The 91,943-nt window shown below is 71.4% G+C and carries 83 protein-coding genes, 1 other RNA gene and 2 pseudogenes (1 of these 86 only partly in view); 46 read left to right on the forward strand and 40 right to left on the reverse strand.

Annotated features, from left to right (window positions below):
• The 3 genes from ACIQM3_RS16050 to rnpB form a co-directional block, all read left to right on the forward strand.
• Positions 1 to 113, forward strand: the 3' end of a protein-coding gene (locus ACIQM3_RS16050; RefSeq protein WP_401624375.1) for an RNB domain-containing ribonuclease. It extends 1,306 nt beyond the left edge of the window; only the last 113 of its 1,419 coding nucleotides appear in the window; the start codon falls outside the window, past its left edge; its stop codon occupies positions 111 to 113.
• A gap of 81 nt (positions 114 to 194) precedes the next feature.
• The gene (locus ACIQM3_RS16055) at positions 195 to 728 is read left to right on the forward strand and encodes a TetR/AcrR family transcriptional regulator (protein ID WP_401624170.1); all 534 of its coding nucleotides are present in this window, start codon (positions 195 to 197) and stop codon (positions 726 to 728) included.
• An 18-nt stretch (positions 729 to 746) separates the two neighbouring features.
• Positions 747 to 1,146, forward strand: an RNA gene (rnpB, locus tag ACIQM3_RS16060) — RNase P RNA component class A.
• A 121-nt stretch (positions 1,147 to 1,267) separates the two neighbouring features.
• Here the strand turns inward: rnpB and ACIQM3_RS16065 are convergent.
• Entirely contained in the window at positions 1,268 to 3,970 is a 2,703-nt protein-coding gene (locus ACIQM3_RS16065; RefSeq protein WP_401624172.1) for a glycoside hydrolase family 97 catalytic domain-containing protein, read from the reverse strand.
• Positions 3,971 to 4,216: 246 nt separating this feature from the next.
• Complete coding sequence (locus ACIQM3_RS16070; RefSeq protein WP_401624174.1) at positions 4,217 to 5,560, reverse strand: ricin-type beta-trefoil lectin domain protein; 1,344 nt, start codon at positions 5,558 to 5,560, stop codon at positions 4,217 to 4,219.
• Between the two features lie 408 nt (positions 5,561 to 5,968).
• Here ACIQM3_RS16070 and ACIQM3_RS16075 point away from each other — a divergent pair, with 408 nt between their 5' ends.
• Genes ACIQM3_RS16075 through ACIQM3_RS16095 form a run of 5 tightly spaced genes read left to right on the forward strand, consistent with a single transcriptional unit; the run spans position 5,969 to position 10,265 of the window.
• Positions 5,969 to 7,642: an ATP-binding protein gene (locus ACIQM3_RS16075; protein WP_401624176.1), complete on the forward strand. Its 1,674-nt coding sequence runs from the start codon at positions 5,969 to 5,971 to the stop codon at positions 7,640 to 7,642.
• A gap of 5 nt (positions 7,643 to 7,647) precedes the next feature.
• A complete protein-coding gene (locus ACIQM3_RS16080) occupies positions 7,648 to 8,058 on the forward strand; it encodes a roadblock/LC7 domain-containing protein (protein WP_104785091.1) in 411 nt (136 codons plus the stop codon).
• On the forward strand, positions 8,055 to 8,426 hold the full coding sequence (locus ACIQM3_RS16085; protein ID WP_401624179.1) for a DUF742 domain-containing protein: 372 nt from the start codon (positions 8,055 to 8,057) through the stop codon (positions 8,424 to 8,426). The genes ACIQM3_RS16080 and ACIQM3_RS16085 overlap by 4 nt, the downstream gene beginning before the upstream one ends.
• Positions 8,407 to 9,015, forward strand: coding sequence for an ATP/GTP-binding protein (locus tag ACIQM3_RS16090; RefSeq protein WP_362931294.1), 609 nt, complete (start codon positions 8,407 to 8,409; stop codon positions 9,013 to 9,015). The genes ACIQM3_RS16085 and ACIQM3_RS16090 overlap by 20 nt, the downstream gene beginning before the upstream one ends.
• A complete protein-coding gene (locus ACIQM3_RS16095; RefSeq protein ID WP_401624181.1) occupies positions 9,012 to 10,265 on the forward strand; it encodes a cytochrome P450 in 1,254 nt (417 codons plus the stop codon). Before ACIQM3_RS16090 ends, ACIQM3_RS16095 begins: the two co-directional genes overlap by 4 nt.
• A 55-nt stretch (positions 10,266 to 10,320) precedes the next feature.
• Here ACIQM3_RS16095 and ACIQM3_RS16100 read toward each other — a convergent pair whose 3' ends face one another.
• The 4 genes from ACIQM3_RS16100 to ACIQM3_RS16115 all read right to left on the reverse strand — a co-directional run bounded on the left by ACIQM3_RS16100 (position 10,321) and on the right by ACIQM3_RS16115 (position 13,764).
• Entirely contained in the window at positions 10,321 to 11,352 is a 1,032-nt protein-coding gene (locus tag ACIQM3_RS16100) for a 7-epi-alpha-eudesmol synthase (RefSeq protein ID WP_401624183.1), read from the reverse strand.
• A 217-nt stretch (positions 11,353 to 11,569) separates the two neighbouring features.
• Positions 11,570 to 11,998 carry a pyridoxamine 5'-phosphate oxidase family protein gene (locus ACIQM3_RS16105; protein WP_401624185.1) on the reverse strand — a complete coding sequence of 143 codons (429 nt, stop codon included), beginning with the start codon at positions 11,996 to 11,998 and terminating at the stop codon, positions 11,570 to 11,572.
• A gap of 202 nt (positions 11,999 to 12,200) precedes the next feature.
• Positions 12,201 to 13,103: a glycosyltransferase family 2 protein gene (locus tag ACIQM3_RS16110; RefSeq protein WP_401624187.1), complete on the reverse strand. Its 903-nt coding sequence runs from the start codon at positions 13,101 to 13,103 to the stop codon at positions 12,201 to 12,203.
• Positions 13,104 to 13,182: 79 nt separating this feature from the next.
• The gene (locus tag ACIQM3_RS16115; protein WP_401624189.1) at positions 13,183 to 13,764 is read right to left on the reverse strand and encodes a GNAT family N-acetyltransferase; all 582 of its coding nucleotides are present in this window, start codon (positions 13,762 to 13,764) and stop codon (positions 13,183 to 13,185) included.
• Between the two features lie 150 nt (positions 13,765 to 13,914).
• Here ACIQM3_RS16115 and ACIQM3_RS16120 point away from each other — a divergent pair, with 150 nt between their 5' ends.
• Positions 13,915 to 14,526 (forward strand): TetR/AcrR family transcriptional regulator, encoded by a 612-nt coding sequence (locus ACIQM3_RS16120; RefSeq protein ID WP_401624191.1) that lies wholly within the window; start codon positions 13,915 to 13,917, stop codon positions 14,524 to 14,526.
• A gap of 26 nt (positions 14,527 to 14,552) precedes the next feature.
• Here the strand turns inward: ACIQM3_RS16120 and ACIQM3_RS16125 are convergent, their stop codons facing one another.
• The 3 genes from ACIQM3_RS16125 to ACIQM3_RS16135 form a co-directional block, all read right to left on the reverse strand.
• Positions 14,553 to 15,407 carry a PhzF family phenazine biosynthesis protein gene (locus ACIQM3_RS16125; RefSeq protein WP_401624193.1) on the reverse strand — a complete coding sequence of 285 codons (855 nt, stop codon included), beginning with the start codon at positions 15,405 to 15,407 and terminating at the stop codon, positions 14,553 to 14,555.
• A 213-nt stretch (positions 15,408 to 15,620) separates the two neighbouring features.
• Positions 15,621 to 16,085: a lamin tail domain-containing protein gene (locus tag ACIQM3_RS16130; protein WP_401624195.1), complete on the reverse strand. Its 465-nt coding sequence runs from the start codon at positions 16,083 to 16,085 to the stop codon at positions 15,621 to 15,623.
• Between the two features lie 157 nt (positions 16,086 to 16,242).
• Positions 16,243 to 16,998, reverse strand: a complete 756-nt coding sequence (locus ACIQM3_RS16135; protein ID WP_401624197.1) for an SDR family oxidoreductase — start codon at positions 16,996 to 16,998, stop codon at positions 16,243 to 16,245.
• A gap of 142 nt (positions 16,999 to 17,140) precedes the next feature.
• Between ACIQM3_RS16135 and ACIQM3_RS16140 the strand changes: the two genes are divergently transcribed.
• Complete coding sequence (locus tag ACIQM3_RS16140) at positions 17,141 to 18,808, forward strand: alkaline phosphatase D family protein (protein WP_401624199.1); 1,668 nt, start codon at positions 17,141 to 17,143, stop codon at positions 18,806 to 18,808.
• Between the two features lie 24 nt (positions 18,809 to 18,832).
• Here ACIQM3_RS16140 and ACIQM3_RS16145 read toward each other — a convergent pair whose 3' ends face one another.
• Positions 18,833 to 19,840, reverse strand: a complete 1,008-nt coding sequence (locus ACIQM3_RS16145) for a Gfo/Idh/MocA family protein (RefSeq protein WP_401624201.1) — start codon at positions 19,838 to 19,840, stop codon at positions 18,833 to 18,835.
• 85 nt (positions 19,841 to 19,925) lie between these two features.
• Here ACIQM3_RS16145 and ACIQM3_RS16150 point away from each other — a divergent pair, with 85 nt between their 5' ends.
• Positions 19,926 to 21,320 (forward strand): Bcr/CflA family multidrug efflux MFS transporter, encoded by a 1,395-nt coding sequence (locus ACIQM3_RS16150; protein WP_401624203.1) that lies wholly within the window; start codon positions 19,926 to 19,928, stop codon positions 21,318 to 21,320.
• A gap of 403 nt (positions 21,321 to 21,723) precedes the next feature.
• Here the strand turns inward: ACIQM3_RS16150 and ACIQM3_RS16155 are convergent, their stop codons facing one another.
• Positions 21,724 to 23,037 (reverse strand): hypothetical protein, encoded by a 1,314-nt coding sequence (locus tag ACIQM3_RS16155; RefSeq protein ID WP_401624205.1) that lies wholly within the window; start codon positions 23,035 to 23,037, stop codon positions 21,724 to 21,726.
• A 169-nt stretch (positions 23,038 to 23,206) separates the two neighbouring features.
• Between ACIQM3_RS16155 and ACIQM3_RS16160 the strand changes: the two genes are divergently transcribed.
• Positions 23,207 to 24,202: a small ribosomal subunit Rsm22 family protein gene (locus ACIQM3_RS16160; RefSeq protein ID WP_401624207.1), complete on the forward strand. Its 996-nt coding sequence runs from the start codon at positions 23,207 to 23,209 to the stop codon at positions 24,200 to 24,202.
• On the opposite strand, the pseudogene ddaH reads toward ACIQM3_RS16160, so the two are convergent.
• Positions 24,199 to 25,077, reverse strand: a pseudogene (gene ddaH / locus ACIQM3_RS16165) (dimethylargininase); the annotation flags it as partial. The gene ACIQM3_RS16160 and the pseudogene ddaH sit on opposite strands and share 4 nt — an antisense overlap.
• Before the next feature lie 163 nt (positions 25,078 to 25,240).
• On the opposite strand from ddaH, the gene ACIQM3_RS16170 reads away from it, so the two are divergent.
• Positions 25,241 to 25,870, forward strand: a complete 630-nt coding sequence (locus tag ACIQM3_RS16170; RefSeq protein WP_401624209.1) for a TetR/AcrR family transcriptional regulator — start codon at positions 25,241 to 25,243, stop codon at positions 25,868 to 25,870.
• A 142-nt stretch (positions 25,871 to 26,012) separates the two neighbouring features.
• Complete coding sequence (locus ACIQM3_RS16175) at positions 26,013 to 26,756, forward strand: bifunctional DNA primase/polymerase (protein WP_401624211.1); 744 nt, start codon at positions 26,013 to 26,015, stop codon at positions 26,754 to 26,756.
• 10 nt (positions 26,757 to 26,766) lie between these two features.
• On the opposite strand, the gene ACIQM3_RS16180 is transcribed toward ACIQM3_RS16175, so the two are convergent.
• Complete coding sequence (locus ACIQM3_RS16180; protein ID WP_401624213.1) at positions 26,767 to 27,165, reverse strand: VOC family protein; 399 nt, start codon at positions 27,163 to 27,165, stop codon at positions 26,767 to 26,769.
• Positions 27,166 to 27,256: 91 nt separating this feature from the next.
• Here ACIQM3_RS16180 and ACIQM3_RS16185 point away from each other — a divergent pair, with 91 nt between their 5' ends.
• Entirely contained in the window at positions 27,257 to 28,258 is a 1,002-nt protein-coding gene (locus tag ACIQM3_RS16185) for a helix-turn-helix transcriptional regulator (protein ID WP_401624215.1), read from the forward strand.
• A gap of 15 nt (positions 28,259 to 28,273) precedes the next feature.
• On the opposite strand, the gene ACIQM3_RS16190 is transcribed toward ACIQM3_RS16185, so the two are convergent.
• The 4 genes from ACIQM3_RS16190 to efeO are packed head-to-tail and all read right to left on the reverse strand — an operon-like array spanning position 28,274 to position 32,549.
• A complete protein-coding gene (locus ACIQM3_RS16190) occupies positions 28,274 to 29,272 on the reverse strand; it encodes a hypothetical protein (protein WP_401624217.1) in 999 nt (332 codons plus the stop codon).
• A complete protein-coding gene (gene efeU / locus ACIQM3_RS16195; protein ID WP_401624218.1) occupies positions 29,184 to 30,119 on the reverse strand; it encodes an iron uptake transporter permease EfeU in 936 nt (311 codons plus the stop codon). The genes ACIQM3_RS16190 and efeU overlap by 89 nt, the downstream gene beginning before the upstream one ends.
• A 22-nt stretch (positions 30,120 to 30,141) precedes the next feature.
• The gene (efeB, locus tag ACIQM3_RS16200) at positions 30,142 to 31,398 is read right to left on the reverse strand and encodes an iron uptake transporter deferrochelatase/peroxidase subunit (RefSeq protein ID WP_401624220.1); all 1,257 of its coding nucleotides are present in this window, start codon (positions 31,396 to 31,398) and stop codon (positions 30,142 to 30,144) included.
• A gap of 14 nt (positions 31,399 to 31,412) precedes the next feature.
• Positions 31,413 to 32,549: an iron uptake system protein EfeO gene (gene efeO, locus ACIQM3_RS16205; protein ID WP_401624222.1), complete on the reverse strand. Its 1,137-nt coding sequence runs from the start codon at positions 32,547 to 32,549 to the stop codon at positions 31,413 to 31,415.
• 307 nt (positions 32,550 to 32,856) lie between these two features.
• Between efeO and ACIQM3_RS16210 the strand changes: the two genes are divergently transcribed.
• Entirely contained in the window at positions 32,857 to 33,528 is a 672-nt protein-coding gene (locus ACIQM3_RS16210; RefSeq protein ID WP_401624224.1) for a PhzF family phenazine biosynthesis protein, read from the forward strand.
• On the opposite strand, the gene ACIQM3_RS16215 is transcribed toward ACIQM3_RS16210, so the two are convergent.
• Both ACIQM3_RS16215 and map read right to left on the reverse strand, forming a co-directional pair.
• Entirely contained in the window at positions 33,529 to 34,194 is a 666-nt protein-coding gene (locus tag ACIQM3_RS16215; RefSeq protein WP_401624226.1) for a heme oxygenase (biliverdin-producing), read from the reverse strand.
• A gap of 157 nt (positions 34,195 to 34,351) precedes the next feature.
• On the reverse strand, positions 34,352 to 35,209 hold the full coding sequence (gene map, locus ACIQM3_RS16220) for a type I methionyl aminopeptidase (protein WP_401624228.1): 858 nt from the start codon (positions 35,207 to 35,209) through the stop codon (positions 34,352 to 34,354).
• A 58-nt stretch (positions 35,210 to 35,267) separates the two neighbouring features.
• On the opposite strand from map, the gene ACIQM3_RS16225 reads away from it, so the two are divergent.
• A complete protein-coding gene (locus tag ACIQM3_RS16225; RefSeq protein ID WP_356707425.1) occupies positions 35,268 to 35,504 on the forward strand; it encodes a hypothetical protein in 237 nt (78 codons plus the stop codon).
• A gap of 9 nt (positions 35,505 to 35,513) precedes the next feature.
• On the opposite strand, the gene ACIQM3_RS16230 is transcribed toward ACIQM3_RS16225, so the two are convergent.
• Together ACIQM3_RS16230 and ACIQM3_RS16235 are read right to left on the reverse strand one after the other, a co-directional pair.
• Complete coding sequence (locus ACIQM3_RS16230; protein WP_401624230.1) at positions 35,514 to 36,794, reverse strand: MFS transporter; 1,281 nt, start codon at positions 36,792 to 36,794, stop codon at positions 35,514 to 35,516.
• 62 nt (positions 36,795 to 36,856) lie between these two features.
• Positions 36,857 to 37,459 (reverse strand): hypothetical protein, encoded by a 603-nt coding sequence (locus ACIQM3_RS16235; RefSeq protein ID WP_401624232.1) that lies wholly within the window; start codon positions 37,457 to 37,459, stop codon positions 36,857 to 36,859.
• Between the two features lie 142 nt (positions 37,460 to 37,601).
• On the opposite strand from ACIQM3_RS16235, the gene npdG reads away from it, so the two are divergent.
• Together npdG and ACIQM3_RS16245 are read left to right on the forward strand one after the other, a co-directional pair.
• A complete protein-coding gene (gene npdG / locus ACIQM3_RS16240; protein WP_401624234.1) occupies positions 37,602 to 38,312 on the forward strand; it encodes an NADPH-dependent F420 reductase in 711 nt (236 codons plus the stop codon).
• Between the two features lie 80 nt (positions 38,313 to 38,392).
• Positions 38,393 to 38,578: a hypothetical protein gene (locus ACIQM3_RS16245; protein ID WP_401624236.1), complete on the forward strand. Its 186-nt coding sequence runs from the start codon at positions 38,393 to 38,395 to the stop codon at positions 38,576 to 38,578.
• Here the strand turns inward: ACIQM3_RS16245 and ACIQM3_RS16250 are convergent.
• Entirely contained in the window at positions 38,575 to 39,387 is an 813-nt protein-coding gene (locus tag ACIQM3_RS16250) for a site-2 protease family protein (protein WP_401624238.1), read from the reverse strand. The two genes, ACIQM3_RS16245 and ACIQM3_RS16250, sit on opposite strands and share 4 nt — an antisense overlap.
• A 122-nt stretch (positions 39,388 to 39,509) precedes the next feature.
• On the opposite strand from ACIQM3_RS16250, the gene ACIQM3_RS16255 reads away from it, so the two are divergent.
• The gene (locus ACIQM3_RS16255) at positions 39,510 to 42,818 is read left to right on the forward strand and encodes a BTAD domain-containing putative transcriptional regulator (RefSeq protein ID WP_401624240.1); all 3,309 of its coding nucleotides are present in this window, start codon (positions 39,510 to 39,512) and stop codon (positions 42,816 to 42,818) included.
• Positions 42,819 to 42,825: 7 nt separating this feature from the next.
• On the opposite strand, the gene ACIQM3_RS16260 is transcribed toward ACIQM3_RS16255, so the two are convergent.
• The 3 genes from ACIQM3_RS16260 to panB all read right to left on the reverse strand — a co-directional run bounded on the left by ACIQM3_RS16260 (position 42,826) and on the right by panB (position 45,708).
• Positions 42,826 to 43,683, reverse strand: coding sequence for an ABC transporter permease (locus ACIQM3_RS16260; RefSeq protein ID WP_401624242.1), 858 nt, complete (start codon positions 43,681 to 43,683; stop codon positions 42,826 to 42,828).
• A complete protein-coding gene (locus tag ACIQM3_RS16265) occupies positions 43,680 to 44,699 on the reverse strand; it encodes an ATP-binding cassette domain-containing protein (RefSeq protein WP_401624377.1) in 1,020 nt (339 codons plus the stop codon). The genes ACIQM3_RS16260 and ACIQM3_RS16265 overlap by 4 nt, the downstream gene beginning before the upstream one ends.
• 121 nt (positions 44,700 to 44,820) lie before the next feature.
• On the reverse strand, positions 44,821 to 45,708 hold the full coding sequence (gene panB / locus ACIQM3_RS16270; RefSeq protein ID WP_401624244.1) for a 3-methyl-2-oxobutanoate hydroxymethyltransferase: 888 nt from the start codon (positions 45,706 to 45,708) through the stop codon (positions 44,821 to 44,823).
• A gap of 184 nt (positions 45,709 to 45,892) precedes the next feature.
• On the opposite strand from panB, the gene ACIQM3_RS16275 reads away from it, so the two are divergent.
• The 4 genes from ACIQM3_RS16275 to ACIQM3_RS16290 all read left to right on the forward strand — a co-directional run bounded on the left by ACIQM3_RS16275 (position 45,893) and on the right by ACIQM3_RS16290 (position 51,032).
• Positions 45,893 to 47,515 carry a DHA2 family efflux MFS transporter permease subunit gene (locus tag ACIQM3_RS16275; protein ID WP_401624246.1) on the forward strand — a complete coding sequence of 541 codons (1,623 nt, stop codon included), beginning with the start codon at positions 45,893 to 45,895 and terminating at the stop codon, positions 47,513 to 47,515.
• Between the two features lie 106 nt (positions 47,516 to 47,621).
• Entirely contained in the window at positions 47,622 to 48,323 is a 702-nt protein-coding gene (locus ACIQM3_RS16280; protein ID WP_401624248.1) for a TetR/AcrR family transcriptional regulator, read from the forward strand.
• A gap of 167 nt (positions 48,324 to 48,490) precedes the next feature.
• On the forward strand, positions 48,491 to 49,513 hold the full coding sequence (locus ACIQM3_RS16285; protein ID WP_401624250.1) for an endonuclease/exonuclease/phosphatase family protein: 1,023 nt from the start codon (positions 48,491 to 48,493) through the stop codon (positions 49,511 to 49,513).
• A 322-nt stretch (positions 49,514 to 49,835) separates the two neighbouring features.
• Positions 49,836 to 51,032 (forward strand): Cmx/CmrA family chloramphenicol efflux MFS transporter, encoded by a 1,197-nt coding sequence (locus ACIQM3_RS16290; protein WP_401624252.1) that lies wholly within the window; start codon positions 49,836 to 49,838, stop codon positions 51,030 to 51,032.
• Here the strand turns inward: ACIQM3_RS16290 and ACIQM3_RS16295 are convergent.
• Positions 50,998 to 51,366, reverse strand: a complete 369-nt coding sequence (locus tag ACIQM3_RS16295) for a hypothetical protein (RefSeq protein WP_401624254.1) — start codon at positions 51,364 to 51,366, stop codon at positions 50,998 to 51,000. The genes ACIQM3_RS16290 and ACIQM3_RS16295 overlap by 35 nt on opposite strands.
• A 171-nt stretch (positions 51,367 to 51,537) precedes the next feature.
• On the opposite strand from ACIQM3_RS16295, the gene ACIQM3_RS16300 reads away from it, so the two are divergent.
• Positions 51,538 to 52,752, forward strand: a complete 1,215-nt coding sequence (locus ACIQM3_RS16300) for an MFS transporter (protein WP_401624256.1) — start codon at positions 51,538 to 51,540, stop codon at positions 52,750 to 52,752.
• A 3-nt stretch (positions 52,753 to 52,755) separates the two neighbouring features.
• On the opposite strand, the gene ACIQM3_RS16305 is transcribed toward ACIQM3_RS16300, so the two are convergent.
• A complete protein-coding gene (locus tag ACIQM3_RS16305) occupies positions 52,756 to 53,955 on the reverse strand; it encodes an MFS transporter (protein WP_401624258.1) in 1,200 nt (399 codons plus the stop codon).
• Positions 53,956 to 54,184: 229 nt separating this feature from the next.
• Here ACIQM3_RS16305 and ACIQM3_RS16310 point away from each other — a divergent pair, with 229 nt between their 5' ends.
• Positions 54,185 to 54,988 carry a hypothetical protein gene (locus ACIQM3_RS16310; RefSeq protein ID WP_401624260.1) on the forward strand — a complete coding sequence of 268 codons (804 nt, stop codon included), beginning with the start codon at positions 54,185 to 54,187 and terminating at the stop codon, positions 54,986 to 54,988.
• Positions 54,989 to 55,033: 45 nt separating this feature from the next.
• Here ACIQM3_RS16310 and ACIQM3_RS16315 read toward each other — a convergent pair whose 3' ends face one another.
• The 5 genes from ACIQM3_RS16315 to ACIQM3_RS16335 all read right to left on the reverse strand — a co-directional run bounded on the left by ACIQM3_RS16315 (position 55,034) and on the right by ACIQM3_RS16335 (position 60,516).
• Entirely contained in the window at positions 55,034 to 56,788 is a 1,755-nt protein-coding gene (locus ACIQM3_RS16315; protein WP_401624262.1) for an NAD+ synthase, read from the reverse strand.
• Positions 56,789 to 56,879: 91 nt separating this feature from the next.
• On the reverse strand, positions 56,880 to 58,451 hold the full coding sequence (locus tag ACIQM3_RS16320) for a multicopper oxidase family protein (RefSeq protein ID WP_401624264.1): 1,572 nt from the start codon (positions 58,449 to 58,451) through the stop codon (positions 56,880 to 56,882).
• A 163-nt stretch (positions 58,452 to 58,614) separates the two neighbouring features.
• The gene (locus ACIQM3_RS16325) at positions 58,615 to 59,040 is read right to left on the reverse strand and encodes a CBS domain-containing protein (protein WP_401624266.1); all 426 of its coding nucleotides are present in this window, start codon (positions 59,038 to 59,040) and stop codon (positions 58,615 to 58,617) included.
• 124 nt (positions 59,041 to 59,164) lie between these two features.
• On the reverse strand, positions 59,165 to 59,845 hold the full coding sequence (locus ACIQM3_RS16330) for a DUF305 domain-containing protein (RefSeq protein WP_401624268.1): 681 nt from the start codon (positions 59,843 to 59,845) through the stop codon (positions 59,165 to 59,167).
• A complete protein-coding gene (locus ACIQM3_RS16335; RefSeq protein WP_401624270.1) occupies positions 59,842 to 60,516 on the reverse strand; it encodes a DUF3105 domain-containing protein in 675 nt (224 codons plus the stop codon). Before ACIQM3_RS16335 ends, ACIQM3_RS16330 begins: the two co-directional genes overlap by 4 nt.
• 245 nt (positions 60,517 to 60,761) lie before the next feature.
• Between ACIQM3_RS16335 and glnA the strand changes: the two genes are divergently transcribed.
• The 3 genes from glnA to ACIQM3_RS16350 all read left to right on the forward strand — a co-directional run bounded on the left by glnA (position 60,762) and on the right by ACIQM3_RS16350 (position 64,115).
• The gene (gene glnA / locus ACIQM3_RS16340) at positions 60,762 to 62,123 is read left to right on the forward strand and encodes a type I glutamate--ammonia ligase (RefSeq protein WP_014156604.1); all 1,362 of its coding nucleotides are present in this window, start codon (positions 60,762 to 60,764) and stop codon (positions 62,121 to 62,123) included.
• A gap of 88 nt (positions 62,124 to 62,211) precedes the next feature.
• Positions 62,212 to 62,499, forward strand: coding sequence for a hypothetical protein (locus ACIQM3_RS16345; protein ID WP_401624272.1), 288 nt, complete (start codon positions 62,212 to 62,214; stop codon positions 62,497 to 62,499).
• A gap of 131 nt (positions 62,500 to 62,630) precedes the next feature.
• Positions 62,631 to 64,115, forward strand: a complete 1,485-nt coding sequence (locus ACIQM3_RS16350; RefSeq protein ID WP_401624274.1) for a hypothetical protein — start codon at positions 62,631 to 62,633, stop codon at positions 64,113 to 64,115.
• Here the strand turns inward: ACIQM3_RS16350 and ACIQM3_RS16355 are convergent.
• Positions 64,112 to 64,723 (reverse strand): CGNR zinc finger domain-containing protein, encoded by a 612-nt coding sequence (locus tag ACIQM3_RS16355; RefSeq protein ID WP_401624379.1) that lies wholly within the window; start codon positions 64,721 to 64,723, stop codon positions 64,112 to 64,114. The two genes, ACIQM3_RS16350 and ACIQM3_RS16355, sit on opposite strands and share 4 nt — an antisense overlap.
• A 99-nt stretch (positions 64,724 to 64,822) precedes the next feature.
• Here ACIQM3_RS16355 and ACIQM3_RS16360 point away from each other — a divergent pair, with 99 nt between their 5' ends.
• Entirely contained in the window at positions 64,823 to 65,560 is a 738-nt protein-coding gene (locus ACIQM3_RS16360) for a metallophosphoesterase (protein ID WP_401624381.1), read from the forward strand.
• A gap of 55 nt (positions 65,561 to 65,615) precedes the next feature.
• Here ACIQM3_RS16360 and ACIQM3_RS16365 read toward each other — a convergent pair whose 3' ends face one another.
• Positions 65,616 to 66,206, reverse strand: coding sequence for a TetR family transcriptional regulator (locus ACIQM3_RS16365; protein WP_401624276.1), 591 nt, complete (start codon positions 66,204 to 66,206; stop codon positions 65,616 to 65,618).
• Positions 66,207 to 66,376: 170 nt separating this feature from the next.
• On the opposite strand from ACIQM3_RS16365, the gene ACIQM3_RS16370 reads away from it, so the two are divergent.
• Positions 66,377 to 67,876 (forward strand): MDR family MFS transporter, encoded by a 1,500-nt coding sequence (locus ACIQM3_RS16370; RefSeq protein WP_401624383.1) that lies wholly within the window; start codon positions 66,377 to 66,379, stop codon positions 67,874 to 67,876.
• Between the two features lie 92 nt (positions 67,877 to 67,968).
• On the opposite strand, the gene ACIQM3_RS16375 is transcribed toward ACIQM3_RS16370, so the two are convergent.
• On the reverse strand, positions 67,969 to 69,159 hold the full coding sequence (locus ACIQM3_RS16375; RefSeq protein ID WP_401624278.1) for an MFS transporter: 1,191 nt from the start codon (positions 69,157 to 69,159) through the stop codon (positions 67,969 to 67,971).
• 54 nt (positions 69,160 to 69,213) lie between these two features.
• Here ACIQM3_RS16375 and ACIQM3_RS16380 point away from each other — a divergent pair, with 54 nt between their 5' ends.
• Positions 69,214 to 69,975: an AraC family transcriptional regulator gene (locus ACIQM3_RS16380; RefSeq protein ID WP_401624280.1), complete on the forward strand. Its 762-nt coding sequence runs from the start codon at positions 69,214 to 69,216 to the stop codon at positions 69,973 to 69,975.
• Between the two features lie 169 nt (positions 69,976 to 70,144).
• On the forward strand, positions 70,145 to 70,933 hold the full coding sequence (locus ACIQM3_RS16385) for a putative protein N(5)-glutamine methyltransferase (protein ID WP_401624282.1): 789 nt from the start codon (positions 70,145 to 70,147) through the stop codon (positions 70,931 to 70,933).
• 18 nt (positions 70,934 to 70,951) lie between these two features.
• On the opposite strand, the gene ACIQM3_RS16390 is transcribed toward ACIQM3_RS16385, so the two are convergent.
• Positions 70,952 to 71,476 carry a pyridoxamine 5'-phosphate oxidase family protein gene (locus ACIQM3_RS16390; protein WP_401624284.1) on the reverse strand — a complete coding sequence of 175 codons (525 nt, stop codon included), beginning with the start codon at positions 71,474 to 71,476 and terminating at the stop codon, positions 70,952 to 70,954.
• A 148-nt stretch (positions 71,477 to 71,624) separates the two neighbouring features.
• On the opposite strand from ACIQM3_RS16390, the gene ACIQM3_RS16395 reads away from it, so the two are divergent.
• The gene (locus tag ACIQM3_RS16395; protein ID WP_401624286.1) at positions 71,625 to 74,621 is read left to right on the forward strand and encodes a bifunctional [glutamine synthetase] adenylyltransferase/[glutamine synthetase]-adenylyl-L-tyrosine phosphorylase; all 2,997 of its coding nucleotides are present in this window, start codon (positions 71,625 to 71,627) and stop codon (positions 74,619 to 74,621) included.
• Positions 74,622 to 74,674: 53 nt separating this feature from the next.
• Here the strand turns inward: ACIQM3_RS16395 and ACIQM3_RS16400 are convergent, their stop codons facing one another.
• Together ACIQM3_RS16400 and ACIQM3_RS16405 are read right to left on the reverse strand one after the other, a co-directional pair.
• Positions 74,675 to 75,670: a phosphatase PAP2 family protein gene (locus tag ACIQM3_RS16400; protein ID WP_401624288.1), complete on the reverse strand. Its 996-nt coding sequence runs from the start codon at positions 75,668 to 75,670 to the stop codon at positions 74,675 to 74,677.
• Positions 75,671 to 75,754: 84 nt separating this feature from the next.
• Complete coding sequence (locus ACIQM3_RS16405) at positions 75,755 to 76,798, reverse strand: LacI family DNA-binding transcriptional regulator (protein ID WP_401624290.1); 1,044 nt, start codon at positions 76,796 to 76,798, stop codon at positions 75,755 to 75,757.
• 361 nt (positions 76,799 to 77,159) lie between these two features.
• On the opposite strand from ACIQM3_RS16405, the gene ACIQM3_RS16410 reads away from it, so the two are divergent.
• The 10 genes and pseudogenes from ACIQM3_RS16410 (at position 77,160) to ACIQM3_RS16455 (ending at position 86,995) form a co-directional block, all read left to right on the forward strand.
• Positions 77,160 to 78,431, forward strand: coding sequence for an extracellular solute-binding protein (locus ACIQM3_RS16410; protein WP_401624292.1), 1,272 nt, complete (start codon positions 77,160 to 77,162; stop codon positions 78,429 to 78,431).
• Positions 78,432 to 78,452: 21 nt separating this feature from the next.
• Entirely contained in the window at positions 78,453 to 79,469 is a 1,017-nt protein-coding gene (locus ACIQM3_RS16415; RefSeq protein WP_401624294.1) for a carbohydrate ABC transporter permease, read from the forward strand.
• Positions 79,466 to 80,359, forward strand: a complete 894-nt coding sequence (locus ACIQM3_RS16420) for a sugar ABC transporter permease (RefSeq protein WP_401624296.1) — start codon at positions 79,466 to 79,468, stop codon at positions 80,357 to 80,359. The genes ACIQM3_RS16415 and ACIQM3_RS16420 overlap by 4 nt, the downstream gene beginning before the upstream one ends.
• Before the next feature lie 98 nt (positions 80,360 to 80,457).
• Complete coding sequence (locus ACIQM3_RS16425; protein WP_401624298.1) at positions 80,458 to 82,134, forward strand: glycoside hydrolase family 13 protein; 1,677 nt, start codon at positions 80,458 to 80,460, stop codon at positions 82,132 to 82,134.
• A complete protein-coding gene (locus ACIQM3_RS16430) occupies positions 82,119 to 83,177 on the forward strand; it encodes a LacI family DNA-binding transcriptional regulator (protein WP_401624300.1) in 1,059 nt (352 codons plus the stop codon). Before ACIQM3_RS16425 ends, ACIQM3_RS16430 begins: the two co-directional genes overlap by 16 nt.
• Positions 83,178 to 83,315: 138 nt before the next feature.
• Positions 83,316 to 84,029: a VanZ family protein gene (locus ACIQM3_RS16435; RefSeq protein WP_401624302.1), complete on the forward strand. Its 714-nt coding sequence runs from the start codon at positions 83,316 to 83,318 to the stop codon at positions 84,027 to 84,029.
• 68 nt (positions 84,030 to 84,097) lie between these two features.
• Positions 84,098 to 84,793 (forward strand): response regulator transcription factor, encoded by a 696-nt coding sequence (locus tag ACIQM3_RS16440; protein ID WP_401510626.1) that lies wholly within the window; start codon positions 84,098 to 84,100, stop codon positions 84,791 to 84,793.
• Entirely contained in the window at positions 84,786 to 85,868 is a 1,083-nt protein-coding gene (locus tag ACIQM3_RS16445) for a sensor histidine kinase (RefSeq protein WP_401624304.1), read from the forward strand. The genes ACIQM3_RS16440 and ACIQM3_RS16445 overlap by 8 nt, the downstream gene beginning before the upstream one ends.
• A 156-nt stretch (positions 85,869 to 86,024) precedes the next feature.
• Positions 86,025 to 86,603: pseudogene (locus ACIQM3_RS16450) on the forward strand (hypothetical protein); the annotation flags it as partial.
• Complete coding sequence (locus ACIQM3_RS16455; protein ID WP_401624306.1) at positions 86,600 to 86,995, forward strand: hypothetical protein; 396 nt, start codon at positions 86,600 to 86,602, stop codon at positions 86,993 to 86,995. The pseudogene ACIQM3_RS16450 and the gene ACIQM3_RS16455, both read left to right, overlap by 4 nt.
• 49 nt (positions 86,996 to 87,044) lie before the next feature.
• Here the strand turns inward: ACIQM3_RS16455 and ACIQM3_RS16460 are convergent, their stop codons facing one another.
• Positions 87,045 to 87,635 (reverse strand): cysteine hydrolase family protein, encoded by a 591-nt coding sequence (locus ACIQM3_RS16460; protein ID WP_401624308.1) that lies wholly within the window; start codon positions 87,633 to 87,635, stop codon positions 87,045 to 87,047.
• Positions 87,636 to 87,779: 144 nt separating this feature from the next.
• On the opposite strand from ACIQM3_RS16460, the gene ACIQM3_RS16465 reads away from it, so the two are divergent.
• Entirely contained in the window at positions 87,780 to 88,772 is a 993-nt protein-coding gene (locus ACIQM3_RS16465; protein WP_401624310.1) for a GlxA family transcriptional regulator, read from the forward strand.
• A 26-nt stretch (positions 88,773 to 88,798) separates the two neighbouring features.
• On the opposite strand, the gene ACIQM3_RS16470 is transcribed toward ACIQM3_RS16465, so the two are convergent.
• On the reverse strand, positions 88,799 to 89,572 hold the full coding sequence (locus tag ACIQM3_RS16470) for an alpha/beta fold hydrolase (RefSeq protein ID WP_401624311.1): 774 nt from the start codon (positions 89,570 to 89,572) through the stop codon (positions 88,799 to 88,801).
• Positions 89,573 to 90,113: 541 nt separating this feature from the next.
• Between ACIQM3_RS16470 and ACIQM3_RS16475 the strand changes: the two genes are divergently transcribed.
• The gene (locus ACIQM3_RS16475) at positions 90,114 to 91,835 is read left to right on the forward strand and encodes a carbohydrate-binding module family 20 domain-containing protein (RefSeq protein ID WP_401624313.1); all 1,722 of its coding nucleotides are present in this window, start codon (positions 90,114 to 90,116) and stop codon (positions 91,833 to 91,835) included.
• The last annotated feature ends 108 nt before the right edge of the window (positions 91,836 to 91,943 follow it).

The following is a 91,943-nucleotide window of genomic DNA, read 5'->3' on the forward strand; positions in this document are numbered from 1 at the left end:
CGATCGTCGCCCGGATCGAGTCCGAGGACCCGCTCCCCCTCGGCGAACGACTGCGGGTCCGCCTCACCCAGGCCGACCCCGGCTCCTCGAAGGTGCTGTTCGCGCCCGAGTGAGGGCGGCTTGTCCGCATCTCGTACGATCACGTCCTCGGCTGCGGACTGCGTAGCGACTCCGTACCAGGGAAGGTCTCATGCGTGACTGACCTCGCCACCGCCCCCGCGGCCGGCAGACCCCGGCAGATCATCGCCGCCGCGCGCGTCCTGCTGGAGGCGGAGGGCCCCGAAGCGCTCACCATGCGCCGGCTGGCGGACCGGGTGGGCGTCAAGGCGCCGTCCCTGTACAAACACTTCCCGGACAAGTCCTCCGTCGTGGCGGCGCTGGCCACCGAGATGCTCCGGGAGACCGCCGGGGTCATGGCGGCGGCCGAGGCGGCCGCCCCGGGCTCCTTCTCCGCGCTCGCCACCGCGTACCGCACCTATGCCCTGGCCCACCCGCACCTCTACCTCCTCACCATGGGCCGCACCCTCCCCGCCACGGGGGCGGCGGACGCGGCGGCGGCCCCGCTGTTCCGTGCCGCCGGGGGCGACGAGGACCGGGCCCGCGCGGCCTGGGCCTTCGCCCACGGAATGGTGGTCCTGGAGCTCAACGGCCGCTTCCCCCCGGGCGCCGACCTCTCGGCGGCCTGGGAGGCCGGCATCGCGGCCTTCACCGCCGGCCCCGCCGGGTAGCATGGTCACCACGGCAGACGAGCCGGGCGGACGGCCGCGTGAGGATCCCCGGATCCTCCCGAGGAACGTCCGGGCTCCACAGGGCAGGGTGATGGCTAACGGCCACCCGGGGTGACCCGCGGGACAGTGCCACAGAAAACAGACCGCCGGGGACCTCGGTCCTCGGTAAGGGTGAAACGGTGGTGTAAGAGACCACCAGCGCCTGAGGCGACTCAGGCGGCTAGGTAAACCCCACCCGGAGCAAGGTCAAGAGGGAGCACTCCGGTGCTCCTGCGCGAACGTCCGAGGGCTGCCCGCCCGAGTTCGCGGGTAGACCGCACGAGACCGGCAGCAATGCCGGTCCTAGATGGATGGCCGTCTCCCCGGCCGCCGCGAGGCGACCGGGCGACAGAACCCGGCGTACAGCCCGACTCGTCTGCCGCTACCAGCGGTTTCGCCCCTGACCGGCTTGGATGGAACGGCCCCCTCGCTGTGCGCGAAGGGGCTCACTCCCGGGCAGATCTCCACCGACGAACAGTGCCTTCGCCGGGCCCGTCCGATTACCGGCGGGCCGTACCGGCGGCGATGCGCAGCCGTGCGTCGGCCCAGTCCGCATGGTCCGAGTCGTTGCCGTCGCCGCCGTCCGTCACACGCAGGGTCAGCCGCTGCACGCCGGTGACGTCGATGTCGAAGGTATGGGCGGCGTCATCCGGGCCCATGACCTCGCTCGTGCCCAGCACCTTCCCGTCGCCGATGACTTCGAAGACCACGGACCCCTTGTCCGGCTTCTCCTCGTCGATGCCGCCGTCGGCGCTGAAACGGTCATAGGCACCGCCCAGGTCGACCGTCACCTGGGAGGACGCGTGCGCGCCGAGCCCCTTGTCGTAGGTCCGGCCGCCGATACGCAGCGGGCCCCCGTCGCCCTCGGCCGACTCGCCGTTGGACGTGTCCCGCTCGACCGGGCCCCAGCCGTTGCTCTCATCCGAGAAGGGGAGATCGCTGACGTAGTCGATGCCGGGGGGTGACACGAAGACACGGGCCTGCCTCTGCAGGCTCAGTTTCGGCGCCTTCGCGCCCGCGGCCGGGTCCCGATAGGTGACGGTGACCGGAATCTCCGTCCAGCCGTAGGCGGGCTGCTCCGGCACGGTGATCCGCCAGTCCGCGGTCAGCGGCTGACCGGTGGCCAGCTCGGCCGCGGTCGCCCCCGGCCCCTCGACGCTCCAGCCCTCCGGGGCCTCCGCGCTGAGCGTGACATCGGTGACCGGACCGAACTCGTCGACGGCGAAGCTGCCGTCGAGCCCCACCTCCGCGCCCGGGTCCGCCGCGGTCTGCTGCGGGTCCACGGTCAGCGTGCCCGAGGGGACGTGGCGTACGGGCTCGTCGCAACCGGACCGGCCCGGCACGGCACGGCAGACGATCGCGGCGAACCCACCGTTCTCGGCAGCCGGCACCTTCAGGGTGTCGTGGCGGGTGAGCAGTCGGCTCTCCCGGACCAGACCGTCCGAGCCGTCGCGGACCACGTCGACGCGCCACTTCCCGCCGCCCAGGAAGTCCAGCGGCACCTGGTGGGTACGAGCCGCACCCGCGGCCATCTCGCCCAAGAACCATCGGGCGCCACTGCGTCGTGCGAAGCCGGCGCTCCGGCCGGGCGCGCTGCCCTTCAGCAGCTCCGTCTCGTCCCAGACCGTCGGTACCTGCTCCAGGAATCGGGTCAGTTCGGGACGGGCCCGGTACTCCGCGATGCTGCCTGCGAAGTTCTGCAGACCTGATTCGAATATGACGGACAGGGCCAGTTCCGCCGCATCGGATGTGTTGCGCTGACCGAACTGGAAACCCATCGGGGTGAAGTCCATCGACCCGACGACGTTACGGGTGAACGGCAGCGTCGCGATGTTGTCGGCCCGGACGTCGCCCTGCTCGGCGCCGTGCACCGCCTCCATCGACAACACCTGTGGCCAGGTGCGCTGGATGCCGTTCGGGATCGTGGAGCCGTGGAAGTTGACGACGAGTTCACGCTCGGCCGTGGCTTCGAGTATGTCGTCGTACCACTGGAAGCGCTCACGGGTGTCGGAGTCCATGAAGTCGATCTTGAGGCCGGCGGCGCCCCACCTCTTGACCTTGTCCAGCTGCGCGTCACGCTCGGCGGCGGTGTCGAGGTCCGTCCAGTGCATCCACAGCAGGATCTTCACTCCGCGCTGTTTCGCGTAGTCCATGAGCTGCGGCATCCAGTCCGTGGTCTTCCAGCCGTCGTCGACGAGGGCGTACTGCCACCCGTGCGCCGCGGCGTGGTCCACGAACTTCTCCTGCGTCTCCAGGCTGCGCTGGGCCGCGCCGAACCCGGCCAGCCATGACCAGGCGACCTTCCCGGGTTCGATCCAGGAGGTGTCGCGGATCCGGGACGGCGGCGCCAGGTCGTCGATGAGGGTGGACTCGGCGACGGTCGCGAGATCGCCGATGACGGCGGTGCGCCACGGGGTGGTGAGCGGCCCGTCCGCGTGGACCTCCTCGTCGGCCAGCGCCACCTCGTAGCGTCCGGTGCCCTGTTCGTGCACCAGACGGCTCCCGGAGTACCGGCCGTCGAGGTCCGACTCGGCGAGTACGACGTTCTGGTCACCCACCTGGAAGAGCGCCGGGTAGCCGTACTCGCCGCTCTCTGCGGAGGCCGCGGTGGTCCGGTCGTAGGGCTGCTCGTGAGGGGCGGCGTAGTGGCTGAGCCAGGCCGGCGACGAGGCCGGGGGCTGGAAGGCGGAGGCCTCGTGCTCGATGGTCACGCCGTCCCCGCCGGGCAGGACATAGCGGTACGCCACGCCGTCGTCGCCGGCCCGGACCACCAGATCGAGGCGTGCACCGTCCTTCCCCTCGAAGGCGAACCGCGACTCGTTCATGTGGACGGACCGCCGGAGCTGCTTGCCGACGGTCGTCGTGTACTTCTCGTCGACCGTCCGGCTGTCACGGTGCAGCAGGCGCAGTCCCGAGGTCAGATCCGCCTGATCGGTGACCACACCGACGGGTGCGGGTTCCAGGACCGTCCGTCCGTTCCGCCGGACGGAGAAGTCCAGCGAGCCGTCGGCCCGGTCGAGGGTGACGACCGCGGTCGGCCCGCCGCGCTGCACGGTCCATGACGTGGCCGCGGGACCGGAATGAGGTCCGACAACGTTGTCAGGCAATGCGCTCGCCGGGCCGGCCGAGCTCAGAGCCAGTGCGGCGCTGACCGTGGCCGACATCAGCGCCATGGGGCCGGCACGTAGGTTTCGCCGTCTCATCCAGTCCTCCGTATCGGAACCGACCAACTACCAACAGCACCGGACTACTTCGCACAGTGCTGGTGCCTGCTTACCGGTCGGGACGGAGCCTGTAAACAGACTGCACCGGATTCGCCGGTCCCGGACCTCCCCGCACGGCCCGGCGGTCGTCACCGCCCACGGCTGCGACCTCACCGGAGAGCCAAGTGAAGATCAACACCGACCGCACCACCTGAAGGACGGACCGTTCGCCCGCAGCGCGCGCGGTCAGCCCTCGATCCGCCACTTCTGGTGAGGCACTCCGGCGCACGTCCACAGCCGCAGAACGTCCCCGTCGGCGCGACCGCCGTCCTTCGCGTCCACGCACTTGTTCGCCTGCGGATTGACCAGGTCCCCCTCGCCGCTCAGTACGAACTTCTGAGCCGGGACGCCGGTGCACCGGGCGAGCTGGATCACGGTGCCGTCCTCCTTGGCGCCCCAGGCCACGTCCATGCACATGCCGAGCGAGCGAACGGTGCCGTCGCCGAGGAACTCCCACTTCTGGTTGGCCCTCTCCTTGCAGTTCCAGACCGTCAGGTGCGTGCCGTCCCTGGCCTCGCCGTTCACCTGGCCCGTGGCTTCGATGCAGAGGCCGGCGGACTTGCTGATGATGTGGGAGCCCGGCGCCGGGGCGGGCTGCTTCTCGGGCTCCGCGCCGCCGCCACCGCCGGCGGGCTCCTTCGGCGCGTCCGCGCCGGTGTCCTCCTTCTCCGGTGTGGGCTCAGCAGTGGGCGCCTTGGACTCGGCCTGCGGCGACGGCGGGGCCGGCGGCGAAGCGGACGGCGGCAGGGTGCTGACCGGGGAGTCGGCGACCTTCTCCGTGGCGAGGCTGCGTACCTGCGGCTTGTAGGCGAGCCAGATGACGACGAACGTGATGGCGAGGGCCAGGGCGATACCGAGTGCCGTGGCGAGCCACCCGGGCAGGAACCCTCGCTGGACGTAGGTGCCGTCCACGTCGACGGGCTGCGCCCCGGACCTCTGGACGGCCAGCGTGTAGGGGCGTTGTTCCTTCGACCCGAACCAGGTGATCTGGCGGGGCTTCAGCGTCGCGTCGACGAAGACGGCACGTCCCGGCTCGACCTGGATGCTGCCCGGGCGGATGTCGTACGAGAGAGCGTCCCCGTTGTCGCTCCCGCTGACCGACGCGGTGAGCTTGGTGTTCCCGAGGTTGTCGACAGCCAGCTTGGGCCGGGCCCGGAAGCGCCCCTTGACCGTGGGAGGGACCAGCTCGGCCCTGAGTTCGGTGAACGGGGTGATCGTGACGTTGCCCTCGGGGACCGTGGTGGCCTCAGGATGCTCGGTCGGTGTGATCCGCACCGCGTACGGATTCGCCCCGGCCGTCGCGTCCGGAGTGCGGGGCGGCGCGATCGTCAGCTCCACCGTCGCGGTCGTACCCGGATAGAGCCGGACCGTCTGCGGTTCCACGGTCATCCAGGGGGCGATGTCGCCTACGGGCTCGAAGCGGTACTCGTCGACGACGTCGCCGGTGTTCCGCAGCCGCAGCCGGACGGTCGTACTGCTGCCCGGATCCACCGTGGTCGACGCGGGTTCCAAAGAAGTCCATAGGTCCACCAGTCGACGGTAGGGCCGCACCGGTTCCCGTGTCAGCAAGCCCAGGGGCACACCCGGATGTCCGGAGGGGTTCGGGGAATCTGCCCCTTCTTCCCCGCCCGTCTGCCCTCCCGGACTCCCGCCCGGGGCGGGGCCGTCCGCGCCTCCTCCGCTTCGTACCCCGTGGTGACGCCTTCATCCGTGCCGGTGCCACGGCCGCCGTCGGGTTCCGGCCGGCGGCCGATCCCATACCTTCCGGTATACGGAGGGGAGTTGATCACTTGCGTCCGTAACCCGATAGGCTCCCCTGCGGCGCGGCGAGTTGACTCGAACTCACTCGGCCGCCGCCGCGCTGCCCGCTCCGCGTGCGGCGTTGCGGCGTGTGCGCGACTCCCCCCTGTTCGAATGTGTTGCTCTCGAAGGATGCAGATGGAACTTGCCACTCCACCCCCGGCGGCACGTGCCCCGGTCTCCTGGTACGGCTGGTGGCTGATGCCGCTGGCCTTAGGAGCCGGAACCGTCGTCACCGCAGTGGCGGGACCCGATGAGGTCCAGATACCCGCGACGTTCGCGGGGGCCGCGGTCACCGTCGCCGGCGCGGTCTGTGTACGGCTCCTCGTGCGGACCCGGGCCCGGCTCGGCCGCGCGAACGACGACTTCCGCTCGGCCCAGGCCGAGCACTCCCAGCAGTTGTACGCGGATGTGCGGGGCCGGGAGCAGAGATTCGCGGCCGAGCGCTCCGCCCTGGAGGCGCGGCTGGGCGAGCAGGCGGCCACCTTCGAGGCCCGGCTCGCGGAGCACACCCAGGCGTACGAGGCAGGCATCGCCGAACGGGCCCGCGCGACGGAGGAGCGGCTCGCGCTCCAGCAGGCCGTCGTCGTCAGGCTCGGCGACAGCCACCTCCCCGAAGCCGTGACCCGGCTCCGGGACGGCGAGGCCATCGACGACATCCTGGCCGAGGCCGCACAGGAGGCCGACGCGAGTCCGGAGCTCCGCGCCGCACTGCGCAGGGTCCAGCGGACCGCGCTGCTCGCCGTGGAGGAGGAGCTGAACCGCTCCACGTCGGCCGAGCAGGCCGTGGTCGGCATCGGCAGCCGGATCCACGTGCTGACCGGCCGGCTGCGCGGCAGGCTCCACGAGATGCAGGGCGAACACGGGCGGCTGCCCGCCGTGGCCCAGGGCCTCATGGAGCTGGACCAGGAGATCGGCCCCGCCGACTGTCTCGCCGCCAGCATCGGCGTACTCGGTGGTTCGGACCGGCCCGGACGCCAGTGGCAGGAGCCGCAGCGACTGCTCAGCGTGGTCCGCGGCGGCATCGGACGCATCAAGGACTTCAACCGCGTCCAGGTCCGTCACCTGCCCGAACTCGGTGTGGACGGCGGTCTGGTGGACCACCTCACGCTGATCTTCGCCCACCTCCTGGACAACGCGGCACGCTACTCGCCGCCCACCGAGCCCGTGGTCGTCTCCGGCAAGGAGGTGCCCAACGGCGTCGGTATCGAGATCCAGGACGCCGGCAAGGGGCTGAGCGACGAGCGCAAGCGCGAGGCCGAGCAGGCCATCGCGGGTACCGCGCAGGGCCCCGGCCTGGGCGGCATCTCGGAGGACGCCAACCTCGGCCTGCGCGTGGTGGGCGCCCTCGCGCGCCGCTACGGCATCCGGGTCACCTTCGCGGACTCGCCGTGGCTCGGCACCTCGGTGGTCGTGGTGGTTCCCCACAAGTACTTCAGCCATCTGCCCGCCCCCGTCACCGAGCCGGCCAAGCCCGCCGTCGAGAGGGCCGAGCCGGTCCCCGAGCCGGCCCGGGCCGCCGTGCCCGTGGAAAGCACCGAAGCCATCGACGCCATGGACACCACGCCCGGCGGCCTGCCGCGACGCAGGAGCAGGCGGGCGGACCCCCCGACAGCCCGGCCGGGCGGAACAGACCGGACCACGGAGTCCGTGGTCGCCGTGCCGCCGGACGCCTCGTTCGCCGGCCTCGCCGCTTTCGCCACGGCCGGGCGCGAAAGCGCTCCACCAGGGGCGACGACCGCGGACGCCGGCCCGGGCGCCCGCGAGACGACTGCCGGCCGTGAGTCCAACCGCACTGAAGAGAGCGACTAGTCCACATGACGCAACAGGGAACCGACGTGAGCTGGGCGCTCCGCGATCTCACGGAGAGTATCCGGGAGATACGTTTCGCCCTCGTGGCCTCCAGCGACGGCAAGGCCATCACCTCCTACGGCGCAGACGACCCCGACGACGTGGACCGCTTCGCCGCCGTGGTCGCGGGGCTGCAGGCGCTCGCGCAGCCGGTGGCCGAGCAATTCCCCACGTACGCGGGACAGCTGCGCCTGGCGATGATCGAGGTCGACGGCGGCCATCTCTTCGTGGTGCGGGCCGGTGTGGAGACGTACCTCGGGGTGCTGGCCAGGGAGGGGCTCGACCAGGGCCTGCTCGGCCATCAGATGAGGGATCTGGCGCGGAGGATGGGTGAGCTCCTCGGCACGAGTCCGCGCCTGGAGGAGAATTCTGGATGAGTGGTCCCCGCCGGCCCACGGACCCGCCCGGTCTCGAGCGCTACTACGTCCTCACCGGGGGGCGCAGCGGACCGGGTGGTTCGGCGTCGACCCTGGACGTGGCGACACTCATCATCTCCCGTACCGCGGCCGGGACCGGTCTGCAGCACGAGCACGAGGAGATACTCCGGCGCTGCCGCGATCCGCTGTCGGTGGCCGAACTCGGCGCCCACCTCGGACTGCCCTTCAACATTCTCGCGGTGCTCCTGGCCGATCTGCTGGACGCAGGCCGCGTCGAAGCCCGTGATCCCATCCCGGCGTCAGGAGCCGGCCGCGGGCCCGACCTCGCGCTCCTTGAGGAGGTACTCAGTGGACTTCAAAGGCTTTGACCATCCCGACCGGCAGACGGCGGGAGGCGGCACCCGCTCGGTGAAGGTGATGATCGCCGGTGGTTTCGGCACCGGGAAAACCACCCTGGTTCGCTCGGTCAGCGACATCAAGCCCCTCACCACCGAGGAGACGCTGACCCAGGCCAGCGTGGACGTCGACGACCTGATCGGGGTGGCGGACAAGCAGGAGACCACCGTCAGCCTCGACTTCGGCAAGATCGGCATCAACGAGGAGCTGGTGCTGTACCTGTTCGGGACCCCGGGGCAGGAGCGGTTCTGGTTCCTGTGGAACGGCCTGTTCAAGGGCGCCCTCGGAGCGGTCGTCCTGGTGGACACCCGCCGGCTCGCCTCCAGCTTCCGCGCCATCGAGGAGATGGAGCGGCAGGACGTGCCCTTCGTCATCGCCCTGAACGTGTTCCCCGACTCCAAGGACCATCCGGTCGAGGAGATCCGGGACGCCCTGGACATTCCGGAGCACACGCCGGTCGTGACCTGCGACGCCCGTGACCGGAACTCCAGCCGGGACGTGCTGATCGCGCTGATACGTCACCTCAAGGCACGCTCCGCCGTCGCTCTGGAGCCCCGATGACCGACCACCCGGCCGACGGGGAAGCCGCCCGGGGCTGCCCCGTCATGCACGGCGGCGCCGACGACCTGACCCGGCTGTACGGGCCGGACGCGGCGCTCGACCCGCAGGGCATCTACGGACGGCTGCGCAAGGAACACGGAGCCGTGGCACCGGTGCTCCTGGAGGGGGACGTCCGCGCCTGGCTGGTCCTCGGCTACCGCGAGAGCCGGCGCGTGCTCGACAACCCCCTCCAGTTCAGCCGGGACTCGCGCATCTGGCGGGACTGGAAGGAGGGGGAGGTCGAGGACACCTCGCCGCTGATGCAGATGCTCGGCTGGCGTCCGGACTGCGTCTCCCAGGACGGTGAGCCGCACCGCAGGCTGCGCAGGGCGGTCACCGACAACCTGGACACCCTGGCGGGGCGCGGTATCCGGCGCCACGTCACGCACTTCGCGAACAAGCAGATCGACGCGTTCGCCGGGAAGGGCAGTGCCGACCTGGTGGGCGAGTACGCCGAGTATTTGCCGATGCTCGTCCTGACGCGGCTGTTCGGGCTCCCGGCCGCCGAGGGCCGCAGCCTCGCGGTCTCCTGCGCCCAGGTCATCAAGGGAGGTCCGGACGCCCTCGCGCACAACGACCGCATCATGGAGATCCTGGGGGAGCTCGCCGAGCGCAAGCGCCTCGAACCCGGGCCCGACTTCACCACCGGGCTGCTCGCGCACGACGCCGGACTCGACGAGGGCGAGATCCTCAGCCACCTGCGTCTGGTCCTGATCACCGCGCACACCACGACCAGCAACCTGCTGGCCCGGGTGCTGGAGGCGGTCTTCACCGACCCCGCCCGGCTCTCGGGGCTCGTCAGCGGCCAGCGGGCCGTCTCCGAGGTCGTCGAGGAGGTCATGTGGAGCACGCCGCCGCTGGCGGTCCTCCCGGGACGTTTCGCCACCGCGGACGTCGAGCTGGGCGGTACGCAGATCAAGGAGGGCGACCTGCTGGTGCTCGGGCTGGCCGCGGGCAACCTCGACCCGGACATCCGCCCCGACTCGGGTGTCTCCGTACACGGCAACCAGTCGCACCTCGCGTTCAGCGGCGGTCCGCACGAATGCCCCGCCCAGAACATCGGCCAGGCGATCATCGAGACCGCCGTCGACACCCTGCTGCACCGGCTGCCCGGACTGCGTCTGTCCGTACCCGCCGGCGAACTCACCTCGACCGCCTCCACCTGGGAAGCGCGTCTGGACACCCTTCCGGTCGAGTTCACCGCCGTCTGACCGCGCCACGTGTCCCCGCCCGGCCGGATCCTCCGGCCGGGCGGGGACACGTGTGTCAGACGGTGAGCAGATCGTCCAGCGATCCCCGGCCCGCCAGCTCCGCCGTGGCGGCCGGCCCCTCCTTCGCGGCGGCGTACCGGCCCGAGGTCAGCGCCCACTCGTAGTTGCCGCTGATCCAGTGCTGGATGGCTTCCACACCCATCCGGACCTGGGCCCGCTCCTCGGGGCCGAGGCCGAGCGCCTCACACATCCCCGGGACGTGCGTCTCGAGTGCGAGGTACTCGTCGAGGCACGCCGTCGTCATCCGGTACGCCTCGGCGGCGGCCTCCTCCCACGTGCAGCCGCGCTCCCGGTGCAGGACCGCGATGAGGTTGTGACCGTCCCCCCGGCGCTTCTCGCGCTCGAAGGAGTGGATGTCGTTCATGAAGCCGATCGTGTCCGCGGCCAGGTCCCGCATCCTGACCATCAGCGGGTGCGCCTGCACCTGCGCCGGCACCTCGAAGCCGCGGCTGCGTTCACCCGCGTCGATGCTGTGGTGGATGCCCACGGTACGGCGGCGGAACTCCGCGTACTCCTGGATACCGAGTGTCCCCGCACGGCCCTCGGCCGCCAGGTCGACCTCCTCGGTGTGGGCGACGAGGAAACGCCCCCAGGAGGCGGCGAACCGTGTACGCCAGGTCAGGGACATGCCATCCGAGAGATGGGCCCACACCTCGGACCAGGCCAGGGTGATCGGGCAGAGCACGCGCGGAGGCGTCCCGGCGGGGCGCAGCGGTGTGGCTATCAGTTCCCGCGCGACCTCCGCTATCCGGTCCGCGCGGTCCGGGCTTCCGGAGTCGAACTGGTCGTCGAAGAGAAAGGCCAGGGAGAACCAGTTCATCAGGACGACCATGTCTTCGGGTGAGGCGTAGGGGTACGTACGCGCCGCCGCCTGCGGCAGGTCCCAGGACTGGTACTCCTCGAAACCTGCCTGGCTGCGCACCAGGCCCATCTCCCACACCCAGCGCAGGTGACGCTCCCGTGCGTACGCCAGGTGTTCGCTCACCGGGGTCTTGAAGGGGAGGTCGAATGTGACGTCCTGCGGCATGTGGCGGGTCCTCTCTTGAGACAGTTCACAGGCCCCCGCCCCGTGACCGGGCGATCGAAAATGACGCCCATTGACTTGAAGTGCACGTTTTGAGCCACAAATTGATGGCTCATCATGTGCGCCCTCATGCTGCCCAGACCCTAAACGATCTATGCCGCAAGATCGTCTCGAAGAAGATTTTCCGGAACCGGCGCCTCCACGCCCGTACGCCGCAGGCTCAGACCTGGCCCAGATCCGAGCTGAGCCAGCGCTGGGGACGCATGTGGATGACCACCTGTGCGCCGTGCTCCTTCCAGGCGAAGTCGACGTAGCCCTCGACCTTCTCGGCGGGGAGGTAGCGCGAGGACATCTCCACCAGCTGCTCGCGGGTGGCGGGGAGCGTGGCGACGACCGGGCCCTCGACGGAGACGTAGCGGATGGTCGGCGTGAGGCGGTCCACCATGATGCTGAAGCGGCCCGCCCGGGCGATGGCGGTCCCCTTGCGGGAGTCGCGCCCCGTCATGATCCACAGGTCGCCACCGGGTGCGTACTGGTACCAGATCGGCACGGTGAGAGGGGCCCGCCCCTCCTCGGCCGCGTCCACGGCCAGTGCGCCGATATGCGGTTCGGCCAGGAACTGCTCACGCTCGGTGTGGGTCAAAGCCATGGCTGGACTCCTCGGTCGGGCGGTCGGTGGTGCCTCAAGGCGGCATTATGCAACTCCCGCCCCGGGACGGCGGCGGAACCCGCCGCCGTCCCGGCTCCATCTGCGGCCCGACACCCTGCGGCGGGGCATGGGGAGGCTGCTTCCGGAACGGGTGAAGGAGGTGCAGGACGTGCTGTACCGGCGGGCGGCCGGGGCCGAGCGGTCAGACGAGGGGCGGGCGGCCCAGGCGCGTCATCCGCCACACCGTGCGCCACTGCATCGGGTTCCGTTCGCCGCACTCGGTGCGCACCCCCTCGACGAAGCCGGCCGCCCAGGCGCGCAGGCCGGTGGCCGAGCGGGTGCGGGCCGCGGTGAGCAGGATCCAGGTGCCGAGGTAGGCGGGGACCAGGGGCAGGGGCAGGTTGCGGCGGGCCAGCCAGACGCGGTTGCGGGCGGTCATGCGGTAGTAGACCGCGTGGCGGGCCGGGGACGTCTTGGGGTGCTGGAGCAGCAGGCCGGGCTCGTAGAGGATCTTCCAGCCCGCGTCGAGCGCCCGCCAGGACAGGTCCGTCTCCTCGTGGGTGAAGAAGAACTCGGCCGGCCAGGGTCCGGTCTCGGCGAGCATCCGCATGGAGAGCGCGTGGCCGCCGCCGAGGAACGCGGTGACCTGGCCGCCGCGCATCGGGTCCTTGGCACGGAGACGCGGCACGTGCCGGCGCTGGGTCTCACCGTGCTCGTCGGCGATGCGGAAGCCGACGATGCCGAGGCGCGGGTCCGCGGCGTACAACTCCTGGACCCTGCTGAACACGTCCTTGTCCACCAGGAGGCCGTCGTCGTCCAGCTCGATCACCACGTCCACGTCACCGAAGGCGGCGAGCACCTCGAGGGCCTCGTTGCGGCCGCCGGGGCAGCCGAGGTTCTCGTCGAGTTCGAGCATGGTCACGCCCCCGGCCGGCCCCGTCAGACCGGGGAAGGAGCTGTAGTCGGGGAGCGGCGAGCCGTTGCCCACGACGACCACACGTGCGGGGCGCGCGTCCTGCATGGCCACCGACGCCAGCAGCGCCTCGACCTGCTGCGGGCGGTCTCCCATGGTCACGATGGACACGCCGATACGCGGTTCGGACAAGGCTCGGCTCTCCCGGGGATTTCGGTGGCTTGCGGCACCGCGGAACCGCCGCGGTGCCCGTGATCGTAACGTCTCGTGTTCAGCTCACGGTGGGTGACCGGTCATCGGAAGGGCGGTCGCCGTTCAGCCGGGCGTACATCAGCATGTCCCGGCGCCGGCCCCCGATCTCCTGCCAGCCGCGCAGCAGACCCTCGCGCCGGTAGCCGGCGCTCTCGGCGGTCCGTACCGAGGCCGTGTTCCAGGGTTCGACGAGGAGCTGCACCCGGGGGATGCCCAGCTCGTGCAGGGCCCAGGTGGTGACCGTGCGCAGGGCCGCTCCCGCGACGCCCTGGCCACGGCCCGGGGTCGTCATCCAGTAGCCGAGGGTCGCCCGGCCCGCCGCCGCGTCCGCGAGCCAGAGCCCGATGGAGCCGACCGGCCGCCGGTCCCGCGTGCGCGCGATGGTGAAGGGATATCCGTCCCCGTCGGCGGCCCGGTCCCACTGACGCCTGACGTAGGCCTCGGCCGCCTCGTCGGAGTACGGCGTGGGGATCGTGGTGACCAGCGGGATGTAGTCGTCCTCCGCCGCCTCGCGGACGAGGGGCAGGTCGCTCATCTCCCAGGGGCGCAGGACGAAGTCGGGTCCGGCGGTCATGCTGGGAACGGTCAGCGGTGGTGCCATGCCGTCATCCTGCCGCGCCCGCGCCCCGCCGCCCGGGCCCGACTCACCCGCCCGACTCACACGGCGAACCTGCGAAAGCTAACGGCCCTGTGTTCCCGTTAGCGTGTACTGTCTCGTGGCGTGAACCGGTGACGGGACTGGAGGCCTTTCGTGGACGCAGGGGATGTGGAGCCGGGCACGGTCAGGCCCGGCGGTCGTACGGCCCGGGTGCGCGAGGCCGTGCTGCGCGCGGCCGGTGACGCGCTGGTCGAGCACGGCTTCGACGGGCTCGATCTCGCCGACGTGGCCCGCCGCGCCGAGGTCGGCAAGACGACGGTCTACCGACGCTGGTCCACCACGGCGGGACTGGTCGCCGACCTGCTGACGGAGATGGCGGAGCAGTCGGTCCCGCGTACGGACACGGGGTCCCTGGACGAGGACCTCCGGTCCAACGCGCGGCTGGTGGTGCGCACGCTGACCGACGCGCGCCAAGGCCCCCTCTTCACCGCCGTCGTCGCGGCGGCGACGTGCGACGCCCGGACGGCCGAGGCCCTGCACCGCTTCTACGCCGTACGCATCGAGGAGTGGGCCGGCTGCGTCGACGCGGCGGTGGAGCGGGGCGAGCTGCCCAGGGGGACCGATGCCCGCGAGGTGATCCGGGCGGTGTCGGCGCCCCTCTACTACCGCTTGCTGGCCAGCGGCGACCCCCTCGACGAGGCGGCCGCCGACCGGGCGGCCGAGGCCGCGGCGGTGGCTGCGCGGGCCGGTGTGTACGTGAGCTGAGCCCTGCCCCCGCGTCGCCGCAGGACTCAGCCGATACGGGTCCCCGTCCCGGACACCCTGATCCGTGCGTCACCCGGCCTCAGTTCGACGGTGAGGGTGCCGGGCCGGCCCATGTCGGCGCCCTGGTGCAGGGTGAGGACCGCGTCGTGCGGGACGAGACCGAGCTCGCGCGCGTACGCGCCGAACGCCGCGGCCGCCGCGCCCGTCGCCGGGTCCTCGACGACGCCGCCGACCGGGAAAGGGTCGCGGACGTGGAAGACCGTGGCGGACTCCCGCCACACCAGCTGGACCGTCGTCAGATCGAGCCGCTGCATGAGGGCTTCCAGCCGGGCGAAGTCGTACGAGAGGTCCGCCAGCCGTTCGCGGGTCGCGGCGGCCAGCACCAGGTGGCGGGCGCCCGCGTAGGCGATGCGGGCCGGCAGCGCGGCGTCCAGTTCGCCGGCGGGCCAGTCCAGGGCTGCCAGGGCCTCCGCCACGTCCTCGGGGACGGCGTCCGTGGTGTGCGGCTCGACGCTGGTGAGGGTGGCACGGAGCTCGTCGCCCTCGCGGACGACGGTGACCGGGACCGGACCGGCGGGGGTGGAGAACACCAGATCGCCCGGGCCGTCCCGCTCGGCGAGCGCGATGGCGGCGGCCACCGTGGCATGGCCGCAGAAGGGGACTTCGGCCTTCGGGCTGAAGTAGCGGACGGTGTACCCGCCCAGGCCGTCCGGCGAGGTGAGGAAGGCGGACTCGCTGTAGCCCAGCTCCGCCGCCACCGCGAGCATCGCCGCGTCGTCGAGCCCGGAGGCGTCCAGGACGACCCCTGCCGGATTGCCCCCGTCGGGATCGGTGGAGAACGCGGTGTAGCGGAGGACGTCGGTGGCGGTGTGTGCGCTCATGTCGCAGCTCAACCGGAAGACGTGGCCGGGCATTCCCGCCCGCGGCCTTCCAAGCACCCGGGCGGCTGCGGGGTTCCGTGGGGTGGCGGCCCGGGGCTCCTTGGGGTGGCGGTCCGGGGCTCCTTGGGGTGGCGGTCCGGGGTCCTGACACCCCGGACCGCCACCCCCGGCCGCTCGGCGGACCCCCCGGCCGCGGCGGCCCCTTCACCGTGGTCAGTGGCAGACCTTCACGCCGGTGCCCTTCCCCCAGGAGCAGGAGTCCAGGAGCGCACCGCTCGGCTTGATCAGCCGGGCCTTGTCGCCGGTGTTGTTCCAGACGTACGAGCCACGGTTCCAGTACACGTGGGCCGCGGAGTTCTTCCCCTTGCCGGTGTGGACCCGGACCGTCTTGCCGGCGGCCACGCCGAAGCTCGGGAAGGTGTACGTGTAGCCGGTGTTGTCCTTCAGCTTGTAGCCCTTGAGCTGCAGCTTGGACTTGCCGTTGTTGTGGATGTCCACGTATTCGGCGACCAGGGACGTGTTCGTCCGGGTGTCCTTGCCGGGGCTGTCGTACTGGATCTTGCCGAGGTGCAGACCGCCCTGGTGGGAGGCCGCCGAGGCCGGGGCGGTGGCGAGGAGCGAGCCGGCCAGGGCGGTGGCGGCGGCCAGGGCGAGGGGCGCGGCGGTGCGTATGCGCATGCTTTGTGGTCCTTCTGTGTGCATCCGGTGAAGGTCAGCAGCATACGGGCAGCATGCGCTTGCTCGGACCGGGAGAGGGAAACTCGCAAACTCTGTCATTCGGGGGCGAGTTCCGGCGCGGTCCGGGCAAGCGTGGATCCAGGTGGACCTGAGTGGATCAGCCTCGGCCGACGTACGGCATCGCTGTCGCCAGCACCGTCGCGAACTGCACATTGGCCTCCAGCGGCAGCTCCGCCATGTGCAGGACCGTCCGGGCCACATCGTCCGCCGCCATGACCGGCTCGGCGGCGACCTCGCCGTTGGCCTGGAGGATCCCCGTGCTCATCCGCTCCGTCATGTCGGTGGCCGCGTTGCCGATGTCGATCTGCCCGCAGGCGATCCGGTACGGCCGCCCGTCCAGCGACAGCGACTTCGTCAGGCCGGTCACCGCGTGTTTCGTCGCCGTGTAGGCGATGGAGTGCGGACGCGGCGCGTGGGCCGAGATGGAGCCGTTGTTGATGATCCGGCCGCCCTGCGGGTCCTGCTCCTTCATCAGGCGGTACGCCGCCTGCGCGCACAGGAACGTCCCCGTCAGGTTGACGTCCACCACCGTCCGCCAGTCCTCGTACGCGAGGTCCTCGACGGGCTTCGCGCGCGGCCCGAACGTGCCCGCGTTGTTGAAGAGCAGGTCCAGCCTGCCGAAGCGGTCCCGTACGGAGGTGAAGAGCGCCGCCACCCCGTCCGGGTCGCTCACGTCGGTGGGCAGGCACACCGTGGTGCCCGGGCCGGCCGCGGCGGCGGTCTCCTCCAGGGCGGCTCCCCGCCGGCCCGCCAGGGCCACCGTCCAGCCCGCACCCGTAAGGGTGACAGCGACGGCCCTGCCGATCCCCGATCCCGCACCTGTGACGACAGCGATTCTCTGCTCAGCGTTCATGGCCCGGCAGCGTACGGGAGGTTTCGCGGTGGCCGGCACCCGGTGCTCATCACACCGCCATAAGGATGTTGTGTACCCGCCAACGGCCCGTCGTCGCCCCGCACTCCAATGCCTCTGACAACATCCGGCAGGGGAGGGGCATATGACACCCGCACAGATCAGCAGGACGCCCGGTCAGCACGGCCATTCCGCCGAACTGCGCCTCGCCGCGCAGCGGCTCGGATCCGGTGTGGGCCGCCGCCGTTTCCTCACCGTCACCGGTGCCGCCGCGGCGCTGGCGTTCGCGGTCGACCTGCCCGGTGCGGGCACGGCGGCCGCGGCCGAGCTCGACGCCCGGAAGATCACCGAGGACCCGTTCACCCTCGGGGTGGCGTCCGGGGACCCGCTGCCGGAATCCGTGCTCCTGTGGACGAGACTCGCGCCCCGCCCGTACGAGGCCGACGGCGGGCTGCCCGCCGAGCGCGTCGAGGTCCGCTGGGAGCTCGCCCGCGACGAGCGCTTCCGGCGGGTCGTCAGGCGGGGAGCCGCCACCGCCCACCCGGAATTCGGGCACAGCGTCCATGTGGACGTGGACGGCCTCGACTCCGACCGGAACTTCTACTACCGCTTCCGTGCCGGCAGCTGGACCAGCCCCACCGGCCGCACCCGCACCGCCCCGGCCCGGAGCGCCCGCAACAGCTCCCTGACCCTGGCCGCCGTCTCCTGCCAGGCGTACCACGACGGCTACTTCACCGCCTACCAGCACCTCGCGGACGAGGACGTCGACGTGGTCTTCCACCTCGGCGACTACCTCTACGAGTACGCGGTCACCTCGGTCGGCGGCGCCCGTAACTACACCGACCGGGTCCTGCCGGACCACTACAACCGGGAGACGCTCACGCTGGAGGACTACCGCATGCGGTACGGCCTCTACAAGTCCGACCCGGACCTGCGCGCCGCCCACGCCGCGCACCCCTTCGTCGTCACCTGGGACGACCACGAGACCGAGAACAACTACGCGGGCGACACCCCTGAGAACAGCGTCCCCCCGGAGGAGTTCCTGCTGCGCAGGGCCGCCGCCTACCGCGCGTACTGGGAGAACCAGCCGCTGCGCACCCCGCAGCGCCCCACCGGCCCCGACATGCGGCTCTACCGTCGGCTGCGCTTCGGGCGGCTCGCCCAGTTCGACATCCTCGACACCCGTCAGTACCGCAGCAACCAGGCGTACGGCGACGGCTGGAAGGTCCCCGGACCGGAATCCGAGGACCCCTCGCGCACCATGACGGGAGCCGCCCAGGAGCGCTGGCTGCTCGACGGCTGGAAGACCTCGGACGCCCGGTGGAACGTCGTGCCGCAGCAGGTCACCTTCGCCCAGCGGCGCGACGTGCCCACCGACGCCTACAAGCTGTCCATGGACTCGTGGGACGGCTACCCGGCCTCCCGGCAGCGCGTCATGGACGGTGCGCAGGCCGCCGGGATCGAGAACCTGATGGTCCTGACCGGTGACGTGCACGTCGGTTACGCCTTCGACCTCAAGAAGGACTTCGACGACCCGGCGTCCCGGACCGTCGGCACGGAGGTCGTGGCCACCTCGATCGCCAGCGGCAAGGACGGCTCCGAGAAGCCGGCCAACTGGAACAACCTGACCCAGGCCAACCCGCACATGAAGTTCTACAACGGCCGCCGCGGCTACGCGCTCGTCACCCTCGGCACGGAGCAGGCGCGTGCCGACTTCCGTACGGTGTCGGCGGTCACCACGCCCGGCGCGCCGGTCACCACGGCCGCCTCCTTCGTGACCGAGGCCGGGAACCCGGGGCTCACCCCCGCGTAACCCGGCCCCCGGCCCCGCACGAGGTCAGGCGCGCTCGTCCGCGGGGTAGCGGACGCCGACACGGTCACGTACCGCGTCGAGCGTCCGCATCACGGCGAGGGAGCCCTCGAGCGGCACCAGCGGGGACTCCTTCTCGCCGGCCAGCAGCGCGCGCGTCACCTCGGCCGCCTCGTACTGCATGCCCGACAGGCCCTGGGGGCCCGGACCCGTGACGACCTTCTCGGGCTCCCGGCCCGCCCGGTGGAGGAGGAAGTGCTCCGGGTGGAAGAAGCCCTGCGGGAAGTCGATGCGCCCCGCCGTCCCGGTGACCGACGCGACGGTCGGCAGGTTCCCCACGACCGAGCAGCTCAGCAGCGCCGTGGCGCCCGAGTCCCAGCCCAGCAGCATCCCGGTGTTCAGGTCGACGCCCTCCGGGGACAGCAGCGCGTCCGCCTGCACCCGGTCGGGCTCGCCCAGCAGCAGCTGCGCGAACGACACCGGGTAGACCCCGAGGTCCAGCAGCGCGCCGCCGCCCAGCGCGGGATCGCGCAGCCGGTGTTCGGCGCCGAAGTCGCCCGCGAAGCCGAAGTCGGCCTGCACCGTGCGGATCTCGCCGATCGCGCCGTCCGCCACCAGCTCGGTCATCCGGCGGATGAGCGGATTGCAGTACGTCCACATGGCTTCCATCAGGAAGAGCCCGCGCTCCCGGGCCAGATCCACCAGCTCCCGCGCCTCACGCTCGTTGAGCGTGAACGCCTTCTCGCACAGCACGTGCTTGCCGGCCCGCAGAGCGAGCCCGGCCGCTTCCCGGTGCGCCGAGTGCGGGGTGGCGACGTAGACGACGTCGACGGTGTCGTCGGCGACGAGCTCCGCCCAGCTGCCGTACGCCCGCTCGATCCCGAACCGGTCGGCGAACGCCTTCGCGGAGGCCTCGCTCCGGGACGCGACGGCCACGACCTCGGCCCCGGAGTCCTCCATCGCCAGCAGATCCCCGGTGAAGGTCGCGGCTATGCCGCCCGTCGCCAGTACACCCCAACGCACAGTCCCACTCATGCCCGCCCGCTCCCACGCAAAAAGGTATCGACCACTACGGCTGAGCTGAGAGCATAGATGTGGATTCAACGAAGCGGAGACGAGGATGCCGGACAACGGCGTGAGCCGGGCCCAGCAAGAAGACGAGCACATACCGACGAGCAGCAAGGGCGCCGCACTCAGCGCCCAGGCCACCGCCACCCCCACCGCTGCGGGTGTCCCGGCCATTTCCACGACCACAGCGCCGGGCATCCCGGCCACCTCCACGACCACCGCGCGGCGCGCCGGACTTCTGGTCACCCTGGTGCTGGGCGGGCTCACCGCACTGCCGCCCCTCTCGATGGACATGTACCTCCCGGCGCTCCCGGAGGTCACCGACGCGCTGCACGCACCGGCCGCGACCGTCCAGCTCACCCTGACGGCATGCCTCCTGGGCATGGCGCTCGGCCAGATCGTCGTCGGCCCCATGAGCGACCGCTGGGGCCGGCGTAAGCCGCTGCTCCTCGGCATGGTCGTCTACGTGATCGCGACCGCGATCTGCGCCGTCGCCCCCACCGCGGAACTCCTCATCGGATTCCGCCTCCTCCAGGGCCTCGCGGGAGCCGCCGGCATAGTGATCTCCCGGGCCGTCGTACGCGACCTGTACGACGGCGACGAGATGGCCCGGTTCTTCTCCACCCTGATGCTGATCTCGGGGGTCGCGCCGGTCATCGCGCCCGTGATCGGCGGCCAGGTGCTGCAGTTCACCGACTGGCGCGGCATCTTCGTCGTCCTCACCTTGGTCGGCGTGCTGCTCACCCTCGTCGTCTGGAAGTGGCTCCACGAGACACTGCCGGCGGCGCAGCGCCACACCGGCGGTGTCGGCGACGCGCTGCGCACCATGCGCGGGCTGCTGGCCGACCGGGTGTTCACCGGCTACATGGTCGCCGGCAGCCTCGCCTTCGCCGCGCTCTTCGCCTACGTGAGCGCGTCCCCGTTCGTCGTCCAGGAGATCTACGGCGCGTCCCCGCAGACCTTCAGCCTGCTCTTCGGGATCAACTCCGTCGGGCTGATCGCCGTCGGCCAGATCAACGGCAAGCTGCTCGTCGGAAGGGTCAGCCTGGACAAGGCGCTCGGCTTCGGCCTCGCCGTCATCTCGGTCGCGGCGATCGCGCTGCTGCTGATGACCTCCGGAGTCTTCGGCGAGGTCGGCCTTGTGCCGGTGGCCGCCGGGCTGTTCGTGCTCATGTCCGCGATGGGCCTCGCGATGCCGAACACCAACACCCAGGCGCTGATGCGCACCAGGCACGCGGCCGGCTCCGCCTCCGCGCTGCTGGGCACGTCCCAGTTCCTGATCGGAGCCATCGCCTCGCCCCTCGTCGGGATCGCCGGTGAGAAGACCGCCGTGCCGATGGCCGTGGTGCAGGTGGTCTGCGCCCTGTCCGCGGTGCTGTCCTTCCTGCTGCTGTGCCGGCCGTGGCGGACCACGGGCGCCGCGCGGGAGCGGCTCGTCAAGGGCTGAACCGCTCCCCGGCGGGGCGGAACGCACACGAGGCCCGGGCGGGACGACCGCCCGGGCCTCGCGTGTGCCCGGAAAACCCGATTGCCGCCGCAGGAGCGATCCGTCGGACTCCGGCGATGCACGCCGAGGAGGAACAACCGCTGTCCGGCGGGAACGTCAGCGCAGGCATCGTCCGTGTCGGCGACACCGTCCGTCGCCCCGCGGGCCCCTGGACGCCGGCGGTGCACGCACTGCTCACCCATCTCCACGAGTCCGGCTTCCGGGCGGCTCCCCGCCCCCTCGGCACGGACGACCGGGGCCGGGAGCTCCTGAGCTTCGTGAGGGGCGAGACGATCTGGCCGCAGCGGTTCGCCCTGGTGGATCCCTCGGAGGGTCGGTCGGCAGGGCGCCTACCTGCAGGGGTTCAGCCCACGCGCGGATAGCCCAGCAGGTGCAGCCGGTTCTTGCGGTCCGTCCAGCGGAAGACGCCTACGCCCGAGGTCTCCATCTCCGGCAGCCGCGTGTTCGGAGGCAGCGCCTCGACGGACCAGGTCGTGAAGCTCATCGTGACCGGGCCGGTCCCGTCGCCCTCCAGCGCCTCGTCCGCGTCCCGTGCGGTCGTCGCGCCGTAGGCGCTGCCGCCGTCCGTCACCGAGGCGAACGTCAGCCGCGCCGACCCGTCCTCCTCCTCGAAACAGAGCCCCTTCTTCGCCTCCAGGTCGAAGGCAAGGTTTCCCGCGACCAGGTAGCCGCCCGAGGGCGAGACGACGGCCCGCGGGTAGCGCCCCGGCTCTATGGCCGGTGTGTGGCACTCCACCGAGACGACCGGCTTCCCGCTCTCCGCGTCGTGCACCGCCCACAACTGGTGGGTGCCGGCCCGTTTCGCCCCCTCGGCGAGCTGCCACCGCGCCAGGATCAGGCCCGGTGCCACGGAGGTCGGCACCCCCGTCGCCGGGTCCGCTCCCTTCGGCGCGCTCCTCCTGCTGAACCAGCCGCCCCGCACCCAGAATTCGCGTACCCCGCTCAGCAGGAGGCCCTTGGCCGTCTGCCCGCGCACCTCGGTGAGCTGCTCGCAGGCCGCGCAGCCCTTCGGATACGTCACCGCGGAAGCGGGGGTCCGCGACACCTCACCACTGACCGGGTCCACCACCGCGCTGTTCGCCCGGCCGTCGCTGATCAGGATGCCCGGGCCGGTCGCCGTGACGGTCGGCGCACCGGTCCACGGCACCTCGACGCGCCGGCGTTCCCCGTCCACCACGTCGTACACGTCGAGGGAGACGAGGCTCCCCTCGGGCGCGGGCCCCTCACCCGCCTTCCCGTAGGACCAGGCCACGAAGAACTGGCGGTCGTCCTTGGCGACGGTGAGCAGCTTCGGGAAGTTCAGCGCGTCCGGCGGCCGCCAGGCCTCACCGCTCCAGCCGGCCCGGCCGGTCTCCGTGTCCAGGGTCCGCAGCCGGTAACGGTCCCCGGGTGACTCGACCAGGTAGGCCAGCCGGCCCGTCGTGTGCGAGACGGCGTAGTCGGGTCCGGCGCCGACGACCTCCCAGCCGCGCCCCGTCGTGTACTCCGCGGGGACGTCCAGTCGTGTCGCGGGGCCGGTGCTCCGTTTCACGGGCTTCTCCGGTCCCTCGTCGCCCTCGGTGCCGGCCCCGCCGCCCCGGCAGGTGGCCGTCAGAAGGAGCAGGGCGAGCACGAGCACCCCGCCCACCAGCGCCAGACGCACGATTCTCTGCCTCAAGGTCCCCCCGATGAGCCGGCCGGTCCCTGAGCGATTCCCGACGCGGCGTCGGCCAGCGTAGCAACGGGCCCCAGGAGAAAAGCAGTTCGGTTCTGTACCCGTTACGTCCCGGTTCCGTGCCGGACCACCGGACTGCGGGGGGCGGGCCCGCTGCGCCTACAATTCGGCGGTGAACGCCACCCTCCCCACCGCGGAAGCCCTGCGTGCCGCGCTGGCCGCCCTGCTCGACGGGCTGCCCCCGACGCAGGCCGCGCAGGCCGTCGACCGGCTGATCGCCAGCTACCGCGGGACCACCCCGACCGACGCCCCGATCCTGCGGAACCGCTCGGACGTCGCCGCCTACGCCGCCTACCGGATGCCCGCGACGTTCGAGGCCGTACGGTCCTGCCTCGCCGCACTCCGCGAGGCCGCGCCGGACTGGGCGCCCGTCACCCACACCGACTTCGGAGGCGGCACGGGCGCGGCGAGCTGGGCGGTCGCCGGGGCCTGGGACGGGCCGCGGACGACGGTCCTGGACTGGTCCGAACCGGCCCTCGCGCTCGGCCGTGAGCTGGCCGGGGCCTCGGGCATCCCCGCGCTGCGGGACGCCGCCTGGGAGCGGGCGAGGATCGGGACGGCGCTGGAGCCGGCCCCCACGGACCTGGCCACCGTCAGCTACGTACTCAAGGAGCTCACCCCCGCCGACCGGGCCGCTCTGGTGGACGCCGTCGCCGGCGCCGCGCAGGCCGTGGTGATCGTGGAGCCCGGCACCCCCGACGGCTACGGCCGGATCATCGAGGCCCGCGACCGGCTGATCGCCGCGGGGCTGACCGTCGCCGCGCCCTGCCCGCACGACGACGCGTGCCCCATCGAACCCGGCACGGACTGGTGCCACTTCTCGGCTCGGGTCAGCCGCTCCTCGCTGCACCGGCAGGTCAAGGGCGGCTCGCTCAGCCACGAGGACGAGAAGTTCAGCTACGTCGTGGCGACCAGGTTCGCCACCGACCCGGTCGCCGCACGCGTAACCCGCAGGCCGCAGATCCGCAAGGGGCAGGTGCTGCTGGAGCTCTGCACGAAGGATGAGGGTCTCCAGCGCGCCACGGTCACCAAGCGGCACGGCGCGCTCTACCGTGCCGCCCGGGACACCGCGTGGGGCGACGCCTGGCCGCCGCCCGAGGAGGGTTAGGCCCGCAGCTCCTGGGTGCAGCACTTCACGCTGCCGCCGCCCTTGAGCAGCTCGCCCAGATCCATCGGGACCGGGTCGAAGCCCCGGTCCCGCAACGGGTCGAAGAGCCCGATCGCGGCCTGCGGGAGCAGCACATGGCGCCCGTCGCTGACCGCGTTGAGGCCCAGGGAGGCGGCGTCCGCCTCCTCGGCCAGCAGCGCGTCGGGGAAGAGCCGGGCCAGCACGGACCGGCTGCCCGGCGAGAAGGCCCCGGGGTAGTACATGATCTCGTCCGCCGCGTCGTCCAGTACGCACAGCGCGGTGTCCAGGTGGTAGTAGCGCGGGTCCACCAGATCGAGGCCGATCACCGGGCGCCCGAAGAACTCCTGTGCCTCGTCGTGGGAGAGCGGACTGGACCGGAAGCCCCGCCCGGCCAGCAGGTACGAGGCGGTCACGGCGAAGTCGCCCTCGCCCTCGTTGACATGGGCCGGCTCGTGGATCTCCGTGAAGCCGTTGGCCCGGAACCACTCCCGGTGCGCCTCGGCCTCCGCGTACCGCTCCCGGTAGGCGAACAGCGCGCCGAGCACCCTGCCGTCGATCACGGTGGCCCCGTTGGCGGCGAACACCATGTCGGGCAGGTCGGGGCGGGGAGTGAGCAGCTCGACGGTGTGGCCGAGGGCCCGGTAGCGGTCGCGCAGGTCCTCCCACTGGGTGGTGGCCAGGGGCAGATCCACGGGTTTCGACGGATCCATCCACGGATTGATGGAGTACGTGACCTCGAAGTGGGACGGGGCGCACATCAGATAGCGACGAGGGGTGGCGTCACGGGTCAATGCAGGCTCCTCGCGAACGGCGGCGTTCGGCCGCGGAACGGTGGGATGCGCACGGGTGTGTGCGTGAGTTCATGGTGCGCCGTGCCGGGCCGTTGCGCTGTGATCCGTTCGGGTGGTTCGCGCGGGCGGGCGGCGACGGGGGGTGACGCGTGCCCGCCGGGCAGGAGGCGTGTATCGGGGCAGGCAAGACGATACGTATCGGACCGTCCGGCTCTAGGATGGCCGGATGGCAGCTCAGAAGCCCCCGGACTCCAGCCGTCGCAGCGACCGCTCCCACCGAGCGATCTGTGACGCCGCGCTCGCACTCGTCGGCGAGATCGGTTACGCGCGGACGACGATCGAGGGTATCGCCGCACGGGCCGGGGTCGGCAAGCAGACGATCTACCGCTGGTGGCCTTCGAAGGCGGCCGTACTCCTGGAGGCGTTCCTCGAGGAGAGCGCCCGCCGCTCGGAGGAGCTGGGCGAGGCCGGCGAGGACGGTGCGTACGGGATCCCCGACACCGGCGATCTGGCGGCCGACCTCAAGTTCGTCCTGCGGGCCACGGTCGACGGGCTGAACGACCCGGTGAGCGCGGCACCCACCCGGGCCCTGGCCGCCGAGGGGATCATCGACCCCGCACTCGGCGCACAATTCGTCGGAAATCTGCTCGAACCGCAGCTCCAGTTGTACGTCACACGCCTGCGAGCCGCCCAGGAGGCCGGCCAGGTGCGCGCGGACATCGATCCGAGGATCGCGCTGGAGCTCCTGATCGCCCCGCTGACCCACCGCTGGCTGCTCAGAACCCTTCCCCTCACCCACGCGTACGCGGACCAGGTCGTCGACCTCACCCTGCGGGGGCTCCTGATCCAGCCGTGAGTCCGACGGCGCATCCCGTGACATTCCGTACGAGTGGACCGCCCTCTGCGCAACCGCCCGAGCACCCCGCTTCGGAACTCTGGCCACCCGAGGAGCAGGATGGTGGGACCATGGAGAGGTAACCGCTGAGGTGAGGGGATAGATGGGCGCCGATTCCGGCCGCTATCGCGGCACAGAGGGCAGGATTTCCCAGTGGCTGCGCAGGCGGCCGAAGCCACAGCCGGAAGCCGACGACGCGGCGCGGCTGGCGCTGATCCTGGCTGTCGCCGAGGCAGGAATGCCCATCTCACCCGCGGCGCACCCGTCCGGATACCGATGTTCGTGCGAGCGCATCGGCTGTCCGACCCCCGCGCGGCACCCCATCTCGTTCGCCTGGCAGACGCAGTCCACGACGGACCGCGCCCAGATCGAGCGCTGGGCCGCCAACCAGCCGCTGGCCAACTTCATCACCGCGACCGGCCTGGTCCACGACGTTCTCGACGTCCCCTTCACGGCGGGGCGGGGCGCCCTCGACCGGCTCATCGCCGCGGGCATCGACGTGGGCCCGGTGGCCCAGTCGGGCACCGACCGGATGCTCTTCTTCACCGCCACCCGGGGCACCCCCGACGACGAGGACGAGTGGTGGCCCTGCGAGCTGGACTGCCACCCCGAGACCATGGACGAGCATCCCGGCCTCCGCTGGCACTGCCGTGGCAGCTATGTCCTCCTGCCGCCCGCGCGGCTCCCCGGTGAGCTGGACGTCCACTGGATCCGTGGCCCGGAGAACCCGCTGCCCGATCCGCTGACCCTGCTGGAGACGCTCACCGACGCCTGCGCGCAGTACGCGGACACGGCCGACGCGAGCGACCTCGACCACGACGCGGTGGCCTGGCCGCTCAGCCGCTGACGCCCCACCCTCAGCGGGCGAACTTCTCGACAGCGCCGGGCGTGACCGGGGTGAAAAAGTTCACGAGGTTGCCGTCCGGGTCGCGGAACAGGAGTGAGCGGTTGCCCCAGGGCATCGTGGTGGGCTCCTTGACGAACTCCTCCACGATCCCGGTCAGGTTCTCGTACACGCCGTCCACGTCGTCGACGAGGAATTCGAGGATGACGCTCCGGTTGTCGGCCGGGCCGGCGGAGCCGGGTGAGAACAGCGGGACGGTGCGTGTGCTGCCGATCGCGAGGGTGGCCGAGGCGGTCCTGATCTCGGCGAAGTCCTCGGTGGACCAGTCGGCGGGCACTCCGGTGACACGCTCGTAGAAGTCGACGAGGCGGGCGATGGCGCCCGTGATGATGCGGACAGAGACGAAGTTCATGGGTGCTCTCCTGGTCGTTCGGTGCTTCCGACCGAACGCTACGACCGATACCGGGCGGAACCCGCCCGGTATCCGGGAGAGACTTGCGGACATGCCCCGTCCTGTCGCCCGCGTGCTCACCCTGCTGGAACTCCTGCAGTCCGGAGGCCTCAGGACCGCGTCCGAACTCGCCGACCGGCTCGGCGTCGACGAACGCACGGTGCGGCACTACGTCGGCCACCTCATCGACCTCGACGTGCCCGTCGAGTCGGTGCGCGGCCGCTACGGCGGCTACCGGCTCACCCCCGGCCACCGCTTGCCCCCGCTCATGCTGAGCGACGACGAGGCGCTCGCCGTGCTGCTCGGCCTCGTCGCCGGGCGACGGGCCGGACCGGCCTCCACCACCGGCACGGCGAGCGACACGGCGACGGCCAAGATCCGGCGGGTACTGCCCGAGCGGCTGCGCCTCAGGCTCGACGCCGTGCTCGGCGCCCTCGCCTTCACCGCTCCGCCCGGCGAAGCGCTCGCCCCGGACACCGCGATCCTGCTCCCCGTCGCCGACGCGGTGAAGCACCACCGGCCGATCTCGATCCGCTACACCTCGTCGGACGGCCGCCGCGGCGAACGCACGCTGCACCCTCACGGACTCGTCGCCCACTCGGGCAAGTGGTACATGACGGCCGCGGATCCCACGGCGGGCGAGGACCGGACCTTCCGGCTGGACCGCATCACGGATGTGCGGACCCTGCCGGGCTCGTTCGAGCCACCCGAGGGGCTCGATCCGGCGGAGCGCCTGCTGACAGCGCTCGCCACGGCGCCGTACCGGCACGAGGTGACCCTCCGCGTCCAGGGCACGGCCGAGCACATCCACGCCCGGCTTCCCGCCGGCATCGCGATCGTGGAGGAACCGCCGTCCCCGGGAGACGGGGACACGGGGACCGAGCGCTGGTCCCGGGTGGAACTGCGTGTGGAACGGCTCGACTGGCTGCCCGCCGTACTCGCCTCGCTCGACCGGCCGTTCGTCATCGAACGCCCGGACGAGCTGCGCGGCCTCCTCGAAGCCTTCGCGGAACGGCTCAGCCACTCAGCCCGGCGGGACCCGCCCCAGGCGTGACCGCCGCCGTGGGGATCAGGAGCCCTGCGCCGCGATCAGACCGGGCAGCCGGTTCAGCACGCGCACCTTGGCGTCCGCGCTTCCCGCGGCCTTCTTGGGCACGTAGACCAGCTGGCTGGAGACCCGTTCCTTGGTGAGGGTGCTCTTCACCTCGCCGGTCAGCAGCGCCTCCACGTCCGCGGTGACGGTCGGCCGCAGTCCCTCGGCCGCCGTCTGCCGCTCGAAGTGCTTGCTGCTGAAGAAGACCAGCGCCCCGCCGTCCTCCGTCGTCAGGCCCAGCGGCGCGTACGTCCCGGAATCCAGCGCCTGGTCGACGTACTGGTAGGAGAAGCCCGCCCTGCGGGTGTTCTTCCGCGCTTCCCGCCAGCCCGACGTCATCGAGCCCGGAGCGAACACGTCCGGCGCGCCGTCCTTGAGGTAGCCCGTGTACGTGGTGCTCAGCTCCGCCGGCGGGGTCGCCAGCGTCGCGTCCCTGTCCGCGGAGGGCACCGGCTCCGCCCAGCCGTCGGCGTCCTTGCGGAACTTCGGGATCTCGGACGCGGAGGCGACCGCCAGATAGGAGACCTTCCACAGCGCGTCCGGCGCGGTGCGGACGAACGTCAGGAGCCAGCGGGTGTCCTGCTTCCCGCCGTCCTGGTCACGGTTGGAGTCCGTGTCCGCGACGAACCAGCGCGGCCAGCCCGCCTTCTTGGGGATGACGTAGGAGGCGTCGGTCAGCTCCAGAGGCTTGTGGTCCGCGTTGCCCTCCGGACTGTTCTTCCGCCGTGCGGCAAGACCGGCCTGGTTGATCGCGCCGAGCGAACCGGTCACCCGGTCCTCGTCGAGCGCCGGATCGTAGGCCTTGTCCGCCTCGTTGTACGCGACGAGGAAGTCCTCCAGGGCCTTCGCGGCCTCGGACTTCGTCGCTCCCGGCACGACTTCCAGTTCACCGTGCACCGTCACGCAGCCGCTCGCCGTCACGACCAGTACCGTCGTCGTCGCGAGCCCCGCCGCCAGCCGCCCCAGCCTTGTCATCCGTCGCCTTCTGCGCCTTCTGCTCCGTCATCCGCACTGACGGCCTGAACCCTACCGGGACGAGGAACAGCACGAGCGTCGGGATGAGGTACAGCGCCCACACCGTGACCTGAAGAACGGTCGGATCGGCCTGGAAGTTGAAGACCCCCTTGAGCAGGGTGCCGTACCAGCTGTCCGGCGGAATCGTGGTCGTGATGTCGAACGCCTTGTTCTCGAGGCCGCCGAGGAAACGGGCCTCCTGCAGGTCGTGCACGCCGTAGGCGAGCACACCGGCCGCCACCACCACGAGCATGCCGCCGGTCCACGTGAAGAACGTGGACAGGTTGATCCTCAGGGCGCCCCGGTAGAACAGCCAGCTCAGCACGATCGCGGTCGCGATGCCGAGCAGCACCCCGATCAGCGGCGACGAGGAACCCTCACCGCTCGCCCGCACCGATGCCCACACGAACAGGGCGGTCTCCAGGCCCTCACGGCCCACCGCCAGGAACGCGGTGGCCACCAGGGCGCCAGTGCCCATCGAGAGTGCCGTGTCGAGCTTGCCGTGCAGCTCCTTCTTCAGATGCCGGGCGGTACGCCGCATCCAGAAAACCATCCACGTCACGAGTCCGACGGCGATGATCGACAGCGACCCCCCGAGCATCTCCTGCGCCTCGAAGGTCAGCTCCTGGGAGCCGAATTCCAGCGCGGCGCCGAAGGCGAGCGAGATCGTGCAGGCGATGGCGATGCCCATCCACACCGGGCGCAGCGCGTCACGGCGGCCGGACTTGACCAGATAGGCGATGAGGATGCAGACCACCAGACCGGCCTCGAGTCCCTCGCGCAGGCCGATCAGATAGTTGCCGAACATGCCGGTCCCTCCACGGTGTAGGTCATGAGAACAGTGCCCGGCCCCACCAGTCGTCCGTGTCACGGACGCCGGGCGGAACGGCGAAGACCGCCGAACCCACGTGCTGGATGTACTCGTTGAGCGCGTCCCCGGCGGCGAGGCTGCGCTGCACCGGGATGAAGCCCGTGCGGACGTCCCGCTGGTAGGCCAGGAAGAACAGTCCCGCGTCGAGCCTGCCCAGACCGTCCGTGCCGTCGGTGAAGGAGTAGCTGCGGCGCAGGATCGTCGCCCCGTCGTTGGTGTCCGGGTGCGCCAGACGCACGTGCGCGGTCGGCAGCATCGCCTTCAGGAACGGCTCGTCGCGCTCCTTGGCCTTGCCGACGGGGGCGCCCTCACCCTTGTCGCGGCCGAAGATGTCCTCCTGCTCCTGCAGCGGAGCCCGGTCCCACGTCTCGATGTGCATGCGGATGCGCCGGGCCACCAGATAAGAGCCCCCGGCCATCCACCCGGCGTCGCCCGTCCCGTCCGCCCACACATGCTTCTTCAGCGCGGCGTCGTCCGTGCCGGAGATGTTCCGGGTGCCGTCCTTGAACCCCATCATGTTGCGCGGAGTCTGTGCGCCGGGCGTCGTCGAGGACGTCTTGCCGAACCCCAGCTGCGACCAGCGTATGGCGGTGCGTCCCATCCCGATCCTGGCGAGATTCCGGATGGCGTGCACGGCGACCTGCGGGTCGTCCGCGCACGCCTGGACGCACAGGTCCCCGCCGCTGCGGGCGGCGTCCAGGTTGTCGCCGGGGAACTTCGGCAGATCCACCAGGGCTTCGGGCCGCCGGCCCTCGATGCCGAAGCGGCCCCTGTCGAACAGGGACGGGCCGAAACCGAGCGTGAGCGTCAGCCGGGACGGCCTGAGGCCCAGCGCCTCGCCCGTGTCGTCCGGCGGGGCCTCCGCCGGCCCCCCGTACGCCCCCTCTCCCACGGCACGCCCGGCTGTCATCCGCTCCGCGGCCCGGGTCCATTCCTTGAGGAGGGCGATCAGTTCGGCCCGGTCCTCCGTCGTCACGTCGAACGAGGCGAAATGCAGCCGGTCCTGGACGGCGGTGGCGATCCCCGCCTGGTGAGCCCCGTGGAAGGGCACCGCCGCGCCGCTGTCCGAGGCCGGATCGGTGCCCTCGCCGGAACGCACCGACGCGACGGCACCTCCCGCCGCCACGGCGCCGAGCGCCAGTCCGGCACCGCCCCAGCCGAGCAGCGCGCGTCGCGACGGGGCGGGGGCGCCGTCGGAGTCCTCGTCCTCGGTCATGATCAGGCCCCCGCTCACTTCGTGACCGCGGCGGCCAGCTTGGACAGCGGCTCCGCGAGCGCGTTGACGGCGTCGGAGAGCTCCTTGCGGTCCGCCTTGCCGACCTTGTCGTACGAGGTGAAGTCGTAGGAGGCCTTGTCCGTGCGGTACTTGTCCAGCAGGGTGTTCAGCGCCGCGAACTGCTTGTCCAGGGAGGCGGTCAGCGCCGCGTCGTTCTTGGACGCGATCGGCTTGAGGAGCTCGTAGGACTGCTCCGCGCCCTCGACGTTCGCCTTGAAGTCGACGAGGTCGGTGTGGCTGTAGCGCTCCTCCTCGCCGGTGACCTTCCCGGTGGCGACCTCGTCGAGGAGCTCCTTGGCGCCGTTGGCCATCGAGGTCGGGGTGATGTCGGCCCGGCCGACCCGCTTCTGCCAGTCCAGCAGGTCCTTGTGGAGGGTGGGCGCGAGAGCCTTCTCCTCGGCGCCGAGCTTCCCGTCCTGCCACAGCGCCTTCTCCAGGCGGTGCCAGCCGGTCCACTTCTGGCCGTCCTCCAGGCCGTCCTCGCGGACGTCGACCTTCGGATCGATGTCACCGAAGGACTCGGCGACCGGCTCGGTACGCTCCCAGCCGATCCTGGAGCCGGCGTACGCCTTCTTCGCCGCCTCGACGTCGCCCGCGGCGACGGCGTCGGTGAAGACCTTCACCTTGGGCAGCGTCTCGTCGGCCTGCGCCTGCACATAGGTGCGGTAGCCGGCCACGGCCCGGTCCATCTCGGGGCTGCGCGCTGCGGCCTTCCCTCCGGTGACCTCGACCGTCTGACGGATGCCCTCGCCCTTCATGCCGGGCTTGCAGGCGATCTCGTACGTCCCGGCCTTGATCTCCGCCGTGATCTTCGCCTTGGTGCCCGGGCCGATGTTCTCGCGCTCGGTGACGATCCGGTCGTCCGGGAAGAGGACGTAGACCTCGGTGACCTTGGACCCCTTGTTCTCGACGGCGAGTTCGACGTGGCCGGCCGGGATCTTCTTCGACGAGACCTCGCAGGAGTCGTCCTTGGCGACCACCTGGACGGCGGCGTCGCCCTTGCCGTCGCTCTTCTCGGCGCAGCCCGTGACGGCGGTCAGTGCGGCCACCGTGGCGACAGCGGTGACGACAGAGGAACGAACGGCTCGCATGCGGGGCTCCACAAGGGTGAAAGAGCGGGAAGTGGTGCGGACGAAAGTAGGTGAGGCGGGCCTAACTTAACCGGGCCTTACCTCGCCCGTCCCCCTCGGCCGCGTGATTCAGGTCTCACTCGTCCGGACCGGAAACGCCCCGATCACGGCGCTCTCATGGGAAGCCCACAGGAAGGTCAAGGGCGGGTCAAGCAAGCCTTTTCGGTGCGGCGAGCGTCGCTCCCGCCCGTGGGCCGGAGCACCCCCGGGCCCCGGGTGGCTTCGTCGCCCGGGGCCGGTGGGCCGCGCACGGTGCTTGAATGCGGAGGTGGACGACTTCGAGGTACCCGACGGCATCGACGTACTGCGCGTGTTCTGCGGCCCGGACGGCCGCCACGGCAACGCGCTGGGCGTCGTACGCGACGGGCGCAGGTATCCCGACAACGAGTCCCGGCAGGTGCTCGCGGCGAAACTCGGCTTCAGCGAGACGGTCTTCGTGGACGACCCGGAGCGCGGCACCGTCGACATCCGCACGCCCGGGCTGCGGCTGCCGTTCGCGGGGCATCCGCTCGTCGGCGCGGCCTGGCTGCTCGACCTGGAGGTCCTGGAGCTGCCCGTGGGGGACGTGACGGCCCGCCAGGACGGCGAGTTCACCTGGATCACGGCCCGCCCGGAATGGGCGCCGCCGAGGACGCTGGAGCGTTACGCGTCCGTCGCCGAGGTCGAGGCTCTGACGGGGCCGCCGCCCGGCGAGGGCTGGCTCTACGTCTGGGCCTGGGAGGACGAGGCCGCCGGGCGCGTACGGGCACGGGCCTTCCCGCGCCGGGGCGACAACATCGACGAGGACGAGGCGACCGGTGCGGCGGCCATGCTGCTGAGCGCCGAGCTCGGCCGGGCCCTCAACATCACGCAAGGGCGCGGCTCCCAGATCCTCACCGCACCCGCGCCGGACGGCACGATGGAGATCGGCGGCCGCGTCCTTCTCGTGTCCGCGTCCTGACTACGCGCTGAGCGGGAAGACCTCGCCGAGCTCACGGAAGACAGCGGTGTTCAGCGCGAAGGCGCGCTTGCACTCGTCGATGATGCGCTGCTTCTCCAGGTCGTCGGCCTTCACCGCGTCCAGCAGCTCCCGGTACTCCCGCTTGAAGGCGGCCGGGTTGGAGATCTGCTCGAACACGTAGAACCGGACCCCGTCGCCCTTGCGGTCGAAGCCCCAGGTCTTCTCCGCGGTGCCACGGATGATCTGGCCGCCCGAGAGGTCCCCCAGGTAGCGGGTGTAGTGGTGCGCGATGTACCCGGCGGGCCACTCGCGGGCGCACTCGGCGACCCGCGCGGCGTACGCGGCGGTGGCGGGCAGCGGCTCCAGCCCTTCGCGCCACCCCGCGCCCCGCAGGTGGGTGAGGTCGCGCTCCAGGGCGGCCGTGCGCATCAGCTCCGGCTGGACGAAGGGCCCGGCGACCGGGTCCTCGCGCAGGGCTTCCACGCCGTCCTCCAGTGCCCGGTAGACGAACCACAGCTGCTCGGTGTAGCGCGTGTAGGCGTCCACCCCGAGCCGTCCGCCGAGCATGTCGCTCATGAAGGTCGAGGACTCGGCCTCCGTGTGCTGCTCGTGCGAAGCGGTGCGGATGAGAGTCGAGAAGGGCGTGGCGGTGGCGGTCGAGTCCAAGGCGGGCCTCCGGGGACCGAGGGGGACGGGAAGTCCGGACAGAAACGTATGAACCGGTAGCAGCCGCACATGCCGCCGCGCACCGATACGCCGATCCTCCTGTTTAGGCAAACCTAAGTCAACAGGTTCCCGACTGCCTGTCGGCAAAAGCGGCGCGCTACGGAAGCGTGAGGATCTCCGCTCCGGTCTCGGTCACCACCAGTGTGTGCTCGAACTGCGCGGTCCGCTTCCGGTCCTTCGTCACCACGGTCCAGCCGTCGTCCCACATGTCGTAGTCATGGGTACCGAGCGTGAGCATCGGCTCGATGGTGAAGGTCATCCCGGGCTGCATCACGGTCGTCGCGTGCGGGCTGTCGTAGTGCGGGATGATCAGACCGGAGTGGAACGAGGAATTGATCCCGTGCCCCGTGAAGTCCCGCACCACCCCGTAGCCGAACCGCTTCGCGTACGACTCGATGACACGCCCGATCACATTGATCTGCCGGCCGGGCCGCACCGCCTTGACGGCGCGGTTCAGCGACTCCCGGGTGCGCTCCACCAGCAGCCGCGACTCCTCGTCGACGTCGCCGCAGAGGTAGGTGGCGTTGTTGTCGCCGTGCACGCCGCCGATGTACGCCGTGACATCGAGGTTCACGATGTCGCCGTCCCGCAGCACGGTGGAGTCGGGGATGCCGTGGCAGATGACCTCGTTGAGCGAGGTGCAGAGCGACTTCGGGAAGCCCCGGTAACCGAGGGTCGACGGGTACGCCCCGTGGTCCACCATGAACTCATGGGCGACCCGGTCGAGTTCGTCGGTGGTGACCCCCGGCGCGATGAGCTTCGCCGCCTCCTCCATCGCCTGCGCCGCGATACGGCCCGCGATCCGCATGCGCTCCACGGTGTCGGAGTCCTGGATCTCCGGCCCGGTGTACGGCGTGGGGGCGGGCTTCCCCACGTACTCGGGGCGCCGGATCTTTCCGGGTACGGAACGGACGGGAGTGATCTCCCCTGGTACGAGAAGCGACTGGCCAGACATGTCAGCGAGTCTAACCAGCGCCCCCGGGGCACCATGGCAAAGAGGAAAGGATCCTGCGATGGCCCTGTTCAAGAAGCGCACGGTGGGCAAACCGGGCGAATGGTACTACTGCCTGGAACACAAGAAGGTCGAGGAGGGCCCCGAGTGCCCCGGCAAGGACCGCTTCGGCCCGTACGCCACCCCGGGGGAGGCCCAGCGCGCGATGGACACGGCGCGTGAGCGGAACCTGGAGTGGGAGACCGACCCGAAGTGGCACGACCGCACGGACCGGCCGACGGACGAGGCGCCCGACTAGGCCGCCCCACTAGGCCGTCGGAGTCTCTTCCGGGCGGACGCCCACGGCACGCCGCCGTGCGGCGTCCTCGTCCGTCTCGGAGTCGTACGTGAGGAGCCTCGGCAGCGCCACGGCCAGCAGCGCGACCGAGGCGACACACGCCACACCGCCCGACCAGATCGCGGTCCTCGTCCCCGTCCAGCCCGCCATCGCGCCGGCCCTGACCTGGCCGAGCTGAGGGCCGACGCTGTACGAGAGGACCTCGATCCCGGCGAGCCTGCCCCGCAGCCCGTCGGGGATGGTCTGGTTCCAGATCGTGGAGCGCCCGAGCCCGCTCAGCATGTCGCCCGCGCCCGCGACCCCCAGGCAGCACAGCACCAGCCAGATGTTCCCGAACCATCCCGCCGCCGCGATCGCCAGGCCCCACACCGCGGCGCCGCCTACCACGAAGAGTCCGTGCCGACGCACCCGTGAGGTCCAGCCGCTGGTGAGCCCCAGCAGCAACGACCCCACGGACCCGGCCGCATACATCAGGCCCAGGGACCACTCCGCGTCCAGCTCGTCCGCCAGGAACGGGAAGATCGCGTTCGGGAAGGCGAAGAACATCGCGGCGAGGTCGATCGCGTACGTCCCCAGCAGCACCGGACGGCTCCAGGCGTACCGCGCACCCTCGGCGATCCCACGCAGCGACGGCTTCTCGGCGTCACGGGCGGGCGGCGCCGACGACAGCCTCAGGCAGAACAGCACCGAGACGCCGAACGTGACGACGGTGACGCCGTACGCGGTGGCGTGCCCCGCGTAGGCCACCACCACGCCGGCCAGCGAGGGGCCCACGATCGCACCGACCTGCCAGCGCAGGGAGTTCAGCGCGGCGGCGGCGGTCTGCTGGCCGTGCGGGACGATCCTGGCCATCAGCGAGTCCAGCGCGGGCCGCTGCAGCCCCGCCAGCGCGGAGACCCCGCCGGCCACCAGGTACAGCGGCCAGAGCGCGGGCTCGGGTGCGAGGGCGTTCGCCAGCAGTACGACGGCCAGCAGGCCGAGCCCGGCCTCCGTGGCGAGGATGACCTTGCGCCGGTCGGACGAGTCGGCGAGCGCCCCTCCGTACAGCCCGAAGACCACCAGGGGTACGAGCTCCACGGCGCCCATCGCCCCGACGGCGAGCGGCGACCCCGTGAGGTCCTTGATCTGGAGCGGCAGCGCGATCAGGGCCATGAAACTGCCGAAGTAGGTGATCAGCCCCTGGATCCACAGCAGCCGGAAGTCGGCGGAGGAGCGCCAGGGTGAGAGATCGGGCAGCAGACGAGAGGTCACGGGGGGTCATGTTCTGCCGCCCCCGGTCCTCCCGGCAACCGAATTCACCCCGGCCGGGCCCCTCACCAGCGGGCCGGGGGTGGGGCCGTCAGCTGGTCGGCCAGGCGGGAGAGACGGTCGCGGAACGTGCGGCGGCCCCGGGGGGACGGGGCGCCGTTCTCTCCGGCGGCCGCGCTGACCAGGTGCTGGACCGTGTCCAGGTCGACGTCGTCGCCGTCGGAGACCGTCAGCGCCTCATGGGCGAGGCCCCGCACCTCCGGGTCGCCGCCGTCCAGCGCGAGCACCGTCGCCCCCGCGCGGCGCGCGTCGTGCACCCGCTCCAGCAGGCCGCCGTCCGGCTGCTCGGGCGCCACCACGAGCAGCGTCTCGCCGCGCCCGGCCGTCTCGATCCGGCCCAGACCGACGGCCAGGTGCACCGGGTCGTCCGGCTCCACCCGGTGGCGTACGAGCGTGGGCCTCAGCTGCGGCAGACCCGACCATGTGGACTCGTCCACCAGGTGCGCGGCCATGTGCCACGGCTCGTAGACCTCGGTTCCCACCAGCAGCAGCCCGCCGCCCTGCGGCACGACCGACGCCCGCAGGGTCCGGGCGAACCCCCGGGCCGCCGCCGGCCACTCCGTCCCGGCGAGCACCTCACGCAGCAACGCGACACGTACGGCATCCATGGCCCGGCATCATGCCGCTCTCCCGGCCCCTCGGCGCCCCGATCGCCTGCGATCCACCCGAACGGGAACTCCCGCCGTGATGCGCGTCGCACAGCGACGAGCCGAGGGTCCCGCCTCGCTACCTGGCAGTAGGGTCGGCGCCATGACTACGAATGACGCCGGCAGCGCCCCCAAGCCCCCCGCCAAGGACCCCTGGGACCTCCCCGATGTGTCAGGCCTGACCGTGGGAGTACTCGGCGGGACCGGCCCCCAGGGCCGCGGCCTCGCCTACCGCTTCGCCCGCGCCGGGCAGAAGGTCGTCATCGGCTCCCGGGCCGCCGACCGGGCCGAGGCCGCCGCCGCGGAGCTGGGCCATGGCGTCGAGGGCGCGGACAACGCGGAGTGCGCGCGCCGCAGCGACATCGTGATCGTCGCCGTGCCGTGGGACGGCCACGCCAAGACACTGGAGTCCCTGCGGGAGGAGCTCGCCGGGAAGCTCGTCGTCGACTGCGTCAACCCGCTCGGTTTCGACAAGAAGGGCGCCTACGCCCTGAAGCCCGAGGAGGGCAGCGCCGCCGAGCAGGCCGCCGCCCTGCTGCCCGGCTCCCGGGTCACCGCCGCCTTCCACCACCTGTCGGCGGTGCTCCTCCAGGACGAGACGATCGAGGAGATCGACACCGATGTGCTGGTGCTGGGGGAGGCGCGCGCCGACACCGACACCGTGCAGGCGCTCGCGGGCCGCATCCCCGGCATGCGCGGCATCTTCGCCGGCCGGCTGCGCAACGCGCACCAGGTCGAGTCGCTGGTGGCGAACCTGATCTCCGTCAACCGCCGCTACAAGGCACACGCGGGGCTGCGCACCACCGACGTGTGAGCCCGTGACCGGAGCAGAACCGGGCATGAGGGACACTGGACGGGACCGCGCACCATCCCCGGACAGGAGCACCAGCCCTCATGCCCCGCCTCGCTCTCTACGCCAGCATCGTCTGTGTCCTCGCCGTCGCCGCGGCCGTGGTCTCCTTCGTCCAGGGCAGCATCCTGATCGGCGTCGTATGGGTGCTGCTGGCCGGCCTCTCGTCGAACATGGCGTGGTTCTACCTGCGCAGGCACAAGGCGGAATCCGAAGCCGTCGCCCGCTAGCGGATCAGCGCGCAGCCCGGGTCCTGGTCACCGAACCACTCCTGCCAGAAGCGGTAGGTGTCGAGCCCGCAGTAGGTCTCGACCTCGCTGACGCCCAGCCCCCGCAGCAGCGCGTCCACGGCGTCGAAGAAGAATCCGTTGACCTCCGGGATCCACAGGAGCGCGAAGACGGCGATCAGGCCGAAGGGCGCGAACGGCTCCACCTGACGCCGGATCCCGTACGACAGCCAGGGCTCGATCACGCCGTAGCCGTCGAGGCCCGGGACCGGCAGGAAGTTCAGGATCGCCGCTGTCACCTGGAGGAGCGCGAGGAACGCCAGCGCGAGCCGGAAGGACAGCGGAACACCGTCCAGGGCGCCCAGCCAGAACGGCGCCGTGCAGACGATGGCGAACAGGACGTTCGTCAGGGGGCCGGCCGCCGAGATCAGGCTGTGCTTCCAGCGCCCGCTGATGCGGCCCCGCTCGATGTAGACGGCCCCGCCAGGCAGGCCGATGCCGCCCATGATCACGAACAGCACGGGCAGCACGATGCTCAGCAGGGCATGGGTGTACTTGAGCGGGTTGAGCGTCAGATAGCCCTTCGCCCCGATCGAGATGTCGCCGCTGTGCAGCGCGGTGCGCGCGTGCGCGTACTCGTGGAGGCAGAGAGAGACGATCCAGGCCGCGGTGACGAAGAGGAAGACCGCGAAGCCGGTCTGCTCCGCGAAGCCCGTCCACACCGCCCAGCCCGACACGGCCATGACGGCGACGATCCCGAGGAAGATCGGGCTGACCCGCCGGTCGCTGGGTCGGCGGAACGCGGTGGTCATCGGCGGCACTCCTGGGGCTGGACGGCGGCTGGAGCCCCCGAGAGTACGGGTGACACCGCGAGAACGTCTCACGGGTGGGTGGCAGTTCCCCGGAGGGCGGAGCCTTCACGGACAATGGGCGCGTGCACTACGGCATCCTCGGTACCACCCGCGCTCTCCGCTCCGACGGCACTCCCGTCACCCTCGGCGGGGCGCGGCTGCGCGCCCTGCTCACCGTGCTCGCCCTCACCCCCGGCCGGGCGGTCCCGGCCGGGGTGCTCGTCGACGAGGTCTGGGACGGCGATCCGCCCGCCGACGCCCCCGGCGCCCTTCAGGCACTCGTGGGCCGGCTCCGGCGGACGCTGGGCCGGGACACGGTCGAATCGGCGGCGAACGGCTACCGCCTCGCCGCCGATCCGGACGCCGTCGACCTGCACCGCTTCGAGCGGCTCACGGCCGAGGGGGCCCGGGCGCTGCAGGACGGCGACCCGGTGAAGGCCGCCACCGTCCTCGACGAGGCGCTAGCCCTGTGGCGCGGGCCCGCCCTCGCCGACCTGCCGGACCGCGCCGTGGCGGCGGCCCGCTGGGAGGCCAGGCGGCTGGACGCGCGCCGGACCCGCGTCGAGGCCGTCCTCGCGCAGGGCCGTGCCGACGAGACCCTGCCAGAACTCGCCGGGCTCTGCGCCGACCACCCGCTGGACGAGCCGTTGCAGGCCCTCCGGATCAGGGCGCTGAGGGACGCCGGACGCACCGCGCAGGCGCTCTCGGCGTACGACGAGGTGCGCACCCTCTTCGCCGACCGGCTCGGCACGGACCCGGGCCCCGCACTGCGCGCCCTCTACGACGGGCTGTTGCACCAGGACCCGCCCGCCCCGGCGCGCGCTCCCGCCGCCCCCCTCGCCCCGCGACCGGGCAATCTGCGGGCCAGGCTCACGAGCTTCGTGGGGCGTGACGCGGACATCGCCGACCTGCGCGAGGACCTGACCCGGGCCCGGCTGGTCACCCTCCTGGGCCCCGGCGGCGCGGGCAAGACCAGGCTGTCCCAGGAGGCCGCCGAGTCCGTCGACGACCCCGACGCCTGGCCGGACGGCGTCTGGCTGGCCGAGCTCGCGCCGGTCGACGACCCCGAAGCGGTGCCGGAGGCCGTCCTCACCGCGCTCGGCGGCCGCGAGACCGTGCTGCGCGGGGCCGGCTCCGAGGAGCTCCGCGCCGCCGAGCGCGGCGCGGGCGAACCGCTCGCCCGGCTCACCGATCACTGCTCCGGGCGGAGCATGCTGCTGCTCCTGGACAACTGCGAGCACCTCATCGGGGCAGCCGCGGCCCTCGCCGACCATCTGCTGGCCCACTGCCCGGGGCTCACCGTCCTCGCGACCAGCCGCGAACCCCTCGGCGTACCTGGCGAGTTCGTCCGCCCGGTCGACCCGCTGCCCGACCCGATGGCGCTGCGCCTGCTCGCCGAGCGGGGCGCCGCCGCGCTGTCCGGCTTCCGGGTCGACGCGGACGAGCGGACGGCGGCGGCCTGCGCCGAGATCTGCCACCGCCTCGACGGGCTCCCGCTCGCGATCGAACTCGCCGCCGCCCGGCTGCGCATGCTCACCCCGCGTCAGATCGCCGACCGCCTCGACGACCGCTTCCGTCTGCTGACCAGCGGCAGCCGCACCGTGCTGCCGCGCCAGCAGACCCTGCGGGCCGTCGTCGACTGGTCCTGGGACCTCCTGGACCAGGACGAACGCACCTCCCTGCGCCGGCTGTCGGTCTTCTCCGGCGGCTGCACACTCGCCGCCGCCGAGGCCGTCTGCGCGGACCGGCCGGGGGACGACGTCGCCGGGGTGCTCGGCTCGCTCGTCGACAAGTCCCTCGTCGTCGCCGCCCCCGCCGCGGACGGCCGGATGCGCTACCGCCTGCTGGAGACCGTCGGTGAGTACGCCGCCGAGCGGCTCGACGAGGCGGGGGAGCGGGACGCCGTCGAACGCCGGCACCTCGTGTTCTTCCGGGAGCTGGCCCGTACGACCGACCCCGAACTCCGGGGCGCGGGACAGCTCGCCGCCCTCGAACTGCTCCAGCGCGACTACGAGAATCTGCGCACCGCCCTGCGGCGCGCCATCGCCGCCCGCGACGAGCAGGAATCGTTCTGCATGGTGCTCTCGCTCGCCTGGTACTGGCAGATGCGCGATCTGCGCAGCGACGCTCTGCAGTGGGCCGAGGCCGCCGCCGAGCTGGGCCCCGACCCGTTCGCCGGGCCCGCCCGCCCCGCGCCCTCCCTCCACGAGCGCTGCACCGACGCGCCCCCGCCGATGGGCCCCGAGCTGCTGGAGGAGGCGCGGCGTCAGGTGGCGCTGGTCCAGCTCGCCGGCATGGACGACGCGATGGACGCCTGGATGAACGCGAGAGGCATGGAGCGCCTGCGCGTCATCGCCGCCACCTACCGGCCCGGGCAGCCGCAGACCTGCCGCAGTCCGGGTTCGCTCTGGTTCTTCGCCGTCATGTTCACCGGGGACATCTCGGATCTGCGCGTGCTGCTGAACGAGAGGGTCCGCGCGTCCCGGGAGTTCGGATACGAGTGGGAGCTGGCCTCCGCGCTCCAGGTGCGGGCCAACATGCTGGCCAACCGCCCCGACTGGGCGGGCGAGGCGCATGCGGACGCCGACGAGAGCCTGGACATCTTCGGCCGTCTCGGCGACGACTGGGGCGCGGCGGAGGCGCTCTCCTCACGCGGCGAGGCCAACGAGAAGACGGGCGACTTCGCGCGGGCGGCCGAGGACTACCAGGCCGCGATCGGTTACGCGGAGAAGCTCGGTGCCAGGTCCCAGGTGCTGGTGCTCCGCACCCGGTACGCCGCCGCGCTGGTGGAGCTCGGCCGCGGCCCGGAGGCCGAGGTGATCTTCCGGGACGTGCTCGTCGAGGGGCGGCACGCGGGCCACGAGGGGACGGCGTTCGCCCGGTTCTTCCTGGCCATGTTGCTGGGGGCGGACGGGCGCACCGCCGAGGCCCGTGAACAACTCGTCACGCTGCAAGGGGAGTTCGACGTGGCGTCCTCGGTGGAGTTCTTCCAGGCGTTCGTGCTGGGCGGCATGGCCTGGCTGGACAGCCAGGAGGGGCTGTACGCGGACGCCCTGGCCCGGAGCCGGGAGGCGCTGGCGCGGTCCGACGACCGGTTGTCGCAGATGGTGGCGCCGCAGATGAACGTGCACTACCTGGTCACCGTGGCGCGGGCGCTGGGCGGGCTCGGCGGAGAGCGCCGGGCCGTCACCGCGGCGCGGCTGCTGGCCGCCGGAAGGGGGCTGCTGCCGACAGGGCACGTGCCGACGTCGATGGAGCGGGACAACTGCACCGCGGCCGAGGAAGTGGTCCGCGGTGTTCTCGGGGACGCCGCCTACGAGACGGCGTACGCCGAGGGCGTCGGCCTCTCCCTGGAGGAGGCCAACGCCCTCGTCGACGCGTCCGCGGACTGAGTGGGGGTCAGGACTTCTTGCGGAACTTCGACACCGCGAGCGGGGCCATCACCGCGGTGATGACCACGGTCCAGCCGAGCGTCAGCCAGACCGAGTTGCCGAGTGGGCCGCCCATCATCAGTCCGCGCGCGGAGTCCGCCAGGTTGGACAGCGGGTTGTAGTCGGTGAACGCCTGGAGCCAGCCGGGCATCGTCTGCGTCGGGGCGAAGATGGAGGAACCGAACTGGAGCGGCATCATCACGAGCATCCCCATTCCCTGGACGGCCTGGGCCGTCTTCATGCTCAGTCCGAGCAGGATGAAGATCCACATGATGGCGGCGCCGAACGCGGCCGCCAGAGCGATCGCCCCGATCAGCCCGAGCACCGATCCCTGGAGCTCCATGCCGAGCGCGAAGCCCATGCCCAGCAGGATCAGCGTCGCGACCGTCATCCGGCCGAGCTCGACCACGATCTTGGCGATGAGCACCGAGGAGCGGGCGATCGGCATCGTGCGGAACCGGTCCATGACCCCCTTGCGGAAGTCGTCGTTGACTCCCGAACCGACCGCCATGGCGATGTTCATGCCCATCATCGCCATCAGGCCGGGGATCAGGTAGTTCAGATAGTCCTGCCGGTCACCGCCGAGGCTGCTGCCGACGGAGCCGCCGAAGACGTACACGAAGAGCAGCACGAAGATGACCGGCATCAGGAGCGCGTCGAACATCGACTCCGGATCCTTCTTGATCTGGAGCAGGTTGCGCCGCACCAGCGCCCCGATGTGGCGCAGGTTGTTCCGCAGCCCGATCCGGCCCTCGTCGTGGAGCTTCCCGGCCGGTGCGGACGCGGCCGCGTCGGTGGGGGTGGGCGTCAGTGTCGTCGTGCTCATGCCGCGACCTCCTGGGGAATCGTGTCGGTGACGGTGGCCTTGTCGCCCGTGATGGCGAGGAACACCTCGTCCAGGCTGGGCAGCGCGGTGGCGACATGGGCGAGTGAGAAGCCCCGGGTGCCGAGCAGGCCGATCACGGCCGTCAGCTGCTCGTCGCTGAGGATCGGTACGTAGAGCAGTCCCTCGTCCGGGACCGCCTGGGCGCCGGCGACGCCGTCGAGACCGGTCTCGCGCAGCGCCTGCGCCATCGCGGCCAGTTCGGCGGGGTCGGAGGGCCGGATCTGCAGGGTGCGGCCGCCGACCTTGGCCTTGAGCTCGTCGACACCGCCCCGGGCGATGATCTTTCCGTGGTCGATGACGGTGAGCTCACTGGCGAGCTGTTCGGCCTCTTCCATGTACTGGGTGGTGAGCAGCACGGTCGCTCCCTCCGCGACCATCCGCTGCACCTCGTCCCAGACCTCGTTGCGCGTACGGGGGTCGAGCCCCGTGGTCGGCTCGTCCAGGTAGAGCACGGCCGGGCTGCCGATCATGGAGGCGGCCAGGTCGAGCCGGCGCCGCATGCCGCCGGAGTAGTCCATGGCGGCCTTCTTCGCCGCGTCGGTGAGGGAGAAGCGCTCCAGCAGCTCGTCGGCGCGGGACCTGGCCTTCTTGCGCGGCAGGTCGAGCAGCCGCCCGATCATGTAGAGGTTCTCCCAGCCGGAGAGCTTCTCGTCGACCGAGGCGTACTGCCCGGTCAGGCCTATGGTGCGGCGCAGCTGCCGGGGCTGCTTCACCACGTCGTAGCCCGCCACCACCGCGTGCCCCGCGTCGGGCAGGATCAGGGTGGACAGGCAGCGTACGAGGGTGGTCTTTCCGGCGCCGTTGGGGCCGAGCACGCCGAGGACGGTGCCCTCGCGTACGTCGAGGTCCACACCGTCCAGCGCCTTGGTCTCGCCGTAGTGCTTGACCAGCCCCCGCACCTCGACGGCGTTCCTGCCGTCCCTGAGGTTCTTGTCGTTTCGCGTCATGGACACCATCAGACCAGCCGTCACCGACAAGTCACCGACATGTCGCTGACAGCGGGCCGACAGCAGGCGACAGCCCGCCGATGGGGGAAGTCGGCGGGCTGTCGGTGGTGCGGCAGTGGTCGTGAGAGCGTCAGTGGAAGGTGTGCTCCGCCGCCGGGAACGTGCCGCCGACGACCTCTTCGGCGTACTCCCTGGCGGCGTCGGCCATCACCTGACGCAGGTTCGCGTACTGCTTGGTGAAGCGCGGGACCTTGCCGCCGGTCAGGCCGACCATGTCGGTGTAGACCAGCACCTGCGCGTCCGTGTCGGGCCCGGCGCCGATGCCGACGGTCGGGATGTGCAGGGTGCGGGTCACCTCGGCGGCCAGCTCGGCCGGGACGAGCTCCAGCACGACGGCGAACGCGCCCGCGTCCTGCACCGCCTTCGCGTCACGCAGCAGCTGCTGCGCCGCTTCCTCGCCGCGGCCCTGGACGCGGTAGCCCATCGCGTTGACGGACTGCGGGGTCAGGCCGATGTGGCCCATGACCGGGATCCCGGCCTCGACCAGGAGCCGGATCTGCTCGTGGGAGCGCTCGCCGCCCTCCAGCTTGACCGCGCCGACACCGGCGTCCTTGATCAGCCTGGTGGCGTTGCGAAGGGCCTGTACCGGCCCCTCCTGGTACGCCCCGAAGGGCAGGTCGGCCACGATGAGGGCGCGCTTGGTGCCCCGCACGACGGCGGCCGAGAGCATGGTCATCTCGTCCATGGTGACGGGCACGGTGGTCTCGTAGCCGAGGTGACAGTTGCCCATGGAGTCGCCGACGAGCATGACCGGGATGCCGGCCTCGTCGAAGACGGACGCGGTCATCGCGTCGTAGGCGGTGAGCATCGGCCACTTCTCGCCGCGCTCACTGGCGGCGGTGATGTCGTGGACGGTGATGCGGCGCGTGCTCTTCCCCCCGTACAGGGCCTTACCGGCACCGGGAGTGGGGCCCGCGGGAGGTGTGGCGGACTGGTTCTGCGCAGCCTGAAGCGACATGGCCAACGGCTCCTTCGTCATCTCGAGGCGCCCTGACGGCGTCCCCGGATCCCTTCCATGGTGGCATCCCGGAAGCGTTCCCGGGAAGTGGGCCCACCGCGCCCGGTGAACGGTGTCCGGCAACCGGGTAAAGTCTTTCCAATACGAGACGGTCTCGTATTGTAAGTCGTTTAGAGTCTGGGCCATGTCCATACCGTCCAGCGCCCCTGCCGCCACGCCCCGTGTCCCGGAGGCGGTCCACCGCCGCCGCTGGCTCATCCTCGGCGTCCTCATGTTCAGCCTGCTCATCGTCGTTCTGGACAACTCGATCCTGAACGTCGCGGTCAAGACGATCGCCAGCCCCGCGCCGACCGGGATCGGCGCCACCCAGAGCGAGCTCGAGTGGGCGATCAACTCCTACACGCTCGTCTTCGCCGGTCTGCTCTTCACCGCCGGCCTGCTGGGCGACCGCATCGGCCGCAAGAAGGTCCTGCTGGCCGGGATCCTGGTCTTCGGCATCGGCTCGGCCCTGGCCGCACTCTCCTCCTCGCCCGGCGAACTCATCACCTGGCGCGCCCTGATGGGCTTCGGCGCGGCGTTCGTGATGCCCGCCACCCTCGCCGTCCTGATGAACGTCTTCGAGCGTGACGAGCAGCCCAAGGCCATCGGCATCTGGGCCGGCAGCGTCGGCCTCGGCATCGCGATCGGCCCGATCACCGGCGGGGCGCTCCTGGAGCACTTCTGGTGGGGCTCGATCTTCCTGGTCAACGTGCCCGTCGTGATCGTCGCGCTCGTCGCCATGGCCGTCCTCGTGCCCGATTCCAAGGATCCCGCCCCCGGCCGCGTCGACCCGCTCGGGGTCGTCCTGTCCATCGTCGGCCTGGTCCTGCTGGTCTACGGCATCATCCGCGGCGGCGAACTCGCCTCCTTCACCGACGTCACCGTCCTCGCACCGCTGATCGGCGGTCTGCTGGTCCTGGCGGGCTTCGTCCTGCACGAGAAGCGCAGCACCCACCCGTCGATCGACATCTCCTACTTCCGCGAGCCCGCCTTCTCCGCCGCGGTCGCCGCCATCGCGCTGGTCTTCTTCGCGCTGATGGGCGTCACCTTCTTCTCCGCCTTCTACCTGCAGAGCGTGCGCGGCTACACCGCGCTGGAGTCCGGACTGCTGATCCTGCCGCTCGCCGCCGCGCAGATGGTCTTCGCGCCGCGTGCCCGGCTGGTCGTCGACCGGTTCGGGGCGCGGGCGGTCTGCACCGTCGGCATGCTCCTCGTCGCGGCCGGTCTCGCGGCCTTCGCCCTGTTCGACGCGGAAACCCCGCTCTGGGTCCTCTGCCTGGTCTTCTTCGTCCAGGGCACCGGCATGGCCCACATCATGCCGCCGGTCACCGTCGCCGTGATGCAGGCACTGCCCCGCGAGCGGGCGGGCTCGGGCTCCGCCATCAACAACACGTTCCGCCAGGTCGGCGGGGCGCTCGGCGTCGCGGTGCTCGGCTCGGTGCTCTCCACGGTCTACCGGGGTGACATCGAGGGGCACCTCGACGGCGTGCCCGCCGCCGCGCGGGACGTCGCGGGCGAGTCCATCGAGGCGACCCTCGGCGTCGCGCAGAAGCTGGGCCCGGCCGGGAAGCCGCTGATCGCCGCGGCGAACGACGCGTTCATCGGGGCGATGCACGTCACCGCGCTCGGCTCGGCGGCGGTCGCCCTGATCGGCGCGGCGGTGGTGGCCGCCTTCCTGCCCGGCCGGCAGGCCGCGCAGCCGAAGCCGCACCCGGCCGGCCCCGGCCGGACGCCCGAGGCCACCGAGGTTCCGGCGCGCCGGTCCTGATCCCGCCGTTCCGGCCGGCGGAGTCGCACTGCCCCCGGCCGGTCGGAGAGAATCGGGACGTACGGCGAAGAGCGAACGGCGGACGGCGCAGCGAGAGGCGGCCCACGTGCGGCAGGCGGCACACAACCCGGCGCAGGACCCGGCCGAGGGACCGGTGGGCCCGCCCTGCCAGGACGCGGAGCCGCGCCGGGGCCGCCCCCGCAGTGCGGCCGTGGAGCGGGCGATCCTCGACGCCGTCCTGCAGCTGCTGGAGACGGGGGAGACCCTGGACGGGCTGTCCATCGAGCGCATCGCCCGTACCGCCGGGGTCGGCAAGGCCACCATCTACCGCCGCTGGAGCGGCAAGGAGGAGCTCTTCGTCGACGTCCTGCGCGACATCGAGCCCGCCGACCCCGCCGTCTCCGGCACCGCCGGACTGGACGATCTGCGCATCATGCTGGAGTCCATGCGTACGCGCAGTCTCGCCCAGCGCACCTCCACCCTCCTGCACAACGTGTTCGTGCAGATGAAGAAGCACCCGAGGCTCTGGACCGAGTACCAGACCACCGTCCTCGGCCCGCGACGCGCCGCCATGCTGGCCGCCGTGCAGCGGGCGGTGGACGCGGGGGAGCTCCGCGGCGACCTCGATGTGGAGCTCATGAACGACCTCTTCCTGGGGCCCATGCTCGTCCGCACCGTCCACCGCCCCGAGGCGCCCCTGCCGGAGGACCTTGTCGACCGCATCATCTCGGCCCTCCTCCAGGGCCTGGCGCCGCGCTCACCGAAGGCGCAGGTCACAGCCGTGGAACCGACGGCCGCCCCTGTGTGAGGGTTCTGTCACAAGCCGCGCATTTGTCATCATGGCCGGAACTCGCCGGTCCGGATCTCTCGTCCTGATGGCAGTACGGCCGTCGTCGACGGCGATAACCGCGTCGCTCATCGCCTAGGGTCGGGAGGCGCGGTGATGTGTACGGCAAGGCAGTGAGGACGAGCGCAATGGTGCAGGCGTACAGGGCGGACACCGAAGAAGCCGGCGCGGGTTCGCGGCCGGGCTCCCGGCTCCGGGCCCTGCGTCACAGACTGGCCTCCGACCGGGGCATCTGGCGGCGCGGCATCATCCTGGCGCTCTGCTCGGTGTTCCTGACCGTCGTGATGGTCTTCCACGCCGAGATCCCGAACACCGTCGGCAACACGGGCAGCCTCATCGAGACGTTCCTGCCCTGGCTCGGCGTGTTCGTTCCGCTGCTGCTCATTCTCGGTCTCGTCAGGCGTTCGGCGACGGCGGTGATCGCCCTCGTCCTGCCCGTCGCGGTCTGGCTCAACCTCTTCGGCGGTCTGCTCTTCGACGACAAGTCGGGCGCAGGCGGGGACCTCACCGTCGCCACGCACAACGTCAACGCGGGCAACCCCGACCCCGCTGGCACCGCCCAGCAGGTCGCCGGCTCCGGCGCGGACATCGTGGCCCTGCAGGAGCTGCCGGGCGGCAAGGTGGCGGCGTACGAGGACGCGCTCGCCGACCGCTATCCGCACCACTCCGTCCAGGGAACGGTCGGCCTGTGGAGCAAGTACCCCGTCACGGACTCCAGCCCGGTCAACATCAAGCTGGGCTGGACCCGCGCGATGCGTGCCACGGTCACGACCCCCGAGGGCCCGGTCAAGGTGTACGTCGCCCATCTCCCGTCCGTACGGGTCAAACTGAACGCGGGCTTCACCGCCAACCAGCGGGACGACAGCGCGGACGCGCTGGGCGAGGCCATCGCCGACGAACCGGTGGAGCGGGTGGTCCTGCTCGGCGACCTGAACGGCACGATGAACGACCGCTCGCTGCACGCCGTCACCTCCCAGATGCGCTCCACCCAGGGCGCGGCGGGCGACGGGTTCGGCTTCAGCTGGCCCGCCGCGTTCCCGATGGCGCGGATCGACCAGATCATGGTCCGGGGCGTCGAACCCCTCGCCTCCTGGACCCTCCCCGCCACGGACAGCGACCACCTCCCGATCGCGGCCCGCGTGCAGTTGTGAGCGCCGCCTCCGACGGACGCGGTACGCTCCCACCCATGTCCAGCCCCGAGTCCGACAGACTCCGGCCGCCGGTCCGCCGGTGGCCCCGTCCGTGACGCCGTAAGCCCTGCGACCCAGTGGTCACCGGGCTTCGCCCCGTCGCGTCGTCGACCACCGCCGGATCGTCCGCGGCGGTGTGGGCCGGCTCTCATGTCCCGTAGGAACACCGGACATTCCACCGTGTCGCCGTCCTCGCGCCTGAGCGCGTGACGACGGGCGCGGCCCGCATCCCCCTGCACACCGCTCGTTCCTCCGACGGTTCCGTACAAGGGGTTCCCTTCTCATGCCATTCGCTGTCTACGTCCTCGGGCTGGCGGTCTTCGCCCAGGGCACCTCGGAGTTCATGCTCTCCGGCCTGCTCTCGGGCATCGCCGGTGACCTGCACGTCTCGCTCGGCGCCGCCGGGCTGCTGACCTCGGCCTTCGCGGTCGGGATGGTGGTCGGCGCGCCGCTCACCGCGCTCGCCGGCCGGGGCTGGCCCCGGCGCCGGGCCCTGCTCTTCTTCCTCGGCGTCTTCGTCGCCACCCATGTCGTCGGCGCGCTGACCTCCAGTTACGGGGTGCTGCTCGCCACCCGGGTCGCGGGGGCGCTGGCCAATGCCGGTTTCTGGGCGGTGGCTCTCGTCACCGCACTGGCCATGGCCGGCCCGCACCGGCGGGCGCGGGCCACCGCCGTGGTCGTGGGCGGGGTCACCGTCGCGTGCGTGGTGGGTGTGCCGGCGGGGGCGGCGCTCGGTGAACTGTGGGGCTGGCGCTCGGCGTTCTGGGCCGTGGCCCTCGTCTCCGTACCGGCCGCCGGCGCGTTGCTGGCGGCCGTCCCGGGCGGCCGGCCCGACGACGCACCGCGGCAGGTGAGCGCGCGGAGCGAACTGCGCGCCCTGGCCCGGCCCCGGCTGCTGCTGACCCTGTTGGTGATGGCGCTCGTGCAGGGGGCGACCTTCTGCACCTTCTCCTACCTGGAGCCGCTGGTCACCCGGGTCACCGGCTTCGGCGCGGGCCGGGTGCCCGTGGTGCTCGCGCTGTTCGGCGTCGGCTCGTTCGCCGGTGTCACCCTGGCCGGGCGCCTGGCCGACGCCCGCCCGCACGCGGTCATCGGGCTCGGTATGACGGCTCTGGCCGCCGGCTGGGCAGCGCTGGCCCTGACCGCGGCCCACCCGGCGGCGGCCCTCACCCTCGTCCTGCTCCAGGGGGCGCTCGCCTTCGGTACGGGAACGACGCTGATCACCCGGGTCTTCCACCTGGCTCCCGACGCCCCGACGCTGGCCGGCTCCTTCGCCACGGCGGCCTTCAACGTGGGCGCCGCGGCCGGCCCCTGGCTGGGCGGCCTGGCCCTCGGCGCGGGCTTCGGCTTCCGCGCCCCGGTCTGGGTGAGCGCCCTGCTGATGTGCCTGGCGCTCGCGGGTGCGGGGGTGCTGTCGCTGTCGTCGGACGCCGTACGGGGAGCCCTCAGCGCCCGGAGGGGTCCAGCGCCGGAGCGATGACGGCGAAGGCCCGGTCGGTGAGAGCGGCCGGGTCCTCCGCTCCGTCGCCGTCGCACCAGCTCCGAAGCACCGTGTTGAAGGCGACCAGGGCCGTCCCGGCGGCCAGCTGTGCAGCCAGGCCGGCCTCCGCACCGGATCCCTCGCGCCGCGCCAACTCCGCCTCACCGGCGTCGGCCGGCCCGGCGACGGGCCGCCGGCTCTGGGAGCTGTCGGAGCGCCTGACGGACGTGCGGTACGCGTTCCCCGGCGGGGTGTGAGGGGCGGGATCTGCGGATGCCCGGCCGGCATGGGTGGCGGGCGGGTGGCGGCCGGCGCCGGTGAGTGACGCAGACATCACACCCCGACGCAACGGCATGTTCACGTCCGGGCATAAAACGTCTGAGAGACTTTGTTCCGACGGGGTACATAACCCGTCCCGGCAACGAAGCCGACGCTCCCGCACATACCGCCCGCCACCCGGCCGCCGCACGGCCCGCGTGGTCACCCTGCCCGAAAGGTCTTCTCCATGCCCCTGGCCCTGCTCGCCCTCGCTGTGAGCGCCTTCGGCATCGGCACCACCGAGTTCGTGATGATGGGGCTGCTGCCCAACGTCGCGGACGATCTGGGAACGTCCGTACCCACCGCCGGTTACCTCGTCTCGGCGTACGCGATCGGCGTCGTCCTCGGTGCCCCGCTGCTCACCGGTCTCGGCTCCAGGATCCCGCGTAAGCGGATGCTCCTCCTGCTGATGGCCGTCTTCACCGTAGGCAACCTCGCTTCCGCCTTCGCCCCCGACTTCGGCTGGCTGCTGGCCGGCCGGTTCCTGGCCGGGCTGCCGCACGGCGCCTTCTTCGGGGTCGGCGCGGTCGTCGCCGCACGCCTCGTGCCGGACGGGCGCCAGGCGCGCGCCGTCGCCACGATGTTCCTCGGCCTGACCGTGGCCAACATCGTCGGCGTGCCCGCCGCCACCCTGCTGGGACAGCACCTCGGCTGGCGTGCCACGTTCATGGTGGTCGCCGTGATCGGGCTGGCCGCGATGGCCGCCCTCGCCCGCCTCGTCCCGCAGATCCCCGTCGAGGCGCACCAGAACGTACGCCGTGAACTGAGCGCGCTCGGCAACCGGCAGGTCATCCTCGGCCTGCTCACCGCCGTCCTCGGCTTCGCGGGCGTCTTCGCCGTCTACTCCTACCTCTCGTCCATGACGACCGAGGCGATGGGCTTCGGCGAGTCCTCCGTGACGCTCGTCCTCGCCCTCTTCGGTATCGGGATGACCCTCGGCGCACTGGCGGCAGGGCCGCTGACCGACCGGGCGCTGCGTCCCACCCTCTACGGCTCGCTGGGCGCCCTGGCCGTCGTCCTCGTCGTGTTCCCCTTCACCGTGCACGTGCAGTGGGCCGCGCTGGTCATGGTGGTGCTGCTCGGCGGCGTCGGTTTCATGACGACCACACCGCTGCAGATGCTGGTGATGAACAAGGCGAAGGACGCCCCCACGCTCGCGTCCGCCTCCAACCACTCGGCCTTCAACCTCGCCAACGCGGGCGGCGCCTGGCTCGGCGGGGTCGCCATCGCGGCGGGCTGGGGCTGGACCTCTCCGGCCCTGGTCGGCGCGGTGCTGGCCGTGGCGGGTCTCGCCGTGGCGGTCACGGCGGGCTTCCTCGACCGGGCCCCGGGCACCTCGCGCGTGGTGGCGTCCGGCGCCCGCGCCGAGGCGCGCGAGTCGGTGGAGACGCACTCCTCCTGAGGGCTACGACGGTTCCGGGCCGGCGCGGGACACGCGCCGGCCGGAGCCCAGCCGGGCTGCCGTGACCAGCCCCGCGAGCCCTGTCAGCGCGAGCAGCAGCCGGACGTCCACCACGGCGACCAGCCCCGCGCCACCCGCCAGCGCCAGCGCGTTCGGCACCATCATCAGCGAGTTGGCAGCCGCGGCCGTGCGGCCCAGCACCGCGTCCGGGGTCTCCCGCTGCACCGCCGTCATCGCGGCGATCAGCACACAGGGCAGCCCGGCTCCGATCGCCGCGCTCGCCGCGAGGGCCACCGCGTCACCGCCCAGCGCCCGCGCGCCCACGCCCACCGCGAAGACCGCGATCCCCGCCCCCGCGAAGCCCCGCTCAGGCATCCGGCGCAGCAGGGGCCCGGCCAGCAGCCCGACGGCCACGGAGCCCGCGCCCTGGAAGGCGTACAGCACTCCGGCGTACGCCGGCGGACGGCCGAGCGTCTCGACGACGGCGTACACCGCCGCGCCGTTGAGCCCCGCCAGCAGCATCGTCAGCGCTCCGGCGTACACCAGCGGCCGGAGGGCCGCCGAGCCGCGCAGCAGCCGTATGCCCGCCGCCGTACCGCCCCGGCGTGCCCTCTTCCGGGCCGCCCCGGCCGGTTCCCGCACCCGCAGCCGCGCGAAGACCAGCGCCGCCAGGGCGAACGTCACCGCGTCCAGGACGACCACGGGGACCGCGCCGTACCGCGCGAACAGCCCGGCGCCCGCGAGAGGTGCCAGCAGCTTCATGCCCTCGTTCGCCGTCGTACGCAGCCCGTTGAAGTCGCCCAGCAGCCGGACGTCGACCGCCCGGGCCACCAGTGCGGCCTCCGCCGCGTCCAGGAGCACGCCGCTCGCGCCGTAGACGAGCAGGACCGCGAAGAGCGCACCGATCCGGTGGTCCGGGCCGACGAGGAGCAGCGAGGCCATCAACACCGCCATCGCCAGGTTCACCGTGACCAGCAGGAGCCTGCGGGGCACCAGGTCCGCCACCGCCCCGAGGGAGGGGCCCACGAGGACCGGTGCCCACATCGCGCACACCGTCAGGGCGGCCAGACTGTCCGACCCGGTGAGCGACTTGACCCAGATGCCCGCGGTCAGCCACATCGCCGACGTGCCGAACCCGGACACGAGCAGACCCGTGAGACAGAGCCGGGCCGTGCGATCCCGTACCACCGCGACCGATGCCACCGTCCACCCCCCCCGCACCCTGCTGACCCGCGCTCCCGGCCGGGGCGCGCTCCTGGCCATGCTGGTGACTGAGGTGGTGCGGCCGCATCGGGCAGATGCCTTAGGCATCACCGGTCGCCTTCGGTACACGACCGCAGCGCAACTGCAGCGGAACAGAGGCGGTTTCACGCCCCCAGACGTGCGTATTCTCCTGGTGAGGTCCACAAGCTGGCGACAGGAAGGCCGGGGGATGAGCGCAAACGGGGGCGGAGCGCCGTGGAATCCGTACGGGGGTGGACAGCCGGCGCGCCGGCTGACCTTCGGACGTCTCTTCAATCCGATCGCTGTGGGCCGCGCCGTGTTCACGCCGTCCCGGCCGGACCGTGTGCACGACCCGGCGGTGAAGAAGGCGCAGATCCTGCGGACGGTCCTCGGCATGGGTGCCATCGTGTGGATGCTGGTGTCCTACGGTCTGGCATCGGACGCCGACGCCGTGGTGGACGACCGCTTCGCCCAGATCCGCACCACCCTCATCGTGCTGGCGGTGACCTTCCCGGTCGCCGTCGCCGTATTCATCGCGGCGGCCCGCCCGCCCAACCGGGGCCTGTTCCTGCGCCGCGTGGCCAAGCCCGCCGGAGCGCTGCTCGCGCTGTTCGTCGCTCTCGCCGCGCCGAGACTGATCACCGGGCTGGGCCTCGTCACCGAGGAGACGGACTGGACGGCGTCGCCGGAGCGGGTCGTGCTGCTGTTCGCCCTGGGCGCCTGGCTGTTGTGGCTCGCCCCCTTCGTGCTCTACGGCATCGCGCAGTCGCTCGTGCACGTCTTCCGGACGGCGGACCTCCACGAGACGGTCCCCCCGCTGCTCGCGACGCTGCTCGTCTGGGAGGTCGCGCTCTTCGACATCTTCCAGGGCGCCTACGGGAGTGTGCCGTTCGCCGTGCGGCTGGCTCTCACCCTGGGAGGCCCGCTGTCCGTCACCGCCTTGGCGCTGTGGGAGCTGCGGCGGCTGCGCACGCGGCACGGCATCACCCTGCGGGGCGCCCTGCTCCGCTGAGCCGCCACGGAGGCCGCCCGCCCCGCACACCCTCGGCCCCCAGCCTCAGCCCGACTCGCGCCAGCGGTTGGTGATCGGCAGCCGGCGGTCCTTGCCGAAGCCCTTCGGCGAGATCTTCGTGCCCGGCGGGTACTGCCGCCGCTTGTACTCCGCCGTGTCCACCATCCGCAGCGTCTTCGTCACCAGCGCCTCGTCGAACCCGGCCGCCACGATCGCCTCCCGGCCCTGGTCCCGGTCGACGTACAGCTCCAGGATCCGGTCCAGCACGTCGTAGTCCGGCAGCGAGTCGGTGTCCACCTGGTCCGGGCGCAGTTCGGCGCTCGGCGGCTTGGTGATGGACGCCTCCGGGATGGGCGGGGTCTGCCCGCGCTCCTCGGCGGCGCGGTTGCGCCACCTCGCGAGGCGGAAGACCGACGTCTTGTACACGTCCTTGATCGGCCCGTACGCGCCGACGGAGTCCCCGTACAGCGTGGAATACCCCACCGCCAGCTCCGACTTGTTGCCCGGCGCCAGCACGATCTGGCCCTCCTGGTTGGAGACGGCCATCAGCATCGTGCCGCGCAGCCGCGACTGGAGGTTCTCCTCGGCGAGACCGGTGAGCCCCAGCGACCCCATGTACGCGTCGAACATCGGCTCGATCGGCACGGTGCGGAAGTTCAGCCCCGTACGCCGGGCCAGTTCCGCCGCGTCGCCCTTGGAGTGGTCCGAGGAGTACTTCGACGGCATCGAGATGCCGTACACGCGCTGAGCCCCCAGCGCGTCACAGGCGATCGCCGCGACGAGCGCCGAGTCGATGCCGCCCGAGAGCCCGACCAGGACGCTGCTGAATCCGTTCTTCGCGGCGTACGCGCGCAGGCCCACGACCAGCGCCGAGTACAGCTCCTCCTCGTCGTCGAGCCGCTCCGAGTACCCGCCGGCCAGCTCCGGCTCGTAGGCGGGCAGCGGCTTCTCGCTGAGCACCACGTGGTCGATCCGCAGCCCGTCGTTCACGACCCCCGACGGAGCCTCCGCCGCGGCGGCCGGAAGGTCCAGGTCGAGGATCACACTGCCCTCGGCGAACTGGGGTGCGCGGGCGATGACTTCGCCGTCCTTGTCGACGACGATGGAGTCCCCGTCGAAGACCAGCTCGTCCTGGCCGCCGATCATCGCCAGGTACGCCGTCGTGCATCCGGCCTGCCGCGCCCGCGTGCGGACCAGCTCCAGCCGGGTGTCGTCCTTGTCGCGCTCGTACGGTGAGGCGTTGATGGACAGCAGCAGCCCGGCCCCCGCGGCGCGCGCGGCGGGGACGCGGCCGCCGTCCTGCCAGAGGTCCTCGCAGATCGCGAGCGCCACGTCGATGCCGTGCACCCGCACGACGGGCATCGAGTCGCCCGGCACGAAGTACCGGAACTCGTCGAAGACGCCGTAGTTGGGCAGGTGGTGCTTGGCGAAGTTCAGCGCGACCTGCCCGCGGTGCAGCACCGCGGCGGCGTTGCGCGGGGACCCCGCGGGCTGGCCGTAGCGTGCCGCGGCGTGCTCCGAGCGGTCGAGATAGCCGACGACGACCGGCACCTCCCCGAAGCCCTCGTCGGCGAGGCGGGCGGCGAGCGCGCGCAGCGCCTTCCGCGAGGCCTCGACGAAGGACGACCGCAGGGCCAGGTCCTCGACGGGGTAGCCGGTCAGCACCATCTCGGGGAACGCCACCAGGTGGGCGCCCTGCTCGGCGGCGTGCCGGGTCCAGTGGACGATCGACTCGGAGTTGCCGGCGAGGTCTCCGACGGTCGCGTCGATCTGATTGAGTGCGAGACGTAGTTGAGGCACCCCGCCAGTGTAATCGTCTGACTGACGCGATGTCCTGGCCTTCCCGTCCGGAGGCGGCGGACCGCCTCCGGACGGCGCCTGGCCGGGCGGCTCAGCGAAGGTAGCCGAGGACCGTCATCATCCCCGCCTCGGCGTGGTAGACGTTGTGGCAGTGCAGCATCCACAGCCCCGGGTTGTCCGCGTCGAAGTCGACCGTCAGCGAGCGCCCGGGCAGGATCGCGGCGGTGTCCTTACGGGCTCCGAGTGCGGCCCCGCCGGCCAGCGCGAACGTGTGGCCGTGGAGGTGGAGGGGGTGCCACATCGAGGTGCGGTTGGTGAAGACCAGGCGCACCCGCTCCCCGGCCCGGACGGGCCGCCGCGCCGCAGGGTCGTAGCGTTTGCCGTCGAAGCCCCAGTCGTACGCCGCCATCGAGCCCGTGAGCGTCATCCGCACGGTCCGGTCGGGTTCACGCTCCGCCAGTGCCACCGATTCGTCCGGAGCCAGCCGGTCGGCCGTGATCAGCTCGCCCTTCAGCTCGTCGGGCCGCACGGTGGCCGGGGGTGTCGCTCCCGCCCCCGTCCGCAGCACGGCCAGGGCCGCCGCACCCTTGCCCTCGGCGAGGGCGGTCAGCGGGAACACCCCGTCCCCGGCCGTCACCAGCACGTCGTACCGCTCGCCCATGCCGAGCAGCAGGGCATCCGTTCCGGTGTGCCGCACAGGGAAGCCGTCCGTGTGCGTCACGGTCATCCGGTGGCCGCCGAGCGCGAGCCGGAACGCGGTGTCCCCGCCGGCGTTGATGACGCGCAGCCGGATGCGGTCGCCGGGCCGCGCCTCGAAGACCGAAGGCGCCTGTGCCCTGCGGCCGTTGACCAGATAGTGGGGGTAGTCGACATCCCCCGCGTGGCCGCCGAGCAGTTCGCTGTCCGTTCCCTTCAGCAGGCGGGAGGGGCCCTCGTCCTCGGCGGCGGCCGCCTTGTCGTGACCGGCCGCGTCGTGGCTGCCGCCCCGCCCCTTGGTGAGCTCGTCGAGGACCGCGTCGGGGGTGGAGCCGTCCACGCCGTCGAGCCAGTCGTCGAGGACGACGATCCACTCCTTGTCGTACGCGAGCGGCTCCTTCGGGTCGTCGACGATCAGCGGCGCGTACAGCCCCCGGTCGAGCTGGACCCCGGAGTGCGGGTGGATCCAGTGGGTCCCCGGGCGGGTGACCGCGAAGCGGTAGGTGAACTCGGCGCCCGGCTTGACGGGCTGCTGCGTCAGACCCGGCACCCCGTCCATGTCGTTGCGGATCGAGAGGCCGTGCCAGTGCATCGTGGTGGACTGCGTCAGATGGTTGGCCAGGGCCAGCTCCAGGGTGTCGCCCGCCGTGACCCGGATCGCCTCACCGGGCAGCCGGTCCCCGTACGCCCAGGTGGGGACGGTGAGGCCGTCGCCCAGTTCGAAGCGGGACGCGGCGGCGGTGAGCGAGACCTTCCGCAGGGGCCCCGCGCCCCGCCGGGTCTCGGCGTCCACCACCTCCGGGCCGTCGGGCGTGACGTACTGCTCCGCGGCGCGCGTGGGGGAGGGGGCGCCGCGGACGGGCGAGGTGCGGGCCGGGGACGCGACGGCCTGGGAGGCGAGGCCTGCTGTTCCCGCGAGGGCGATACCTGCGCCGAGCACGGCGCGACGAGTGGGCATTTCAGACATATTGCGCACCGTACCCCTGGCGGGTATAAGCGTGCCGCCCCGACACCCGATGCCCCGAGCCCGCCGCCCCGACACCCGAGGGCCCGGCGCTCCTCACGCAGGTGAGGGGGCCGGGCCGGCGGGCGTGTGCGGGGCGGGTGCGTACGCCACCGAGGGCTGGGCGTCAGGCGCGGGCGTAGACCATCTCCGCCCAGCCGGCGACCTGCTCGTCCGAGAGGTGGAGCGCCAGATCGGCCTCGCTGATCATGCCGATCAGCTTCTTGTCCTCGATCACCGGGAGCCGGCGGATGCGGTGGCTCTGCATCTCCTCCAGCACCGCGTCGACGTCCGCCGACGACTCGATCCAGCGCGGGGTGCCCTCGCAGAGTTCGCCCGCCGTCACCTTCGACGGATCGTGCCCCGACGCCACGCACCCGATCACGATGTCGCGGTCGGTGATGATCCCGACCATCCGGTCCTGCTCACCGTTGGCGGAGACGGGGAGCGCCCCCACCTTGTGGTCACGCATCATCTGGGCGGCGCGGTCGAGCGTCTCGTGGGCGGGGATCCAGTGGGCCCCGGTGTGCATGATGTCCTTGGCCGTGGTCATGGGGTTGCCTCCTGCGTGCCGATGGGCACTGCTGTACGTCCCCGAGTCCTTCCACCATGGCGGGCCCGCCCGGCGTACGCGAACGCTGTCACCCGTTCGGGCGTACGCCGAGCCGGTCCCGCGCTCAGGGACGGGGTGCTGCCCCGCGCGCCGCGAGCATGTCCGCCATCCGGTCCAGCTCGGACTGCTGGGCCTCGACCATGCCCTGGGCCAGGCGCTTCTCCACGGGCACGGTGCACCGCTCGGCGCAGCCACGGGCCATCGCGACGCCGCCCTCGTGGTGGTCGGTCATCAGCTGCAGGAAGAGGACCTCGGCCTGCTTTCCACGGGCAGCCCGGAGCCGGTCGAGCTCGGTCCTGGTCGCCATGCCGGGCATGAGGGCGCCGTCGTGATCCATGCCCGCCATACCGTCCATGTCGTGGCCGCTGTGGCCGCCGTCCGGCATCCAGGCCATCGGCCCCTGCCCGTCGGGCGCCGTCTTCGGCAGCTCCCACAGATCGAGCCAGCCGAGCAGCATCCCCCGCTGGTTGGCCTGCGTGTTGGCGATGTCGTACGCGAGACGCCGTACGTCCTCGTCCCCCGTCGCGTCCCGCGCGATGAACGACATCTCCACGGCCTGCTGATGGTGGACGGCCATGTCCCGCGCGAAACCCGCGTCCGCGGACCGCGCCGAGGGCGTGCGGGGCCCGGGGGTCTCCGCGTCTCCCCGTGCGGAGGCGACCGTCGCCGCGCCGGCGAACAGCAGGGCGAGGGCCACGGCGGACCCCGCGACCCACTGCGTACGCCGGTTGCGCGACGGGCTCACCCGTCGACCCCGCCGGTGCAGGGCGCGCCCGGCTCGGGCGTCTGCGCGCCCTGTACGTACTTCGCGAAGAAGGCGGCCACCCGGGGGTCGTCGGCGCTGTCCACCGTGACCTGCTTGCCCCAGGCGCTCAGCATGATCGCCCCGGCCTGGCCCTCGTACGGGGACATCAGGGAGTAAGGAGTGCTCTTGACGCGGGACGCGAGCTCGGTGACGTCGTCCCCGGCCGCCTTCCCGTTGTACGTCACCCAGACCGAGCCGTGCTCCAGGGCGTGCACGGCGTTGACGTTCGGGACGGCCTTTTCGTATACGACGCCGTCGCAGTTCAGCCAGGCCGGATTGTGGTTCCCGCCGACGGGCGGCTCCATGGGGTACTCCACGTCGGTGGTGACGTGGTCACGGCCCAGCTTCGCCGCGTCCCACGTCTTCTCGCCCGCGATCGGTCCGGCGGCGAGCTCCTTCTTCTCCTGCTCGGTCTGCTTCGAGTCCTGCGCCTGGGTCTCCTCGGTCTTCTCCTTCGCCTCGGACTTCTCCAGGAGCATGTACGAGCCGAAACCCAGCAGGCCGGCGACCACGACGGCACTCACGCCTATGGCGACGACCCGGTTGCGGCGGTCGCGCGCGCGGTCGGCACTGCGCATCTGCTCTATGCGGTTCCTGCGGTCGAAGCTCATGACGTCAGGTCCTTCTGCCAAGGGGTCGGGAGGGACGGGGGCGGAACGGGAAAACCTGGCCGTGGCGGGCCGTGGCCGAGCGGCTACAGCCCTTGCACACCATGGGCGCCGATCGTAGTGGGTGGCCGCGTGCTCTCTCTCACACCGTGTGCGTAATCTGGGTGAAATCCCGGGTCGTGATACTGAGGTGTCTCCCCTACCCCGGGCGGTGGTGCACGGACCGTCTGAACTGCAAGGATGTGGCTATGGACAAGCAGCAGGAATTCGTCCTCAGGACGCTTGAGGAGCGCGACATCCGCTTCGTACGGCTGTGGTTCACCGATGTTCTCGGTTACCTCAAGTCCGTCGCCGTGGCCCCGGCCGAGCTCGAACAGGCCTTTGACGAGGGCATCGGCTTCGACGGCTCCGCGATCGAGGGCTTCGCCCGTGTATACGAATCGGACATGATCGCCAAGCCGGACCCCGGCACGTTCCAGATCCTTCCGTGGCGCGCCGAGGCCCCCGGGACCGCCCGGATGTTCTGCGACATCCTGATGCCGGACGGCTCGCCGTCGTTCGCGGACCCGCGCTTCGTCCTCAAGCGGATCCTCGCGAAGACCTCCGACCTGGGCTTCACCTTCTACACCCACCCGGAGATCGAGTTCTTCCTGCTGAAGAACAAGCCGGTCGACGGCAGCCGCCCCACCCCGGCCGACAGCTCCGGCTACTTCGACCACACCCCGCAGAACGTCGGCATGGACTTCCGCCGCCAGGCGATCACCATGCTCGAATCGATGGGTATCTCCGTCGAGTTCAGCCACCACGAGGGAGCCCCCGGCCAGCAGGAGATCGACCTGCGGTACGCCGACGCGCTCTCCACCGCAGACAACATCATGACCTTCCGCCTGGTCATGAAGCAGGTCGCGCTGGAGCAGGGCGTGCAGGCCACCTTCATGCCGAAGCCGTTCTCGGAGTACCCGGGCTCGGGCATGCACACGCACCTCTCCCTCTTCGAGGGTGACCGCAACGCCTTCTACGAGTCGGGCGCCGAGTACCAGCTGTCGAAGGTGGGCCGCTCCTTCATCGCGGGGCTGCTCAAGCACGCCGCGGAGATCTCCGCCGTGACCAACCAGTGGGTCAACTCGTACAAGCGCATCTGGGGCGGCTCCAGCCGCTCCGCGGGCGCCGGCGGCGAGGCCCCCTCGTACATCTGCTGGGGCCACAACAACCGCTCCGCGCTGATCCGCGTCCCGATGTACAAGCCCGGCAAGACCGGCTCGGCCCGCGTCGAGGTCCGCTCCATCGACTCCGGTGCCAACCCCTACCTGACGTACGCGGTGCTGCTCGCCGCGGGCCTCAAGGGCATCGAGGAGGGCTACGAACTCCCGGCCGGCGCGGACGACGACGTCTGGGCCCTCTCCGACTCGGAACGCCGCGCGATGGGCATCGAGCCGCTGCCGCAGAACCTGGGCGAGGCGATCTCGCTGATGGAGAAGAGCGAGCTGGTCGCCGAGACGCTGGGCGAGCACGTCTTCGACTTCTTCCTGCGCAACAAGAAGCAGGAGTGGGAGGAGTACCGCAGCGAGGTCACGGCCTTCGAGCTGAAGAACCTGCTGCCGGTGCTGTAGCGGAACCCGTCGTACGTAAGTGACTTCGGGCCGGCGGTGGCACACCGTCGGCCCGAAACCGTACGGTGGCCGGGAGAGACTGTGGCGCATGACGACTATGGGCAAGCGGCTGCCGGCGGGCTGGACACTGGAGGAGATCCGGGACGTCTCCGGCGACCGGGAAGCCACGCCCCTCGACATCGAGCGTACGGTGATGACGAGTTGGCCCGTACCGGACCTGCGGCTTCACCCGGAGATCGTCCTGGGCTTCCACGGACTCTGCATCGTCAAGGCCGTGGACGACGAACTCTGGTACATGGGCAGCCTGAACGACGACGGCAGCATCATCTGCTGGAGCATCTACGACGATCTCCGCGAGGCGCTTCGGGGGTTGTGACCGGTTCTCGGCGGGGCGGCCGTGGCCAAGCGGCTCAGGGTCGCGCCTCCGCAGGGGCCGGGGACGGTGGCTGTGCGGGGCTTGGCGGGCATCGTGGATCCATCCGTACGCGCCCTTGAGAAGATCGCTCCATGGTGCACAAAGGTGATCAGCCGGCACGGGTCGCGTTCGGGATGCCGGAGGCGTCGGAAGCGGACCGCGTCGATGCCCTCCGGCTGCTCGAAGCCGACAGCGATCTCCACGCGGAGTGGATCCTGGGGCTCGCCATGAACCGCGCGGCCCCGGACGAGGTGCTGCGGCGTGTGTTCACGGTCGACCCGCTGCCCGAGGCCCGGCACTGGCTGCCCTACTACCGGCTGCCGCCCCAGGCGGCGCGGGCCGCCGTCGCGCACCCCGGCCCGCGGGTCCGCGCGATGCTGGCCGAGAACCGCTCCGCGCCGTCGGCTGTGCTCGCCGTGCTGGTCGAGGACCCGGAACCGAGAGTGCGGCGCATCGCGGCGATGACGGCGTGCGAGTTCGGCGTCGAGCTGCCGGCCGAGCTGACCGTGCGCCTCGCCACCGGCCCGGAGGCCCGGATGCGGTACTGGGCCGCAGGGCTGCGGGGTCTGCCCGATCAGGCGCGGCTCGTGCTGGCCGAGGATCCCGACCCCCGCGTCCGAGCCGCCGCCATCGGCTCCTGGAGCTGGCCCCGGCTGCGCCCGGAGGTCCGGGCCGCGGCCGAGGCCGACCCCGATCCGCTGGTGCGCGAGGCGGTCGCACGCGCCACGCACGTCGATGTACCCCTGCCGACGACCGTCGAGGGCTTTCTCGCAGAGCCGGACGAACGCCGTCGCCGTGACGCCGCGTCCACCGCGCCCGTCGAGACGGCCCTGGCCGAGCTCCTCGCGGCCCACGAGGACAGTTCGCTGCGTATAGGGGTCGCCCGCAACCCACATGTGCCCACCGCCCTCGCTCTCGGGCTGGCCGCCGACCCCGAGCCCTTCGTCCGTCTCACGGTGTCCCTCCGCCCGGATGTGACCGAGGCGCAGCGGGCGGCGATCGACTACACCGTGCCCCTGGGCCGCGCACCGGTGCCGCCCTGGGTGGAGGAGCGCTTCGGCGACCCGGACGCGCTGCGGGAGATCGCGGCCTCCGGCCACGTCCTGCTACGCCGAGGCGTCACGTGCGCACCGGAGCTGCCCGCCGATGTGGTCGAGCGGCTGGCGGCCGATGACGACTACTTCGTCAGGCTGATGCTCTGCGAGAACGACCACGCCCCGCACGAGCTGCTGGTGGAGATGTTCGCCGACTGGCGCGGGCTCAGCTGGGGAAGGCTGGCGTATCGCCGCAACTTCGCGCGCCCCGGCCTGGCCCGGTTCGCGGACGACCCGAACTACCGGCTGCGGTACGCGGCCCTCTTCGACCCGGAGGCGGAGCCGGAGCTCGTGGACCGGCTCTCGTACGACGAGGAGGACATGGTGTGCCGCCACGCGGCGGCCGACCCCCGCCTTCCGCACTCCAGGCTCGTCGAACTGCTCGGCGCAGACGGCCTGCCACGCTCGGCGGCCGGCAACCCCGCACTGCCCGCCGGGCTCATGCACCGGCTGCTCGATGTCGCGGGCGTCGTCCGGAACTAGGCAGCCGTTCCGCCCTGCGCCCGGTGGTGGCGGTCGTAGTGGCGGGCCGCGCGGGCGCGATTGCCGCAGGAGGGCTTGCACCACTCCTGGCGGCCGTGGCCCTTCACGAAGTAGCGGACGCACCGAGGCGCCGTGCAGGCGCGCAGCTGTTCGCGCCGTGGGCCGCCGAGGAACTCGACCGCCGCCCGTGCGAGGGCCGCGAGGAGCAGGGCGTGCGGGTCGTCCCGCGTGGCCGACAGGCGTACATCAGGGGAGCCTTCGGGCGGCCAGTCCAGCTGGGGGACCACCGGCACGAGTGCGGCCGTCGCGTTCAGGTGCGTCACCGCACGGTCGGCCGGCATCAGCCGGTGGGCGTCCGGGGGGCTGGGGCGCGCGGGGCTGACCGCGCGGGCGAACAGCGCGCGCACCGCGCGCCGTACCTCGACGACGCGGACCCTGAGGTCCTCGTCCACCGTCCCCTCGTCGGCGGGGGTGTGGCCGTCCAGCAGCGCCTGCTGCCGGCGGAGCCAGTCCTTCAGACCCTGGACGGTAGCCAGATCGTCCGCCACGCCGCCCTCGCCGTCGTGGCGGATCGTGCTCGCCAGCTCCAGTGCCGCCCAGCGCTCCATGCGGTCCCGCTCCTGCCCGTACCTGTTGATCGAGATGGCACGCACACTCTAGGGTCCCTAACGGATAACTGGGAATAACCATTAGGGGGAGACGTGGCCGTGTTGCTCGCGCAGATCAGCGACCTGCATCTGGACGGCAGCGAGAGGGCGACCCGACGCGCCGTGCGCGTCATGGACCACCTGCGGGCCCTGCCCCGCCCCGTCGACGCAGTGCTGGTCACCGGGGACATCGCGGACCACGGTGCGGAGGCCGAGTACGAGGAGGCCGCGCGGATCCTGGCCGCGCCCTTCCCGGTCCTTCCGTGCCCCGGGAACCATGACGTGCGTCCCGCCTACCGGAAGGCCCTGCTGGGGGAGTCGCCCGACGCAGGACCGGTCAACCGGGTGCACCACATCGGGGGCGTCGCGATCCTGATGTGCGACTCCACCATCCCCGGACGCGACGAGGGGCGCCTCGACGAGCAGACCCTGGCCTGGATCGACACCACCCTCGCCGAACTGCCGGATGACGCACGGGCCTTGGTCGCCTTCCATCAGCCGCCCGTCGAGCTCCACCACCCGCTGCCCGACTCCTGCATGCTCGAACGCCCCGGTGACCTGGCGGGCCTGCTCGACGCGCATCCGCAGGTCGCCGCCGTCCTCGCAGGGCACGCCCACACGGCGGCGGCCTCCACCTTCGCGGGGCGCCCTCTGATCGTGGGGCCGGCGATCACCTGGACGCTGCGGATGCCGTGGGAGGGCGACGGTGCCGCCGACCGCGATCAGCCTCCCGGGCTCGCCTTCCACGTCCTCGGAGACGACGGCCGGCTGACCACGCATTTCCGCGTCGTGGTCTGAGCAGGCACCCCGGCCCGAGGGTCGTGGGTGACGGCCTGCGGGCCGCACGGCTCCCTCAGCCGAAGCTCCGCGCCATCTCGTCGAGGACCTCGTCGATCACCTCGCCCGGCGGCCGGACCAGGTCCTCCTCGATCCACATCCGCATCGCGATCCGCAGCGAGGAGAGGAACGCGGCCGCCAGGACCACCGGACGGACCGGGCCGCTCCCCGGGCCCTGGCGTACGGCTATCGCGTCCGCCAGGTCCCGCTCCAGCGCCGCGTGATTGGCGAGCTGGCGGGCCAGGAGCGAGGGATGGCGCATGGCCAGCCTCGTGCGGACGGCCCACTCCCGCTCCGGGGGTGCGACGCGTTCCGAGAACTCCGTCACCGCGGCCTTCAGCGCCGTCCAGGCCGGCTCGTCGGCCGGGCGGTCGCGGACAGCGCGGACCAGCGACCCGATGAGCTGTTCCTCGCCGTAGAGGAGGGCGTCCTCCTTGTTGGTGAAGTAGTTGGAGAACGTCCTGCGGGAGATGCCGGCCGCGTCGGCCACGGCCTCCACCGTCACGTGGTCGAAGCCGTGCTCGACGGTCAGCCGCATCGTCGCTTCGTGTACGGCCTGCCTGGTGGCCGCCTTCTTGCGTTCCCGCAGTCCCACAGGGCTTTCCATGAGGCCATTATCTACGCCGCCTCGAACTTGCACACTGAGCAAAATTGCCCAGTGTGCATGTAAGATGAAGGCTTCCTCTCCGCTTCCCCTTCCCTTGCACTCTTCCTTTTCGAATCTTCCGGAGGTTGCGCGTGAGCGCACAGACGGCCGCGCCCGCAGAGGCCGTGCCCATGGACCACCGCCACGTGATGCGCGCCCTGAGTGGGCTGCTGATCGTGCTGTTCGTGGCGATGATCAGCAGCACAGTGGTCTCGGTCGCCCTCCCGCAGATCATCGGATCGCTGAACGGCACCCAGTCCCAGTACACCTGGGTCGTCACCGCGACCCTGCTGGCCTCCACGGCCTCCACCCCGATCTGGGGAAAGCTCGCCGACCTGTTCAGCAAGAAGCTGCTGCTGCAGATATCCATCGGCCTGTTCGTCATCTCGTCGATCGCCTGCGGCTTCGCCCAGTCCACCGGGCAGCTCATCGGCTTCCGCGTCATCCAGGGCCTCGGCATGGGCGCCCTCCAGGTGCTCGTCCAAGTGATCATCGCCGCGATGATCAGCCCGAAGGAGCGCGGCCGCTACAACGGTTACCTGGGCGGGGTCATGGCCGTCGCCACCGTCGGCGGGCCGCTGCTCGGCGGATTCATCACCGACACCTCGTGGCTCGGCTGGCGTTGGTGCTTCTTCATCGCCGTACCGTTCACCGTCGTCGCCTTCGTGCTGCTGACCCGCACCCTGCACCTCACCGAGATCCGCCGCCCGGACGCCAAGGTCGACTACCTGGGGGCCACCCTCATCGCCGCCGGCGTCAGCCTGCTGCTGCTCTGGGTCACCTTCGTCGACAACAACTTCGCCTGGATCTCCTGGCAGACCGGTGCCATGGTCGGCGCGAGCGTCCTGATCCTCGCCGCGGCCGTCTTCGTCGAGGCACGGGTCAAGGAGCCGGTTGTCCCGCTCCACGTCATACGCCGCCGTGACCCCGCCCTCGCCATCATCGCGAGCCTCGCGGTGGGCATGGCGATGTTCGGCGGCGCGGTCTTCCTCGGCCAGTACTTCCAGATCGGGCGTGGCAACTCGCCGACCGAGGCGGGGCTGCTCACCATTCCGCTGATGCTCGGCGTGCTCGTCTCCTCCACCGTCGCGGGCCGTCTCGTCTCCAGGACCGGCAAGGTGAAGCCGTACATCATCACCGGCGTCATCGTGCTCGCCCTCGGCTTCCTGGGGCTGTCCACGATCGACCACGAGACCTCGCTCGTCATCGTGTCGCTGGGCATGCTGGCGGTCGGCATCGGCGTAGGCATGTCGATGCAGAACCTCGTGCTCGTGGTCCAGAACACCGTTCCGTTCAGCGAACTCGGCGCCGCCAGCGGTGCGATCACCTTCTTCCGCTCGCTCGGGGGGACCATCGGTGTCTCCGTGCTGGGCGCGGTGCTGGCCAACCAGATCGCCACGAAGATCACCGAGGGCCTGACGAAGCTGGGCGTCGATCCGGCCGCCTCCTCCTCGGGCGGCTCGACGCTGAACATCGCCGCCATGCCGCCGGAGATCCAGGAAGTGGTGCGTGCCGCGTACGGTGACGCGACCGGCCACATCTTCCTGATCTCGGCCGGTATCGCGGTGGTCGGTGTCATCGCGACGCTCTTCCTGACGCCGACGAAGCTGCGCGACAGCGTGGACCTCTGACCCGTAGCGACCCGTACGAACGGCGCCCCGGACCCGCGCGAGCGGACCGGGGCGCCGACGTGTGAGGCGGACCGCGAGGTTCGAGGAGCCGCCTACGGCTGCCGCTGGCGGACCGGCGGGGACGTCGCCGACCGGTACACGGGCGGTTCCCGGAGCGCACGCACCGCCACATGGGCGAGGGCAGGCATGAGGATCAGCGGGATCAGCGCCGTACGCAGGGACGTGGCGTCCGCCAGCGCCCCGATCAGAGGGCCTGCGACGCCGCCGACGCTGACGGCCAGGCCGAGGGTGATCCCGCTCGCCGTGCCCACCCGTGACGGCAGGTAGTCCTGACCGAGAGTCACCTGGAGCGAGAAGGGGACGTAGAGACTCGCGGAGGTCAGCGCCACGAACAGATAGAGGGGCGGCCCGGGGACGAGGACGGTGCCGGCGACGGCGGCGATGCTGATCAGGTACGAGCCACGGACCACGGTGACCCGGTCGAACCGCGTGGCCAGCCGCCCGCCGAGTACGGTGCCCACCGCCCCGCCGAGGTAGAGCACGGACAGCGCCACCGTGCCGGCCGTCGTGCCGCCGCCCGTACGCTGGCGGGCGTAGAGCGCGATGAACGTGCTCAGGCCCATGAACGCAACGGACCTGCAAGCCACCGCCAGTGACAGCTTGACGAACGACGCGGTGTCGTCATGGGCCCTGGTCGCCGGCGGCGCCGAACTCCCCTTCGCCGCAGCCGTGTCGGCCCGCGTCAGGGCGCGCAGTACGGGCAGGCACAGCACGCTGCCCACCAGGGCCGGCAGGACCAGCAGCGGCGTGAACCGCAGGCCCCCGGTGGCGATCGCGGCGGTGACCATGAACGGAGCGGCTGCGAAGCCGATGTTGCCGCCGAGGGAGAACCAGCCCATCGCCGTATGGCTGCCCAGGGAGGCGATCCGTGCGACGCGCGCCGACTCGGGGTGGTACGCCGCGACACCGATGCCGGACACCGCGACGAACACCAGGGTCAGGGCGTACGAGCCGCCGATGCCGCTCAGCGCGACCCCCAGGCCGCCCAGGAGCGTGCTCGCCGGCAGCAGCCAGGGGAGCGCCCACCGGTCGGTGAGCATGCCGAACAGCGGCTGGGCGACCGAGGACAGCAGTGATGCGGCCAGCACGATGCCGGAGGCCACCGCGTAGGTGTAGGACCGCTCGGCGACGAAGAAGGGGATGAGCGCGGCCACGGAGCCCTGGTAGACGTCGACACAGCCGTGCCCGGCCGACAACAGGAGGATCGTTCTGTTCGCTTTCACGGCGCCATCGTCACGGCCCCGCACCCTGTCGCACTTCCGATAAACTGCCGACTGATGCCGGAAGTCCGCCACCAGTCGACGGCGCCCACCCGCAGCCAGTGGGTCTCACCCGGGGCCGCGATCGGCGCCCACCGCCACGACGACCACCAGATCGTCTACGCGGCCCGTGGAGTACTGGCCGTCACCACCGGAGCGGGAACGTGGGTCGCGCCCGCCAACCGTGCGGTCTGGGTGCCGGCGGGAACCGTCCACGCCCATCAGGCCCACGGGGCGCTCGAACTCCACCTCGTCGGGCTGCCCGCGACCGAGAACCCGCTCGGCCTGGACGAGCCGGCCGTGCTGACGGTCGCGCCCCTGCTGCGCGAACTGATCCTCGCCTACACGCGTGCACCCGACGACGGGAGCCCGGCCCGCGGACGGCTACGGGCGGTGCTGCTCGACCAGTTGCGCGCCTCGCCCCAGACACCCGTGCACCTGCCCGCCCCCACCGCCCCCGCGCTGCGGGCCCTGTGCGCGCTCCTGCACGCCGACCCGGGGGACCCGCGCACGCTCGCCGCGCTGGGCAGGGAGATCGGCGCGAGCGACCGCACCCTGTCCCGGCTCTTCAGAAGCGACCTCGGCATGACCTTCCCCCAGTGGCGCACCCAGCTCCGTCTCCACCGGGCCCTGGTCCTCCTCGCCGAGGGCACCCCCGTCACCACCGTGGCGCACGCCTGCGGCTGGTCGTCCGCCAGCGCCTTCATCGACGTGTTCCGCCAGGCCTACGGGCACACGCCCGGCGCCCACCGGTCCCCCGGAGGAGTGTGCGGACGGTGAGCCGCCGCTCCGTTCGGGTAGTGTGATCCTCCCCGAGAACGGGACCGACCCAGGAGGTGAGACCCATTACCGCTTCAGCAGGCTGGGCGCTCACCCCTCGCCGTCGCGTGGCCGACCGGGCCTGAGCGATCGCGGAGCGCCCATCGGTCATCCCGAAAGGCTCCGCCCCATGCAGGAATTCGCTCCGCCGCTCACCCTCTCCACGCTCGTCACCACGCTCCGCGCCGCCGGCTGTGTCTTCGCCGAGGACGAGGCGGAACTCCTCCTCTCCACGGCGGCCGGCCCCGCCGAACTCGCCACCATGCTGGAACGCCGCGTAGCCGGTCTGCCGCTTGAACACGTGCTCGGCTGGGCCGAGTTCTGCGGGCTGCGGATCGCCGTGGACCCCGGGGTCTTCGTGCCCCGCAGGCGTACGGAGTTCCTCGTGCAGCAGGCCGCGGCACTCGCGCCCGACCGGGCGGTCGTCGTCGACCTCTGCTGCGGTACCGGTGCGCTCGGCAGAGCGCTCGCGTCGTCGCTGCGCGAGGTCGAACTGCACGCCGCCGACGTCGAACCCGCCGCTGTGAGCTGTGCCCGCCGCAACGTGGGCGGATACGGGACCGTCCACGAGGGTGACCTCTTCGAGCCCCTGCCCCGGTCGCTGCGCGGACGGGTCGACGTCCTGCTCGCCAACGTGCCGTACGTACCGACCGACGACGTCGAGCTGCTGCCGGCCGAGGCCCGGATCCACGAACCGCGCGTGGCGCTCGACGGAGGCGGCGACGGGCTCGACGTGATGCGGCGCGTCGCCGCCGAGGCGACCGACTGGCTGGCGCCGGGCGGCAGCCTGCTGGTCGAGACGAGCGAGCGGCAGGCTGCGCGCGCCCAGGAGACGGTGGGGAGCAGCGGTCTCGCCGCGCGTGTCGTCGTCTCCGAGGAGCTGTACGCCACCGTCGTCATCGGGACCAGGCCCCGGTAGCGGGGCAGCGCGCCCGGATCAGGCGAAGCGCCAGCGCGTCTGACCGTACGGGTCGCCCTTGGCGAAGCCGAAGGCCGTGCGGGGGGCCACCGCGAAGACCTCCGCACGGCCGCCCGCCCCGTTGGAGAACATGCCGTCCGTGACGCCGAAGTGCCACTCGGCGCCGTACTTCGCCTCCCAGGCCTCGGCCAGCGCGATGAGCCGCGGCTCGTCCGTCACCCGGGCGGCCCGGCCCTCGACCACCACGTCGAACCCCTCGTTCAGCGTGTTCGCGCCCGTGGTCAGGACGACCTCCGGGTTGGCTTCCAGATTGCGCGCCTTGCGTTCCGAGGGCCCGGTGCAGAAATGCAGCGCGCCGTCCGACCAGAGGCCGATCAGCGGGGTGACGTGCGGGCGGCCGTCGGGCCGGACCGTGGAGAGCCAGTACAGCTCCGCGCGGTCCAGCAGCGCGACCGCCTCCGCCCAGGGGCGGGCCGTGGCGCCCTCGCTGCTGTAGTGCGGGTCCAGGGCGGTCTCGGGGGCGGCGGTGTCCTTCTCCGGCATTTCGGGTCTCCAGGAGCGATAGGGCGGTGTCCGTGGACTTTTCGTCGATCGTGCCTCTGTAGTGCGGACTCCGCCCGCGCTCCGGATTCATCGGTGCGGGGCTAGGCTCGTAGGGCGGATAAAAGGGATCGGCGGCAGGAGACACGGGATGACGACGGTGCCGGGACGCAGGAGCAGTACGTTCACCCGACTGCTGCGGCACGGTTTCACCGATCCGTCCGCCGCCGAACGGCTGCTGGACCTGCCCGAGCTCTCGTCCGTACGGGCCGATCCCGTCCTCTTCGAGGCGCTCGGCGCGACCGCGGACCCCGATCTGGCCCTCCACGGCCTCGTACGGCTCGTCGAGGCCGAGGAGGCCGACGAACGGCAGATCCTGCTGGACACGCTCGTCACGGCCAAGCCGCTGCGGGACCGGCTCCTCGGCGCCCTCGGCGCCTCCGAGGCGCTCGGGGACCACCTGGCGCGGCACCCGCGCGACTGGCAGGTGCTGGTCACCTACGAGGCCACCGACCTGCACCCCGGGGTCCCCGAGTTCGAGCAGATGCTCGGCGACGCCGTCGACCCGGACTCGCTGCGGGTCGCCTACCGCAGGTCCCTCCTGTCCATCGCGGCCCGGGACGTGTGCGGGACGACGGATGTCGCCGAGGTCGCAGCGGAGCTCGCCGACCTGGCGACGGCCACCCTGCGGGCGGCGCTCGACATCGCCCGTGCCGACGCGCCCTCCGACGCCGCGCAGTGCCGTCTCGCCGTCATCGCGATGGGCAAATGCGGCGGACACGAGCTGAACTACGTGTCCGACGTCGACGTCATCTTCGTCGCCGAGCCCGTCGACGGCGCGGAGGAGAGCGGCGCCATGCAGGCCGCCAGCCGGCTCGCCGCCCACCTGATGCGCATCTGCTCCGACACCACCGTCGAGGGCACGATCTGGCCCGTCGACGCCAACCTCCGCCCCGAGGGCCGCAACGGACCCCTGGTGCGCACCCTGACCTCGCATCTCGCGTACTACCAGCGCTGGGCCAAGACCTGGGAGTTCCAGGCCCTGCTCAAGGCCCGGCCGGTCGCGGGGGACCCCGAGCTCGGCGCGGCCTACGTCGAGGCGGTGTCCCCGCTGGTGTGGCAGGCCGCCGACCGGGAGAACTTCGTCGGCGACGTACAGAAGATGCGCCGCCGCGTCGTCGACAACATCCCGGTCGACCGCGTCGACCGGGAGCTCAAGCTCGGCCCCGGCGGGCTCCGGGACGTCGAATTCGCCGTCCAGCTGCTCCAGCTCGTCCACGGCCGCAGCGACAGCACCCTGCACGCCGGCTCCACGCTGGAGGCCCTCCGGGCCCTCGCCGACGGCGGATACGTCGGGCGCGCCGACGCCGCGCAGCTGGACGAGGCCTACCGCTTCCTGCGCGCCATGGAGCACCGCATCCAGCTCTACCGGCTGCGCCGCACCCACCTGGTCCCCGAGGACGACTCCGACCTGCGCAGGCTCGGGCGCTCCCTCGGGCTGCGTACGGACCCGGTCGCCGAGCTCAACCGGGCGTGGCGGCGGCACGCCTCCGTCGTACGCCGGCTGCACGAGAAGCTCTTCTACCGGCCGCTCCTGGACGCCGTCGCCCAGCTCGCCCCCGGCGAGAGCAGGCTCAGCGCCAAGGCCGCCGTGGTCCGCCTGGAGGCCCTCGGTTACGCCGATCCCGCCGCCGCGCTGCGGCACCTGGAGGCCCTCTCGTCGGGCGTCTCCCGCAAGGCCGCGATCCAGCGCACACTGCTGCCGGTGCTGCTCGGCTGGTTCGCGGACTCCGCCGACCCGGACGCCGGGCTCCTCGGCTTCCGCCAGGTGTCCGACGCCCTCGGCAAGACCCCGTGGTATCTGCGGCTGCTGCGCGACGAGGGCGCCGCGGCCGAGAACCTCGCCCGGGTCCTCTCCGCCGGCCGCCTCGCCCCCGACCTGCTGATGCGCGCCCCGGAGGCCGTCGCCATCCTCGGCGACCCCGAAGGGCTGAAGCCGCGCAGCCGGGACCACCTGGAACAGGAGGTGCTGGCCGCGGTCGGCCGGGCGCCCGGGGCCGAAGCGGCGGTCGCGGTGGCGCGCGGGGTGCGGCGCCGGGAGCTGTTCCGGACGACGGCGGCCGACATCATCGGCTCGTACGGCACGGAGGAGAACCCGGCCGAATCCGACCCGGGCGCCCTCGTCGACCGGGTCGGCTCGGCGGTCACCGACCTCAACGCCGCCACGCTGTCCGGTGCGCTGCGCGCCGCCGTCCGTGACAAGTGGGGCGACACCCTGCCGACCCGGTTCGCCGTCATCGGCATGGGCCGCTTCGGCGGGCACGAACTGGGCTACGGCTCGGACGCCGACGTCCTCTTCGTGCACGAACCCCGGGAGGGCGTCAGCGACGAGGAGGCGGCCCGGGCCGCGAACGCCGTCGTCACGGAGATGCGCAGGCTGCTGGAGCTGCCGACCGCCGACCCGCCGCTCCTCATCGACGTCGACCTGCGGCCGGAAGGGAAGACCGGGCCCCTGGCCCGCACCCTGAAGTCGTACGAGGCCTACTACCGGCGCTGGTCGCTGATCTGGGAGAGCCAGGCGCTGCTGCGCGCCGACCCGGTCGCCGGGGACGAGGAGCTGGGCCGCGCCTTCGTCGACCTCATAGACCCCCTGCGGTACCCGATGGAAGGGCTCGGGGACGACGCTGTCCGGGAGATCCGGCGGCTCAAGGCACGGATGGAGTCCGAACGCATGCCGCGCGGCGCCGATCCGACGCTGCACACGAAGCTGGGGCGTGGTGGCCTGAGCGACGTCGAGTGGACGGTCCAGCTGATGCAGATGCAGCACGGCTGGTCGGAGCCCGGCCTGCGGACCCCGCGTACGCGGGAGGCGCTGGTGGCGGCGTGCGCGGCGGAGCTGATCCCGGCCGAGGAGGCCCAGACGCTGGACGAGGCGTGGGTGCTGGCCTCGCGGGTGCGCAACGCGGTGATGCTGGTGCGGGGGCGGCCTGGCGACACGTTCCCCTCGAACCCGCGTGAGCTGGCGGCGGTGGGCCGCTACCTCGGCTACGAGCCGGGGCACGCGGGGGACATGCTGGAGGACTACCGGCGGATCACCCGGCGGGCCCGGGCCGTCGTGGAGGAGCGGTTCTACGGCGCCGGCGGGTGACCCCGGAAAGCCGAGCCCGCAGCGCTCATCCCCCCGATGGCCGGCATATGCCCTCAGTCGCCGGCCGGGCTCGCAGCCCTCGCCCCCGGCCCGGCGGGTTCCGTGCCGGCCCGGGGCTTCAGCCCGGGCGCCCGGGACGGCGGCCTCCGCAGGGCGCGCAGACGGCTCGCGGAGGGGCGGCGCCCCACCCGCTCCGGCAGCCGGTGCGGCAGCGAGCCGTACCAGGCGCAGGAGAGGGCGACACCGAACGCCAGGCAGGCCATCCCGCCCACCGCGTCCAGCCAGAAGTGGTTCGCCGTCGCCACGATCACGACCAGCGTGGCCACCGGGTACAGGGCGCCCAGGATGCGCGCCCAGGGGGCCCTCGCCAGGACGCAGATGGTCAGACCGCACCACAGGGACCAGCCGATGTGCATGGACGGCATCGCCGCGTACTGGTTGGACATGTGCTTGAAGTTGCCCGAAGCCATCGAACCCCACGTCTGGTGCAGCATCACCGTGTCGATGAAGCCGCCGCCGGTCATCAGCCGGGGCGGTGCCAGCGGGAAGACGTAGTAGCCGAGCAGGGCCACCGCCGTGGTGGCGAAGAGGATCAGCCGGGTGGCGGCGTAGCGGCCCGGATGGCGGCGGAAGAGCCAGATGAGCACACCGATGGTCACCACGAAGTGCAGGGTCGCGTAGTAGTAGTTCATCGACACGATCAGCCATGTCACCGAATTGACGGCCTGGTTGACCGTCTCCTCGAAGGCGAGGCCGACGGTGTGCTCCAGCGACCAGATCCGGTCGGCGTTCCGCAGTGCCGCGGCCTTCTGCTCCGGAACGGCGTTGCGCACCAGCGAGTAGAGCCAGTAACTGACCGCGATCAGCAGGATCTCGAACCAGAGACGCGGGCGGCGCGGCGCGCGCAGCGAACGGAGGAAGAGGTGAGGGCTGCGCATAGGTGAGGGGGTGATCGCTCTCGTCGAACCGGACGTCGTCGTTCCGTCCGCGACGGGTGACGGGGTGGCCGCCGTGCGGTCTTCCTGTGTGGTCACGTGCGATTCACCCATAGGCGCAGAGTCTGCCAGATACGTCCCCCTCTGCCCGATGATCCTCCGGTCGGGTTCCGGCCGCACGTCCAGTACTTTAGACCGCTACCGACGCGCGCGGGGTGCCGAGGAGGGGCCCGGGCCCGAGGCTGTCGAACCGCGTACGACCAGTTCCGGCATGAACACGAACTCGCTGTGCGGTGCGGGCGTGCCGCCGATCTCCTCCAGCAGGGTGCGGACCGCGGCCTGGCCCATCGCCGTCACCGGCTGCCGGATCGTGGTCAGCGGCGGATCGGTGAACGCTATGAGGGGCGAGTCGTCGTACCCGACCACCGAGAGGTCACGCGGCACCTCCATCGACTGCCGGCGAGCCGCCCGGATCGCGCCGAGCGCCATCATGTCGCTCGCGCACACCACCGCGGTGCAGCCGCGTTCCATCAGCGCCGAGGCGGCCGCCTGGCCGCCCTCCAGCGTGTACAGGGAGTGCTGGATCAGCTCCTCCACGGCATCGGCCGTGAGGTCCAGCTGCTCCTGCATCGTGGCGTGGAATCCCTCTATCTTGCGGAGCACCGGCACGAAGCGCTTGGGCCCGACCGCCAGACCGATGCGCTGATGCCCCAGCGCCACCAGGTGTGTCACCGCCAGCCGCATCGCCGCCCGGTCGTCGGGGGAGATGAACGGGGCCTGCACCTTGGGGGAGAAGCCGTTGACCAGCACGAAGGGCACACCCTGCGCGCGCAGTTGCTCGTAACGCTGCATGTCGGCGGAGGTGTCGGCGTGCAGTCCGGAGACGAAGATGATCCCCGAGACGCCGCGGTCGACCAGCATCTCGGTGAGCTCGTCCTCGGTGGAGCCGCCCGGCGTCTGCGTCGCCAGCACCGGCGTGTAGCCCTGCCTGGTGAGCGCCTGACCGATGACCTGGGCCAGCGCGGGAAAGATCGGGTTCTCCAGCTCGGGCGTGATCAGCCCGACGAGACCGGCGCTGCGCCGGCGCAGCCGGACGGGGCGTTCGTACCCGAGGACGTCGAGCGCCGCGAGGACGGATTCACGGGTGGCCGCTGCAACACCGGGCTTGCCGTTCAGAACGCGGCTGACCGTCGCTTCGCTGACCCCCGCCTGAGTTGCGATATCGGCAAGCCGTGCGGTCATGGCACTGGACTGTACCGGGCGCGTGTCGGATTGCCCACCATGCACGGGATTCGGGCCATCCGCCCCGGCGATCACCGGTCGGAGTCCTCACCGCAGCAACATCTTGCAAGACCTTGCGGGCGCCGTACCGGCCACCTCGGTCGGATCGTCGTACAGCCGCCGCAACGAGTCTGGCCAGGTGTGGGCAGGGTGGGAGAGCTCCAGTCAAGAGGCTTGACGGCAACCTTGCGGACACGCCAATGTAACGATCAGCGGTGCTTGCAGAAATCTTCCGCAAAGTCTTTCGGTCGTCTTTCATCCTTGTTACGTTCACGTCGACCCGGCGCCGCGACGGAGCGGTACGGCAGTTGAAGGAGTTCAGATGCGACGTGGCATAACGGCCACCGCCCTGGTCGCGACCCTGGCGCTCGCGGCGACCGCTTGCGGAAGCGACGACGAGTCCGGCGGCAGCAAGAGCTCGGGCGAGCTCTCCGGCACGGTGACGTGGTGGGACACCTCGAACGTCGGCAGCGAGGACAAGGTCTTCAAGAAGATCGCCGAGGGCTTCGAGAAGAAGCACCCGAAGGTCGACGTCAAGTATGTCAACGTCCCCTTCGGTGAGGCGCAGAACAAGTTCAAGAACGCGGCCCAGGCCGGTTCCGGCGCCCCCGACGTCATCCGCTCCGAGGTCGCCTGGACCCCCGAGTTCGCCGACCTCGGCTACCTGGCCCCGCTGGACGGCACCGCGGCGCTGAAGGACGAGGGCGACTTCCTCAAGCAGGCCGCCGCGTCGACCAAGTACAAGGGCAAGACGTTCGCCGTCCCGCAGGTGATCGACTCCATGGGCATCTTCTACAACAAGAAGATGTTCACGGACGCCGGAGTCAAGCCGCCCGCGAAGATCTCCGACCTGAAGAGCATCGCCAAGAAGATCAAGGACAAGACCGGCAAGACCGGTCTGTACCTGCGCGGCGACGACTCGTACTACTTCCTCTCCTTCCTTTACGGCGAGGGCGGCGACCTGGTCGACGCCGACTCGAAGACCGTCACCGTGGACAACGCCGAAGGCACCAAGGCGTTCGGCGTCGTGAAGGACCTCGTCGACTCCGGGGCGGCCAAGACCGACGCCACGGACGGCTGGGAGAACATGATGTCGTCGTTCAAGAACGGCGACGTCGCGATGATGATCAACGGCCCCTGGGCCGTGGCCGACACGCTGACCGGCAAGGAGTTCACCGACAAGGCGAACCTCGGCATCTCCACGGTGCCGGCCGGCTCCGCCGCGCAGGGCGCCCCGCAGGGCGGCCACAACCTCGGCGTCTACGCGGGCTCCAAGAACATCGAGGCCTCCTACGCGTTCGTCGAGTACATGACCTCGGTCGAGACCCAGGCGCAGACCGCCGGTGAGCTGAACCTGCTGCCGACCCGCACCTCCGCGTACGCCAAGAAGGAGGCCGTGGACAGCGAGATCGTCCAGTTCTTCAAGCCGGTCGTCGAGACCGCGGTCGAGCGTCCCTGGATCCCGGAGACCGGCAGCCTCTTCGCCCCGCTGAACGTCGAGTACACCAAGGTCCTCACCGGCCAGACCACGCCGGAGAAGGCCGCCAAGGCGACCGGCGACTCCTACCGCAAGCTCCTCGAGGGCTGGAAGTAACCCAGGAAGGCAGGCCGACTGATGGCTGTCCACACCAGCCAGTCGGTGGCGAAGGCCGCGGGCGACGACGTCGCCCGCGGCCGGAGCCGCGGTACTGGCAACCCCCCGCCGCCGAGCAGGATCCGGCGCGCCCTCTCGGTCCACTGGTACGCCTGGACCATGGTCGCCCCGGTCGTGCTCGTGATCGGCGTGATCATCGGCTACCCGCTGGTCCGCGGTATCTGGCTGTCGCTGACCGACGCCAACGAGCGCAACGTCGCCCGGTCCATCGGTGTCAACGAGATGCCCGCCACCTACGAGTTCGTGGGCCTGGACAACTACGCCGACGCCCTGACCGGCAGCCAGTTCCTCGGGACGCTGGGCTGGACGCTGGTGTGGACGGTCTCCTGTGTGGCCATCACCTTCTGCCTGGGCATGGCCCTGGCCAACATCCTCAACCGCAGGATCGCCGGCCGCTCCGCCTATCGCATGGCGCTGATCCTGCCCTGGGCCATCCCCGGCTTCGTCTCCGTCTTCGCCTGGCGCTTCCTCTACAACGAGAACAACGGGCTGCTCAACAAGATCCTCGGCGGCGCCGGGATCGACGGCATACCCTGGCTGAACGACCCCACCTGGGCCAAGTTCTCCGTCATCGCCGTCAACGTCTGGCTCGGTGTGCCGTTCATGATGGTCGCCCTGCTCGGCGGGCTCCAGTCGATCCCCTCGGAGCAGTACGAGGCCGCGGAGATGGACGGTGCCACCGCCTGGCAGCGCTTCCGCCACGTCACACTGCCCGGACTGCGCCCGGTCTCCACCACGGTGGTCCTGCTCTCCACCATCTGGACCTTCAACATGTTCCCGGTGATCTTCCTGCTGACCCGCGGCGGACCCGGTGAGGCCACCCAGATCCTGGTGACCCAGGCGTACAAATTCTCCTTCGAGATCAGCCCGCGCGACTTCGCGCAGTCCTCCACCTGGGGCGTGCTGATCCTCGTACTCCTGATGCTCTTCGCCATGGTGTACCGGCGAGTGCTCCGCACGCAGGGAGACAACTGGTGACCACCGCTACGGCAACCCCCGCTACGGCAACCCCCGCCCGGCACGGCGCCCGCAAGCCCCGCAAGCGCGGCGACCGCTCGCCGGCCGCCTCCCTGGCCCTGCACCTCACCCTGATCGTCACGTCGGTGATCGCGGTCTTCCCGGTGCTGTGGGTCCTGCTGACCTCGCTGAAGCCCGCGAAGTTCGCCTCGACCACGGACTTCTTCAAAGAGACGACCTTCGAGAACTACACGAACCTGATCAAGGACACCGAGTTCCTGAGCTGGTTCGCCAACTCCGTGATCGTCGCGGGGCTCTCCACCGTCATCGGTGTCTTCGTCTCCGCCACCACCGGCTACGCCGTCAGCCGCTTCCGCTTCCCCGGCAAGCGCGGGCTGATGTGGACCCTCCTGGTCACCCAGATGTTCCCGGTGGCCGTCCTCATCGTGCCGATCTACAACATCATGTCGACGATGGGCCTGCTCAACCAGCCGGCCGGACTCGTCATCACCTACCTCACCATCTCGGTGCCCTTCTGCGCCTGGATGATGAAGGGCTTCTTCGACACGATCCCGCGCGAGATCGACGAATCGGGCCAGGTCGACGGACTCACCCCGTTCGGCACGTTCTGGCGGCTCATCCTGCCGCTCGCCAAGCCCGGCCTCGCCGTCACCGCCTTCTACTCCTTCATCACCGCCTGGGGCGAAGTGGCGTACGCCTCCGCGTTCATGGTCGGTGACGAGAACCTCACTCTCGCCGGCGGACTGCAGAAGTTCGTCAACCAGTACGGAGCCCAGTGGGGCCCGATGACCGCGGCGTCCGTGCTCATCGCGATCCCGGCCGCGCTGGTCTTCCTCTTCGCGCAGAAGCACCTGGTCACCGGCATGTCCGCCGGAGCCGTCAAGGGCTGACAGTCCCGCACGACCGTACGACCGCACCCGTCACGGCGGCGCCGGATCCCCGACCCGGTCCCGGCGCCGCCCCCCACCCCAGACACCCCAGGGACGACATGACCCAGCACCTCGCTGCCCCCTCCACCGGCACGTCCGACGACGCCCCGGGCCACCGCACCGGCTGGTGGCAGGACGCGGTGATCTACCAGGTGTACCCGCGCAGCTTCGCCGACGGCAACGGCGACGGCATGGGGGACCTCGCGGGTGTCACCGCGCGGCTCCCGTACCTCCGGGACCTCGGTGTGGACGCCGTCTGGCTCAGCCCCTTCTACGCCTCGCCGCAGGCCGACGCGGGCTACGACGTCGCCGACTACCGGGCGATCGACCCGATGTTCGGCACGCTCCTCGACGCCGACGCCCTGATCCGCGAGGCTCACGGCCTGGGCCTGCGCGTCATCGTCGACCTGGTCCCCAACCACTCCTCCGACCAGCACGAGTGGTTCAAGCGCGCCCTCGCCGAGGGCCCCGGCTCCGCCCTGCGCGAGCGCTACCACTTCCGCCCCGGCAAGGGCACCGACGGCGAACTCCCGCCCAACGACTGGGAGTCCATCTTCGGCGGCCCCGCCTGGACGCGGACCACCGACCCGGACGGGGCCCCCGGCGACTGGTATCTGCACCTCTTCGCGCCGGAGCAGCCCGACTTCAACTGGGAACACCCGGCCGTCGCCGACGAGTTCCGCTCCATCCTGCGCTTCTGGCTCGACATGGGCGCCGACGGGTTCCGCGTCGACGTCGCCCACGGCCTCGTCAAGGCGGAGGGCCTGCCGGACCTCGGATCGCACGACCAGCTGAAGCTGCTGGGCAACGATGTCATGCCGTTCTTCGACCAGGACGGTGTGCACGAGATCTACCGCAGCTGGCGCACGATCCTCGACGAGTACCCCGGTGACCGCATTCTCGTCGCCGAGGCGTGGACCCCCACCGTCGAGCGCACCGCGAACTACGTGCGTCCCGACGAGATGCACCAGGCCTTCAACTTCCAGTACCTGTCGACCGCCTGGGACGCCGCCGAGCTGCGCACCGTCATCGACTCCTCGCTCGACGCGATGCGTCCGGTGGGTGCCCCCACCACCTGGGTGCTCTCCAACCACGACGTCACCCGGCACACCACCCGCTTCGGCAACCCGCCGGGCCTGGGCACCCAGATCCGGACCCCCGGTGACCGTGAGCTCGGTCTGCGCAGGGCACGCGCGGCAACCCTGCTGATGCTGGCCCTGCCCGGCTCCGCCTACGTCTACCAGGGCGAGGAGCTGGGCCTCCCCGACGTCACCGACCTGCCCGACGAGGCCCGCCAGGACCCGTCCTTCTTCCGCGCCGAGGGCCAGGACGGCTTCCGCGACGGCTGCCGGGTACCGATCCCGTGGACCCGCGAGGGCAGCTCGTACGGATTCGGCGACGGAGGCAGCTGGCTGCCGCAGCCCGACAGCTGGGGCGAGCTCTCCGTCGAGGCGCAGACCGGAACGGAGGGCTCCACGCTGGAGCTGTACCGCGCCGCGATCGCCGCCCGGCGCGAGCACCCCGGCCTCGGCGCCGGCACGGACGTCGAGTGGCTGGACGCCCCCGAGGGCGTGCTCGCCCTCGGCCGCCCCGGCTTCGTCTGCACCGTCAACACGACGGGCGCGCCGGCACGGATCCCCGCCCCCGGCACCCTGCTGCTCGCAAGCGGCCCGGTGACCGCCGACGGCGACACGGTCGAGCTGCCCGCGGACACCACGGTGTGGTGGACGGTGTGACCGTCCCCGCACCCAGGACCGGACCGGCGCTGCGGCTCTCCGACATCGCCGGTCAGGCCGCGGTCAGCGAGGCCACCGTCAGCCGGGTGCTGAACGGGAAGCCGGGCGTGGCGGACACCACGCGTCAGCGGGTGCTCGCGGCGCTCGACATCCTCGGCTACGAACGGCCCGTACGCCTGCGGCAGCGCAGCGCCGGACTGATCGGGCTGGTGACACCCGAACTCACCAACCCGATCTTCCCGGCGTTCGCGCAGTCGGTGGAGCAGGTGCTCGCGGGGCACGGCTACACGCCCGTGCTCTGCACCCAGCTGCCCGGCGGCGCCACCGAGGACGAGCTCGTCGAGCAGCTCGTCGAGCGTGGCGTGGGCGGCATCGTCTTCCTGTCCGGGCTCCACGCCGACACCTCGGCCGACCCGGCGCGCTACGCCGCGCTCACCGACCGGGGTGTGCCGTTCGTCCTGATCAACGGCTACAACGAGCGCATCAGCGCCCCGTTCGTCTCGCCCGACGACCAGGCCGCCGTACGCATGGCCGTCGGCCATCTCGCCGAGCTCGGCCACCGGCGGGTCGGCCTGGCGATCGGGCCGCAGCGTTATGTGCCCTCGCGCCGCAAGCGTGACGGCTTCGTCGACGCGGCCGTCTCACTGCTGGACATGGACCGCGAGGAGGCCGAACTCCTCGTCTGCTCCACCCTGTTCAGCGTCGAAGGCGGTCAGGTCGCGGCAGGCGCCCTGCTCGACGCGGGCTGCACCGGCATCGTCTGCGGCAGCGACCTGATGGCGCTCGGCGTGGTCAGGGCGGCCCGGGGGAGGGGCCTCGACGTACCCCGCGACGTCTCCGTCGTCGGCTTCGACGACTCCCAGCTCATCGCCTTCACCGACCCGCCACTGACCACGGTGCGCCAGCCGGTGCAGGCGATGGCGGCGGCGGCGGTCGGCGCGCTGCTGGAGGAGATCGCGGGAAGCCCCGTGCAGCGCACGGAGTACGTGTTCCAGCCGGAGCTGGTCGTACGGGGATCCACCGCGGCGGCGCGCGCCGCCTGAACGGGCGCGGAAAGCGGGGCCGGGTCCGGAGGGGGGACCCGGCCCTTCGCGCTCCCCGGTGCAGGGAACGGGCGTATATCGCGGGCGTATCGAGAACCGCATACGCCGGCGCGACGGCCCTCCCGCTCCAATGGGGTCATGAACGACAACGCATCCCTGCCGGCACCACCGCCCCGCCGCACGCGCACGGTCGTGCTCCTGGGGCTGGCGGCTCTCGGCCTGGCGAGCGCTCTGTTCGTCGTGCGGCGGCCGCTCATGATGTCCGCCCCGGCGTGCATGTCCGGACGGTGGCACGGCTGCTTCGACACGTTCAACGGAGTGGTGCTCATGACGCTGGTCGCACTGCCGCTCTCCGCGCTCGTGGTCAGGGCTCTGGCACGGCTTCGGCGCGGAGCCGACGGCACGCCGGCGTGGCGGATGTCGCTGGCCGAGGTCGGCATGGTCCACGGGACGGTGCCGTTCGTCTGGCTGACCATGATGCCGGGCGCCGGAGCCGGCGTCGTCCCCGGACGGACGAGCCTGATTCCCCTGCGCGACCTGGTCACGATGGGTCCGGGTGGGATCGTCGGCAACCTGCTGGTCTTCGCCTCGCTGGGATTCTTCGCGCCGATGCGTTTCGCCGCACTGGCGTCCGTCCCGCGGATCCTGGCGCTCGGGGCGGGCTGCTCGGTCCTCGTCGAAACCGCGCAGTACGTGCTGCGGCTGGACCGGGTGTCCTCCGTGGACGACGTACTCGTCAACGCCACCGGCGCCGTGCTGGCCGGACTGGCGTCGCGCCGCTGGTGGCGCACCACGGCGCAGGCGCCGTCGGACCGGCCCTGCCCTGTGCCGGCGGCCACCCGGGCGGGCTGAAGCACGCTTCCGGTGTGCACACCTCCACGCATACGTCGGCGATACGGTGCGTTGCCTAGGCTTCGGACATGCGCGTACTGATCGTGGAGGACGAGCCCTACCTGGCCGAAGCCGTCCGTGACGGTCTGAGGCTGGAGGCGATCGCCGCCGACATCGCCGGCGACGGTGACTCCGCCCTGGAACTGCTCAGCGTCCACTCGTACGACCTCGCGGTCCTCGACCGCGACATCCCCGGCCCCTCAGGCGACGAGGTCGCCCGGCGCATCGTGGCCTCGGGCAGCGGCATCCCGATCCTCATGCTCACCGCCGCCGACCGGATCGACGACAAGGCCTCCGGGTTCGAGCTCGGCGCCGACGACTACCTCACCAAACCGTTCGAGCTGCGGGAGCTCGTCCTCCGGCTGAGGGCACTCGACCGCAGACGCGCGTACGCCCGGCCCCCGGTCCGCGAGATCGCGGGCCTGCGGCTCGACGCCTTCCGCCGTGAGGTCTTCCGCGACGGACGCTATGTCGCGCTCACCCGCAAACAGTTCGCCGTGCTGGAGGTCCTCGTCGCCGCCGAGGGCGGGGTCGTCAGCGCCGAGGAACTGCTGGAACGGGCCTGGGACGAGAACACCGACCCCTTCACCAACGCCGTCCGCATCACCGTCTCCGCACTGCGCAAACGGCTCGGCGAACCGGGGATCATCTCCACGGTGCCCGGTGTCGGCTACCGGATCGACACCGGTACGGCCGCCACCGCCCCCGGCAGTCCGCATGCGTAGACGCCCAGGTCTCAGCGCCCGGCTGAAACTCACCCTCAGCTACGCCGGGTTCCTCGCCGTCGCCGGCGCGCTCCTGCTCGCCGTGGTGTGGGTGTTCCTGCTCCGCTACGTCCCCGACAACTCCCAGGGCCTCCTGGGGATCTCACCCAACCGCTACCTCCTCGTGCGCATGTTCGCCCCCGCCGCGGCCGTGGCCATGGGCCTCCTGCTCGTGATCGGCCTCGCCGGGGGATGGGTCCTCGCCGGCCGGATGCTGGCACCGCTCAACCGGATCACCGCCGCGGCGCGGCTGGCCGCGGACGGATCACTGGCCCACCGGATCCGCATGGAAGGCCGCCAGGACGAATTCCGTGAACTCGCCGACGCGTTCGACACCATGCTCGAACAGCTCGAGTCGCATGTAGCCGAGCAACAACGGTTCGCCGCGAACGCCTCCCACGAACTGCGCACCCCGCTGGCCATCTCGCAGGCACTGCTCGACGTCGCCCGCAGGGACCCCACCCGGGACCGCGGCGAACTCCTCGAACGCCTGCAGGCTGTCAATACGCGCGCGATCGACCTCACCGAGGCCCTCCTGCTGCTCGGCCGCAGCGACCGCGGAAACTTCACCCGCGAGAGCGTCGACCTCTCCCTCACCGCCGAAGAAGCGGCGGAGACCCTGCTCCCCCTCGCCGAACACCGCCGGATCACGCTGGACGTCACCGGGGGAGCGGCCCGCACCAGCGGCTCCGCGGAGCTCCTGCTGCGGATGGTGACGAACCTCGTCCAGAACGCCGTCGTCCACAACCTGCCCACCGGCGGCACCGTGAGGGTCCACACCGAGGCGCACGGCGACACGAGCGTGCTGCGGGTCGAGAACACGGGCCGTCGGCTCCCGCCGGAACTGGTACCGACCCTCACCGAACCCTTCCGGCGCGGAACGGAACGCGTACGCACCGACGAGCATGCCGGCGCCGGCCTCGGCCTGGCCATCGTGCACAGCATCGTCCGCGCCCACGACGGGACCCTCGACCTCGCGCCTCGCCCCACCGGCGGGCTGACCGTCACGGTGCGGCTGCCGCACCCCCCACGGTGAGCAAAAGGACCGGAACCGGCCGGCTACCGGGCCGGGACTTGGGGTTGGTCTCGCGGTCCACCGCGAGGCGCTCCTCCGAAAGAACTCGGGGAAATGACCCTTTCCGACCCAACCCGCCCCCATGCGTGCTTCGTCACTCACTCAGGTGACATAAGGCCCCAATGGCCGACCGTCACCACCCGCCCCCTCGTGGCGGGGCCGCACAACATGCCCGTCATCACGAATGTGGCGGAAGCCCGGAAGGACCTTGCGCTCGCCACGCTCTCGGCGATCACACACGCCGACAATCCGGACGTCGATGCCATACTGAAGACGATGTCCGTCGCCCTGCGCGACGCACCGGAACCGATCGTCGAACCACTCGTCGAATTCATCGCACAAGGGCTGGGCAACCGCCCTGCCGTGCAACAGTGGAGGAACCTGGTGGCCGTGGATCTCTCCTTCTACACCTCGCCGCTCTCCGAGGAAATCCGCGACGAAGGCCGCGCACAGGGCCGCGCACAGGGCCTCGCGCAGGGCCGAGCCGAGGACGTCCTGCTCGTCCTTGGCGTGCGGGGCATCGAGATCAGCGACGGAACCCGCGAGAAGGTCACGGCCTGCACCGATCCGGAACTTCTGAGCCAGTGGTTGATCCGCGCCATCCATGCCACCACCGCCGAAGAGATCTTCGGTGAGGAGCCCTCCGCCGATCCGCATGCAAGGACCGGTCCGATAACCGTGGTCGTGCACGGATGAACCACCTCGGTGACGCGAACCTGCGCACCTGGGTGCTGCGCTTCACCGCGCTCCTCGCCGCCGACGCCCCGGATCAGCTTGCCTGGCTGCGCGAGCGTGAGCTGGAGACGAAGGACGTCGTCGACGAGCTGGAGCTCCTCTGCCGCATCTCCGAAGGACTCACGGAGCGCGGAGCCTTCGCGCCCCAGAACCTGCGCTCCTTCCGGGCCATAGGCCGCCGCCTCGGCGAGATCGATACCGCCTGCCGGACCGGCCTCTGGGCCGACGCGCTGTCCGCGGATCCGGCGTGGAGCGAGATACGCGATCTCGCCCGCCAGGTCCTCCTCACGGCGCTGGGCGACTGGCGTCAGCCACTGCCACGCCCCGTGCGCCCGCACACCGGCGACCACTGAGCACGCCCAGGCGCCTGTGTGGCTCCGCCCTGCCCCCCCACCTGCCGCCTCAGGTGAGCTCCTTATGTGACGGCACGACGACCCCGTACAGGTCGGCGATGGTGGCGAGCGCGCTGTAGTGCACCTGGTGGGCGTCCAGTTCGGTGCCGGCGACCGGCAGCGCCCGGGTGGCGCTCGCGTCGGCCACGACGGTGGGGCGGTTGCCGCGCAGGAAGGCGCCCTGGGCGGTGAAGGCCACGCACATGTGCGTCATGAACCCCGCGATGACCAGATCGGTGCTGCCCGCGGCGTCGACGTGCCGGCCCAGGTCCGTACCGACGAAGGCGTCCGGTGCCCGCTTCACGACGACGGGCTCACCGTCGACCGGTGCGACCTGGGGGTGGATCCGGCCGATCTCGGCCCGGATGTCGTACGGGGTGCCCTCGCCACCGTCGTTGATGACATGGATGACCTTCGTGCCCTCCTGGCGGGCCCGGGCCAGCAGCTCGGCGGCGGCGTCGAGCGCGGCCTGCCAGCCGTCCAGCTCCATCACACCGGTCGTGTAGGTGTTCTGGTAGTCGATGAGGACCAGGGTCGATCCGGCGAGCTTCGCGGGGGTGTCGTCGAGACCGTTGAGCCGGCGCAGCGTCGTTCTGGGCATGGGGAACCACCTTGGGGTCGAACGTCGGAGAACAGCTCACCGGTGCGATGACCTGCGCCTACGACGCTAGGGCCCTCACCACGTGTCGGCAATGTCATCTAACCTGCAGAAACCGACATCGACCTCACCGGACCCGGGAGTCTCATGAGCACCGTCAGACGGCTGATCGTCGTCGTCCTCTTCCCCGGCGTCGACCTGCTCGACGTCACAGGCCCCCCGGAGGTGTTCTCCCTCGCTCGACGCGAGTCGGACGAAGCGGCGGCCTACGAGGTGGTCCTCGCCGCCGAGACCCTGGATCCGGTCGCCACCGGCGCCGGGGTACGCGTCCTCCCGGACGTCACGTTCGACGAGCTGTCCACGAAGCGCATCGACACCCTGATCGTGCCCGGCGCGGTCGAGATCGACAGCCGCCGCCGCGTGCACCCGCTCACCGACCCCCACGTGGTGGCGCGGGTGAAGCAACTCGCCGACCGCACCCGGAGGGTCACGTCCGTCTGTGTCGGAGCGCACATCCTGGCGGCCGCCGGACTCCTCGACGGCAAACGCGCCACCACCCACTGGTCGACCGCGCAGCAGCTCGCCGCCGACCATCCGGCCGTCGAGGTCGACGCCGATCCGATCTTCATCCGCGAGGGCGATGTGTGGACCGGCGCGGGAATCAGCGCCTGCCTCGATCTCTCACTCGCCCTCATCGCCGACGACCTCGGCGAGGCCATCGCGTTGAGCGTCGCGCGGCAGCTCGTGATGTACCTGAAACGGCCGAGCGGCCAGAGTCAGTTCAGCGTTCCCCTGGAACAGCTGTCCACGACGCGGCGTATCGAAGACCTCCGCCACCACATCATGCGTAACATCGGCAGGCCGCTCACCGTCGCGGACCTCGCCGAACACGCCCACATCAGTGACCGGCAGCTCACCCGGATCTTCAAGACCGAACTCGGCACGACTCCGCACGCCTACATCGAAGCGGCCCGTGTCGAGGCGGCGCGGAGCCGGCTCGAATCCACCGACGCCACTCTCGAACGCGTCGCGTCCGCGTGCGGATTCGGCACCGTCGACACCCTCGTCAGGGCGTTCCGCCGCCGGCTCGACACGACACCGACCGAGTACCGGCGCCGCTTCCGGACCGGCGGGGCCTGAGCGGCGCCACCTCTGCCCCCGCGGCCTCAGGCCGAAGCCGAGAGCGCGGCGGCGGTCTCCCGTGCGAACGCGTCCGGGTTGTCCAGCATGATGTTGTGCCCGCAGTCCGGGACCGGGACCACCCGCACACCGGCCTGGGCGAGCGCCCCGGCCCCGGCGGGCGCGCCGTCGGCCTCCGGGTACAGGTAGGTGCGGGGGATGGTCAGCTCCAGCAGCAGCTCGCGCATCGTGGGAGTGGTGCCGCGGGTGAGGTGCACGGCGCTGCGATGGAGGCCCTCCAGGCCGGCCAGACGCATCGTGGACCACCAGTGCGGACCCGCCAGGTCGCGAATCTGCCGCCACCCGCCCGCCACGAAGTCGGCCTCGGGGAGCGCGGCGATCCCGCTGCTCCCCGGGGCGCCGGGTACGGGCGTCAGGGGGTCGAGATTCGCGTCCACCAGGACCAGCCGCGACACCAGCCGCGGGTGGCGGGCCGCCAGGACCACGGCGACGGAGCCGCCCATGCTGTGCGCCACCAACTCCGCGCCGGTGACACCCGCGTGCGTCAGGGCGGCGGCCAGCGCGTCGGCGTGTGATTCGAGGCGGTAGTCGAAGTCCGTCGGCCGGTCACTGATGCCGTGCCCCAGCAGGTCGACCAGCAGAGACCGGCGGCCGGTGAGCAGCGGGTGGGCGGCGGCCTGTGCGAAGTAGGCGGGGGAGGTGGCGCCGAGGCCGTGCACATGGACACGGGCGGGCTCCTGTCCGGGCAGCTCCACCCATCGGATCCGGTCCCCTCCGGGGGTCACCACAGCATCGCGCACCAGTCGCCTCCCACTCTCGACGCACCGGAAGAGCGTACGAGACGCCCGCACCTAGTCGTCGGGAGGTTGCGGACAGGAAGGGGCCCGATATGGGGGTATTCGGGTGTCCGCAGCTTCCCAATCACGGTGTCCGGCGCGGGCAACGCGCGGGAGGGGTCCGGAAGTCGGCCCGGGATGGGCCGGCGGGGAAGCGACGTCCGGACCTCTCCACGCGGTGACCGGCCCGGTCGGCCGGGCGCGTGGGGTCCGGGGTGCCGGACCCCCGGCCGGCCGGGCCGGAGTCGGGACGAACTTAACAGCTCCGCAATATTTTGCGTAAGACCTTGCAGGACTTTTTCTCCAGGGTTTCGCGGATGTGAGCGGGACGTAATCGCGTCATGTCCAGGGGGTTGACCAGGGCAGGTCGGGCTCGTACGGTCTGCCGCACACGAAGTTTTGCATCCTTGCTGCAAGAACCTTCATGAGCCTTGACGGCACGGCGCGTTGCCACGTGAGGCTGCTCCGCCATCCCCGCACTTTCCCCCACCGCAGGAGGAACGTCATGGCACGCAGACCCTTGTCTGCCGCGCTCGCGCTCGCCACGAGTGCCGCAGTCCTCGTCGTCCCCGCCGGGCTCGGCGCCGGGACCGCCCAAGCCGCACCGCCCGGCGAGAAGGACGTCACCGCGGTGCTGTTCGAGTGGAAGTTCGACTCCGTGGCCAAGGCGTGCACGGACAGCCTCGGCCCGGCCGGCTACGGATACGTCCAGGTCTCGCCTCCCCAGGAGCACATCCAGGGCGGCCAGTGGTGGACCTCGTACCAGCCGGTCAGTTACAGGATCGCCGGCCGGCTCGGCGACCGTACGGCCTTCGCCAACATGGTCAGCGCCTGTCACGGCGCGGGCGTCAAGGTCATCGCCGACTCGGTCATCAACCACATGTCGGCCGGATCGGGCACCGGCACGGGCGGGTCCTCGTACAGCAAGTACGACTACCCGGGCACCTACTCCGTCAACGACATGAACGACTGCCAGTCGCAGATCAACAACTACGGTGACCGTGGCAACGTCCAGAACTGCGAACTGGTGGGCCTCGCCGACCTGGACACCGGCGAGGAGTACGTACGCGGCAGGATAGCGGGCTACCTGAACGACCTGCTCTCCCTCGGTGTCGACGGCTTCCGTATCGACGCCGCCAAGCACATCCCGGCCGGCGACCTCGCCAACATCAAGTCCAGGCTCAGCAACCCCGGCGTGTACTGGAAGCACGAGGCCATCCACGGGGCCGGCGAGGCCGTCTCGCCCACCGAGTACCTCGGCAGCGGCGACGTCCAGGAATTCCGCTACGGCCGCGGCCTCAAACAGGTCTTCAACAACGAGAACCTCGCCAACCTGAAGAACTACGGCGAGGGCTGGGGCTTCATGGAGTCGGGCAAGTCGGCGGTCTTCGTCGACAACCACGACACCGAGCGCGGCGGTGACACCCTGAGCTACAAGGACGGCGCCAACTACACCCTGGCGAGCGTCTTCATGCTCGCCTACCCCTACGGCTCCCCGGACGTCCACTCCGGCTACGAGTGGTCCGACAAGGACGCGGGCCCGCCCAACGGCGGCCAGGTGAACGCCTGCTACAGCGACGGCTGGAAGTGCCAGCACGCCTGGCGCGAGATCTCCTCCATGGTCGGCTTCCGCAACGCCGCCCGAGGTCAGGCCGTCTCGAACTGGTGGGACAACGGCGGCGACCAGATCGCCTTCGGCCGGGGCTCCAAGGCGTACGTCGCCATCAACCACGAGGGCTCCTCGCTGAGCCGTACGTTCCAGACCTCGCTGCCCGCCGGTGACTACTGCGACGTCCAGTCCGGCAAGGGTGTCACCGTCAACGGTTCGGGGCAGTTCACCGCCACCCTGGGCGCGAACACCGCCGTCGCCCTGCACGTCAACGCCCGTACCTGCTCCGGCGGCGGCACGACCCCGGACCCCGGTACCGGCCAGTCCGGCGCCTCCTTCGGCGTCAACGCCACCACCCAGCTCGGCCAGAACATCTACGTCACCGGCAACCAGGCCGCGCTCGGCAACTGGGCGCCAGGCAGTGCGCTGAAGCTCGACCCGGCGACGTACCCCGTCTGGAAGCTCGATGCCGCCCTGCCCGCGGGGACGTCGTTCGAGTACAAGTACGTCCGCAAGGACGCGAGCGGCAACGTCACCTGGGAGAGCGGCGCCAACCGCACCGCCACCGTGCCCGCCTCCGGCAAGGCCGCCCTGACCGCCGACGTCTGGCGCAGCTGAACCACACCCGGCGGGGGGGGGGGCCGCGGGGGGGGGGGCCCCCCCCCCCCCCCCCCCCCCCCCCCCCGCCCCCCCCCCCGGGGGGCCCCCCCCGGGCCCAACCAACAC

The organism is Streptomyces sp. NPDC091271 (assembly GCF_044757505.1).
Taxonomy (GTDB): Bacteria; Actinomycetota; Actinomycetes; order Streptomycetales; family Streptomycetaceae; genus Streptomyces.

Coding starts and splice junctions, on each gene's coding strand:
- ACIQM3_RS16065 (WP_401624172.1), bottom strand. CDS start 3,970: ATGAGACGGCGAAACCTACGTGCCGGCCCCATGGCGCTGATGTCGGCC.
- ACIQM3_RS16075 (WP_401624176.1), top strand. CDS start 5,969: ATGGAACTTGCCACTCCACCCCCGGCGGCACGTGCCCCGGTCTCCTGG.
- ACIQM3_RS16080 (WP_104785091.1), top strand. CDS start 7,648: ATGACGCAACAGGGAACCGACGTGAGCTGGGCGCTCCGCGATCTCACG.
- ACIQM3_RS16085 (WP_401624179.1), top strand. CDS start 8,055: ATGAGTGGTCCCCGCCGGCCCACGGACCCGCCCGGTCTCGAGCGCTAC.
- ACIQM3_RS16095 (WP_401624181.1), top strand. CDS start 9,012: ATGACCGACCACCCGGCCGACGGGGAAGCCGCCCGGGGCTGCCCCGTC.
- ACIQM3_RS16100 (WP_401624183.1), bottom strand. CDS start 11,352: ATGCCGCAGGACGTCACATTCGACCTCCCCTTCAAGACCCCGGTGAGC.
- ACIQM3_RS16105 (WP_401624185.1), bottom strand. CDS start 11,998: ATGGCTTTGACCCACACCGAGCGTGAGCAGTTCCTGGCCGAACCGCAT.
- ACIQM3_RS16115 (WP_401624189.1), bottom strand. CDS start 13,764: ATGGCACCACCGCTGACCGTTCCCAGCATGACCGCCGGACCCGACTTC.
- ACIQM3_RS16125 (WP_401624193.1), bottom strand. CDS start 15,407: ATGAGCGCACACACCGCCACCGACGTCCTCCGCTACACCGCGTTCTCC.
- ACIQM3_RS16130 (WP_401624195.1), bottom strand. CDS start 16,085: ATGCGCATACGCACCGCCGCGCCCCTCGCCCTGGCCGCCGCCACCGCC.
- ACIQM3_RS16135 (WP_401624197.1), bottom strand. CDS start 16,998: ATGAACGCTGAGCAGAGAATCGCTGTCGTCACAGGTGCGGGATCGGGG.
- ACIQM3_RS16140 (WP_401624199.1), top strand. CDS start 17,141: ATGACACCCGCACAGATCAGCAGGACGCCCGGTCAGCACGGCCATTCC.
- ACIQM3_RS16145 (WP_401624201.1), bottom strand. CDS start 19,840: ATGAGTGGGACTGTGCGTTGGGGTGTACTGGCGACGGGCGGCATAGCC.
- ACIQM3_RS16150 (WP_401624203.1), top strand. CDS start 19,926: ATGCCGGACAACGGCGTGAGCCGGGCCCAGCAAGAAGACGAGCACATA.
- ACIQM3_RS16170 (WP_401624209.1), top strand. CDS start 25,241: ATGGCAGCTCAGAAGCCCCCGGACTCCAGCCGTCGCAGCGACCGCTCC.
- ACIQM3_RS16175 (WP_401624211.1), top strand. CDS start 26,013: ATGGGCGCCGATTCCGGCCGCTATCGCGGCACAGAGGGCAGGATTTCC.
- ACIQM3_RS16180 (WP_401624213.1), bottom strand. CDS start 27,165: ATGAACTTCGTCTCTGTCCGCATCATCACGGGCGCCATCGCCCGCCTC.
- ACIQM3_RS16185 (WP_401624215.1), top strand. CDS start 27,257: ATGCCCCGTCCTGTCGCCCGCGTGCTCACCCTGCTGGAACTCCTGCAG.
- ACIQM3_RS16190 (WP_401624217.1), bottom strand. CDS start 29,272: ATGACAAGGCTGGGGCGGCTGGCGGCGGGGCTCGCGACGACGACGGTA.
- efeU (WP_401624218.1), bottom strand. CDS start 30,119: ATGTTCGGCAACTATCTGATCGGCCTGCGCGAGGGACTCGAGGCCGGT.
- efeB (WP_401624220.1), bottom strand. CDS start 31,398: ATGACCGAGGACGAGGACTCCGACGGCGCCCCCGCCCCGTCGCGACGC.
- efeO (WP_401624222.1), bottom strand. CDS start 32,549: ATGCGAGCCGTTCGTTCCTCTGTCGTCACCGCTGTCGCCACGGTGGCC.
- map (WP_401624228.1), bottom strand. CDS start 35,209: ATGTCTGGCCAGTCGCTTCTCGTACCAGGGGAGATCACTCCCGTCCGT.
- ACIQM3_RS16225 (WP_356707425.1), top strand. CDS start 35,268: ATGGCCCTGTTCAAGAAGCGCACGGTGGGCAAACCGGGCGAATGGTAC.
- ACIQM3_RS16235 (WP_401624232.1), bottom strand. CDS start 37,459: ATGGATGCCGTACGTGTCGCGTTGCTGCGTGAGGTGCTCGCCGGGACG.
- npdG (WP_401624234.1), top strand. CDS start 37,602: ATGACTACGAATGACGCCGGCAGCGCCCCCAAGCCCCCCGCCAAGGAC.
- ACIQM3_RS16245 (WP_401624236.1), top strand. CDS start 38,393: ATGCCCCGCCTCGCTCTCTACGCCAGCATCGTCTGTGTCCTCGCCGTC.
- ACIQM3_RS16250 (WP_401624238.1), bottom strand. CDS start 39,387: ATGACCACCGCGTTCCGCCGACCCAGCGACCGGCGGGTCAGCCCGATC.
- ACIQM3_RS16260 (WP_401624242.1), bottom strand. CDS start 43,683: ATGAGCACGACGACACTGACGCCCACCCCCACCGACGCGGCCGCGTCC.
- ACIQM3_RS16265 (WP_401624377.1), bottom strand. CDS start 44,699: ATGGTGTCCATGACGCGAAACGACAAGAACCTCAGGGACGGCAGGAAC.
- panB (WP_401624244.1), bottom strand. CDS start 45,708: ATGTCGCTTCAGGCTGCGCAGAACCAGTCCGCCACACCTCCCGCGGGC.
- ACIQM3_RS16275 (WP_401624246.1), top strand. CDS start 45,893: ATGTCCATACCGTCCAGCGCCCCTGCCGCCACGCCCCGTGTCCCGGAG.
- ACIQM3_RS16285 (WP_401624250.1), top strand. CDS start 48,491: ATGGTGCAGGCGTACAGGGCGGACACCGAAGAAGCCGGCGCGGGTTCG.
- ACIQM3_RS16290 (WP_401624252.1), top strand. CDS start 49,836: ATGCCATTCGCTGTCTACGTCCTCGGGCTGGCGGTCTTCGCCCAGGGC.
- ACIQM3_RS16295 (WP_401624254.1), bottom strand. CDS start 51,366: ATGTCTGCGTCACTCACCGGCGCCGGCCGCCACCCGCCCGCCACCCAT.
- ACIQM3_RS16300 (WP_401624256.1), top strand. CDS start 51,538: ATGCCCCTGGCCCTGCTCGCCCTCGCTGTGAGCGCCTTCGGCATCGGC.
- ACIQM3_RS16310 (WP_401624260.1), top strand. CDS start 54,185: ATGAGCGCAAACGGGGGCGGAGCGCCGTGGAATCCGTACGGGGGTGGA.
- ACIQM3_RS16320 (WP_401624264.1), bottom strand. CDS start 58,451: ATGTCTGAAATGCCCACTCGTCGCGCCGTGCTCGGCGCAGGTATCGCC.
- ACIQM3_RS16325 (WP_401624266.1), bottom strand. CDS start 59,040: ATGACCACGGCCAAGGACATCATGCACACCGGGGCCCACTGGATCCCC.
- ACIQM3_RS16335 (WP_401624270.1), bottom strand. CDS start 60,516: ATGAGCTTCGACCGCAGGAACCGCATAGAGCAGATGCGCAGTGCCGAC.
- glnA (WP_014156604.1), top strand. CDS start 60,762: ATGGACAAGCAGCAGGAATTCGTCCTCAGGACGCTTGAGGAGCGCGAC.
- ACIQM3_RS16345 (WP_401624272.1), top strand. CDS start 62,212: ATGACGACTATGGGCAAGCGGCTGCCGGCGGGCTGGACACTGGAGGAG.
- ACIQM3_RS16350 (WP_401624274.1), top strand. CDS start 62,631: ATGGTGCACAAAGGTGATCAGCCGGCACGGGTCGCGTTCGGGATGCCG.
- ACIQM3_RS16355 (WP_401624379.1), bottom strand. CDS start 64,723: ATGGAGCGCTGGGCGGCACTGGAGCTGGCGAGCACGATCCGCCACGAC.
- ACIQM3_RS16365 (WP_401624276.1), bottom strand. CDS start 66,206: ATGGAAAGCCCTGTGGGACTGCGGGAACGCAAGAAGGCGGCCACCAGG.
- ACIQM3_RS16370 (WP_401624383.1), top strand. CDS start 66,377: ATGGACCACCGCCACGTGATGCGCGCCCTGAGTGGGCTGCTGATCGTG.
- ACIQM3_RS16380 (WP_401624280.1), top strand. CDS start 69,214: ATGCCGGAAGTCCGCCACCAGTCGACGGCGCCCACCCGCAGCCAGTGG.
- ACIQM3_RS16385 (WP_401624282.1), top strand. CDS start 70,145: ATGCAGGAATTCGCTCCGCCGCTCACCCTCTCCACGCTCGTCACCACG.
- ACIQM3_RS16390 (WP_401624284.1), bottom strand. CDS start 71,476: ATGCCGGAGAAGGACACCGCCGCCCCCGAGACCGCCCTGGACCCGCAC.
- ACIQM3_RS16395 (WP_401624286.1), top strand. CDS start 71,625: ATGACGACGGTGCCGGGACGCAGGAGCAGTACGTTCACCCGACTGCTG.
- ACIQM3_RS16400 (WP_401624288.1), bottom strand. CDS start 75,670: ATGGGTGAATCGCACGTGACCACACAGGAAGACCGCACGGCGGCCACC.
- ACIQM3_RS16405 (WP_401624290.1), bottom strand. CDS start 76,798: ATGACCGCACGGCTTGCCGATATCGCAACTCAGGCGGGGGTCAGCGAA.
- ACIQM3_RS16410 (WP_401624292.1), top strand. CDS start 77,160: ATGCGACGTGGCATAACGGCCACCGCCCTGGTCGCGACCCTGGCGCTC.
- ACIQM3_RS16415 (WP_401624294.1), top strand. CDS start 78,453: ATGGCTGTCCACACCAGCCAGTCGGTGGCGAAGGCCGCGGGCGACGAC.
- ACIQM3_RS16425 (WP_401624298.1), top strand. CDS start 80,458: ATGACCCAGCACCTCGCTGCCCCCTCCACCGGCACGTCCGACGACGCC.
- ACIQM3_RS16435 (WP_401624302.1), top strand. CDS start 83,316: ATGAACGACAACGCATCCCTGCCGGCACCACCGCCCCGCCGCACGCGC.
- ACIQM3_RS16440 (WP_401510626.1), top strand. CDS start 84,098: ATGCGCGTACTGATCGTGGAGGACGAGCCCTACCTGGCCGAAGCCGTC.
- ACIQM3_RS16445 (WP_401624304.1), top strand. CDS start 84,786: ATGCGTAGACGCCCAGGTCTCAGCGCCCGGCTGAAACTCACCCTCAGC.
- ACIQM3_RS16455 (WP_401624306.1), top strand. CDS start 86,600: ATGAACCACCTCGGTGACGCGAACCTGCGCACCTGGGTGCTGCGCTTC.
- ACIQM3_RS16460 (WP_401624308.1), bottom strand. CDS start 87,635: ATGCCCAGAACGACGCTGCGCCGGCTCAACGGTCTCGACGACACCCCC.
- ACIQM3_RS16465 (WP_401624310.1), top strand. CDS start 87,780: ATGAGCACCGTCAGACGGCTGATCGTCGTCGTCCTCTTCCCCGGCGTC.
- ACIQM3_RS16475 (WP_401624313.1), top strand. CDS start 90,114: ATGGCACGCAGACCCTTGTCTGCCGCGCTCGCGCTCGCCACGAGTGCC.